General features: G+C 42.1%; 106 protein-coding genes (2 of these 106 cut by a window edge). 58 read left to right on the top strand and 48 right to left on the bottom strand.

Annotation, left to right across the window (positions count from 1 at the left end; translation table 11 throughout):
* From L4C38_RS09615 to L4C38_RS09560, 12 genes are all read left to right on the top strand, one after another.
* Positions 1-361 carry the 3' portion of a DUF3305 domain-containing protein gene (locus tag L4C38_RS09615; RefSeq protein ID WP_428797333.1) on the top strand. Its footprint begins 89 nt before the window's first position, so 361 of the gene's 450 nt are visible here — the last part of the coding sequence; its start codon lies off the left edge, out of view; its stop codon occupies positions 359-361.
* A complete protein-coding gene (locus L4C38_RS09610) occupies positions 351-956 on the top strand; it encodes a DUF3306 domain-containing protein (RefSeq protein WP_428797332.1) in 606 nt (201 codons plus the stop codon). The genes L4C38_RS09615 and L4C38_RS09610 overlap by 11 nt, the downstream gene beginning before the upstream one ends.
* Positions 957-1,139: 183 nt before the next feature.
* Entirely contained in the window at positions 1,140-2,801 is a 1,662-nt protein-coding gene (locus L4C38_RS09605) for a 4Fe-4S dicluster domain-containing protein (protein WP_428797331.1), read from the top strand.
* A gap of 9 nt (positions 2,802-2,810) precedes the next feature.
* Positions 2,811-3,437, top strand: a complete 627-nt coding sequence (locus L4C38_RS09600) for a TorD/DmsD family molecular chaperone (protein WP_428797330.1) — start codon at positions 2,811-2,813, stop codon at positions 3,435-3,437.
* A gap of 63 nt (positions 3,438-3,500) precedes the next feature.
* Positions 3,501-3,698 carry a twin-arginine translocation signal domain-containing protein gene (locus tag L4C38_RS09595; RefSeq protein WP_428797329.1) on the top strand — a complete coding sequence of 66 codons (198 nt, stop codon included), beginning with the start codon at positions 3,501-3,503 and terminating at the stop codon, positions 3,696-3,698.
* A gap of 15 nt (positions 3,699-3,713) precedes the next feature.
* Positions 3,714-6,569 carry a formate dehydrogenase subunit alpha gene (locus L4C38_RS09590; protein ID WP_428797328.1) on the top strand — a complete coding sequence of 952 codons (2,856 nt, stop codon included), beginning with the start codon at positions 3,714-3,716 and terminating at the stop codon, positions 6,567-6,569.
* Between the two features lie 11 nt (positions 6,570-6,580).
* Positions 6,581-7,189 (top strand): formate dehydrogenase FDH3 subunit beta, encoded by a 609-nt coding sequence (gene fdh3B, locus L4C38_RS09585; protein ID WP_428797327.1) that lies wholly within the window; start codon positions 6,581-6,583, stop codon positions 7,187-7,189.
* Between the two features lie 14 nt (positions 7,190-7,203).
* Complete coding sequence (locus tag L4C38_RS09580) at positions 7,204-8,253, top strand: formate dehydrogenase subunit gamma (protein ID WP_428797326.1); 1,050 nt, start codon at positions 7,204-7,206, stop codon at positions 8,251-8,253.
* Complete coding sequence (locus tag L4C38_RS09575) at positions 8,237-8,653, top strand: hypothetical protein (protein ID WP_428797325.1); 417 nt, start codon at positions 8,237-8,239, stop codon at positions 8,651-8,653. Before L4C38_RS09580 ends, L4C38_RS09575 begins: the two co-directional genes overlap by 17 nt.
* Positions 8,654-8,845: 192 nt before the next feature.
* Positions 8,846-9,385 carry a hypothetical protein gene (locus L4C38_RS09570; RefSeq protein WP_428797324.1) on the top strand — a complete coding sequence of 180 codons (540 nt, stop codon included), beginning with the start codon at positions 8,846-8,848 and terminating at the stop codon, positions 9,383-9,385.
* A gap of 102 nt (positions 9,386-9,487) precedes the next feature.
* Positions 9,488-10,927 (top strand): OmpA family protein, encoded by a 1,440-nt coding sequence (locus tag L4C38_RS09565; protein WP_428797323.1) that lies wholly within the window; start codon positions 9,488-9,490, stop codon positions 10,925-10,927.
* Positions 10,928-11,272: 345 nt separating this feature from the next.
* Positions 11,273-12,493 (top strand): ammonium transporter, encoded by a 1,221-nt coding sequence (locus L4C38_RS09560; RefSeq protein ID WP_428797322.1) that lies wholly within the window; start codon positions 11,273-11,275, stop codon positions 12,491-12,493.
* 35 nt (positions 12,494-12,528) lie between these two features.
* Here L4C38_RS09560 and L4C38_RS09555 read toward each other — a convergent pair whose 3' ends face one another.
* The gene (locus L4C38_RS09555; RefSeq protein WP_428797321.1) at positions 12,529-12,708 is read right to left on the bottom strand and encodes a hypothetical protein; all 180 of its coding nucleotides are present in this window, start codon (positions 12,706-12,708) and stop codon (positions 12,529-12,531) included.
* Between the two features lie 120 nt (positions 12,709-12,828).
* On the opposite strand from L4C38_RS09555, the gene cobB reads away from it, so the two are divergent.
* On the top strand, positions 12,829-13,560 hold the full coding sequence (gene cobB, locus L4C38_RS09550) for a Sir2 family NAD+-dependent deacetylase (protein WP_428797320.1): 732 nt from the start codon (positions 12,829-12,831) through the stop codon (positions 13,558-13,560).
* Between the two features lie 75 nt (positions 13,561-13,635).
* Here cobB and L4C38_RS09545 read toward each other — a convergent pair whose 3' ends face one another.
* The 5 genes from L4C38_RS09545 to potA form a co-directional block, all read right to left on the bottom strand.
* Positions 13,636-14,673: an extracellular solute-binding protein gene (locus L4C38_RS09545; protein WP_428797319.1), complete on the bottom strand. Its 1,038-nt coding sequence runs from the start codon at positions 14,671-14,673 to the stop codon at positions 13,636-13,638.
* Positions 14,674-14,851: 178 nt separating this feature from the next.
* Positions 14,852-15,886 carry an extracellular solute-binding protein gene (locus L4C38_RS09540; protein ID WP_428797318.1) on the bottom strand — a complete coding sequence of 345 codons (1,035 nt, stop codon included), beginning with the start codon at positions 15,884-15,886 and terminating at the stop codon, positions 14,852-14,854.
* Positions 15,887-15,994: 108 nt separating this feature from the next.
* A complete protein-coding gene (potC, locus tag L4C38_RS09535) occupies positions 15,995-16,765 on the bottom strand; it encodes a spermidine/putrescine ABC transporter permease PotC (protein WP_428797317.1) in 771 nt (256 codons plus the stop codon).
* On the bottom strand, positions 16,765-17,622 hold the full coding sequence (potB, locus tag L4C38_RS09530) for a spermidine/putrescine ABC transporter permease PotB (RefSeq protein ID WP_428797536.1): 858 nt from the start codon (positions 17,620-17,622) through the stop codon (positions 16,765-16,767). Before potB ends, potC begins: the two co-directional genes overlap by 1 nt.
* Positions 17,606-18,736 carry a spermidine/putrescine ABC transporter ATP-binding protein PotA gene (potA, locus tag L4C38_RS09525; protein ID WP_428797535.1) on the bottom strand — a complete coding sequence of 377 codons (1,131 nt, stop codon included), beginning with the start codon at positions 18,734-18,736 and terminating at the stop codon, positions 17,606-17,608. The genes potB and potA overlap by 17 nt, the downstream gene beginning before the upstream one ends.
* A 441-nt stretch (positions 18,737-19,177) precedes the next feature.
* Between potA and L4C38_RS09520 the strand changes: the two genes are divergently transcribed.
* The 3 genes from L4C38_RS09520 to L4C38_RS09510 are packed head-to-tail and all read left to right on the top strand — an operon-like array spanning position 19,178 to position 21,454.
* Entirely contained in the window at positions 19,178-19,975 is a 798-nt protein-coding gene (locus L4C38_RS09520; RefSeq protein ID WP_428797316.1) for a DUF2189 domain-containing protein, read from the top strand.
* Entirely contained in the window at positions 19,968-20,795 is an 828-nt protein-coding gene (locus L4C38_RS09515) for a glucosaminidase domain-containing protein (protein WP_428797315.1), read from the top strand. Before L4C38_RS09520 ends, L4C38_RS09515 begins: the two co-directional genes overlap by 8 nt.
* Positions 20,795-21,454 carry a DUF2987 domain-containing protein gene (locus L4C38_RS09510; protein WP_428797314.1) on the top strand — a complete coding sequence of 220 codons (660 nt, stop codon included), beginning with the start codon at positions 20,795-20,797 and terminating at the stop codon, positions 21,452-21,454. The genes L4C38_RS09515 and L4C38_RS09510 overlap by 1 nt, the downstream gene beginning before the upstream one ends.
* 70 nt (positions 21,455-21,524) lie before the next feature.
* Here L4C38_RS09510 and ttcA read toward each other — a convergent pair whose 3' ends face one another.
* The 11 genes from ttcA to ccoN all read right to left on the bottom strand — a co-directional run bounded on the left by ttcA (position 21,525) and on the right by ccoN (position 31,561).
* A complete protein-coding gene (gene ttcA / locus L4C38_RS09505) occupies positions 21,525-22,457 on the bottom strand; it encodes a tRNA 2-thiocytidine(32) synthetase TtcA (protein WP_428797313.1) in 933 nt (310 codons plus the stop codon).
* 166 nt (positions 22,458-22,623) lie between these two features.
* A complete protein-coding gene (uspE, locus tag L4C38_RS09500) occupies positions 22,624-23,571 on the bottom strand; it encodes a universal stress protein UspE (protein ID WP_428797312.1) in 948 nt (315 codons plus the stop codon).
* A 150-nt stretch (positions 23,572-23,721) separates the two neighbouring features.
* Positions 23,722-24,471, bottom strand: coding sequence for a fumarate/nitrate reduction transcriptional regulator Fnr (fnr, locus tag L4C38_RS09495; protein ID WP_428797311.1), 750 nt, complete (start codon positions 24,469-24,471; stop codon positions 23,722-23,724).
* 91 nt (positions 24,472-24,562) lie between these two features.
* Positions 24,563-25,234, bottom strand: coding sequence for a sulfite exporter TauE/SafE family protein (locus L4C38_RS09490; RefSeq protein WP_428797310.1), 672 nt, complete (start codon positions 25,232-25,234; stop codon positions 24,563-24,565).
* Positions 25,231-25,392 (bottom strand): cbb3-type cytochrome oxidase assembly protein CcoS, encoded by a 162-nt coding sequence (ccoS, locus tag L4C38_RS09485; RefSeq protein ID WP_428797309.1) that lies wholly within the window; start codon positions 25,390-25,392, stop codon positions 25,231-25,233. The genes L4C38_RS09490 and ccoS overlap by 4 nt, the downstream gene beginning before the upstream one ends.
* 3 nt (positions 25,393-25,395) lie before the next feature.
* The gene (locus L4C38_RS09480) at positions 25,396-27,768 is read right to left on the bottom strand and encodes a heavy metal translocating P-type ATPase (RefSeq protein WP_428797308.1); all 2,373 of its coding nucleotides are present in this window, start codon (positions 27,766-27,768) and stop codon (positions 25,396-25,398) included.
* Positions 27,769-27,775: 7 nt separating this feature from the next.
* Positions 27,776-28,255 (bottom strand): FixH family protein, encoded by a 480-nt coding sequence (locus L4C38_RS09475; RefSeq protein ID WP_428797307.1) that lies wholly within the window; start codon positions 28,253-28,255, stop codon positions 27,776-27,778.
* 84 nt (positions 28,256-28,339) lie between these two features.
* Positions 28,340-29,317 (bottom strand): cytochrome-c oxidase, cbb3-type subunit III, encoded by a 978-nt coding sequence (ccoP, locus tag L4C38_RS09470; RefSeq protein ID WP_428797306.1) that lies wholly within the window; start codon positions 29,315-29,317, stop codon positions 28,340-28,342.
* Positions 29,317-29,490: a cbb3-type cytochrome oxidase subunit 3 gene (locus tag L4C38_RS09465; RefSeq protein WP_194434998.1), complete on the bottom strand. Its 174-nt coding sequence runs from the start codon at positions 29,488-29,490 to the stop codon at positions 29,317-29,319. Before L4C38_RS09465 ends, ccoP begins: the two co-directional genes overlap by 1 nt.
* A 10-nt stretch (positions 29,491-29,500) precedes the next feature.
* Positions 29,501-30,121 carry a cytochrome-c oxidase, cbb3-type subunit II gene (gene ccoO, locus L4C38_RS09460; RefSeq protein ID WP_428797305.1) on the bottom strand — a complete coding sequence of 207 codons (621 nt, stop codon included), beginning with the start codon at positions 30,119-30,121 and terminating at the stop codon, positions 29,501-29,503.
* A 12-nt stretch (positions 30,122-30,133) separates the two neighbouring features.
* A complete protein-coding gene (ccoN, locus tag L4C38_RS09455; protein ID WP_428797304.1) occupies positions 30,134-31,561 on the bottom strand; it encodes a cytochrome-c oxidase, cbb3-type subunit I in 1,428 nt (475 codons plus the stop codon).
* Positions 31,562-31,820: 259 nt separating this feature from the next.
* Between ccoN and L4C38_RS09450 the strand changes: the two genes are divergently transcribed.
* Positions 31,821-32,171 (top strand): hypothetical protein, encoded by a 351-nt coding sequence (locus L4C38_RS09450; RefSeq protein WP_428797303.1) that lies wholly within the window; start codon positions 31,821-31,823, stop codon positions 32,169-32,171.
* A gap of 168 nt (positions 32,172-32,339) precedes the next feature.
* Here the strand turns inward: L4C38_RS09450 and L4C38_RS09445 are convergent, their stop codons facing one another.
* Complete coding sequence (locus L4C38_RS09445) at positions 32,340-32,708, bottom strand: DUF3693 domain-containing protein (protein ID WP_428797302.1); 369 nt, start codon at positions 32,706-32,708, stop codon at positions 32,340-32,342.
* Positions 32,709-32,891: 183 nt separating this feature from the next.
* Between L4C38_RS09445 and L4C38_RS09440 the strand changes: the two genes are divergently transcribed.
* From L4C38_RS09440 to L4C38_RS09385, 12 genes are all read left to right on the top strand, one after another.
* Complete coding sequence (locus L4C38_RS09440; protein ID WP_428797301.1) at positions 32,892-33,152, top strand: hypothetical protein; 261 nt, start codon at positions 32,892-32,894, stop codon at positions 33,150-33,152.
* Positions 33,153-33,339: 187 nt separating this feature from the next.
* Positions 33,340-33,540, top strand: coding sequence for a hypothetical protein (locus L4C38_RS09435; RefSeq protein WP_428797300.1), 201 nt, complete (start codon positions 33,340-33,342; stop codon positions 33,538-33,540).
* Positions 33,530-34,612: a replication initiation factor domain-containing protein gene (locus L4C38_RS09430; protein ID WP_428797299.1), complete on the top strand. Its 1,083-nt coding sequence runs from the start codon at positions 33,530-33,532 to the stop codon at positions 34,610-34,612. The genes L4C38_RS09435 and L4C38_RS09430 overlap by 11 nt, the downstream gene beginning before the upstream one ends.
* Positions 34,612-34,956, top strand: coding sequence for a DUF1293 domain-containing protein (locus tag L4C38_RS09425; protein WP_428797298.1), 345 nt, complete (start codon positions 34,612-34,614; stop codon positions 34,954-34,956). Before L4C38_RS09430 ends, L4C38_RS09425 begins: the two co-directional genes overlap by 1 nt.
* 307 nt (positions 34,957-35,263) lie before the next feature.
* The gene (locus tag L4C38_RS09420; protein WP_428797297.1) at positions 35,264-35,392 is read left to right on the top strand and encodes a hypothetical protein; all 129 of its coding nucleotides are present in this window, start codon (positions 35,264-35,266) and stop codon (positions 35,390-35,392) included.
* Positions 35,393-35,518: 126 nt separating this feature from the next.
* Complete coding sequence (locus L4C38_RS09415) at positions 35,519-36,937, top strand: virulence factor TspB C-terminal domain-related protein (RefSeq protein ID WP_428797296.1); 1,419 nt, start codon at positions 35,519-35,521, stop codon at positions 36,935-36,937.
* Positions 36,937-37,272 (top strand): DUF2523 domain-containing protein, encoded by a 336-nt coding sequence (locus L4C38_RS09410; protein WP_428797295.1) that lies wholly within the window; start codon positions 36,937-36,939, stop codon positions 37,270-37,272. Before L4C38_RS09415 ends, L4C38_RS09410 begins: the two co-directional genes overlap by 1 nt.
* A gap of 9 nt (positions 37,273-37,281) precedes the next feature.
* A complete protein-coding gene (locus tag L4C38_RS09405) occupies positions 37,282-38,619 on the top strand; it encodes a zonular occludens toxin domain-containing protein (RefSeq protein WP_428797294.1) in 1,338 nt (445 codons plus the stop codon).
* A complete protein-coding gene (locus L4C38_RS09400; RefSeq protein WP_428797293.1) occupies positions 38,616-39,800 on the top strand; it encodes a type II secretion system protein GspD in 1,185 nt (394 codons plus the stop codon). The genes L4C38_RS09405 and L4C38_RS09400 overlap by 4 nt, the downstream gene beginning before the upstream one ends.
* A 719-nt stretch (positions 39,801-40,519) precedes the next feature.
* The gene (locus L4C38_RS09395; RefSeq protein WP_428797292.1) at positions 40,520-40,663 is read left to right on the top strand and encodes a hypothetical protein; all 144 of its coding nucleotides are present in this window, start codon (positions 40,520-40,522) and stop codon (positions 40,661-40,663) included.
* 40 nt (positions 40,664-40,703) lie between these two features.
* On the top strand, positions 40,704-41,015 hold the full coding sequence (locus L4C38_RS09390) for a helix-turn-helix domain-containing protein (RefSeq protein ID WP_428797291.1): 312 nt from the start codon (positions 40,704-40,706) through the stop codon (positions 41,013-41,015).
* On the top strand, positions 40,993-41,928 hold the full coding sequence (locus L4C38_RS09385) for a reverse transcriptase family protein (protein WP_428797290.1): 936 nt from the start codon (positions 40,993-40,995) through the stop codon (positions 41,926-41,928). Before L4C38_RS09390 ends, L4C38_RS09385 begins: the two co-directional genes overlap by 23 nt.
* Here the strand turns inward: L4C38_RS09385 and L4C38_RS09380 are convergent.
* Positions 41,918-42,079: a regulator gene (locus L4C38_RS09380; RefSeq protein ID WP_428797289.1), complete on the bottom strand. Its 162-nt coding sequence runs from the start codon at positions 42,077-42,079 to the stop codon at positions 41,918-41,920. The genes L4C38_RS09385 and L4C38_RS09380 overlap by 11 nt on opposite strands.
* Positions 42,080-42,919: 840 nt before the next feature.
* On the opposite strand from L4C38_RS09380, the gene L4C38_RS09375 reads away from it, so the two are divergent.
* On the top strand, positions 42,920-43,792 hold the full coding sequence (locus tag L4C38_RS09375; RefSeq protein WP_428797288.1) for a hypothetical protein: 873 nt from the start codon (positions 42,920-42,922) through the stop codon (positions 43,790-43,792).
* Positions 43,793-43,848: 56 nt separating this feature from the next.
* Here the strand turns inward: L4C38_RS09375 and L4C38_RS09370 are convergent, their stop codons facing one another.
* The 3 genes from L4C38_RS09370 to matP form a co-directional block, all read right to left on the bottom strand.
* Complete coding sequence (locus tag L4C38_RS09370; protein ID WP_428797287.1) at positions 43,849-44,217, bottom strand: regulator; 369 nt, start codon at positions 44,215-44,217, stop codon at positions 43,849-43,851.
* A 766-nt stretch (positions 44,218-44,983) separates the two neighbouring features.
* The gene (locus L4C38_RS09365) at positions 44,984-45,295 is read right to left on the bottom strand and encodes a DUF3634 family protein (protein ID WP_428797286.1); all 312 of its coding nucleotides are present in this window, start codon (positions 45,293-45,295) and stop codon (positions 44,984-44,986) included.
* A 12-nt stretch (positions 45,296-45,307) separates the two neighbouring features.
* Complete coding sequence (gene matP / locus L4C38_RS09360; protein ID WP_428797285.1) at positions 45,308-45,757, bottom strand: macrodomain Ter protein MatP; 450 nt, start codon at positions 45,755-45,757, stop codon at positions 45,308-45,310.
* A 184-nt stretch (positions 45,758-45,941) separates the two neighbouring features.
* On the opposite strand from matP, the gene L4C38_RS09355 reads away from it, so the two are divergent.
* Together L4C38_RS09355 and fabA are read left to right on the top strand one after the other, a co-directional pair.
* Positions 45,942-47,588, top strand: coding sequence for a S16 family serine protease (locus L4C38_RS09355; protein ID WP_428797284.1), 1,647 nt, complete (start codon positions 45,942-45,944; stop codon positions 47,586-47,588).
* Positions 47,589-47,659: 71 nt separating this feature from the next.
* Positions 47,660-48,178, top strand: a complete 519-nt coding sequence (gene fabA / locus L4C38_RS09350; protein WP_428797283.1) for a bifunctional 3-hydroxydecanoyl-ACP dehydratase/trans-2-decenoyl-ACP isomerase — start codon at positions 47,660-47,662, stop codon at positions 48,176-48,178.
* A 134-nt stretch (positions 48,179-48,312) separates the two neighbouring features.
* On the opposite strand, the gene rmf is transcribed toward fabA, so the two are convergent.
* The 14 genes from rmf to L4C38_RS09280 all read right to left on the bottom strand — a co-directional run bounded on the left by rmf (position 48,313) and on the right by L4C38_RS09280 (position 68,859).
* Complete coding sequence (gene rmf, locus L4C38_RS09345) at positions 48,313-48,486, bottom strand: ribosome modulation factor (protein WP_428797282.1); 174 nt, start codon at positions 48,484-48,486, stop codon at positions 48,313-48,315.
* 166 nt (positions 48,487-48,652) lie between these two features.
* Complete coding sequence (locus tag L4C38_RS09340; protein WP_428797281.1) at positions 48,653-50,224, bottom strand: DUF3466 family protein; 1,572 nt, start codon at positions 50,222-50,224, stop codon at positions 48,653-48,655.
* 7 nt (positions 50,225-50,231) lie between these two features.
* Positions 50,232-52,148, bottom strand: a complete 1,917-nt coding sequence (locus tag L4C38_RS09335) for an ABC transporter ATP-binding protein (protein ID WP_428797280.1) — start codon at positions 52,146-52,148, stop codon at positions 50,232-50,234.
* The gene (locus L4C38_RS09330) at positions 52,126-52,368 is read right to left on the bottom strand and encodes a glutaredoxin family protein (RefSeq protein ID WP_428797279.1); all 243 of its coding nucleotides are present in this window, start codon (positions 52,366-52,368) and stop codon (positions 52,126-52,128) included. Before L4C38_RS09330 ends, L4C38_RS09335 begins: the two co-directional genes overlap by 23 nt.
* An 11-nt stretch (positions 52,369-52,379) precedes the next feature.
* Positions 52,380-54,503: a bifunctional 23S rRNA (guanine(2069)-N(7))-methyltransferase RlmK/23S rRNA (guanine(2445)-N(2))-methyltransferase RlmL gene (gene rlmKL, locus L4C38_RS09325; RefSeq protein ID WP_428797278.1), complete on the bottom strand. Its 2,124-nt coding sequence runs from the start codon at positions 54,501-54,503 to the stop codon at positions 52,380-52,382.
* 453 nt (positions 54,504-54,956) lie between these two features.
* Positions 54,957-55,502, bottom strand: a complete 546-nt coding sequence (locus tag L4C38_RS09320) for a cell division protein ZapC (protein ID WP_428797277.1) — start codon at positions 55,500-55,502, stop codon at positions 54,957-54,959.
* Between the two features lie 171 nt (positions 55,503-55,673).
* Positions 55,674-56,684, bottom strand: a complete 1,011-nt coding sequence (gene pyrD / locus L4C38_RS09315; RefSeq protein WP_428797276.1) for a quinone-dependent dihydroorotate dehydrogenase — start codon at positions 56,682-56,684, stop codon at positions 55,674-55,676.
* Between the two features lie 46 nt (positions 56,685-56,730).
* Entirely contained in the window at positions 56,731-61,572 is a 4,842-nt protein-coding gene (locus L4C38_RS09310) for an NAD-glutamate dehydrogenase (protein ID WP_428797275.1), read from the bottom strand.
* A gap of 202 nt (positions 61,573-61,774) precedes the next feature.
* A complete protein-coding gene (locus L4C38_RS09305) occupies positions 61,775-61,993 on the bottom strand; it encodes a DUF2835 domain-containing protein (RefSeq protein WP_428797274.1) in 219 nt (72 codons plus the stop codon).
* 75 nt (positions 61,994-62,068) lie between these two features.
* Positions 62,069-64,675, bottom strand: coding sequence for an aminopeptidase N (gene pepN / locus L4C38_RS09300; RefSeq protein ID WP_428797273.1), 2,607 nt, complete (start codon positions 64,673-64,675; stop codon positions 62,069-62,071).
* Positions 64,676-64,838: 163 nt separating this feature from the next.
* Positions 64,839-65,507, bottom strand: coding sequence for a hypothetical protein (locus L4C38_RS09295; protein WP_428797272.1), 669 nt, complete (start codon positions 65,505-65,507; stop codon positions 64,839-64,841).
* Positions 65,508-65,642: 135 nt separating this feature from the next.
* Positions 65,643-67,637 carry a carboxy terminal-processing peptidase gene (prc, locus tag L4C38_RS09290; protein WP_428797271.1) on the bottom strand — a complete coding sequence of 665 codons (1,995 nt, stop codon included), beginning with the start codon at positions 67,635-67,637 and terminating at the stop codon, positions 65,643-65,645.
* 17 nt (positions 67,638-67,654) lie between these two features.
* A complete protein-coding gene (gene proQ, locus L4C38_RS09285) occupies positions 67,655-68,287 on the bottom strand; it encodes an RNA chaperone ProQ (RefSeq protein WP_428797270.1) in 633 nt (210 codons plus the stop codon).
* Positions 68,288-68,385: 98 nt separating this feature from the next.
* Positions 68,386-68,859 carry a GAF domain-containing protein gene (locus L4C38_RS09280; protein WP_428797269.1) on the bottom strand — a complete coding sequence of 158 codons (474 nt, stop codon included), beginning with the start codon at positions 68,857-68,859 and terminating at the stop codon, positions 68,386-68,388.
* A 97-nt stretch (positions 68,860-68,956) separates the two neighbouring features.
* On the opposite strand from L4C38_RS09280, the gene L4C38_RS09275 reads away from it, so the two are divergent.
* The 4 genes from L4C38_RS09275 (at position 68,957) to rsmF (ending at position 76,254) form a co-directional block, all read left to right on the top strand.
* Positions 68,957-70,753, top strand: coding sequence for an ABC transporter ATP-binding protein (locus L4C38_RS09275; RefSeq protein ID WP_428797268.1), 1,797 nt, complete (start codon positions 68,957-68,959; stop codon positions 70,751-70,753).
* Between the two features lie 27 nt (positions 70,754-70,780).
* Positions 70,781-72,049 (top strand): PqiA/YebS family transporter subunit, encoded by a 1,269-nt coding sequence (locus tag L4C38_RS09270; protein ID WP_428797267.1) that lies wholly within the window; start codon positions 70,781-70,783, stop codon positions 72,047-72,049.
* Positions 72,042-74,675, top strand: a complete 2,634-nt coding sequence (locus L4C38_RS09265) for a PqiB family protein (RefSeq protein ID WP_428797266.1) — start codon at positions 72,042-72,044, stop codon at positions 74,673-74,675. The genes L4C38_RS09270 and L4C38_RS09265 overlap by 8 nt, the downstream gene beginning before the upstream one ends.
* 157 nt (positions 74,676-74,832) lie before the next feature.
* Positions 74,833-76,254, top strand: coding sequence for a 16S rRNA (cytosine(1407)-C(5))-methyltransferase RsmF (rsmF, locus tag L4C38_RS09260; RefSeq protein ID WP_428797265.1), 1,422 nt, complete (start codon positions 74,833-74,835; stop codon positions 76,252-76,254).
* Positions 76,255-76,452: 198 nt separating this feature from the next.
* Here the strand turns inward: rsmF and L4C38_RS09255 are convergent, their stop codons facing one another.
* Positions 76,453-77,286 (bottom strand): CvfB family protein, encoded by an 834-nt coding sequence (locus L4C38_RS09255; RefSeq protein ID WP_428797264.1) that lies wholly within the window; start codon positions 77,284-77,286, stop codon positions 76,453-76,455.
* A 98-nt stretch (positions 77,287-77,384) separates the two neighbouring features.
* Between L4C38_RS09255 and L4C38_RS09250 the strand changes: the two genes are divergently transcribed.
* Positions 77,385-78,755, top strand: a complete 1,371-nt coding sequence (locus tag L4C38_RS09250; protein ID WP_428797263.1) for a hypothetical protein — start codon at positions 77,385-77,387, stop codon at positions 78,753-78,755.
* A gap of 9 nt (positions 78,756-78,764) precedes the next feature.
* On the opposite strand, the gene L4C38_RS09245 is transcribed toward L4C38_RS09250, so the two are convergent.
* Positions 78,765-79,244 (bottom strand): PaaI family thioesterase, encoded by a 480-nt coding sequence (locus L4C38_RS09245; protein ID WP_428797262.1) that lies wholly within the window; start codon positions 79,242-79,244, stop codon positions 78,765-78,767.
* A 248-nt stretch (positions 79,245-79,492) separates the two neighbouring features.
* On the opposite strand from L4C38_RS09245, the gene L4C38_RS09240 reads away from it, so the two are divergent.
* Both L4C38_RS09240 and L4C38_RS09235 read left to right on the top strand, forming a co-directional pair.
* A complete protein-coding gene (locus tag L4C38_RS09240; protein WP_428797261.1) occupies positions 79,493-80,545 on the top strand; it encodes a 3-deoxy-7-phosphoheptulonate synthase in 1,053 nt (350 codons plus the stop codon).
* Positions 80,546-80,561: 16 nt separating this feature from the next.
* A complete protein-coding gene (locus tag L4C38_RS09235; protein WP_428797260.1) occupies positions 80,562-81,047 on the top strand; it encodes a YajQ family cyclic di-GMP-binding protein in 486 nt (161 codons plus the stop codon).
* Between the two features lie 58 nt (positions 81,048-81,105).
* Here the strand turns inward: L4C38_RS09235 and L4C38_RS09230 are convergent, their stop codons facing one another.
* Positions 81,106-82,035, bottom strand: a complete 930-nt coding sequence (locus L4C38_RS09230; RefSeq protein ID WP_428797259.1) for a precorrin-2 dehydrogenase/sirohydrochlorin ferrochelatase family protein — start codon at positions 82,033-82,035, stop codon at positions 81,106-81,108.
* A 405-nt stretch (positions 82,036-82,440) separates the two neighbouring features.
* Between L4C38_RS09230 and L4C38_RS09225 the strand changes: the two genes are divergently transcribed.
* The 6 genes from L4C38_RS09225 (at position 82,441) to L4C38_RS09200 (ending at position 88,006) form a co-directional block, all read left to right on the top strand.
* Positions 82,441-83,469 carry an amino acid ABC transporter substrate-binding protein gene (locus tag L4C38_RS09225; RefSeq protein ID WP_428797258.1) on the top strand — a complete coding sequence of 343 codons (1,029 nt, stop codon included), beginning with the start codon at positions 82,441-82,443 and terminating at the stop codon, positions 83,467-83,469.
* Between the two features lie 77 nt (positions 83,470-83,546).
* Positions 83,547-84,743: an amino acid ABC transporter permease gene (locus L4C38_RS09220; protein ID WP_428797257.1), complete on the top strand. Its 1,197-nt coding sequence runs from the start codon at positions 83,547-83,549 to the stop codon at positions 84,741-84,743.
* A 1-nt stretch (position 84,744) separates the two neighbouring features.
* Positions 84,745-85,842, top strand: coding sequence for an amino acid ABC transporter permease (locus L4C38_RS09215; RefSeq protein WP_428797256.1), 1,098 nt, complete (start codon positions 84,745-84,747; stop codon positions 85,840-85,842).
* Between the two features lie 22 nt (positions 85,843-85,864).
* Entirely contained in the window at positions 85,865-86,614 is a 750-nt protein-coding gene (locus L4C38_RS09210) for an amino acid ABC transporter ATP-binding protein (RefSeq protein WP_428797255.1), read from the top strand.
* A gap of 281 nt (positions 86,615-86,895) precedes the next feature.
* Positions 86,896-87,564 carry a Bax inhibitor-1 family protein gene (locus L4C38_RS09205; protein ID WP_428797254.1) on the top strand — a complete coding sequence of 223 codons (669 nt, stop codon included), beginning with the start codon at positions 86,896-86,898 and terminating at the stop codon, positions 87,562-87,564.
* Between the two features lie 112 nt (positions 87,565-87,676).
* On the top strand, positions 87,677-88,006 hold the full coding sequence (locus tag L4C38_RS09200; RefSeq protein ID WP_428797253.1) for a TusE/DsrC/DsvC family sulfur relay protein: 330 nt from the start codon (positions 87,677-87,679) through the stop codon (positions 88,004-88,006).
* Between the two features lie 23 nt (positions 88,007-88,029).
* Here L4C38_RS09200 and yccX read toward each other — a convergent pair whose 3' ends face one another.
* Positions 88,030-88,302, bottom strand: a complete 273-nt coding sequence (gene yccX, locus L4C38_RS09195; protein ID WP_428797252.1) for an acylphosphatase — start codon at positions 88,300-88,302, stop codon at positions 88,030-88,032.
* Positions 88,303-88,547: 245 nt separating this feature from the next.
* Between yccX and L4C38_RS09190 the strand changes: the two genes are divergently transcribed.
* Positions 88,548-89,741: a class I SAM-dependent methyltransferase gene (locus L4C38_RS09190; RefSeq protein WP_428797251.1), complete on the top strand. Its 1,194-nt coding sequence runs from the start codon at positions 88,548-88,550 to the stop codon at positions 89,739-89,741.
* Positions 89,742-89,789: 48 nt separating this feature from the next.
* Here L4C38_RS09190 and L4C38_RS09185 read toward each other — a convergent pair whose 3' ends face one another.
* A complete protein-coding gene (locus L4C38_RS09185; RefSeq protein ID WP_428797250.1) occupies positions 89,790-93,110 on the bottom strand; it encodes an Ig-like domain-containing protein in 3,321 nt (1,106 codons plus the stop codon).
* Positions 93,111-93,533: 423 nt separating this feature from the next.
* Here L4C38_RS09185 and L4C38_RS09180 point away from each other — a divergent pair, with 423 nt between their 5' ends.
* The 4 genes from L4C38_RS09180 (at position 93,534) to L4C38_RS09165 (ending at position 98,110) form a co-directional block, all read left to right on the top strand.
* Entirely contained in the window at positions 93,534-94,838 is a 1,305-nt protein-coding gene (locus L4C38_RS09180) for a TolC family outer membrane protein (protein ID WP_428797249.1), read from the top strand.
* Positions 94,839-94,842: 4 nt separating this feature from the next.
* On the top strand, positions 94,843-95,451 hold the full coding sequence (locus tag L4C38_RS09175) for an OmpA family protein (protein ID WP_428797248.1): 609 nt from the start codon (positions 94,843-94,845) through the stop codon (positions 95,449-95,451).
* A gap of 102 nt (positions 95,452-95,553) precedes the next feature.
* The gene (locus L4C38_RS09170) at positions 95,554-95,904 is read left to right on the top strand and encodes a DUF2750 domain-containing protein (RefSeq protein WP_428797247.1); all 351 of its coding nucleotides are present in this window, start codon (positions 95,554-95,556) and stop codon (positions 95,902-95,904) included.
* A gap of 217 nt (positions 95,905-96,121) precedes the next feature.
* Complete coding sequence (locus L4C38_RS09165) at positions 96,122-98,110, top strand: GGDEF domain-containing protein (protein WP_428797246.1); 1,989 nt, start codon at positions 96,122-96,124, stop codon at positions 98,108-98,110.
* On the opposite strand, the gene queC is transcribed toward L4C38_RS09165, so the two are convergent.
* The gene (gene queC, locus L4C38_RS09160) at positions 98,058-98,747 is read right to left on the bottom strand and encodes a 7-cyano-7-deazaguanine synthase QueC (RefSeq protein WP_428797245.1); all 690 of its coding nucleotides are present in this window, start codon (positions 98,745-98,747) and stop codon (positions 98,058-98,060) included. The two genes, L4C38_RS09165 and queC, sit on opposite strands and share 53 nt — an antisense overlap.
* Before the next feature lie 12 nt (positions 98,748-98,759).
* Positions 98,760-99,407: a 7-carboxy-7-deazaguanine synthase QueE gene (gene queE, locus L4C38_RS09155; RefSeq protein ID WP_428797534.1), complete on the bottom strand. Its 648-nt coding sequence runs from the start codon at positions 99,405-99,407 to the stop codon at positions 98,760-98,762.
* Between the two features lie 324 nt (positions 99,408-99,731).
* Between queE and L4C38_RS09150 the strand changes: the two genes are divergently transcribed.
* Positions 99,732-101,372 (top strand): methyl-accepting chemotaxis protein, encoded by a 1,641-nt coding sequence (locus L4C38_RS09150; RefSeq protein WP_428797244.1) that lies wholly within the window; start codon positions 99,732-99,734, stop codon positions 101,370-101,372.
* A 22-nt stretch (positions 101,373-101,394) separates the two neighbouring features.
* On the opposite strand, the gene L4C38_RS09145 is transcribed toward L4C38_RS09150, so the two are convergent.
* Together L4C38_RS09145 and L4C38_RS09140 are read right to left on the bottom strand one after the other, a co-directional pair.
* Complete coding sequence (locus L4C38_RS09145) at positions 101,395-102,813, bottom strand: NUDIX hydrolase (RefSeq protein WP_428797243.1); 1,419 nt, start codon at positions 102,811-102,813, stop codon at positions 101,395-101,397.
* Positions 102,810-103,280: a GNAT family N-acetyltransferase gene (locus tag L4C38_RS09140; protein ID WP_428797242.1), complete on the bottom strand. Its 471-nt coding sequence runs from the start codon at positions 103,278-103,280 to the stop codon at positions 102,810-102,812. Before L4C38_RS09140 ends, L4C38_RS09145 begins: the two co-directional genes overlap by 4 nt.
* Before the next feature lie 442 nt (positions 103,281-103,722).
* Here L4C38_RS09140 and L4C38_RS09135 point away from each other — a divergent pair, with 442 nt between their 5' ends.
* From L4C38_RS09135 to L4C38_RS09125, 3 genes are all read left to right on the top strand, one after another.
* Positions 103,723-104,694 (top strand): tripartite tricarboxylate transporter substrate binding protein, encoded by a 972-nt coding sequence (locus L4C38_RS09135; protein ID WP_428797241.1) that lies wholly within the window; start codon positions 103,723-103,725, stop codon positions 104,692-104,694.
* Positions 104,695-104,858: 164 nt separating this feature from the next.
* A complete protein-coding gene (locus tag L4C38_RS09130; protein ID WP_428797240.1) occupies positions 104,859-105,371 on the top strand; it encodes a tripartite tricarboxylate transporter TctB family protein in 513 nt (170 codons plus the stop codon).
* A gap of 17 nt (positions 105,372-105,388) precedes the next feature.
* Positions 105,389-106,915, top strand: a complete 1,527-nt coding sequence (locus L4C38_RS09125; RefSeq protein WP_428797239.1) for a tripartite tricarboxylate transporter permease — start codon at positions 105,389-105,391, stop codon at positions 106,913-106,915.
* A gap of 38 nt (positions 106,916-106,953) precedes the next feature.
* Here L4C38_RS09125 and L4C38_RS09120 read toward each other — a convergent pair whose 3' ends face one another.
* The gene (locus L4C38_RS09120; RefSeq protein WP_428797238.1) at positions 106,954-109,368 is read right to left on the bottom strand and encodes an HD domain-containing phosphohydrolase; all 2,415 of its coding nucleotides are present in this window, start codon (positions 109,366-109,368) and stop codon (positions 106,954-106,956) included.
* Positions 109,369-109,650: 282 nt separating this feature from the next.
* Between L4C38_RS09120 and L4C38_RS09115 the strand changes: the two genes are divergently transcribed.
* From L4C38_RS09115 to L4C38_RS09100, 4 genes are read left to right on the top strand one after another with little or no spacing between them, the layout of a single operon-like run.
* A complete protein-coding gene (locus tag L4C38_RS09115) occupies positions 109,651-111,072 on the top strand; it encodes a TolC family protein (RefSeq protein WP_428797237.1) in 1,422 nt (473 codons plus the stop codon).
* Between the two features lie 9 nt (positions 111,073-111,081).
* Positions 111,082-112,056, top strand: a complete 975-nt coding sequence (locus L4C38_RS09110; protein WP_428797236.1) for an HlyD family secretion protein — start codon at positions 111,082-111,084, stop codon at positions 112,054-112,056.
* The gene (locus L4C38_RS09105; protein WP_428797235.1) at positions 112,056-113,204 is read left to right on the top strand and encodes an ABC transporter permease; all 1,149 of its coding nucleotides are present in this window, start codon (positions 112,056-112,058) and stop codon (positions 113,202-113,204) included. The genes L4C38_RS09110 and L4C38_RS09105 overlap by 1 nt, the downstream gene beginning before the upstream one ends.
* Positions 113,201-114,346, top strand: a complete 1,146-nt coding sequence (locus L4C38_RS09100) for an ABC transporter permease (protein ID WP_428797234.1) — start codon at positions 113,201-113,203, stop codon at positions 114,344-114,346. Before L4C38_RS09105 ends, L4C38_RS09100 begins: the two co-directional genes overlap by 4 nt.
* 105 nt (positions 114,347-114,451) lie before the next feature.
* On the opposite strand, the gene L4C38_RS09095 is transcribed toward L4C38_RS09100, so the two are convergent.
* Together L4C38_RS09095 and L4C38_RS09090 are read right to left on the bottom strand one after the other, a co-directional pair.
* Positions 114,452-115,210 carry a DUF3307 domain-containing protein gene (locus L4C38_RS09095; RefSeq protein ID WP_428797233.1) on the bottom strand — a complete coding sequence of 253 codons (759 nt, stop codon included), beginning with the start codon at positions 115,208-115,210 and terminating at the stop codon, positions 114,452-114,454.
* Positions 115,203-115,343, bottom strand: the 3' end of a protein-coding gene (locus L4C38_RS09090) for a hypothetical protein (protein ID WP_428797232.1). It continues 510 nt past the right edge of the window; only the last 141 of its 651 coding nucleotides appear in the window; its start codon lies off the right edge, out of view; its stop codon occupies positions 115,203-115,205. The genes L4C38_RS09095 and L4C38_RS09090 overlap by 8 nt, the downstream gene beginning before the upstream one ends.

Here is a 115,343-nt window from a genome sequence, read left to right as displayed (position 1 = left end):
AACAATTCAACAGCAATTGTCAGGTTTTAACTTAAAACCTGAGCAACAAAGCGACCAACTCACTATATTGCAATTACATAAAGATGAGCGCACCGATTACCGCTTTAATTTAAGCTCTCAGCAGCCTAAACTTTTCTTAGTATTAGACACCTTCGATGGTGATGAGCAAGCCAAAGTCGTTTCACTCACCGCCTCACAAAATGTAGCGTCACGCTTTATGGATGGTGAATATCTGGTGCTTTCAGACGATATGCCGCTTGCTGTGCAAGCTTGGATGGAAGCATACATAGGACGTCATGGTGAATTATTAGAAATGAGACGTAAAAAACGCAAAGGAGCGGGCAGAGCAAATGGTAACTAGTTTTATTAGCCGCTGGTCTAAACGTAAGCTTGATGAGAAAACTCACGAACTTATAAAGACCGATAATCAGCCAGTTACTGACGATCAACCGATCGCGCTGTCGGATGAAGAAGTCACAGAACAAAGCGCTTCAATTAAGGCAGAAGAGACTTCAACAGATAGTGATAGTCAGACCGTAGACAACGGCGAAGCGCCGGAAGAAATGTCTATCGCGAATCTGTTGACATCGGAAGTAGAGCAAAGTGTAAAGAAAGCCGCTCTGAGAAAATTATTTTTGTCGGAAGAGTTTAATATACGTGATGGTCTTGACGATTACGACGATGATTACAGTAACTTAAAATCGCTTTCACAAAGTGTTGCAGAAACACTCCGTGGTTGGGTGAAAGAACAACCGGAAGAAGAACTGGAAACAGAACCAGTTGCATTGGTGAATGAAACAGAGCGCGATGAAGACTCCGAGGGGCTAGAGCAACCTGAAATTCAAGAGCAAGACTCGAATCAAGAATCAAATCAGCTCAACCAATCAGAATTATTGGATTCACCTAGTGATGATAACAACCATACTGACGATGAGACAAAATATACCACACCATAATTAGGTACATTTTGACTGTATAAAGAATTCACCGGCTGGGACAAAATGTCTCATCCGGTTTTTTTGTGATTAACGTCTTACATAATTTAGTTTAAGTTATTGATTTTAAATTAAATAAAAGTTGGTACGGCATTTGCTATTGATTAATCAGTCAAATCTCCGGTTGCAACCTGGAAGAGAGCAATGCTTAAACAACTATTACAAGAAGCAACATCAAACAATGGTAAAGCAAGACTTTACGCACTTGAGAATACGGTTGAGTTAACCAATCTCATCCCACCGACTGTCAGCTATGAAAGTGGCGGTCATACTTTGATTGTTGGTCCTACCGCTATTATTGAAAGTGCGGCACAACAACTAGAACAAATGAGAAGCCTCACTTTGCTATCCACAGATGGCGAGAAGGGTACCCATGCAAATCTATATTTTGCAAACTCCGTTGGTGTGTCAGGGTTTCTCGGTGCTTTTGACGTTCAGATTGAGAACAAATTGCTACGTAGCAATCTTGCGGAAGCTGCAATCGGGCATGATTGCTTTGATGTAGTACTCGATCTTTGCCTAAACAGTTGTATGACGGAAGAAGTCCCTGTACCTGGCTATTATCCGGTTGGTCGTGGTTACCCTAAACTGGCGGATGCGCTAGAAGAAATCCCGACATTAATGGGTACGTTTGATAAGCCTAAATACTTCCGCCTTGATACCGACTTATGTGCACACAGTTCTCGTGGTGTAAAAGGTTGTGAACGTTGTGTGGATGCTTGTCCTGCTGGTGCACTTTCTAGCCAAGGTAGCGACGATACTGGTCACCGAATTGAAATTAACCCATACCTTTGTCAAGGTGTTGGGACCTGTGCGACAGCATGTCCAACGGAAGCGATTCATTACGCGCTGCCGGATCCTCAAGATACTCAAAAATTTATTGAACGCACGCTCGCTAACTATGAGAAAGCGGGTGGTCTCGATCCTATCGTTTTGATTTGTAGTTCTCGTCATGAAAGTTACAACGTCATGGCACTTAAAGCTTTACCAGATAACGTGATACCCGTGGTTGTGGAAGAACTCCCATCCGTTGGTATTGATACTTGGTTTGCTGCACTGGTAAACGGTGCGACACAAGTTATGTTCGCTGCGAGTCGTTTCATGCCGCCAACGATTATTCGCATTCTGAATAATGAAGTGGCGATTGCACAAGAACTACTAAGCCAATTAGGCATTCAAAAAGAATGCATTGATATTTTATACCTAGAGTCATTGCGTGAAGGAGCACCAACACTTTGTGTTGATTCGTTTGACCTTGCTCTTGGTGATCTAGAAGGCAACAAGCGTCAACGTTTGTTCACGGCTCTTGATGCACTTGCGATTTCTCGAATTCCGGTAGAGAACACTGTGGATCTAGCGGCTAGCGCACCGTATGGCAACGTAGAGTGTCAATCGAGTGGTTGCACACTATGTATGAGTTGTGTGGCGGTATGTCCAACTCGTGCTCTACATACCGACGGTGAGTCACCTTCGTTGAAGTTTGTAGAACAAGATTGTATTCAATGTGGTCTGTGCGTTAAAGCGTGTCCTGAAAAAGTACTATCACTAACTCCACGTATGATTTGGGATAAAGAAGCTCGTCAATCTGCACGGGTTATTCATCAAGAAAAAGCAGCAGAATGTGTTCGTTGCCACAAGCCATTCGCACCACAGTCTATGATTGATATGTTGCAAACGAAGCTACGCGGACATTCACATTTCTCTGATGACGCGGCCGTTAACCGTATTGCTATGTGTGAAGACTGTCGAGTGATCGATATGTTTGAAGCGTTAGCTGATGATCCAATGAAACAACTGAAATACTAGGAGTAGGGTGTGGAGAATAACGACGAACAAGCAACACTACGCCAAGATATTTATTTACTGCTGGCGTCACTGTTCCGCCAAGTACCACCTCAAGAATTGATCACATTTTTAGCGGATCTAGATATTGAGAGCAGTGAAAGTGCAATGCAGCAAGCGTGGTTAGCACTGAAACAAGCCGCCAAAGAGAGTGATCAAGAATCACTAGAAGACGAATACCAAAATCTATTTATTGGTATCGGTCGTGGTGAAGTCATGCCATTTGGTTCTTGGCACATGGCTGGTGCGCTAATGGAGAAACCGTTAGCACAGATTCGACATGATCTAGAACTTCTAGGTTTTGAGCGAGCAGATCAAGTTAAAGAACCTGAAGATCATATTGCAGCACTTTGTGAAGTGATGGCTATGCTTTCAGAGGAAGAGGTTGGGACACAGCAGGTTTTCTTCAACAAACATTTAGCCCCTTGGTTTGAGCCTCTTGCAAAGCAAATCGAACAAGCAAAAAATGCCAATTTTTATCTGTCAGTTGCTCAATTACTTCGTGCATTTTGCACGCTTGAGCAAGTGCAGTTTAGTCAAAATGTAAAAAGTAAAACTCATTTTAAAATTGATGTAAAAAACGTAACTGAGTACGAATAATTGCGTCGATAAGAGGGGCTTAAAGCCTCCAAAACACTACCTTAAGAGGGTAAGGAAGCAACCATGAAAGACAATAATGAAATTAACACAAGCCGTAGGGATCTCCTCAAAGGCTTAACAACTGCTGCCGTTGTTGGTGCCGTTGTCGCTGGCACAACGAAAGTGGCAACCGCTGCAGAAACTGCAGAAATTAAACCTGATGAAAAGAAGACTGGCTATCGTGAAACTCAGCACGTTCGCGATTACTACGACTCACTGTAATTTGGAGCATAACGCATGAAATTAGTTAAACGCTCCGATTCTGTGAGCAAAGAGCAAAACCAACTTGGTGTTTCTCGTCGTACATTTATGAAGAACTCATCGCTTGCAGCTGGTGGCGCGGTGGTTGGTGCAAGTCTATTTGCACCGGGAATGATGACGAAAGCACAAGCTAAGCCTGTAGATCCAGAAGCGAAAACAGAAGTAAAACGTACAATCTGTTCTCACTGTTCTGTGGGCTGTGGTGTATATGCAGAAGTTCAAAATGGTGTTTGGACAGGTCAAGAGCCTGCTTATGATCACCCATTTAACGCTGGTGGTCACTGTGCTAAAGGTGCAGCACTGCGTGAACACGGTCATGGTGAACGTCGTTTAAAATACCCAATGAAGCTTGAAAACGGTAAGTGGAAAAAGCTTTCTTGGGAAGATGCGCTAAATGAAATCAGTCAAAAGGCGCTCGATATTCGAGAAGAATCAGGTCCTGACTCCGTCTTCTTCCTTGGTAGTGCAAAGTACAACAATGAACAAGCGTATTTATACCGTAAAATGGCGTCACTATGGGGCACCAACAACGTTGACCACCAAGCACGTATCTGTCACTCAACAACGGTAGCCGGTGTAGCAAACACTTGGGGTTACGGTGCGATGACCAACTCTTTTAACGATATGCATAACTGTAAGTCGATGTTGTTTATCGGTTCAAACCCTGCAGAAGCTCACCCTGTAGCAATGCAGCATATCTTAATCGCTAAAGAGAAAAGCAACTGTAAAATCGTTGTAGCGGATCCTCGCCGTACACGTACCGCAGCAAAGTCTGATCACTATGTATCTCTTCGCCCTGGCTCTGACGTAGCCTTTATCTGGGGTGTCCTGTGGCATGTATTTGCCAACAAGTGGGAAGATACACAGTTTATCCAGCAACGTGTATTCGGTATGGATGAAATCCGCACTGAAGTAGCAAAATGGAGCCCAGCTGAAGTAGAGCGTGTTACAGGGGTAAGCGAAGCTGACGTTTACAAGACGGCTAAGCTACTTTCTGATCATCGCCCAGGCTGTGTTGTTTGGTGTATGGGTGGTACTCAACATACCACTGGTAACAACAACACTCGTGCTTACTGTGTACTTGAACTTGCGTTAGGTAACATGGGCAAATCAGGTGGTGGTGCAAACATTTTCCGTGGTCATGATAACGTACAGGGTGCAACTGACCTTGGCGTACTATCTGACACGCTGCCTGGCTACTATGGTCTTTCTGAAGGTGCATGGCGTCACTGGTCTAAAGTTTGGGACCTAGATTTTGACTGGGTTCAAAAACGTTTTGACAATAACGAGTACGGCGGTCAAAAACCAATGAACAGTGCAGGTATTCCTGTATCTCGTTGGGTGGACGGCGTTCTTGAAGACAAAGATAAGATCCGTCAGCGCGAAAACATCCGTGCCATGTTCTACTGGGGTCACGCTGTGAACTCTCAGACTCGTGGTCCAGAGATGAAAAAAGCAATGCAGAAGTTGGATATGATGGTGATAGTTGACCCATACCCAACAGTAGCAGCGGTAATGAATGACCGTACTGATGGCGTTTACCTATTGCCAGCAACAACTCAATTTGAAACTCACGGTAGTGTGACGGCATCTAACCGTTCGCTTCAGTGGCGTGATCAGGTAATCCAACCATTGTTTGACTCAAAACCTGACCACGAGATCATGTACCTACTTTCACAAAAACTAGGTATTGCTGATCAACTGTTCAAAAACATCAAAGTAGAAAACAACCAGCCTGTTATTGAAGACATTACTCGTGAATTCAACAAAGGTATGTGGACAATTGGTTACACAGGTCAAAGCCCTGAGCGTTTGAAAGAGCACCAACAAAACTGGCATACGTTCCACAAAACTTCGCTAGAAGCAGAAGGTGGTCCAGCAAACGGTGAAACCTACGGTCTGCCATGGCCATGTTGGGGCACGCCAGAGATGAAGCACCCAGGTACTCACATCCTTTACGATACGTCGAAAACTGTTGCAAATGGTGGCGGTAACTTCCGTACTCGTTTCGGAGTTGAGTTTGAAGGTCATAATTTACTTGCTGAAGATAGCTACTCAAAAGGCAGTGAAATCCAAGATGGTTACCCAGAGTTTACTGACAAGTTGTTAAAACAACTTGGTTGGTGGAACGACCTAACTGCAGAAGAAAAAGCGGCTGCGGAAGGTAAAAACTGGAAGACCGATTTGTCTGGCGGTATTCAGCGTGTGGCGATTAAGCACGGTTGTATTCCATTTGGTAATGCGAAAGCGCGTGCTGTTGTTTGGACATTCCCAGACCGCGTACCGCTACACCGTGAACCACTATACACACCACGTCGTGATCTAGTGGCAGATTACCCAACTTGGGATGACAAAGAAGCGATTTTCCGTATGCCTACGCTGTACAAGTCGATTCAGGATCAAGATAAATCGGGCGAATATCCAATTATCCTGACATCTGGTCGCTTGGTTGAATACGAAGGTGGTGGTGAAGAAACACGATCGAACCCATGGCTAGCGGAACTGCAACAAGAGATGTTTGTTGAAGTTCACCCTAAAGATGCGAACGATCTTGGCTTTAAAGATGGCGATGATGTTTGGGTTGAGGGCGCAGAGAAAGGCCGTATTAAGGTGAAAGCGATGGTTACTCGTCGTGTGAAACCTGGCTTAGCATTCCTACCATTCCACTTTGGCGGTAAGTTCGAAGGTGAAGACCTACGTCATAAATACCCTGAAGGTAGTGATCCATACGTTATCGGTGAAGCAGCAAACACCGCAACCACCTACGGTTACGACCCTGTTACTTTGATGCAGGAAACTAAAGTAACCCTATGTAACATTCGTAAAGCGTAAGGAGTCAAAAGATGGCACGAATGAAATTCCTATGTGACACCAAACGCTGCATCGAATGTAACGGCTGTGTGACTGCATGTAAAAATGAAAATGATTCGGCACTTGAATGGGGCATTCAACGTCGTCGCGTTGTTACTCTCAATGATGGTGAGCCGGGTGAGAACTCGATCTCTGTAGCTTGTATGCATTGTACAGATGCGCCGTGTATGGCTGTTTGTCCTGCTGACTGTTTCGAGCACACGGAAGATGGCATCGTACTGCACAATAAAGATCTATGTATCGGTTGTGGCTACTGTCTATTTGCTTGTCCATTTGGTGCACCTCAGTTCCCTAAACAAGCATCATTTGGTGAACGCGGTAAAATGGACAAATGTACTTTCTGTGCAGGTGGTCCTAACACCGTTCCTGGCTCAATTGAAGAGCAAGAAAAATATGGTGCGAACCGTATTGCGGAAGGTAAATTGCCAATGTGTGCGTCTCTATGTTCAACGAAAGCACTGCTAGCGGGTGATGCAGAGAAAGTCTCTGATATCTTCCGTCAACGTGTTGTTCAACGTGGTGCTGAGAATGCAGGCTGGACAAACGGTGAAGATCTTTCTTTCGACGCAACTAAAAGCTAAGTTTGGAGAGAGATATGATACATCTGTTTAAACGTCTCTCTCTTGCAGTGCTGCCATTATTGGCAGCACTGGTAATGACTCTATCGCTGCCTGCAACAGCGCAAGAATCAGTACCAGTTGCACAGAAAGAGATGGCCCAGTTAGCAGGAACCGAATTTTGGAAGGAAGTTCGTGAAGGCGAATCTGGCTATACAACGTCTAAGTTCCCAGAGCACGGTGTTTTAATTAGTACGCCGGGCGAAACTTGGTTTGTACTAAAAGAGAAATGGATGTCTCCGGCTGGTGCAGTAGCAATCTTCGGCAGTATCGCTATGGTTATCATGGCGTATGTGTTCGTTGGTCCACTAATGCTGAGCAAACCACGCACGGGTAAAAAAATGAAACGCTGGTCTCGTTTGGACCGAGCACTTCACTGGAGTATGGCGTTTACTTTCTTAACACTTGCATTTAGTGGCTTGATGCTTGTTTATGGCAAGCACTTCTTAAAACCCTATGTGCCAGATGATTTTTGGGGCTTTGTGGTGATGCTAGCTAAGCAATATCACAACTACATAGGACCTTTATTCTTTGTATTACTTACATTGGTTCTACTGAAGTGGTGGCGCAAGTCTATCCCAACCATGACTGACATCCGTTGGTTCATGAAAATGGGTGGCATGGTGGGTAAGCATAAAGGTACCCATCCATCGGCGGGCTTCTCAAATGGTGGTGAAAAAGCAATTTACTGGTTGCTAATCGGTTTTGGTGCTATCGCTGCGGTAAGCGGCTTGATCCTTGATTTTCCAATCTTTGGTCAAACTCGTCGCGACATGGAAATCTCTAACTTAGTTCACATGTTCTCAGCGCTTATCCTGATCTGTGGTTTCATTTTCCACATCTATATCGGTCTATTCGGTATGGAAGGTGCGCTAGAAGGCATGGTAACGGGTGAAGTAGACGAAACATGGGCGAAAGAGCATCACGACCTTTGGTATGAAGAAGTGAAAGCTCAAGAAGCAATGGGAGAAGACAAGCCAGGCGAAACAGCGTCAAAAGGAGTGAAAGCCGATGAACAAACCTCATAACGGTATTTGGGTTGCGTACATCCTCAGTTGCTTTACGCCTTTTACGTTCCTTATTTCAGGTGTAGTCGCAATTATATATGCGGGCTACCGTCTGGATAAAGGTGAAGATGATGACGTTGTTACCTCGCATTACTACGGTCTAATTCGTACGTTTTTCTTGTACTTCACCTTCTTTGTTGTATTGATTGTGACAGTGGCAACGACTAACGGCGTATTGGCGGGCATCGAGCGTTACTGGTATCACAATACTCTACTGGATAAAGTCGCTTACGCGATTCCAGTCGTGGGTGGTGTGTTTGCTATCCTCGCGATTCTGGTTTGGTTTATGCGCATGTTCCAAGGGATGCAGCAACTCAAACAGAACAAGCCACACCGTCCTTCAACAGGTCCAAATCTGTAGAAATCAAAGTGTTTAGTCTAAGCCAGTCATTTTATGACTGGCTTTTTTTTGACTTAGCGAAAAGCGCGATGACATTAGAATTACATTCGAATCTGTCGGTTGGCTAGAAAAGCCATCGTTAAGTCCAATTGCATTTTAAATTAACATAACAAATACTTTTCGGTTACAAGTTAAAGGCAAGATAGGGACCTTATGAAATGGATGTTATTGTTTATTGCTACCAGTTTGTCATGGACAACCTACGCAAAAGACACCGTTGATAAATATGGTGATTTAGAGGTAGAGAGACTGGAAAATGCCGGTTGGTTTGCTGCTTTGTCTGAAGTAAGTATGGTTGATGAATCGATACTGAGACAGGAATTTTCCGACATATTGCGAAACTGCATAATTGAACATCAACATACTTCTCAGCAACACCATCGTCAGCAAATAAACGAGTGTGTCGATGAGCGTTTCAGTCAATATTTGGATGTGCCTTTAAAAGATCTGCGCAATTGGGACAATCAACTCGTACTGTTGGAAAGCGACAGTGCGAGTATAGATGAAAGGTTGAAAGCATTAGAAACGCGGTTTGTTCACATTAGTGAAAAACAGATATTAACAGAAGCGGACGTGCAACAAATCAATCAAATCATGCAACAGATGAGTGCTCTTGCTTTAGAGAAAGCCAATGTGGCGAACCGACATATGGAAGAAGTTTTGCCTCATATTGAAAACATTATTAATAACTAGCAACAACAGTCAGTTACGCAACACAGAGCTAGCAGTGCGTATCAATAAACGCAATACCTTGCGTATCGTCAATCAAATATACAAATTCATAAAGGAACAGGGATGAAGAAGTTTGCCTTACTCGGCCGCTCAATGGTTTTATCAATCGGTTTGCTGTGTTCGTACACGACAGCCGCCAACGACAACTTGTTTACTGAGTTGCCTGACTCTAAGGTCGAGAAGAAATCACTGAGGCATTACTCACCTTATTGGATGGTGAATAATATGGTGGGTAATACTCCTAAGTCTGAAATTATTAAGGGAAAAGTTCGCCGAATCAATTACAAGCTGCCCCCCAGTTATCTTCCTGAGCATGCGATTAACAACTACGCGTCTCAACTAGAAAAGCATGGTGCAGAGCTACTTTTCCGCTGTGATAAGAAAGAATGTGGAAACTGGGACAGATTGCAGAAAATTGTTGGTCCACTGAATACCTTGTCAGAAAGAAACCCGTCTTTGGTGACGGCTAAGCTGACGAGTGACGCGAAGAGTCTCTATGTATCCGTTTATGCGACGAACTGGAAAAATGGCATGAATGTTCAACTCGACGTGGTGGAAATAATCGACGAACCATTGAATTTAGTCACAATAAACCCAGACTTTCTTGGTTCTGAAGTTAAACAAGTCACCCATAAGGACCTAACACATAAAGATCAAAAAGGATCGAGCGATCACCCTATGATTCAACGTTTGCCTGGGGCTTATATCTGGGAATATAAAAAACTTGGTTTTCAACAAACACCGGTGGCCGTGGGTAAAAACCTAAATATCGAGCAGCGTGAGGGCAAAATCACCTCTATTGGATACCGATTGCCCCGTACGTATTCCGAGTATGAAGTGGATTCCAACTATAAATCAGCTTTTGAAAAACTTGGTTTTGAATTGCAGGCGTCTTGTTCGGGCATCGAGTGTGGTGATAATCGTAAATTTGTTAATAAGATCAAATCAGTCGTTTATAACGGAAATGATAAGAGCCAAAAATATCGCCTTTATACATTGAAACGCGCTGAAGGTAACGTGCATGGTTTAGTTTATGTCATCGGTTATAAGGGCGCATTGTGGGCAGAAGTTCGCATCATTGAAGAAACAACCTTAGTGGATGATCGTGTTGAGATAGATCTCGATGGCTTGATTAATGGGATTGAACAGAATGGGTACGTTGCATTGGACGGACTGCTGTTCAAATATGACAGCGATGAGATGCTACCGGAGGCAAACTCAGTATTAGAGGTGTTGACTGAATACCTAAAAGGCAGCCCTAAAGCTTTGTTCTATGTTGTTGGGCATACAGATGATAAGGGTACACAACAGTATAATGCATCTCTATCTGAGCGACGAGCGCAAGCTGTGGTTAAAGCTCTGGTTAATCAGCACCATATTCCTAAAGGGCAATTGAGCGCGAAAGGGATAGGAGAGTTTTCACCGGTTGCCAATAATTCCCACGAGCAGGGACAAAAGCAAAATCGCCGTGTTGAATTGGTTGTTCGTTCGGACAACAAATAGCTTTAGTATCGTTTGACCTTTTATAGCCAGTCGTAAATCACGACTGGCTTTTTTATTTTTGAATGATTTTAGACATAGCCAAAAGCAGAAAGGTCAGTTCTCTGCGCTTTATCATAGTGCACCATCACCAAATCAGTGCAACTAGTCCAAGTAAGTCTTCGAGTAGCGAAGCGCTTTTTTAAAAATACGCACGTAACAACAGTCACTTAATTAATTCTAATCGAGTATCACGTTGTTGGAATACAAATTGCTGAGAGAGTGGTTATTTAAGGCAATTCACCATTTCGGTGAAGAAAAACGAAAGATGCACAGGATAAGTGCACTGTATAACATGGAGAGTAAACAATGAGTGTAACTGCGAGCCAGGTACATGGAGCTGTACAAACACTAACGCAAAGTTCCGACACCCTTTTCTTATTACTCGGTGCCATCATGGTCTTTTTGATGCATGCAGGTTTTGCGTTTCTTGAAGTAGGAACGGTGCGCCAAAAGAACCAAGTAAACGCCTTAGTAAAAATACTGGCTGATTTTGGCATCTCCGCTATTGCGTACTTTTTTATTGGCTATTGGGTTGCCTATGGTGCTAATTTCTTTGCCGATGCTCAAACACTATCCGAAGGGAATGGTTATGAACTGGTTAAGTTCTTCTTCCTTTTGACCTTTGCCGCTGCGATTCCCGCTATTGTCTCTGGCGGAATTGCCGAGCGAGCTCGTTTTTATCCTATTCTTATTGCCACGTTTTTTACCGTGGGGCTCGTTTACCCACTATTTGAAGGCATTATTTGGAATGGGAATTTTGGTATCCAAGCTTGGTTTGACGCCCAATTTGGTGTTGGCTTTCACGACTTTGCTGGCTCTGTCGTTGTGCACGGCGTCGGTGGTTGGATTGCATTGGTTGCGGTTATTTTCTTAGGTATGCGAAAAGGGCGTATTCGCGCTGGTAAACACACTAACTTTGTACCCTCAAACATCCCATTTCTCGCATTGGGTGCGTGGATTTTGTGTGTTGGTTGGTTTGGTTTTAACGTGATGTCGGCACAGACACTTGATGGGATCAGCGGTTTAGTTGCTATGAACTCTTTAATGGCGATGGCGGGGGGTATCGTCGCTTCGTTGATTGCTGGTAAAAATGACCCAGGCTTTATTCATAATGGACCTTTAGCCGGACTAGTCGCAATTTGTGCGGGGTCAGATCTGATGCATCCTATTGGGGCTTTAGTGACTGGTGCCGTCGCCGGCGTGCTGTTTGTCTACTTATTTACCTTCTTACAAAACAAAACCAAAATTGATGATGTGTTAGGTGTTTGGCCTTTGCATGGTGTATGTGGTGCTTGGGGGGGAATTGCCGCTGGTATTTTTGGTCAAAGTAGTTTGGGCGGTCTTGGAGGCGTGAGCCTTACCGTGCAAATTTTAGGTACATTACTCGGTATTTCTGTCGCAGTGTTGGGCGCACTGACTGTCTATGGGGCAATCAATGCGGTAACAGGGCTTAGATTGTCTGAGGAAGAAGAATATAATGGAGCTGATTTAACCATTCACCGAATATCTTCAACCAACGATGATTGATTCTTTGAGAGCGGCTATAAGCCGCTTTTTTGCCCCTAGCAGTTACCTTTCTTCGCCTGTCCTGGAGGGCAGAACTTATAGTCGCCATTGTGGTGCTTATCGTTGTCCTTAGTACTAACTTTGACTTCGACATCCTCTATCTCACCCTCTACACGCGTCAACTGACAACCCATTAATGTAGTAAGTAACACAAGTACTAGAGATATTCTCAGCATTGTTTTTCCTCTCAAAATTTACTTTCAATAGCGACCATTACGACCATGGTCTAATCCATATTACTACTGTTGCTATTCTTTCAGTGTTAAGCTTACGTAAAAGAACAACAAGGACTAGTTATGAATTTCCCTTATAGAAATATTGTAGTACTTACAGGAGCGGGGATCTCTGCAGAGTCAGGTATTCAGACTTTTCGTACCCAAGATGGATTGTGGGAAAATCACCGTATTGAAGATGTTGCTACACCTGAAGGGTTCGAACGTAATCCAAATTTGGTGCAAGATTTTTACAATCAGCGTCGTAGTAAACTTCAGGATGAGTCAATACAACCGAACGCAGCCCACAATGCTCTTGGTCGCCTAGAGCAAGAATTGGATGGCACGGTAACTGTCATTACTCAAAATATTGATAACCTGCATGAGAGGGGCGCTAGTCAAAATGTTATTCATATGCATGGTGAGCTATTAAAAGCCCGCTGTAGTGAATCCAATCAAGTTATTGAACATACTGATGATATCCACACTGGTGAATTATGCCATTGCTGCCAAATGCCCGCACAAATGCGACCACATATTGTTTGGTTTGGTGAAATGCCGCTGCGTATGGGTGACATTTATGCTGCTATTGAAAAAGCGGATTTATTTGTTTCAATCGGTACGTCAGGGGTGGTCTATCCGGCAGCAGGATTCGTTCACGATGCAAGAATGCACGGGGCTCATACGATTGAAATAAACCTAGAACCGAGTGCGGTTGAAAGTGAATTTCAAGAAAAGAGATATGGAAAAGCAAGCATTGAAGTGCCAAAACTGGTAGAAGAGATCCTAGCAACAAAAGATGCTAAAAGTGCATAAACTCACTTAAAAAACTATTTAGAAAAAACAAACGCGACCTCAGTCGCGTTTGTTTTTTTCGGTAGAGTAGAGCGATTAGTTATTCACTTTTAGCTTCTGGAAGTACTCTTCGTAAAGAACACTTGCTTTCCCTACTTCATCTTGCCACACACCGCTGTCCATTACATCTTGAGGTGGGAAGATATTGGTATCGTTAACAAACTCTTGTGGCAATAGCTTATATGCCGATTCTACAGGAGTAGGGTAACCAATCTCGAGTGCAATTTTTGCTGCATTCTCAGGGCGGAGAAGGAAGTTGATCATTTTATGTGCAGCATCGATATTTTTTGCACCAGTAGGAATTGAAATACTATCCATCCAGAAAATTGAACCTTTCTCTGGCCAAATAATATCAATTGAAGCACCTTCTTGACGCGCAGCGTATGCTGAGCCGTTCCATAACATACCAAGAGATACATCACCTGATAAGAATGGAATTGCTGGATTGTCAGAGTTAAAAGTTAATACATTTGGCATTAACTTTCTAAGTTCTTCGTAAGCTGCTTTGATCTCGTCAGGGTTTGTGGTGTTAGGCGAGTAACCCAATTTAGTGAGAGCAATATGGAATACTTCACGTGAATCATCCATAAGCATTAACTGACCAGCCCATTTGCTGTCCCAGAAATCATCCCATTTAGTAACAGACGATTTAGGCAGCATTTCTGAGTTGATACCAATACCAGTCGCGCCCCAGATATACGGGATAGAGTAGTTGTTATTTGGATCAAAAGGTTTATTTAGGTAATTTGCATCTAGATCTGCAAAATGTGACAACTTAGACTTATCTAGTTTTTGTAGCATGCCTTCTTTGCGCATCTTAGATACAAAGTAAGTAGACGGTACTACCAAATCATAACCAGCACCTTGAGTTTTCAACTTCGCGTACATACTTTCGTTTGATTCGTACGTTGAGTAGATTACTTTGATACCAGTTTCTTTTGTAAAGTCTTCAAGAACTTCGTTAGGGATGTATTCCGACCAGTTGTAAAAATAAAGTTCTTGATCAGCAGCCATCGCAGAAGTGGCGAATAGGCTAGCTGCGCATAGTGCGCCTGCATAGATTTTACTTTTCATTATATTTCCGTTTTATCCTACTAAATCAGTACATTATCAATCCTGACAATATTGTCTGAGAGTAGTATTGTGTATAAAAAGTTATTTATTACTAATTGAGATAATTAGTTAATGGATTATATCAGCCCCAAATAAAAATAGGCAGCGAATGCTGCCTATTTTGTATTTTCAATTTGGATTACTGACCAGCTTTAAGCTTAAGAAAGTAGTTTTCGTACTTCACGGTCAAGTCGCCAATAGAGTCTTGCCATTCAACACGGTCAAGATCTTCTTGAGATGGGAACAGTGGTGCCACATCTTTGAATTTCGCGTTAGATTCAGCAACAGCGGTTAGATAACCGGTATCGCTAGAAATTTGCTCTGCAATTTCAGGGCGTAACAAGAAGTCGATCATTTGATGAGCGGCTTTTACGTTCTTCGCACCCGAAGAGATCGCAAAGTTGTCAACCCAACCAATACCACCTTCTTTAGGGAATACAAGTTTAAGTGGTAGACCTTCTTTTTGAGCCGCTGCTGCGCTGCCGTTCCAAAGCATACCAACACCAATTTCACCCGACATGTATGGTGCACCAGGGTTATCAGAGTTGAATAGCAGAACGTTTGGCATTAGCTTTTGAAGTTCAGCGTACGCTTCATCAATCTGCTTAGGATCGGTTGAGTTACCTGAGTAACCAAGCTTGCGTAGTGCAATGTGAAATACTTCGCGAGTATCGTCCATTAGCATAACTTGACCTTCAAGCTCAGGTTTCCATAGATCAGCCCAGCTATTGAAATCGTTTGGGTCGTACATATCGGTATTAACTGCAAGACCAGTGATAGCAACAACGTGGGGGATAGAATAGTCGTTGTTAGGATCAAAAGGCTTATCTAAGTAGTTGTTGTCTAGCTTGTCGAAGTTAGTCAATTTTGACTTATCGATTTTTTGAAGCATACCTTCATCGCGCATTTTTGCTACGAAGTAAGTTGAAGGAACAACAAGATCATAACCTTGGTTATGGGTCTTTAGCTTGGCGTACAAAGTTTCATTCGACTCGTAAGTAGAGTAGATAACTTTGATACCAGTTTCTTTGGTAAATTGCTCTAGGATATTACTATTAATGTAAGGTCCCCAGTTCATAAATACCAATTCTTTGTTTTCGTCCGCTGTCACTGCACCAGAGAACAGGGAAAGCGCACATGCACTACCAGCTAATAGAGTAGCCCACTTTTTCATCGACGTTAGTCTCCAAACCAAACGTTGCTCAATCTTCACTGAGCGATTTATAAAAAAACAGAATGGTAACCATTCTGTTTCATGAAAAGTTCGCGATAATACTTTGCTTTACTTTACTTTTTCTCTTGCGAGTAACTGTGATGTAATTACAAGCGCTAAAGAAATAATAAGCATGACAGTCGCGAGAGCATTCACCTCAGGAGAGATGCCGACTTTAACCATTGAGTAAATTTTCAATGGCAGAATTTCATAAGTTGGACCGGTTACAAAAGAACTGATGATTACGTCATCGAGTGATAGTGTAAAGCTCAATAACCAACCAGCCGCCACTGCTGGCTTAGCTAAAGGTAAGATAATTTGTTTCAAAATCACCCATTCGCTTGCACCAAGATCTTTTGCCGCTTCCAACATTTTCACATCAAAACCATTTAAACGGCTGTATACGGAAACTACAACAAATGGCAGACAGAAAGTAATATGTGCAACTAAAAGAGTAAGGAACCCTAGCTGAGCACCCATAACCAAAAACAGTGCTAGTAATGAAATCGCCATGACAATATCAGGCGACATCATGACAACAAATAGCATGCCGTTTACTAGCCCTTTACCTTTAAAAGAGTAACGGAATAGGGCAACGGCCGTTAAACTACCGATAAGTGTAGCAGCTGTCGCGGAGAACACCGCGACATTCAAAGAATGCCACGCAGCTTGCATTAAGCTGTCGTTATTAACTAACGTCTCATACCATTTCGTAGTAAATCCACCCCATTTCATGCCAAAACGGTTCTCATTAAATGAGTTCACGATCAGAACAATAATAGGTAGATATAAAAATGCATATACTAACGCCATAAAGCTAAATCTAACTGTACGTCCCATTAGTCTAGCTCCACTTTCTTATTCAATAGTTTTCCGGCTCTGTAATAGGCATATAGCATCACTGCCATAGCAAAGGTTAAGGCGATACTTGTTGCCGCACCGAATGGCCAGTCACGGGCATTAAGAACTTGGCTTTTAATTACGTTACCAATTAGTAGATTCTTCGCTCCACCCAATAGGTCAGATATGTAGAACATACCGAGTGCAGGGAGCAACACCAATAAACATCCGCCGATGATGCCAGGCATCGTTAGTGGCAAAATGACTTTGGTGAATGTTTGGAACTTACTCGCACCTAAGTCTTTTGCCGCTTCAATATAAGTGTTATCGAGTTTCTCTATCGCACTATAAAGCGGCAGAATCATGAATGGCACCAAGATGTACACTAGGCCAATCATTACGGCTGTTTCGGTATACATTAGACGCAGTGGTTTATCGATGATGTCCATCGCGATCAGCGACTTGTTTAAGATCCCTTGAGTGCCCAATACGATTTTTAAACCATACGTGCGAATCAAAGAGTTGGTCCAAAATGGAACAATAACCAAAAACAACATAATAGGGCGCCATTTTTCAGGCATTTTCGCGACGATATAGGCAAACGGATAACCGATAATCAAACACAGTACAGTCGCAATGATAGCCATGTAGAAAGAGTGCATTAGCACTTTTGCGTACAATGGATCGATTAAACGAATGTAGTTATCCAATGTGAAGGTCATTTCAATAAGGTTTGCTTCGTCACGAGTCAGAAAGCTTGTTCCGATGATCATTAGGTTAGGGATCAACACAAACAGTGTTAGCCACCCAACGATCAGCGTGATGATAGCATTCTGAAGACTAATCTTCTTGCTCATCATTTAACACAACCTCCCAACTCTCAACCCAAGTAATTGCAACCTTTTGACCTAAAGAGTGGTCTACATCAGGATCATCTTCATTGAAGAATTCGCTAACCATGACACGCATACCAGATTCAAGCTGAATAACAGAATCTAGCGTCATGCCTTTGTAGGTACGCTCCATTACGTGACCAACAATGCCACGCTGCTCTGATTCTTTGATTTCTTCGATACGTAGATCTTCTGGGCGAAGCAATACTTGCAGTTTGTCACCAGAAGTTGCTTCGTTCTCGTAATAAACAACCGACTCAACACCTTCAATTTCCGCGCGAATACGCTTATCATCGATACGTTCAAGCATCGTTGTGTTGAATACGTTAATCTCACCGATAAAGCGAGCCACGAAAAGATTCTTCGGCTCTTCATAAATTTCACGTGGTGAACCATCTTGCTCAATCACGCCATCACGCATAACAATGATGCGGTCAGACATTGAAAGGGCTTCTTCTTGATCGTGAGTTACGAAGATAAAGGTAATGCCTAACTGGCGCTGAAGCTGTTTAAGCTCAATTTGCATTTGTTTACGCAATTTGTAATCAAGCGCTGACAGCGATTCGTCAAGAAGCAATACTTTTGGTTTGTTGACAACCGCACGTGCAATAGCAATACGCTGCTGCTGGCCACCAGAAAGCTGGTGAGGCTTGCGTTGTGACATCTTCTCGAGGCGAACCATGCGCAATGCTTCCATAACACGAGGTTCAATTTCTGCGTTAGCCACTTTTTGCATGCGCAGACCAAATGCCACGTTTTCAAACACAGTCATATGAGGGAATAATGCGTAACTCTGGAATACAGTGTTGACATGCCTTTGTTCAGCAGGAACTTGAGTTACGTTTTGTTCATCGATGATAATGTCTCCATTATCCGCGGTTTCAAAACCTGCAATCATCCTAAGAACGGTGGTTTTACCACAACCTGATGGACCTAGAATTGTTAAAAATTCACCATGGTTAACATCAAGGTTAAGATTACCGATGATTTCCTTACCATCGAAACTCTTACTAATCCCAGTTAGACGGATAACTGGTTGCTCTGCTGTTTGTTTGTTCAACGTCTGTTTTTCTCCCACATTGGTCATTATGAGCTCAAAATCATCAATGACCCGTAGTTACACAAATAGAGCCGCGCATCATAATCACCAATAGTGTGAATTCAAAGCATTTTCTTTCCTCATCATAGAAAAATTTTTGCAGGTAAAAGTAAACATTATTTACCATACTGTTTTTAAGGGGCTTACATGTTTCTAAGAGAATTAAAGAAAAATAAAGAAACGAGCGAGTTTCACTCTAAAGGCTTGATGTTTTGCGACTATGTTGATTAATTATCAACCAAATGGACAATAAAGCAAGAGTGAGGTGTAGAATCCATGGGAGTGTCTAAGCGCTTTAAGTATAATGACCAACATCGCAAATTTTACTTACAGCGTTAAGATTGCCAGTATAGGGTCATTCAAGGTATTTTTAATAGAATAGTGAGATGCAAACATCCATAATTTTAGGTCAAATCAGAAATGAACAATGATATAGAGAAAGACTTTAACTTGGGAGGTAGCGTTGAACGCGCAATCTCCGGTGATTATGAGTTAAAAGCAGGGGACGTGTTTCGAGAAGCGTGGTCACAAACAATCAAAAACTTCGTCTCTTTTTCGCCAGCGATCATCGTTTTGATGCTTGTTCAAGCTGGTGTGTTTTATATCGCACTGAAACTCCAGCTTGGTGACCCATCTGTAATTTTTAACGCGTTTACTGAGCCAGGAGCGTTCACCCAATCAATTGTGCAGGCAATATACATAGCAAACTTAAGCTATGAGGTGATTAGCGCCCCTATTTATGCTGGAATTTGTTTGATGGCGATGAGCCATTCTGCAGGACTTAGCACTAAGCCTCGTCATATTGGAAAAGGGTTGCAATACACTATCCCTGTTATTTTAGCGACGTTACTTAGCCTAATGCTTCAAGGTGTGGCGGGTATGCTGTTACCATTTTTATCGATGTATTTATCACTTGCATTCAGTAATTCAATTTTACTCATTTGTGAGAAAAAAGTACCGCCAATGCAATCTCTACTATTGTCATTGCGCGCAGTGAACAAGAAGATATTCGTACTTTCGGGCATTTACATCATGGTTATGCTGATGTTTATAGCCGGAGCTATGTTCTATGGATTAGGGCTAATTTTCGTTCTACCATTCTTCTTTCATGTTAAAGGCATCATTTACCGAAACATGTTCGGTATTAAGTTGAAAATCGTCGCGTCAGAAAAACCCAATGATGACGATGATCATGACTCTCAGGTCTTCAATGCGTAAATTCGATTTTTCAGTATTAGTAGCGACGCTCGCCGTCGCTGTCTTTGGTTGGTACCGTTTTGAATTCCAACCTAAAAATGAGCATCAAGTCTCAACGGATTCCATTACCTTTATAGGACACGCTGTTGGTGCTGCTCCTGATTTCGCCAGCATCGAAAATGTGACGGCTAAGAAGCAAGAATTTTTTGATTATCTACGTCCGGGCGTAGAGTTAGAAAACCAACGAGTTCAAAAAGAGCGAGCTCGTTTAGAGCGTATTGAACAAAATTTCAAAATGGACGCGCTAGTAGGTGAAGACAACAGCTATGCCAAGCGTTTAGGTAAGCTTTATGATGTAGAGCTAGATCTCCAAGGTGTGACTGAAGCTTGGCTTGATAAAATGCTTCACCGCGTGAACGTTCTGCCTGAAGCGCTTGTTTTGACCCAAGCTGCAAATGAATCAGCTTGGGGAACGTCTCGTTTTGCTAAACAAGCGAATAACTTCTTTGGTCAATGGTGCTATAGCGAAGGCTGTGGCATGGTTCCGTTACAACGTAGCGAAGGTGCAGCACATGAGGTGGCGAAGTTTTCTTCTGTGCAGGAGTCGATACACCGTTACTTTATGAATGTTAATAGGAACAAAGCGTACTTTGAGTTAAGAGAGATCAGATACAACCGCAAAATTGCTGGTGAGAGTTTGATTGACTCTCAAGCCGCGATCGCGTTGAGCAATGGATTACTCAAGTATTCTGAAAGAGGTGCGGCATACGTCAAGGACTTGCAAACCATGATAAGACATAATGACACGTTCTGGACAAACTATAACGAACAAACGAATTAATGAAGAAAGTAACGCTCACACTCTTATCAGCAGCGCTCTTAGGCGCTGTTTCTTTGCCTAGCCACGCTCAAGAATACATGTTCACGTACTCCAAGCTCTATTCGCACATGAAACAAACTATGAACGAAGGGCATGAAGATGTGAAAGTCGGCTTCTTCTTCCTCAATGCTGATACTAAACGACTTTGTAAAATCGAAAAATCTTGGATGGAAAAAGAAGAGCATTACGAAGAAATTGCCATCTCTGACTACCAAGAAGTACTGGTGCCGCTCGATAGTAACTTGAAATCAGCGAATCCCCTTGTTTTTGTCGATACACCACAAGATCAACGCTGTGACTTTTCAATGGTGGTGATGACCAAAGAACCACTAAGTGGAGAAGTAAGCTATCAAGAGATTGAGGTACTGTTGCCACAAATGCAGTCAATTCTTGAAGAGCTTGGCGGTATGTTTGCAAGTTGGTTTACGCCGGATGTAGAAGGCGTAACTTTAGAGTTCGCTAACAATCTTAATTCTGTTGTGACATTCTCTAACGGTAACAAAAAATCGATCGTTGATGGTAAGGTGCAGATTGCTCTGAGCGAAATTGGTGAAGGTGGTACGATTACATTACCGCATGAAACAGCTCGAGTATTACCATACTTACCTAATGCACAATAGTTCGATACTGCAATAACAGAAGGGTCGCATACGCGACCCTTTTAAATTCTTAACGCTTACACATTAACCGTTAGATGTTCGTTACATCGAGCGTCAAACTAGGATCAAACTGTTGAACTACATCTTCGTCAATGAAGTTTTGTTCAGGAATTTCTTCCTTATCGAACCCAATGTCCCCACCATTAATCACGCCAGAATCACGATCAATTGACTTGAAATCGAACAATTCATAGTCTGCAAGGTGGCTTGGAACCACGTTTTGCATCGCACGGAACATGCTTTCGATGCGACCTGGGAAACGCTTATCCCACTCATTCAGCATCTGCTTAATTGATTGACGTTGAAGGTTAGGCTGTGAACCACATAGGTTACATGGGATGATTGGATACTCACGCATTTCAGAATACTTGATAATGTCTTTTTCACGACAGTACGCTAATGGGCGTATGACTACGTGCTCACCATTATCTGAAACTAATTTCGGTGGCATGCCTTTGATTTTTCCACCATGGAACATGTTTAGAAACAATGTTTCTAAAATGTCATCGCGATGGTGACCCAAGGCAATTTTGGTTGCACCAAGCTCTTTGGCGGTACGGTACAAAATACCACGACGTAAACGAGAGCATAAAGAGCAAGTCGTTTTACCTTCAGGGATTTTATCCTGCACGATTGAATAAGTGTCTTCTTCTACAATTTTGTATTCAACACCAATTGAATCAAGGTACTCAGGTAGAATGTGAGCAGGGAAACCTGGTTGCTTTTGATCCAGATTTACCGCAATAAGGGAAAAAGAAACCGGCGCGCTTTTTTGCAGGCTCATCAGTATTTCCAACATGGTAAAGCTGTCTTTGCCACCAGATAAACAAACCATAATGCGGTCACCATCTTCAATCATATTGAAGTCGTGAATAGCTTGGCCAGTATTACGGCGAATACGCTTTTGTAGTTTGTTGAAATTATATTGTTGAGCTTTAGTAAGCTCTTGAGTTTGCTCAGTCATTAGTTTGCAGTCTTATCGTAATCTTTAAACACATTCATACCCAAACAAGGACATAAATTGCCTTAAGGAAAGTATGAAGGCGTATAATACGGATAAATCTAACAGATGCTAGTGCTTTTGTTATGAGGATAAAAAAATCCCCACCGTAAGGCAGGGATTTTATAATTTAGATTGCAGTGGAAGGGTCAAGCGGGCTTATATAACCTTCAGGCTTCAGAGCCAAAATATCACAGTTAATCTTATCAATTACATGTTCGGCGGTATTACCAATGAATACCGCTGATAGACCTGTACGTCCAGTAGTACCGATAATTACCATTGCAGCATTAAGCTTCTGAGCAGATTCGGGAATAATATCTTCCGGTAAACCTTGCTCTACTATTGTCTGCTCTTCATCGTAACCATGCTTTTGGCGCAATGCCTTCATCGCAGTTAGATGATGACCACGTACCGCATCGGTGTAGGTAGTCGGATCAAATTCTGGTAACTCAATCGTGATGTTGGCAGGGGTAACAGGGTACGCATTAACCAGGTACGCTTTAGCTTCCAGCCTTTGAGACAGACTATTTAACTGCTCAACCATTGAGTCATTAAGACTTTGATGAGTTTCGCTTTCAGATCCCACGTGCACCGAAGCTAAAATGCTAGAATTCTCTGGCCAATCTGAATTTTTCACCAACAATACTGGTGACGGACATTTACGAAGTAGATGCCAATCCGTTGGAGTGAAGATAACAGATTCCAAGACATCGTGCTTGCGTGTACCTTTGATAACAATATCGTGATTACCTGCATAAACTTCAGCAATAACGGCCTCGTAAGGGCGGTTATGCCATACCACGACAACATCAAACTCAATTGAATCGTTTAGATAGGGCTCAGCTACTGTTCGCATCCATTGTTCACGTTGATGAATGACACCTTTACGCATCGCATTTCTCTCGTCGACGGAGAGCATGGAGGTCATATCATAGGAAAAGTCATAAATTGATAAGAAAAACGTGACATGGCTACGTGAACGGCTTTTGGCAGCTAATTGCATAGCGCGTGCAAGCGCTGGCTGTTCATCGCTATTTATATTGGCAACGACGAGGATTTTATTATAAATGCTCATAGTTAACTCCTTAGTGAAGAGGAGACTTATACCTAAGTCAACCGGGTCGACATAATCACTTTAGCTTAGTTCTATGATATTTATTAGAAAAACTTACAATAGAGAAGGGTAAAGTATGATGTAGCTCATTAAAGAGCTACATCATTGAACTTATTGAGATTCTGTTGAAACTCCAGCGAGCTGCATAAGCGCATCATGGTCTATAATAGTGATGTACTTACCTTTAACGCTCAGTATTTCTGACTTCTGGAATCGACCCAGCAAGCGGCTAATTGTTTCAACCGTGAGCCCGAGGTAATTACCGATGTCACCACGAGTCATGGTTAAACGAAACTCACGAGGGCTAAAGCCGCGTTGAGAAAAACGTGTTGAAAGGTTGTATAAAAATGCAGCTAAGCGCTCTTCAGCGTTTTTCTTCGAAAGCAACAAAATCATTTCTTGGTCGCCTTTGATTTCATTACTCATAAGACGCATGATTTGTTGACGAAGTTTAGGCATTTTACCTGACAAATCATCCAATATTTCGTACGGAATTTCACAAACCATCGAGGTTTCAAGAGCTTGAGCGAAGCTAGGGTGACGGTCATCAGTTATTGCATCAAAACCGACTAAGTCTCCTGCTAAATGGAAAGCTGTGATTTGTTCATCACCTTGCTCGGTAATCGTATAGCTTTTGATCGTGCCAGATCGAATCGCATACAGTGATTTCAATTCATCGCCAGCTTTAAATAGCTCTTGGCCTTTTTGAATTGGTTTCTTGCGTTCAATGATTTGATCAAGCTGATCCAGCTCAGATTCATTTAGAGTAAATGGAATGCAAAGTTGGCTAATGCTGCAATCTTGACAATGTATAGCACAACCACCGGACTGAATGCGTTTTGCAGGCTTTTCAGAAATCATAACAACCTTTCACTATTTGATATACATCAATATTTTATCACCCCTAAACTATAAAAGGTAGTGAAAAAAGGCGCTTTAAAACAGTAATCTATCAACCTATCATTAGTAAATTTATAGAACCATAGCCAGTAAAAACCCCATAAACCAGTATTGCTAGTGCTGCAATGTTTCGAAAAATAGACGATTGTTGCAATTTGCGCAGGTGCTGTGACCCATATCCAACCGCTACCATGGCAGGTAGCGTTCCGAAGCCGAAACTGGCCATAATGAGAGCACCATTTAGGCTGCTGCCCGACACGACAGCCCACGTCAACATTGAATATACCAAGCCGCAAGGTAGCCAGCCCCAGATGAAACCAAACGGGATCGCTTGAAGCGGATTTTTGAGTGGTAATAGACCTTTCCCGAGTGGCGAAATATATTTCCACAGTTTTTTGCCCAATTTTTCGATAGCCAATAAGCCTTGCCACCACCGACCAATATAACAAGCCAAAAGCACCATGAAGATCGCAGTAATCAGACGAAGCCATGCAAAACTTTGATTTAAATTTGCGACGTCTGCGACAGTTGATACCGCACCACCAATCACTCCACCGACAACAGCATAACTTGTTATGCGACCGAGATTATAATAAAGAGGGATTAATGCCGATGGACGTGTTTGTCCCATTGATAATAGAGACGCGATTCCGCCGCACATACCAACGCAGTGTCCAGCCCCAACTAAACCTATAAAAAATGCAGCGACAAAATCAGCACTCATTTTTTATTTTTATCCTGCTCATCTTCGTCAAACAAAATGTTGTGACCTTGGCGTTCCAAATCTTCAAATTGTTCACTTTTTACAGCCCAGAGGAAAATCGCGACGGCCACACAAACTAAAACAATAGCGATTGGTATAAGGATATAGAGGCTTTCCATAGATTATTGACCTTGTTCTTTAAGCAACCGAAGAGAATTCGACACCACAATAATCGAACTAGCTGACATGCCAACAACTGCAAAGTAGGGCGCAACCAAGCCAGCAACGGCTAATGGCAAAATCAGTAAATTATATCCTAGTGACCACGCTAGATTTTCGGCAATTATTCGACGGGTTTTAAGAGCTAGCTCACGAGCTTTCAATATGCGATCCAAATTATCACCGAGTAACACCATATCAGCAGAAGCTTTCGCTACATCTGTTCCACCGCCCATTGCGATGGAAAGGTGTGCGCCAGCAAGCGTTGGTGCATCATTAATTCCATCGCCTATCATCATTGTAATGTCATTGTCAGTACCTGATTTAAGGTACTCAAGTTTATCTTGAGGCTTTGCTTCGGCAACCACGTCATCAATACCAATCTGATCCGCGACTAGTTGGGCGTTTTGCATCGAGTCACCCGTTAGCAAGGTGACCTTAATACCAGCGGCACGAAACTTAGCGATGAACTCTTTAGACTCTTTACGAATAGGGTCTTGGTAGGCAAAAGTTGCTACATGTACTTCATTGATGGATAAATAAATGGCGTTAGCTGCGCTAGCTTGTCTACCATCTAAAACAAAACCTGCGCTGCCTATTTTTACCGCTTGACCGTTATAGATGCCAGAAATTCCAGATCCAATGACGTTTTCGATATTATCGACAATCACTTGTGAATCATGAAAAGGCCGAAAGGCTCTTGCAAGGGGATGATTGGCATGAGATTCCAATGCAGACGCTAGCTTCAGTGCTTGCGCCTTGTCGATGTCACCATGCAAAGTAACATTACTGATCTCGATATCACCATGCGTCAACGTACCTGTTTTATCAACAATAAGGTGGTTCACTTTACACAGTGTTTCGAATACGTGGCTTTTACGCAGCAAAATACCAAAATTGCCCATCCTTGACGTAGCACAAGTCAACGCGGTTGGGGTCGCCAAAGAAAGTGCACAAGGGCAGGTCGCTACCAGTACCGCAAGCATAATCCAAAATGCATCTTCAGGTTTATTTTGTTGCCAATAGAACCAAGTGGCTGCAGCGATTAGTAATAGAGCAGCCACGAAATAGCGCGCTACTACATCAGCTATTTCGGCTATCTTAGGCTTAGATAGCTGCGCTTCGTCTTGCAGACGAACAATATTAGAAATCATCGAATCCGCTTTTGATGAACGAACTTCGAGTACAAACGATTCTTCTCCATTCAGTGTACCGGCAAAGACAGTGTCGCCTACCAGCTTTACTACGGGGACAGACTCACCAGTAAGCATTGATTCATCAATATGAACTCGTCCTTCAACGATAATGCCATCTGCTGGGATATGTTCACCGGGAAGAACTCGAACTTGATTGCTCACCTTCAAAGATTTTACGGGGATTTGTTCACCTTCAAGCGTGGTTGCCATTGCAGGAATAAGCTTGAGTAGGTTACCACTGGCTGCTGCGGCTTTACGTCGAGCTCGCATTTCCAAAAAGCGCCCAACCAAAAGGAAGAAGGCAAACATAGAGATGGATTCAAAAAACACTTCGCCTTGCTCTGTTACCGTCGCGAGCACACTTGCAATATAGGCGAATATCATGGCGAGCGAAACAGGGACATCCATACCGAGAGTGAAACTGCGTAAACTCCGCCAAGCGTTGATATAGAAAGGCAAAGCAGAGTAAACCATGACGGGAGTGGCGAAAATCAAACTGACCCAACGGAAGTAATTTCTGAACTCTACATCGAGATCACCAAAAACCTCTAGGTATAATGCAACGGCTAGCATCATGACCTGCATGGTAGCTAAACCTGCAATTCCTAATCGATATAGGTATTGCTTCATCGCTCTGTGATAAGCAGCTTCTTGTTGATCGGCTTCAAATGGTGCGGCTTTGTAGCCAAGACGATGGATAATTGCTAACAAGTCACTGAGTTTGGTCTTGGTATTATTCCAGGATAATAGTGCGCGATTAGTCGTTGTATTTACGCGGATCCGAACAACACCTGTAGTGTGGGAAAGCTGTTTTTCTATTAACCAAGCACAGGCGGCACAGGAAATCCCATCAAGCGACAGTGTCACTTCTGAAACGTCATCACTATTGCGAACAAATTCATTTTGCACTTCTTCATTATCGTAATGAATAAGCGCTTGAAGCTGTGCTGGGACAAGGTCTGCCTTTTCAGCAGGAGCCGTGCGGTATTGATAGTAAGAAACAAGACCGCTTTCAACGATAGTCTGCGCAACGGTTTCACAACCTGGGCAGCACATTTGTCTTAGGTCGCCAAGTATTTCAACTTTAAAGTCCGTGTTGACTGGTACATCTTCACCACAGTGATAACACGCTTTGCACATAATACTTTTAGTCCATTAATACAGTAGCTAACTCAGAAGGGAAGTTTACACGACCTTGGATCAACCAAGACTTATCATGAGGAGTCAATTTAATAAACCACGGTCCTTGTAATGATTCATCTAAGCTCAAGCGATAGTTGCCCGCAGCATCAGATGTAACCAGTTGCTCGAAATCTTGGTCGGCGAGAGTACGATGGGCAAACATCGCTGAAATAGCAGGATAGTGCTGCATTTCTCCCTTATTGAACTGAATGACGATATCATTGCCAACAGAGATTACATTGGCCTTAAGCTTGAGATCTTGTGCTGCTTTTTCTTTCGAAATATCAATATTAATCCCTTTACCTTTTTTATAATAATCCTCGGTGACTAAGGATGGGGAGTTCTCAATAGAAATAGACAAGGTTATGAATGCCGCCACTACAACCGTTAGTGGAAGAGCGATTAGAAACCACGGCCAAAACTGCTTATACCAAGGCTTTACCATAAAAAAGTTCTCAAATGAAAATGGAAGTAGGAATAATTTAGCGGAATGACAGCCCCTAAGGAAGGGGCTGTTTTAGAAATGTTACTAATTATCAGAGTTACTTAAGCTCCAAACATATGCAGATACAAGTTGCACTTTGTCTTCGCCTAAAATGTCTTTCCATGCAGGCATCACACCAGAACGACCGTTAAGAACTGTTTCAGTTACAGCCGCACGGCTGCCACCAAATAACCAGCTTTGATCCGTCAAATCCGGAGCACCGACAGCAGGGTTACCTTTGCCATCCGTACCGTGACATGCTGCACAAACAACAAATCGAGCTTTACCAGCCGCTGCTTCTTGGCTATTTACAGAGCGTCCAGAAAGGCTAAGTGTATAGGTAACCACTTCTTTGACACCTTGTTCACCAAGAGCCGCTTTCCATCCAGGCATTTGCCCAATACGACCTTGCATAATAGTAGTAACAATAGCCTGCGGCTCACCACCGTATAACCATGCATTGTCTGCTAGGTTAGGGAAGCCTGTTTGACCACGAGCATCAGAACCGTGACACTGTGAACAGTTCTGCAAGAACAAACGCTGTCCAACTTTCACCGCTTCAGGATCTTGCGCTATGTCAGGAATAGATTTTAACTCATCCGTGCCATCAACATAGGCTAGACGACGGAATGCTTCACCAAAATAGGTATCTGCATCATCGAGCTCTTTTGCGTATTGATCCAATTGTTTGTTTTGCTGCGCGCCTTCAATGGCTTGTTTTGACTCAGCAATAGTTTGAACCGTTTGGTTCGAACTTTGCCAACCCAATAAGCCTTTAAAGTTACCTAAGCCTGGGTAGAGCGCTAGGTAAATTGCCGCAAAGATGAACGTACTTACAAAAAGGTAAGTCCACCATTTTGGTAGTGGGTTGTTCAACTCACGAATACCATCGTACTCGTGACCCATGTCAGCACCGTCTTCTACGCCCATTTTGTCACGTAGGCACCAGTAAAGAAGTGCTGCACAGCCAAGCAAAGTGCCGACCGTGATAATGATTATCCAAAGACTCCAAAACGTCGTCATTACTTGGTCACTCCTTGATCTTTCGTGGGCGTTTGCTCTTCGTCAGCGAAAACAAGGTTAGCAGCTTCATCAAAGCGAGCTTTACGGCTCTTACCGTAAGCCCACCAAACTACACCTAAAAAACTCACAAAAAGTACTATGGTCCAAATACTGTGAATAGTACCTATATCCATAATTTGCTCCTTACTTCATTGCATGGCCAAGTGATTGTAGATAAGCAATGATGGCATCCATCTCTGTCTTATTTTCTACATCTTTAGCCGCGTTAGCAATTTGGTCATCTGTGTAAGGAACGCCAAACTGATCACGGAACAGTTTGAGTTTCTTCTGTGTGCCATTGCCATCAAGAATATTTTCTTCAAGCCATGGGAAACCAGGCATGTTTGACTCAGGTACCAACTCACGAGGATCAATCAAGTGTACGCGGTGCCATTCATCAGAATAACGACCTCCAACTCGAGCAAGATCAGGACCAGTACGCTTAGAACCCCATAAGAATGGGTGTTCCCAAACGCTCTCACCAGCCACAGAGTAGTGACCGTAACGTTCTGTTTCAGAACGGAATGGACGAATCATTTGGCTATGACATACGTTACAACCTTCACGGATATAAACGTCTCGACCTTCCATTTCTAACGCCGTATACGGACGTAAGTTTTCTACTGGCTCTGTAGTCTGCTTTTGGAAAATTAGAGGAGTAATCTCAACTAATGCACCCAAACTAATAGCAAAAACAATACAAATCGCGAGTAAACCGACATTACGTTCGACAATTTCGTGGCGATTGTTAGAATTTGAACTCATTCTTAAATCTCCTTATGCCGGTTGCTCAATAGCTTTTAGGCTATATTTCGGTGCAGTGATTGTCTTGTACGTGTTGTACGCCATTAGGAACATACCGGCTAGGAAAATGAAACCACCAATGAAACGTACCGTATAGAACGGGTAAGACGCCTGAACTGATTCAACGAAGCTGTAAGTCAACGTACCGTCAGAGTTAACCGCACGCCACATCAGACCTTGCATTACACCAGAGATCCACATCGCAACGATGTACAATACAGTACCGATAGTTGCTAGCCAGAAGTGTGCGTTGATCATACTAACAGAGTACATACGGTCTTGAGCAAATAGGCGAGGGACTAGGTGATAGACCGAACCGATAGAAACCATTGCAACCCAACCTAATGCACCAGAGTGAACGTGACCGATAGTCCAATCCGTGTAGTGCGAAAGCGCGTTAACCGTCTTAATCGACATCATTGGACCTTCAAAAGTCGACATGCCGTAGAAAGATAGGGATACGATTAGGAAACGCAAGATAGGGTCATAACGAAGCTTATGCCATGCACCAGATAACGTCATGATACCGTTGATCATACCACCCCAAGATGGTGCGAATAGTACTAATGACATCACCATACCGAGTGACTGTGTCCAGTCAGGCAGAGCAGTGTAATGTAGGTGGTGAGGACCAGCCCAAATATATAGAGAGACTAGCGCCCAGAAGTGGACTATAGATAGACGGTAAGAATAAACAGGGCGCTCGGCTTGTTTAGGTACGAAGTAGTACATCATACCTAGGAAACCAGCAGTCAAAAGGAAACCTACCGCGTTATGCCCATACCACCACTGAACCATGGCATCGACGGCACCGGAATAAATCGAATAAGATTTACCCATACTTACAGGGATCGCCATACTGTTTACAATATGAAGAACGGCGACTGTGATGATAAACGCACCGAAAAACCAGTTTGCCACGTAAATATGGGAGGTATTCCGCTTAATCAATGTCCCAAAGAACACAACAGCGTAAGAAACCCATACCACAGCAATAGCGATATCAATAGGCCATTCCAATTCTGCGTATTCTTTACCAGAGGTTAAACCCAAAGGCAAAGTAATGGCTGCGGCTAAAATAATCGCTTGCCATCCCCAGAATGTAAATGAAACGAGGGGGCCACCAAATAAACGCGTTTGACAAGTACGCTGCACAACATAATAGGATGTTGCGAACAGAGCACTGGTACCAAACGCAAAAATAACCGCATTAGTATGCAGGGGACGTAATCGACTATACGTCAGCCACGGTGTATCAAAGTTTAACTGTGGCCATACTAATTGAGCGGCGATCAAAACACCAACTGCCATCCCGACAATACCCCAGAGGATTGTCACCAAAGTAAATTGACGGACGACTGTATAGTTGTAGTTTTGTTCAAGCTGCTTTTCTTGGCTCATATATGCATGCTTCCAATTCTAATTACTACACTTTACTTCCAACACGACTCATGTCGTAATGCCACCCAAAACTCCTTTGAAATACTTGACCTAATATTGCGGTTAAATAATCTTGGCGATTTTTAATAAAAGTGGCATTTTCAGTGTCAAATAATACGTCATTTAACATTTCAATGACAGGGAGGTAACCTTACTCTTGGTCTGGATTTGGTTTTTTATTTAAAAACTTTGAAGTTTGTTGCACGGAGAACACTGTATTATGGCAGCACAAAAGCTCACAAAAGGACGTTTTGTTCAAATAATCATCATGTTAACACTGCTGATAGTGGCGTTTTTCTGGAGAACTATGACTTACAATGAGGTGCGTAGAGTTAACTGCGTTGGTCAAACAGAATGTAACTTTGACGTTAATGGTAGCCAGTTCACAGCAATAATTATCGGGCAAATGTTATCGATTAGAACGACTCAAATGCATTGGACCATTCAAGATATCGATGCAATCCAAAAAGATGTGAAATATTGGCAAATACCAATGGAGGAACACCATTCGCTGGTATTGCAAAATAAGCAAACGGATCAAACATATACCGTAGAGTTACTTTTTAAATAAAGTGAACGTTCTTTTTCAATTTGATTGTTACGATCCTTAATAATCAAATTAATATCGTAAGATAGTAAATATGATTATTAAGGATTTTATGGTAAATACGATTATGTTCAATGGCTGATGGGGAAACAAAGAAGAGCAGTTATGATCTCGTGTCTCTCAGCACCCAATTTAACATAATATACATAATGCGCACTGAGCTAGGGCTTCTTTTGGGGTGTACATTAGCAATGCCAATGCGCCGCTAGCCATTGATATGCTTGATAATCCTAGCCCGTTAAACTTTTTTGCAATCGCTGCCCAAGCTTGCTGAGCTTCGTAAGATTTAGCTTTATCAAGCGCTAAACCAATCAATGCCTTTTCTTTATCTTCCCCGACAGCTTCAGCCAATTTAAGTATCTGATTTTCATTAAGATAAGTCCGTCCTTTTCTTACCTCAGTTATCATTTGTGGGCTTACACCTAAATCGTGAGCGATTTGTTTGTATTGAACATAGTTCATTTGCTCTTTATAGGCGTCAATGAGCTTGTTTGTGTACATTTTCTTTAAACCTCGCTTTCTATATCTGAACTCATAATAGCCTCAAAACACAAAATTTGCTGTATTGACAGTACATAATTCTCTGTACTTAAATGACTACAGAAATTCTTGTATTAGACCATCTTGCTAGTAGACCTTGACTCTCTGGCTTGGTGGTCGCCCAACCAATTCAAGGTGGTTACCATGTCAATGGCAGACGGTTTTACTCAAGCACAAGCTATCATCATCCAAACATCGTCTGGTCGTCGCTATTTTTCGAGGTTTGGAAAAGCAAAGTCTATTCAGACAGCGTGGTCATTAGCTGGCGCTAAGTTATTTTTAGTTGATCGTACTCTTTTTGAAACTCTTATCGACCATCCAGAACCAATCAATGAAGTTATCGCTCAGCTTGATGCTAAGAAAAAGTCTTACGAAATCGTTACTGTTTCAGTTGAGGTTGATTGACTATGACTACCAAATTAAAACTGGGAAAAATGGCAACTCAATCTAGTCAGTTTCATGTTGGAACTGGTAAACGCCTTTGTCCGTTATGCCGTAACGTTTTCACCAAGTCTCATGCTTGTGATGAATGCTCTCACAATTCCTACGCTTTCTCTGCTACTTCAACAGAAAAAAATCGAGGTCATCACTAATGGATACCATCTATTTTGATAACGAACCTCGCGTGGGCATCAACGTGTATTTCCCTTGGGGTCATCAATTCTTTAATTCACCGACACATTTCCATTCTTATATGGCGATTCATTACGGACACGACTTGTATCAACTTGTCGAAATCACCGATGAAAACTATCAAGAGCTTTTGCTTAAGGGGGTTTTCCATGCCATCTAAGCAAATATTCCACGATGAAATTCGTCCGGTCAAAATTGACCACTTAGCTTTTACATTCAATTACGGAGACTTACGTCATTTAGAGAAGTCGAATGACCAAGAATTTATCAATCTCCAAATGCCCGAGTTTCGCAATTCCACCGCATTAACACCAGAAGCAATTGAACGTGCCATAACGTCTTATCAAAACAAAGTACGTAAAGTTTTATCTGAACGTTTAGATCTGTTTATGGAAAAAGTATTCAAGTTTCGCTTATCACCAATGCGCGGTCGTGGTCTTCATGGCTACAACGATTCGATGATTATTTGGGATATGACTGGCACAACTGAATGCGGTCTTATCGGTATTGGTGGTAACAACGACACGGTCTTTGTGCAAATTAATGGTACGGGTTGTACCAAATTGTTTGAACACATCACCGCTATTGAACTGCATCGTTGGCTCTCGGTTTATCTAGGTATCACTCGCCTCGCCCGTTTGGATTTAGCCGTTGATGACTTTACTGGCAACTTTGATTGCAAGTACGCAGAGATGTGTTTTTACGAAGGCGCGTTTCGTACTGCTGAACGTGGTCGTGGTCCGACAATGGTTGCGCATAAACGTGTCTCGGAATTTGGGGAAATATCAGAAGAAGCCACCATCGTTGGTTCACGTTCTTCAACCGTGTACTGGCGTGTTTATAACAAGAAATTAGAGCGCAAGATCACCGACTCAGAAGTGGTTTGGTATCGTAACGAAGTCGAACTTAAGAAAGTCGACATTGATTACCTCGCCTCGCCTGCTTCTTCATTCTCTGGTTTGTGTGACTTTGCCGCAAGTATCGAAGCTGCACCACCAATCAAATTTTCAAAACAGAAAAAGGCTCAAGGTCTTGAGTTTTTTGCTCGCATCGCATGGGTTCGTCGCCAGTGTGGTGTTGCTCTCGCGGAAATCGTAGCCATGACTGAGGGCGACCTCGGTGAATCATTTGGCATGCTTATTCCGCACAAACATCGTCGGGCTGACTTTGCCGGAATTGGCGTACCCGATTCATATCAAACCCTTATGCAAACAATTATGGAGTCAAGGTAATGGCTATTATCACAGGTATTGTCGTAAAGCGTTTCCCGAAATCGGGTCAAGAAATGGCTGAAATTAGTGTTCTTCGACCCGTTGAGACGGTCAAAGTTGAAAAGTTTGAACAATACGGATTGGGGTTAAACACTGAAATCCCTTTCAATAAACAACCGCTTAAAGTCAGCATCAATTACGCCAAACAACTAATTGAAACTCGTGCGTTCGTCCCGAACACCGAATACGAATTGAAGTTCGGCTCAAACCCAGATGATCCATTGGAAGTATTGGTCACTGAAATTGTGCCTCAAGATGACCAAGTCAAAAAGCACTTTACCAACTCGCTGTCGGCTAAGGCTTAGTCATGGAAGCACTGCAACCCTTATATATCATCATGCCTATCGTGAAATGGTCGGTGTTGGGCTTGCTGTGTCTTAGTGGATTTATCTATTGGCATTCTACGAGGTAAATCATGTACGTCTTAGTTTGTAGTGAGCCACTAGTAAATAATTCCTGTAATACAGGATTTGAAACGGTGTTGCTCAATGAGTTAACACCACAATACATGACGCTAACGCAATTTCAGGAAATCATTCCCTACACATTAGTGTTTTGGGCTACCTGCTTTGTCTGGCGTGAACTTAGAAAACTGAAATAAGGAAATCAATTATGGATATGACCGCAGTATTGGAAGTTGTCGCAGCAGGTGTTGTTGCAGCCGCTGCTCTTGGTGGCGCATACCTTGCGTTCTCAGGTGGCATCTCTGTGTACAACCGTTTGAAAACAGCCGCGAAGTAATTCGTCGCGTCTAATATGGGGGCATTGCGCCCCTGTATTTTCTAGGTATCGGTATGCAAATCACTTTCGAATCTTACACCATCGTCACCATGCTGATTGGCTTTTGGTTACTGCATAGGTAACGCCATGAAATTACTTATTCGTCTTTTACTTTGTCTTACACCGTTTGTTTCCGCGTTTGTCTGCGCCTCAGGTAGTTGGGTTTGGGTAGATGGCGTTGCATTATATGAGCGGAATAATTTAGGTCCCATATGGGGGAACGATTGTCTAGGTTTTGCCATGTCATACAGACCAGGCGCTGACCATTATGAAGTTAATTGGTGCAAATTTGAATATGGCTATAAGTTGACTGGTAGCGTGACTCTTTATAATTACCAAGGGACTTGTCCTGATGGCAAAGAAATCCCTACCTACCCAAACACTGAATGCACAGTCCCGCCACCAACCTGTCCCAACCAAGGTACTTTCTACAAAAGCCTGTTTGGTCCTTATGCGTTTGTCGGTAAAAAGTCTTGTTTCCCCAATAACTGTGGCATGACCTTTCAACAAAATAGCGATCCTATGGCGGTTACTTGGATGGAGGATGGTGTAGAGAGAACCAAGTTTGATCTCTTTTATACTGGTGAAGCATGTAGTTATAACGCTGAAGAAAAAGGTGTTGTCGATATTGACCATCCGTTCGAAATTTCCCCAGACTCTCCCCCTACAGGTGAAGCCCCTCCGGAAGATTACTTACCCACACATGAGGCGGATTCACCTGAATATAACAACGGTTCATCCGGTGGTGGTTCTGGTGGTGGTACTTCTCCTAATCCCGTCCCCAATCCTGACCCAACCGCCAAAGAACAAGATCCAGAATTGAGCAAAGGTGATAACGCCATTGTCGGTGAAATCAGTATTTCAAATCAGCACTTAGAGAACATTACTCACGAACTGGAGCGAAATCGAGATTCACAAACGGATGGTGTAGGCAAAATGACGACTTACCAAAAACACATGCTTGGTGAACTTAAAAAACTCAACACCAAAACTTTCAGTGGTGGTAGCGTTATCATTGGTGATGGTAACGGTTCAGGGTCAGGTGAATGTAATCCTGAAACCGAAGATTGCTCTACTCCAGTCGCTAACTACAATTGCGATACATCTGCGCCCAATACATTTGAATGCGAAGGCGATTTAATCTTATGTATGCAAGCCAAAATCCAATACGAAAATCATTGTGTCACGGACCATATAACTGATCTCGAATCTGCACTTAAAACCCAATTTGATGCAATTGATAACGAAGCCGCCATCGTTCAGGAAGAAGTTGTCGACTTATCCAAAATCGACACTCGATACTTAGATAACGGTATCAAAGTTGAAGGTACATGCCCTGCGCCTATTGATGCCAGTTACACCAACCCTATGACCGGAAATGCCGAGGTTTTCTCTGTCGATTACGGACCATTTTGTACGTTTATTGGATGGCTTGCACCTCTGGTTGTTGCCCTTGGTTGGCTAAGTGGACTTTACGTAATTGGAAGACATCAAGGAGTCATGTAATGCCCTACTTTATTACCTTTCTAGCCGCCATCGTTGTACCAATGATACCGACGATTGTTCGTGGACTTGTTTCTTATACAGCTGTATCTGTGGGCTTTAGTCTGGTTGCTTATACAGGGATAAGTTTTGCTCTGGATAAATTTGTCGATTTTATCCAAGCCAATTTAAATGGCTTACCGTCCGACCTTGCCTCGATTGTCGCTATCAGTGGATTCCCCGAAGCAGTCAACGCCTTTCTAACCTGTCTCGTTTTTTCTTTTACATTATCAGGACTGTTTAAAACCACAGGGTATCGACCATCATGGCGTCGACCATCTAATCCAAGCAACCTATAGGGCTTTGTCATGCTACATGGTTTCTCTGGCGGCATGGGGACTGGAAAAACCCTGAATGCTGTTAAGTTCATTATTGAAAACGACAATTTCGCGGGGCGTCCCGTTTACTATCATGGTATTCGCTGTGTATTGTTTGACTATGAGGTGTGTGACAGTTTTCAAGGCTTTCTTTATGGCGAATATTGGCTAGAAAACTTAAACAACAAAGCCCTTCAAAAGAAACTTGAACAAATTGATGATGAAGGACGTTTGGCAGAACTGGACGACTTCCCTTACCTTGCTGCTAAATACGCCCAACACGAACCAATGGCATTATGGCTTAAGTGGTTTAAGAAACTCGCTTCCCCCAAGCGCCTTGAAGTATACAGCGAAGCACTTACCATACTGGGTAAAGACGAATCCGACCTCACCTATGATGACATTAAAGAGATGAACCTCTCATGGATGCAGTTCGGCAACCATTTGAAAATTCATGAACTGCCCGCGGGTTCCGTTATCCTAGCTGATGAGGTGCAAAACCTTTTTCCCATTCGCCCATCAGCTGCCAAAGTACCGCCCCATATTGAGTTCGTCGCAACACACCGCCACAGTGGTCAAGACCTTGTTTATATTTCCCAAGATTTCAAAGACGTTGATCAATTCATCCGTCGACGTATCCAAAGCTATACCCATATTGAGTTTTTCGGTCGTGACTTCATCAACCGTTATCAACACAACAAGCTATTCAATCCAGAATCAAAATCTGATCTTAAAAAAGTAGGCAGTGAAACGGTAAAACGCGACAGCAAATATCATGGGGTTTATCTCAGTTCAATTAAGCATACCCACAACGTCAAATTTAATCCGCTGCTTAAAAAACTGTTGTTCAAATTGCTATTGGCCGTCGGTGTCATTGCACTGTGCATTTACTTGATCCTCTTTCATACCATGATAGGTAAATCCTTTATTGACCAAGACCCGAAAGCCAACGATGAACCTGCAACACAAAACGCTGCCCCAACGCAATCAAACCGCTATACCAAGACAGAGCAAATACATGTGGCCGGCTCCGATGTTGATTATCTAAGCAACTTTATACCGCGCTCAGAGTTTTTGCCTTTCAGTTCACCAATCTATGACAGCTTAACGGCGCAAGCCCTCGATTACCCAGAACTCACTTGTGTTGCCACCGCTAAATCCTGCAAATGTTTTACTCAGCAAAATACCGTCTACGCCGTTGAAAACCAATCGTGTCAAACCATAGCTCGATACGGTTTTTTCGACCCTTTCCACTCTCCAGAACGCGAACGTTCACAGTCAAGGAGTGGCAATAACAGCGAACTTAATCAAGGAGGATTACACCGATGAGAATATTAATACTCACCCTACTCGCATCATTTTCAGCGTTTGGAGAATACAACGCCAACTTAAGTGGCAAGACGCTAGACGAGTTCTTTATCGTCTCGTCTGAAATATTCCAAAAAACGATCATTGTAGATCCAGAAATTAATGACTCCGTTAAGGTTTACCAAGTCGGTTACGCTGATAACTATCGAGATGTTTGGTTTAGTGTGATGCGCGCGCATAACCTTGTGTATGTAGAAAGCGACAACGTGATACGAGTTCAGCCACGCAACAAACTTAAAGCCGGAAACAACATTGTGACTCGTACTTATAGCCTTTCACACCTCACTGCCAACGAACTACTCGAACCATTGCAGCAATCACTTAAGGTGCAATCTTCTTTACTCGATGTGCCGGACGTCACCGCAGTATCGAGCATCATTGCTGGCTCTGCATTAATGGTCACAGCACCTCAATCCATGCAGCAAAATGTTAAACAGTTACTCAGTACCATTGACCAACCACAGCAACAAATTAAGGTTCGCGCCGCTATTGTTGAAACAATGGATGGAAGCTTGCGTGATTTGACTGTTGATATGAAAGCCGGAGCCGGAGCACTTCAAGCCGCCTTTCAAGGTTCGGTTGCGGGGTTTATGCCACTCACACCAAACGCCAGTATTCGCTCGAATGATTTCAGTGCTTTCGTGCGCTTTATTGAGTCAAACGATACAACCGAACTACTCAGCCAACCAGAACTCACCATTATGCATGGAAAAGAAGGACTCATATCAGTTGGCCAGGAGCTGCCGTTCATCACAGGCAGCTATACAACCGAAGGCGATTCAAGTGACAAACCCTTCCAAACCATTGAACGTAAGGACGTGGGACTTTCGTTATATGTGAAGCCCTTCATCGGTCGAAACGGGATGATACAACTCAAGATACGACAAGAACTTAGCCGTGTAGATAAATCTATTGAGGCGAGTGACATTGTCACGTCAAAGCGACAAGTCGACACCACCCTGATTGTTCAATCTGGGCAAACAATTGCATTAGGCGGTATGACCGCGAAAGATAGCCAGAAGGTAAACATCAAAGTGCCTATCTTGGGAGATATTCCTTTGCTCGGCTTTTTGTTTCGCTCTGAGTCAGAAAAGACCACCAAACGCACATTGAGCGTTGTGCTCTTTATCGAGCACGTCTAAGCCCCGCAGGGACAGAATCAACCACACTCACCACACAGATGCGGGTAACGCTACTGCATACACAAATACACTATCAACGAGTGTAGAGTTTAGTACACCCTCACCGCGTGCTTTGTGCCACTCACTGATAGCAGTCAAAGCGTTTCAAGCACAAGCCACCTTCCTGCCAGAATCAACGACCAATACACGAACAGAGCATAGAAAAGATAATGAGAACGAAATGGTTGAAGCATATTGCTCAGTATGTGCGCTTATGCCGGAGGGCTCGCACGGCGGAGCGCAGATGGTGGGCAGAGGCTCGACCCCCGTTCTGTATTACGGGGGTAAATTCCTAACGAATTGAATAGCAAACACACAAAGATTAAAAAAAAGTAGTTATTTATACGCAATCAATAACTATGAGCATTGACTAATATATCAATCATAGATAAATTGAGGATGTATTTATGTGCTGGGATAAAATCGCCATCAATTGAGTGCTTCGGTACTCGCGGAAAGTAATACTTTCTACTTTTTACCCCCCATGCCCCGTCGCATTGCACAGCTCTGTACAGCAGGCACCAGTAATAGCATGACATGGACATGATGGGAATTCGCAACTTTGGGCGACCAAAGTTGCGTGGAACGGGAACTTGTGTTGGTTAATCCCTTCCTTATAGGGCGAACTCAAGGTTTGTAAGAAACTTAAGTTTCTGATCTTGGGGTATAAGGAAAAGACGATGAAGATCGATAGTGTAAATACTGACCAACAAGCGCAAGAAAAACAAACTCTAAAAACGAGATTGTATAAATGGTTTTGGCGAATCGTAAGATTAGGCAATTTAATTTGTTCAGTTGTTGAATTTTTAGAAGGCGGTGAGTAATGTGCTTTCCCTAGTTTCAACCATAAAAAAGGACTTTAATATGATAGCTAAGGCTTTACGGCTAATAAGGCAATACCATGAGCTATCTCGGTGTGAAGTCGCAGAAATTTTAAATATTTCCAAAGAGCAACTCATCGCAATTGAATCAGGTTCGACACCAATTACAAAAGATACCTTAATTAAATATTCAACTGCTTTCGATATCCCTGTTTCATCTTTAGTTTTCTTTTCAGATAGCCTCAGCCCGCAGAAGGGAAAGAATTCTAATAAATTAAGAAAACTGTTTGCAGGTAAAGCGCTCTCTATATTTGAATGGATTTCAAACAAAGATGACTCGAAAATCAAAGCTTAAGTTAGACGTTAGAAACAAATCATATAACTTACAAGACTCCCCTTTTTATAAACTAAGAAGCAAGAAGTTGTTAGCCAAGCGTTTGAATACATCGTTAGCCCAACTTACTCCTCTTCGATTAGATGAAGGGAACTATTCTGAGTTTCTAGATAAAGAGCGGAAAATACAAAAACCTAATAGGGAGCTAGATATAGTTCATACAAGAATCGCTAGCCTATTATCTCGCATTCAAACCCCATCTTATCTTCATTCTGGAAAAAAAGGACATTCCAACGTTTCGAATGCATACGCCCATGTTGACGCAACTAAACTAATGGCAACCGATATTAAGTCTTTTTTTCCATCTACCAATTGGAAAATGATCTTTTCATTTTTTATGGGTGTAATGAAATGCTCACCGGACGTGTCAGAATTTCTAGCTGACTTATGCACATGTCATAAATGCTTGCCTACAGGAAGTAGAATCAGTATGCCGTTAGCCTATTGGGCAAACGTACGCATGTTTAACGAACTAAATAGTTTATCCTTGAAGCATGGGGTTAAAATGACAGTTTATGTCGATGATTTAACGTTCTCAGGAGATGCTGTAAACAAACTTTTTAAATCTATAGTATCCAAAGTTATTTCGAAGCACGACCATATAATGCATCCAACAAAAACGAAACTATACAGCACAAACCAGTCAAAATTGATTACTGGTGTAATTGTGAAAGAAGGTTCTCTTCAAGTTAGAAATGAACAACATTTAAAACTATCCGAAGAGTTTGTTTTGTGGCATTCGATTAAAGATAAGCGGTACGCTTTGGAATCCAGTATTACATCAAGGTTAGTAGGAAGGCTTCATTCAATGGGCACAATCGATTCTCGATACAAAGAAAAAGCACGAGGCATTAGGCAACATACTAGCAGTTAAAGTGCGGAGCTAAAATCCTCGCATATTTAAGCAACTTTGACGTAGTCACTATCTCGAGTTCAGATTGAATATCTAACAATGCAATTCCCGTTACAATCTGTTGAGGCAATACAAGCTGACCAGTTGGGATTTCTAATTGGTCTTTTGACATTCGGAAACCCTTCCAATCATCTGAAACACTTAGTTCCCGATTCTGTGATAGTCTCATTAGTCTTTTACACTCAGGGGGAATTTCTTTACCACGGTCCCAAGCTTCAATTGTTTTTCTCGTTTTAAAGCAGAGATTAGCCGTCTCGACAACATTAAGACCACACTCTAGTTCTCTGAAGATAAAGTTATTAGTCATATTTCTGTGATTCATAAAAACTCCATAGGTTTTGGACTTTTTATATCCTTGTAAAGGCTAACTGTGGAATGCTTCTAAAAAGCTTTTCGAGGCGCATACTAATCCCATACTTGGGTTTCGAGGAAATTCCAAATTCCTTATTTGATCTATGAAAAATGATCTCAACACAGTTACTATCAGCAGTGTTGTTCTCGCACACAACTACCAGCGTAAATTCCCAAGATGAGTGCTGGTTCCTTCGCTTGCTATTATTGAGAGCGACATGCCGAACCTTTTAATTTAGGTTCGGCTTTTCTTTATCTGACCTAAAAATTTTATTCTTTGAACCTGCAAAACTGATTGAAAATGTAGACCAAGCAATATTGTTTGAGCGACTCGAAACAAGCTTGTCGCAATCTATAGCGAAGCGGTGATTCGAGCTGGCGCAGTTGAGTACGATAGTGAGTATTGCCTGGTCGTAATTTTCTTGGTATCCCGAAAAGTAATACGGGGTAAAAGTCTAATCGTACCTACCTCACAATATCGGTTATTAGTTTTATATTTATGACGGCTGCGTTACCAAGTGTTATACAAATTGCATAGCAATCAATATAGTATCCCTATTGAAGTTATTGATTGTTAGTACTATTTACATAGGAGAGTGCTATGGATTTTGCGAAATGCACACTGGACAACTTGATTTGGGAAGTCACTACGTTTAGTGAACTAGACCCACAGGAGATAGAGTTAAAGAGACGTAGCTTACTTTGTGTAGAATGCGAGGAGTTTGCATGGTATCGAAGAGGAAGTCGTCATGGGCATCCTCCACACTTTTGCGCTCATCATGACCCAGAATGCTCGCTCAAAATTAACTATATTGCATCAGATGAACATCGGGATGATGCAACAGAGTCTGTAGATGAAGTTGAGAGTGGAGATGATATCATTGTCCGCTTAGATCAAGAACAAGGCGGTGCTATAGATGTTCCAGAAGTACCGAGAAACCCGTTAGCTGGATTAGGTCAAGGTGGCAAACGTTATGTTCTAAAAGATAGAACCCGTCGTTCTTCCCAGCAATTCACACTGCGTCGAATATTGCATCGATTAGTAAAGAGTAAAAACTTTAGGAACTCAAATAGTAATATAGTTTTCTACAAGAATAGCGATGAAGCAATGCTAAGCGGTCATGTCAGAGACATAGTTATTGGATTTGATCAAATAACTAAAGAGGCGCACCATGAAAAAACTAATTTTTACTGGGGACCAATTGCTTCAGTTGGAGAAACGAGGGATGGTAAAATTTGGTTGAACTCTAGCTCTGAATATATGTCAGCTTCGATTTCAATATTCGAAGATATTGCCGAAGAGTTTAAAGATATATTTGAGATTGACGATTTAGACGATCTTCTCGGTGCACACGTATTGGTAGCCGGAAACTGTTACTTTAGTGGAGATGGTGAAGGTAAGCCAATCATTTGGTGTGGCAGTACAAATTACATTTTTATTCGTAAATACAAAGACCCTTCAATCGTTGGTTAAAATTCACTCGGCAATTAAGAATTTTTCAAAATGGCTCTATACAAGAGCCATTTGTTTCAGTCTATTAGTTTTGCAATAGATCTCGCATACTTAAGTATTTTAACGCTAGTTTTTAACTCTAATTCTGACCCAATATGTAATAGACCGATACCAGCTAGAATCTCTTGCGGTGATACTCTTTGCCCAGTAGGCAGTTCTAATTTTTGATTGTTCATGCGAAATCCTTTCCACTCATCACTATTTGAAAGCTCTAGGCGGGTTTGATTGCGCATTAGCCGCTTACATTCTTTAGGTATCTCTTTTCCTTTGTCCCATTCCTTGACAGTCCTCACGCTTTTAAAACAAAGTTTTGCTGTCTCGTCAATGGACATACCGCATTCAAACTCACGAAAAATGAAATTTTTAGTCATTTCGTGATACTTCATGATTATCTCTTTCAAAAGTGAGAGAGTTTAAAATTTGAAAAATTATTATGCTGCACGTTGCATTTAACTTAACGAAGCATAATGCGCACTGTGATGATGCTTTTACAGGGCTTGAAACCACCAGTACCAACTGGCTGCAACTCATTGAAATACCGACCAGTTAAACTGTGCTTTGATGCTTGGTTCATCGTTGCGGTCAGCGTGACAGCCTAGCAATAAGTTGAAATATGTCGGCTACATTCATCTAAGTATTCCAGGTTTATTTCGACTCACGGATCTTCTACCTTCTCTGTAAAACAAAAAGCATTGAACAACTCAGTTGCTTTGATTGGCATTAATTATTGCTGTTCAATCCCAGAGAATTACAATTTTTCTACCGAGCAAACTGTTACCGCGTCACTCAAATCAAACTAATCCGGTTTTATCGTGATATGTGTATCCGAATCATCTTTTCTGGCACTGTGTAACTAAATCGACTATTGAGCGTCCTAGCTTCCCTTGAGGCTCTACACAGTTTGAATCAGCGTCTTTTTACTTTGTTACGTATAAATATAAGCGTCACAGAACCCGAGAAGACCAGTATCGCGTCTTATCAATGCGAGTGTTTTAACGTTCAGTTTTCCGCTATTGGAAGGAATTATAGAGGGAAATATCAGCAGTCTCATCGAGCACCTCCGTATTTAACATAATGGCTAGTCTATCTAATACGGAATGTAACTCCATTAGCTGAGAACGACGGTGAATTTTCCTGTAACTAATTTGTTCGCTAACTCGCCTTCTTACCTGATTTAGACTTAAAGCCTTGATGTGGAAAGATATTACGAATGCGCTGCTGAATTTTTTTCGGTACTTGTTTTGAGAATACTAACTTTGGTCCAGCTCTTAATTGGTACACTTTAATTTCACCATCAAATGGCGTCTGATCACCAATTTCGAGCAAATTGTGTTGAAACTTCGCTGGGAAATGTCCTTTGGTTTTAACTATATGCCCTTGCTTAAAACAGACCTTCAATACCGGTCTGTCAACTGCTACTAACCAAAAAATAACCAGTGCCGCAATGATAATTACATAAAGCATTTTCTCTCATCCTTAATCAGACAACAATTTGCTCAAATCTTCTTTTAGGCTTGATACGGTTTTAGACGCCTTTTCACTTCGCGATGCTTCTGATAATAAATATTCAATGGCATCAGACAATGTACAACCAAGTTCATTCGCTCGATATGATAACTTTTCCCAAACGCGGTAATCTAAATCAATCGATTTCTTTTTGGTGTGTATTTGTTCTGCGTTGAAATGGCGTTTTCTCTTCGCGCGAATAGCTTGCTTAAGCTTATTATCAAGCTCCAAAGCCATATTTTCTTCGATCCATTCAAGAACTTTTGTAGGCTCGTGCTCAAGCTGGCATAACTGGTCAACAGCAAATTTATCTTCACTGCTATCAATATGGCGAGTGATTTTATCGCCTTCTTTCCATTTTTTAATCAGATATTTCCACTTCCAACCACATTCTAAGTTTTCAAGCTGTTGATATTTCATTTGATTATAACCCGTTAACATCCTAGTGACAGCGTAACCCAAACGAGAATAATTGACAATCCGCAACGATTTAAATCTCGACTTAGATCGAGTATCAGGTAGTAATGAATTTGATATATAAGGTATAAGCCAACGCAATTTTCCTATATAATTTGTCACCTTTTTGTACAAATGAATGTCTCGAATGATCCAGGAACAATGGCAAGCCGTTACGCCGCAATATAATGAATACGATCAAGCCATCAATAGAATCAATACTCTGCCCTGCGTTGATTTTTCTATAGCTCAGCCCCGCCTAACCAAAACAATTGAAACATTCGCGTCATTAAAAGGTATAAATCATCTGCTTGTCTTAAACGCACCCGACAATGCCTTTTATCGCGGACACATTAAGCAAGTGGTTGAACTCAAATCTAGCCATTCAGTTGTGGCAACAACTGAATCTATCGACACTAAAGTGTTGTTTGGCACATACAACGTTGATAAAGATAGAAATGTTATACAGCGCCGACAAGCATTATTAGAAAAAGCGCATCAAGGTTTTATCGTTTTACCCGTCACAGCATTGCTCGCGAATCCAGCTGGTTGGCTTATGCTTAAGGCGGCTCTTCTTACCGGTTATGCCAGTCCAATCAATGCCAACCCTGCCCGCTTAGCCGCTGATGAGCCAATCTATCAAACAAATGTGAAAGTAATATTGGTTGGTGATCGTGAACAGATAGCTGAATTTGAGTACCTAGATTCTGAAATATATTCTGGCTTTGCTTTATATAGCGAGGTCGAGTTAGAACTTGCGTTAAACTCGCAAACAATTGAATGCTATTTAGGGCACTTGAATTGGATTGCTGATTGCAACGATCTTCCGAGATTAACTCCTGCAGCTGTACATCGATTAATGGTTGCCGGCGCTCGTCAAACCGAAGACCAACGCTATATGCCATTAGATATTATGTGGTATTTGTCTCTCTTCCACGAAGCTGCGACATTTTCTAATCAGTCTGAACTAACTGATAACGACATTGATGCAGCGCTTGAAGCCAAACACTATCGAGAAGCTTACTTACCTGAGCGTGCTCGCTCAGATATCCTTGATGGTCAGGTGATCATCGAAACTCAAGGTGAGTGTGTCGGTCAGGTGAACGGCTTAACAGTAATTGAAGTCTCGGGACACCCTCAATGTTATGGTGAACCTGCGCGAATCTCATGTGTTATCCATTTTGGCGATGGTGATATTTCTGATGTGGAACGTAAAGCCGAACTTGGTGGTAATCTTCACGCGAAAGGCATGATGATTATGCAGGCCTTCGTTGCCAGTGCTTTGAAACTAGATGAGCCTTTACCTTACTCTGCATCGGTCGTTTTTGAACAGTCTTACTGCGAAGTTGATGGTGATAGCGCAACGTTGGCGGAACTGTGTTCATTTGTGAGTGCTCTATCCGAATACCCTATTAACCAGCAGATTGCAGTCACTGGTGCCGTTGATCAGTTTGGTCGAATTCAAGCTGTGGGCGGGCTGAATGAAAAGATAGAAGGATTCTATCACGTCTGCAAACACCAAGGTTTTACTGGAAAACAAGGTGTTATATTACCCAAAACAAACTTAAAACATCTTGCGCTTCACAAAGATGTGGTTGAAAGCATTAAGAACAATGAATTTCATATATGGTCTGTCGAAACCGTAGACCAAGCAATTCCAATCATTATGGGTAAACCATTCCGTGGTGATGATGACACTAGCGTTATTAGTAAGATAGCAGAACGTATTGAAAACTTTGAAAGACATGAACAGCGCGAACCTTTAATAGAAAGGTTGAGGAACTGGTTCAACTAGCACTCATCGGACTTGTTTGGTCAACAGCTGTTCTCTAATATGCAGCTATCAAAAATTGGAGTAATTGATTAATGCAAAACAAACGTGAATCATATAATCGCGACGATCTTATCGCTTCTAGCCAAGGTAAATTATTTGGCGAAGGATATCCTCAACTTCCAGCACCTAATATGCTGATGATGGATCGTATTTCTAAGATGTCTGAAACTGAAGGCGATTTTGGTAAAGGTCTGGTTGTGGCTGAATTGGATATTACTCCTGATTTGTGGTTTTTTGACTGCCACTTCCCAGGTGACCCTGTAATGCCTGGTTGTTTAGGCTTAGACGCAATGTGGCAACTTGTTGGCTTTTTCTTAGGCTGGGTTGGTGGCAAAGGTAAAGGTCGCGCACTAGGTGTAGGCGAAGTAAAATTTACTGGTCAAATTCTACCTACCGCTAAAAAAGTTACCTATGAAATTCATATGAAGCGTGTAGTTAACCGTAGGTTGGTTATGGGCTTGGCTGATGGTCGAGTACTTGTAGATGGTAAAGAAATCTATGTAGCAAAAGATTTGAAAGTTGGTCTTTTCCAAGATACATCTTCATTTTAATCAGTAATAATATTTATAAGCGACTCACAGGAGTCGTTTATTTTTTACCAAGACTTTTAGTTATAGTGCGTCAGCTTATTGTTGTAGAGCCCCTTACGGGGCTCATTCCTTATGCTGTATGTGAAGAGAATAAATTACTTATACAAACCAGAAGATTTTTCTTCTCTGGCATCACGCCAACCACCAAGCCAATATGAACGAACGTCCATCTGTTGATATGGGCAAGCCTCTGTTGAGCGTCCATTTATCCCAGCTTTATAACCTTGAGATTGAGCTCGTTCTAGGCGGTCACGCTTTTGTCTCTTCATAGTGTCGTCCTCATACAATACGGGTGTATCTAAGTACTACTATTAAATAAGTGTGGCGCTTTTATTACTCCACCATTAAAGAATCGAACAAAAATCCTCCTTTCTCAAGCAAAAAAAAAGGCACGGACTCAAAACTGTGAGCCCGTGCCTTAGTTTACAATTTTATCTATTGCTTGCGTCTAAAACCTAACAGAGCTAACAGACTTAATGCCAACCACCCTAGTGAACCGCCTTGACGGTCAATTTTCGTCACATCAACCGGTCTCGTTTGAATGTCGCTGCTCGTAGCCCCTTGAATTGGAACTAATTTAACAGCAACTATCTTTTCAACACCTGGTGTTCCGCCATTGCATGTTGAATTTATAGATTCTGAATCATAGCCAGAAGAACAAAAATAGGCCGTTCCCGAAATAACTCCGGCATCATTAATATCGGTAGCGTCAATAATACGATATTGATTATTTGTAGCTAGAGCACCAGCGTTCGAGCCCATAGTCAAGTCGTCAAGATAACGCGATTGACCTTTAAGTGGCGAAGTTGAAACATTCCCGATTGTAGTAACAAATGCACGTTTAGCTCGTGGACCACCGCCAATTTCATTGTGCTTTTGATAATCAATTTGACCTACAACTTCGTTGTGATCGTTGATCGCGCCGGCTTTACCGTTAGCGCCACTGAAAAAGATCCCACCAGAGAAATCATGAACAGTACCGTTAGGGTTTGCAGGATCAGTGATGTAGAACAATTGGTTAGCTAAAGAACCATCCACACCCGTCGCATGTTTACGCTCGCCAATGGCAATACCATTGCTATTGATATGAGTAAATAGTGAATTTAGATATGCGGAATCAGAATATGACGTCACTAATTTCTTTGTACCATCTAGAAGAAACACTGAGGCTACTGGTCGTCGATCGCCATCTGAACTATATCCAACCGCGTAAACCGTACTTAAAACTTTGGCGATGTCACGGGCACTACCTTGAGCGATGGAGCGACCTGAAGCGGTGCTGTCATTGCCAATAACTTTATGTATACTCGTACCGTCCCAAATTACCGCATTGGACGTGTAATCATTTCCAGAATAAAGTTTACCTACACTACCAACTGAATAAGTGCCATCTTTCGACCAAACTTTGCTTTGGGTATAACCAGTAGTATCGAATAAGGTGCCCCCCTCATAAGCGATACTGCGCTTCGCCAAATCACCGTCGTAATATGTACCCATTGCGTCACCAGAAGCACTAGCGAAGCTATTGACTATAACGTTGTTTTTAGCACTATAAACACGATCAGCATTGCTTTCGATATAAGCTAGCGAATTGTTGATACCATTTAGCTCTTGCTCATAACCGTTTGTAAATTGCTCACTAGCCCAGCTGTCACATGCAGTTTCATTATACTTAAGATAGTTATTACAATAACTATCGAAACCTGTAAGGTTATCTTCAAGATAGTCAAAACCCGCAGTATATCGAAAAGGTGCTTCATCACGGTAGTCGAAGCCCTGATTGTAGCGCTGTTCTTCGAATGCAATTTTTTCATCTGTTGTGTGCGTGGTTGAACAGTCAATCGCTCCCCAACAATCCGCAGTAGATGGCTGAATAGCCACACCATATGTTTTAGCCTGAGTATCTGCTGGAAGGTACTCATACACATTATAAAGCGCAGCATTCGCGCCAAACGAGGCAACGATTGTTGCTGCAACAGCCGATAATTTAAATAGGTTACTTCTCATAAAAACATTAACTTTCCTGTTGTGTTGCTTCTAGCTCTTCCCAGCGTTCGAAGGCAACTTCAAGCTCCTGCTCTGCCGCAGCAAGCTTATCTAATACGGGTTGAGTTTTATCAACGGCTTGATTAAAGAAATCAGCAGCATTGACCAACTCCTGCAGCGAATCAATCTGTGATTCTAGCTCTTCTAGTTTCGCTGGCAGCTCTTCGAGCTCGCGTTGTAGTTTATAGGATAACTTCTTCGGCTTTGATTTCACGGGTACCGAATTGGGAGTTACCTCAACTACCGCTTTCTCTTTTGCTGGTTTTTCAAGCGAACGAGTTTGCTTAACTTGAGTGCGCTGCTGCTGAGCATCATGGTAACCACCAACAAATTCTTCGATTACTCCATTACCTTCGAAGATCCAGCTGGTCATCACTGTGTTATCAACAAACTGACGATCGTGGCTCACTAACAAAAGTGTGCCCTGATAGTTGGCAAGCAATTCTTCCAAAAGTTCCAATGTTTCGATATCTAAATCGTTGGTTGGTTCATCAAGTATCAATAAATTGTTTGATCTAAGGAAAAGTCGCGCTAGCAACAAACGGTTTTTTTCACCACCAGAAAGCGCCTTAACTGGCGTACGTGAACGATGTGGAGCAAATAGAAAGTCTTGTAGATAACTTAATGCATGGCGCTGGCGTCCATTAACCGTCACTTCTTGTTTGCCATCAGCAAGATTATCAATTACCGATTTTTCCGGATCCAGTGCTTCACGATATTGGTCAAAGTAAGCAACTTCTAGCTTGGTTCCACAATGCAAACGACCAGAATAAGGTTGTAAATCACCAAGCAACAGCTTTAATAATGTACTCTTACCACATCCGTTAGGTCCGATAAGGGCGATTTTATCACCGCGCATTATATTGAACGAGAAATCGGAAACGATGATTTGATCATCAATTGAATAATGCAGGTTTTCAGCCTCGAAAATGATCTTGCCAGAGCGATTCGCATCATCAATCTGTAGATTCACTTTACCCTGCACTTCACGACGATCTTGGCGTTCTTCACGCAGCTTCTCAAGTGAACGAACTCGGCCTTCATTACGAGTTCGGCGGGCTTTAACACCCTGACGAATCCATACTTCTTCTTGAGCAAGTTTCTTGTCAAACTCTGCATTTTGCATCTCTTCGACGCGCAGCGCTTCTTCTTTATCAACCAAGTACTGATCATAGTTGCCAGGGAAGGAAGTCAATTTACCGCGGTCAAGATCGACAATACGAGTTGCCATTGATTTGATAAATGTACGGTCGTGCGAGATAAAGATGATTGAGCCTCTAAAGTCTTTTAGGAAGCCCTCTAACCATTCAATTGTAGTCACATCAAGGTGGTTTGTTGGTTCATCCAACAACAAAACGTCAGGATCACGAACCAGCGCTCTTGCTAGTGCCGCTTTACGCTGCCAACCACCCGATAAATCAGTAAGCTTGGTATGCCCGTCCAGCATTAATGCCGCTAAAACATTATTGATTCTGTCTTCGAATCGCCATGCACCTAGATGATCTAATTGCTCTTGAACGCGGGATAACTTGTTGATGTTTTTTTCACTTGGGTCAACGCCAATAAGATCCAACAGATCTTGATAGATCCTAAGCTGTTCACCAACTTCAGCCAAACCAGCTGAAACATAATCGAAGACGGTCCCTTCTTCGTTACGTGGTGGATCTTGTTCAAGGCGCGAAATTACCACATCTTGAGTAATGGTCAATTTGCCGTCATCCATGATCACGTCGCCGGTCAACACTTTCATCAATGTTGATTTGCCTGCACCGTTGCGTCCAACGAGACATACCCGCTCATTTTCTTGCAAAGCAAAGTCAACGTGATCCAAAAGTTCTCGATCGCCGAAGCCTAAAAAACCATTATTTATGGTAAGTAATGCCATTATTCTCTAACCAAACCTGTAATTGATGCAATTCAAAGGGCCAATTCAACTCGCTTTTCTCATATGCTAATACGGGAATGGTTACGCCGTAACGAGAAAATAGCTCGTCATTAAAAGCAATGTCGACCACTTCGATTGGGAGTGAAATGTTTAATTGTTGCGTTAAAGCTAGTGCCATCTCACAGAGATGACACCCTTCCGTGCTATATAAGATAATCAATAGTTATTCCGTTAACCTTTATGTGTGATGAGCCAACAGTTATGGATATTTTTATTTCGCGAGAAATCCAAAGGCAATGTCTGTGAAGAAATATTCTTCGCATCCAAACCCAATTCATTTAGGGCTTCCATATCCATTTTAAACTGGCGCTTATTGTTAGAAAATACGATTGTTCCTTCAGGCGCCAACAGTGTTTTCAGATTGCGCATCAACTGAATATGATCACGTTGAACGTCAAAGCTCTGTTCCATCCGTTTAGAATTTGAGAATGTCGGCGGATCAATGAAGATTAAATCATAACTGCCTGTCGCTTTCTCTAACCATTGCAGACAGTCAGCTTGTACATATTGATGCTGACGCCCTATCTGACCATTGAGTTGCATGTTCTCTTTCGCCCACTCAAGATACGTATTAGACATATCAACAGTAGTTGTCGAACGCGCACCACCACAAGCTGCATGCACAGTCGCTGAACCGGTATAAGCGAAAAGGTTTAGAAAATCTTTCCCTTTTGCCAATTCACCTAAACGGCGACGGGTAAGTTTGTGATCTAAGAACAAGCCTGTATCTAAATAGTCGTGAAGGTTAACGATCAACTGCACGCCATATTCAGTAACTTGCATTTTTTGCGACTGTTGCGACAGTTTTTGATACTGAGAACGACCTTTCTGCTTTTCACGAGTTTTCAACACAACTTTATTGGCTTCAATACCCGTTACTTGAATTGCGGCACGAATAATATCCGTTAAACGACGTTTCGCCTTTTCTTCAGGAACATCTTTCGGCGCTGCGTATTCTTGAATAACAAGGTTATCAAGGTAAATATCGATAGCAACATTGTATTCAGGCAAATCAGCGTCATAAATACGGTAACAATCTAACTCTTCCTTGCGTGCCCATTTACCGATTTTACCGATGTTCTTTTTCAAACGATTAGCAAAGTCTGGCGCAATAACCACCTCAGTGACACTGTCACCTACAGCTTCTACCACACGCTCAGAAATTTGATAGTTTTTCTGGTGACACGGTAACGCACCATTGTTCAATTTGAACTGCTTGTCAGCACGCATGCGCAGACAGCTAAGCAATTCATCAGAAGCAGAGAAAATAGAAGCTTGGCAACCACCAAACTGTGACTTTAGCTGGGCGCCGAATGCTGTGTATAACGCGATCAAACCTGGGTGCGTGCCCAAACGTTCACCGTATGGCGGGTTAGATACAATCACACCATCTACAAATGACTCTGGGCGCTTAAGCTGCGCTGCATCACCAACAGTAAATGTAATTAGCTCTTCTACACCTGCACGACGGGCATTGTCACGCGCGGTCTTAATAATGCGTTCGTCGTTATCAAAACCGAAGAATTTAGCGTCAACTTTTTTGACGCCGCGACGAGCTTGAACGGACGCTTCAGATTTAATCTCCGTCCATAGTTCAATGTCAAAGTCTTCAAGCACTTCAAAGCCCCACGCCTTACGCTTAAGCCCAGGAGCGATATTTGCTGCCATCATAGCCGCTTCAATTACAAGCGTACCTGAGCCACACATAGGGTCTAAGAAGTTCTGCGTTTCATTCCAAGTACTGCGCAATATTACCGCAGAAGCGAGGGTTTCACGCAATGGTGCCATACCCGCTTGCTCACGATAACCACGTTGATGCAAACCGCCACCAACCATATCAATACCTAGCAACGCTTTATCTTTATGCAGTCGTACGTGAACGCGAAGATCTGCAAGATCTTTACTGATCGATGGACGCGGAAGATTCTTATTAGTGAAGCAATCTACTACTGCATCTTTCACTTTCATTGCGCCGTATTGGCTATTACGTATCTCGTTGTTGGTGCCGTTAAAATCAACCACAAACTTCTTCGAGCTATGGAATTGATTAACCCAGTTCACCGCCGAAGCCGCAAGATAAAGATCCATATCATTTTGACAGGTAAATTCAGACAAGATACGGACAAAACGAGAAGCCAGACGGCTCCATAAACAACAGCGATAGATTTGTTCTTTTGTCGCTTTAAACCTCACCCCTGCCTGTACTGGCTTAGCGTCGGCAATGCCTAGTTTTGTTAGTTCTTCTACTAACAGGTTCTCTAACCCGTTTGAAGTTACTGCAAGATATTGATGCATAGTGCTCTAGTGTTCTTGATAAATGACCCGGCATTATACCTGACCCTAGTCAAATTTCGTTAATTGAATCTCAATTTTCTCCATCAGAACCTGTCATTTGACGATCAAACCATCAATCCACAACGAACAACAGACCAAATCGATTCGATACCAATACTGCTAATAAATGGGCGCCTCCGCGATAGTGAATGCTTATTCACTTGAAATTTGGTCTATACCAACCAGTTTATTTGCTGTAATTTACTTACAGAAATGGGCTAATTGAGGAATTTACTGGTCTATCAGGATTATATTTTGGAAATCAATCGAACAAAAAATAGTTAATTTGTCGCAATTTTGTCGAAGAAATCACATAGGATATGAACCAAATCATTTGACTGGATAGAATGAAAAGCAAAAAAAACCGGCACATAGGCCGGTGGAAAATGAATATTAAGGAACGAAAGTGTAAAGTTAGCCTACTAATCTCATAGGCTGAGTAAGGAAACGATGATTGATGATTTGCATCCGATCATGCATTACTTTGATAGCTTGACCAAATTGAAGAGCTTTACTGCCATTCAAGTTGAATTCGTCCAAATTAATTGACGCACACAAGCTAGCACACTCTCCTACTTCTAATACGATAAAGACGCCATTTCCATGGGTATTCTCCAAACTAATGAAGTCACCTTCTGTTGGCAATATCGAACCGTCGGATAACATATCGAAAAACCAGCTCTTTGGTTGAACTGGCTTGTGGAATCTCTTTGCAGCCACGCAATATAGCGCTAGCTCAGCTTGGCGTGGTTCAGATAACTCAAGATGTGAAATCTGCTCTTTATAGGTTTGAAATGAAGATGCATCATCAACAGTGAATTCATTAATACCCACTGCGCACTCTACAATAAGTTTTCTGGCCAGATTTGTCTTGAAAACCATGTCGTTGCCCAAATCCAGCATCAAATGCTGGTTAGCATCGTCATAGTACCAAGTCCATTTGTCGCTGGGTTTAAGCATCAATCCAATCTCATTCTGTAGGTGAATATAGGTAACAATTAAAATTACCTTTCCCTCTTTATGCGAAAGTGTATGCACTACGATCAAAAAAAAAAGAGGAAATGAATTCTCATTCCCTCTTTAAAATACAATAGATTAGTCAATTATCTATCAGTGACAATGTCACTGTAATTAGATGTTCTTAACGATATCTTTTACTAAGCCCGGTCCGTGGTAAATAAAACCTGTATAGACTTGAACCAACTTAGCGCCAGCCATCATCTTCTCTTTTGCGGAAACAAAAGAATCGATACCACCTACACCAATAATTGGTAGTTCATCACCGAGCTCTTTATATAAAAGACGAACAACTTCCGTACTTCGAAGTTGAACAGGACGACCACTTAACCCACCCGCTTCATTGGCATATTTCATCCCTTTCACGACTTCGCGATCTAACGTTGTATTGGTTGCAATAACGCCATCAATATTATGCTTGATCAAAGATTGGCAAATCTGGCTGATTTCATCATCACTAAGATCCGGCGCGATCTTTAAAGTTAAAGGAACATACTTACCATGTTTCTCTTCTAACTCTAATTGCTTTGCTTTAAGTTCAGCTAACAATTCATCTAATGCTTCACCATATTGAAGAGTTCGTAACCCAGGAGTATTCGGTGATGATATGTTGACTGCAATATAGCCAGCATACTCATACACTTTCTCCATACAGATTAAATAATCGTCGGTTCCCTTTTCAATTGGCGTATCTTTATTTTTACCGATATTAATACCAAGTATGCAATCAAATTTTGCTTTCTTAATATTATCAATCAAGTTATCAACACCTAAATTGTTGAAACCCATTCGGTTAATAATCCCTTCTGCTCCTAGCAAACGGAACAAACGCGGTTTGTCATTCCCTGATTGTGGACGAGGAGTTACAGTACCAACCTCGACAAAACCAAATCCCATTGCGTCAAATGCTTCAATACACTCGCCATTTTTATCCATGCCAGCAGCAAGACCGACTGGATTACGGAATGTAATACCCATGCATTCTACTGGACGATGTGGAAGTTGTTGACGATAGAAGAGATCAAGAGGAGTGCCGTTAAAGCGCTTGAAATTTTGAATTGCTAAATCATGTGCCTTTTCAGCATCAAGTTGGAAAAAGCCAGTCCTGGCTAGACGGTAAAGCATTCTGCCTCCGATAGTAAAAAGCCCCGTATGAACGGGGCGCTATTATTTACTCATTTGCAGAACAATTCAAATTTAAAAGCATCAATTCGCGTAACGCGACAGAGAATTTTGCAAATTCATGCACAGATCCCACTTTGAACTCATTCAAAATGCTTTCCCAACGATGAAGCGAGAGATTGTTGCTCTCTATCCAGTCATCAAGAGCTTGAATTACGTCGATCTCTTCCGGCTGGCATCCACAACTTAAAACTTGAGCAGTTAACAAACGTTGTTGCCAATCTAAGTCTTCTCTAAATGCTGCACGAGCCAAAGCTTGCCAATGATTATCGACTGCTTGATTATTAATTTGGTTCAAGAACCAATGGAGTGAAAGTCGATCGCCCAAACTAAAGTAGAGTTGAGCCGTTTTCTCAATACTAGTGCCCTTTTCTTTAGATACTGTTGATATATCCAGTACTGAGTACAAGCTTGATAAACGAGCGATATAATTAGCTAATTCAGAACTAATACCCTGCTCAATCCAATCTTTAGCCTGTTGATTATGATCTTCAACCTCTAGTGGCACCAATAGTTGATCTAATGAGCTTTTAACTTGATCAACATCGCGCTGATAAAGATCGACTAATACGGTGACCGACTGCCTACCCGTGCGATTGCGCAGAATCCAACGGCTCAGACGACGAAGTGTTCGGCGGACTGAAAACATCATGTCATATTGAGCAGAGGTTGTAGCAACATTATCTAACTCTCTCAATTGTTCCAAAATTTGCCCTAAACCAAATATTTCTCGCGATGCGGCATATGCATTGGCGATATCGACAACGCTTGCCCCCGTTTCTTCTTGTAAACGCGTAACAAAATTGCACCCCATTTCATTGACCATTTGATTGGCAAGTGCAGTCGCGATTATTTCATGACGAAGAGGATGCGTATTCATTTGACTAGAATAGTTACGTCGTAACGCGCTTGGGAAGTAGTTCTTAAGTTGCTGTGCATGAAATTCATCATTGGCGATATCGTCATTTACCAATTCTTCTTTCAGTACCATTTTTCCATAAGCAACTAATACTGAAAGCTCTGGACGAGTTAGACCAAGTCCTTGTTTTTCACGCTCGACAAGGGTTTCATCATCTGGGATGTACTCTAAGGCTCTATCTAGATACCCTGCTTTTTCCATCGCATGAATAAATCGAATTTGTTCTTTTACTAAGGAAACACCTTGGTAATCGGCAACAGAAATCGATTCGGCTTGGCAATAAGCATCATTTAGAACAATCTCACCGACTTCATCTTCCATCGATTCAAGAATTGTGTTTCGTTGCTTAACGGTTAGATCCCCATTGGCTACGAGACTATTGAGAAAGATCTTAATATTCACTTCGTTATCTGAACAATCAACACCACCGACATTGTCGACAAAATCGGTATTAACTCGTCCACCGCTCAATGCATATTCAATACGTCCCAACTGTGTCATACCTAAGTTGCCGCCTTCACCGACTACTTTTGCTTTTAGATCTCTTCCATCAATTCGAAGTGCATCATTTGCACGATCACCTACGTCAGTATGGGTTTCTGTTGAGGCTTTAACATAGGTACCGATCCCACCGTTCCATAAAAGATCAACTTTCATTGATAAGATCATCTTTATAAGATCGTTCGGGGCGAGTGATGCTTTCTTTGTACCCAGCATTTTTTGTATTTCTGGTGTCAAAGCAATTGATTTAGCACGGCGAGAAAATACGCCACCACCAGTAGAAATCAATTCGACATTGTAGTCTTCCCAACTCGATCGAGGAAGATTAAACAGACGCTCACGCTCCTGCCAACTTTGTGCAGCATTTGGATTTGGGTCAATGAAGATATGTAGGTGGTTAAAGGCTGCAACCATACACGTATGTTTAGATAGCAACATACCATTGCCAAACACATCTCCTGCCATATCGCCAATACCCACCGAGGTAAAGTCGGTCGTTTGACAATCAATATTCATTTCACGGAAGTGACGTTTAACAGATTCCCAACCACCTTTGGCGGTAATACCCATTGCTTTATGGTCATAACCATTTGAGCCGCCAGATGCAAAAGCATCTCCAAGCCAAAAATTGTACTCTGCCGAGACCGAGTTAGCTAAGTCTGAAAATGTTGCAGTCCCTTTATCTGCGGCAACAACAAGATATGGGTCATCAGCATCATGGCGTACGACATTTTTCGGTGGTGACACCTCTCCATCAACAATGTTATCTGATACATCAAGTAAAGCGCGTATAAATCGTTTATAACAACGTTGACCTTCTGCAAAGATTTCATCACGAGAGGTTAGATTTGGCTGACGTTTACAGACGAAACCACCTTTAGCACCCACTGGTACAATAACGGTGTTTTTTACCTGTTGGGCTTTAACTAAACCTAGGATTTCAGTTCGAAAATCTTCTTGCCTATCAGACCAACGTAATCCGCCACGGGCCACTTTCCCACCACGTAGGTGAACACCTTCAATATCTGGTGCGTAAACAAAGATCTCAAATACCGGTACCGGTTGAGGTATTTCCGGAATATCACTTGGTTTAAGCTTTAGAGCCAACCAAGGTTTCGGTTGTTTGTTTTGATCCAACTGATAATAGTTAGTACGTAGGGTTGCAGTAATCATCTCCATATAACGTCGAATGATACGATCGTCATCGAGACTCTCTACATACTCAAGTTGATCGGTGATTTTAGTCATTAAGGTATTCTGACCTTTTTCACTACCGCGTAATTTAGGGTCAAAACGTTTCTTAAACAGCAGCACAAGATCACTTGCGAGTTCGGGGTGGTGATTTAACGTGTCTTCAATATATTGTTGACTGAACGGGAATCCGACTTGGCGCATATACCGAGCATAAGCACGGAGAATGGATATTTCCCTCCCCGTTAGTGAGGCGCCAAGAACCAATCTATTGAAACCATCACTTTCAATCTGCCCATGCCATATCGAGGAGAAAGCTTGCTGGAATCGATCTCGAGCTTCTCGAAGATCGACACTCTTCTCGCTCTTATGCAGCATTGAAAAATCTAAGATCCAGTAAACGCGACCATTGGCTTTTCGGATCTCATATGGTGACTCACCGATCACTCGTAAACCTAGATTTTCTAGCATCGGCATCACATCGGATAAGTGTATCGGCTCATCGCGATGATAAAGTTTCAGACGAACTGCTTTTGAGTCGCTCGCCAGCTCTTGCGGCCTGTAAAACAACATACCTAACTTGTTATCGTCATTCAGCGATTCCAAGCGTTCTATGTCTGCAACCGCTGAACCCGGTAATACATCTTCCTTATATGAGCGTGGAAATGCTCGCATATATTCTTTCGACAGTGGCAGCCCTTTGCTTTCGCCAAAATTTGCCACTATCGCATCTGATAAGCGGTCATCCCAAGTTGACGAAGCCTCAACTAAGTTTCGCTCAATTATTTTAACGTCCACATCCATATTGTTGTTATCTACCCGCACGATGTAGTGAGTTCTCGCCAGTGGGCTTTCTGAAAAATAAGTCGTAAATTCTACTTCTTGATCGCACCCAAAATACTGCTTAAGAATACGTTGGGTTTGACGACGCAACTCTGTGTTATATCGATCTTTCGTCACATAGACCATGCAGCTAAAGAAACGACCAAACGGGTCTTTTCGCACAAACAATCGCAACATGTCACGATCTTGCATTTGCACAACGCCCATGCCGATTTCCAGTAGCTCCCCTTCACGCGCTTGCAGCAATTCGTCGCGAGGATAATTCTCCAAGATGTTGTGCAAGGCTTTGTATGAATATGAGCCTTGTCGATAACTACTTGCTTCTAGAATACGTTCTACTTTTTCACGAACTAGTGGAATACCCGAAACACTTTGGTTATACACAGCCGATGTATACAGACCAGTAAACCGATGCTCGCCAACCACTTTGCCGTCTTTATCAAAAGTCTTGATGCCGATGTAATCTGTATATGCCGGACGGTGAATACGAGAAGGCGTGTTACCTTTTGTCACGATAAGAAGGAATGGTTTTTCTGCTTCAAGTCTAGCGGAATCAGGGAATTCCGATAATTTGACTCGTCGAACACGCTTAGGGTCGGAAAACAAACCAAGACCTTTCTCGCTAGTAGGCTTTAGTTCCATCTCACCATTTTCGTTGATCAAGTCGTATTCTTTATAACCCATAAAGGTAAAATTATGATCGCCTAGCCAACGAAGAAACTTGATCGTTTCTTCATAATGATCCCGTTCGATCTTAACTTTCCCTTGCTGCTTTTCAACCTGATCGGTCACTAATTTAAGTTTATCGACCATCGGTTTCCAATCGGCTACCACAAGTTGCGTGTCAGTCAACATCGACAGGACTTCGTTTTTAAGCGAGGTCATTGCTTCTTTATCACTTAAGCGATCAACTTCGATATGGAACAAAGAAAGAAGATCACCTTCGCCATTATTGATGCCTACGATTTCATTTTGCTTATTACGTTTAATCTGTGTCGGACCATGAAGCATCAAATGCGAAGCGAGATCAAGTCGAGTCAGCGCCATCTTAATTGAATCAACCAAAAACGGACCGTCTGGTATCACCATCTCTACGATGGTATGTGTTGATTGCCAACCTTGCTTGCTGACTGTTGGATTAAACACTCTAACTGAAATATCTTGAGGTTTTTTATCATTTACATGATGCCAAAGGCTGACTACAGCACCATATAAATCGGATTCGTTGCGCTCAATTAAATCATCATGTGCAATGTTGCTAAACAGATGTTGAGCGAGTTGAGTGACCAGAGGTCGTTGAGCAAGTTCGAGTTTGTCTTGAATCAGTTTATATACCTTTTCAAGTAGAACCGGCATTAGAGGTTCACGCGCGGTCATAATCACACTCCACTATTAGAATTCTATTTTATCGGGATTCACCAAGCACTATATGTTGATGTAAGCATAGCGCTTAATCTTAGCAATGCCGTTTCATTGTATCGATTGTGTTGATGAAAGGTTAACTATTTTCAGGGGATAAGAGATAGAATGTTTGATAATGTGATTGAAGTTCTAATTAAACTCCTGCGAAACGAACGTGTTACAGAACTTCCAACTTAACAAATTTATTATTTTGGTCAGTTATTAGGCAAAACCGACCTTTTAGCCCGATTTGAGTCAGAAATGGACGAAATCTTGTTGCTGGTAATTGTAAGCGCAAGCCATTGTCCGTCACGACCATTATGTTACTGGCTACCCCGTTATAGTGAGAAAGGAACGCTTGGTACGAGACATTAAGTGAAAAATAATAATGATTCATCGTTATCAGTGTCTGCTAAAAAATTGAAAAGCAGCGACCCTACGTCACTGCTTTATTGCCGTTAATAAATTTCGATTATGACTCGAGTGCTTTAGATACCTTTTCAAACAAATCTTTTGCAAGATTATCCATCGCTTTGAGTTGCTCTAGTTCTGCTTTAATCAAGATTTGACGCTGCTGATCATATTTACCTAGTTTGAGTAATGGATCAATCAAGCGTGACGCAACTTGCGGGTTAACACTGTTTAGCTCACGAAGAATTTCACCAGCAAAACGATAGCCCGAACCATCAGCCGCGTGGAAATGAACCGGATTCATGTTAAGAAAAGAACCGACTAAACTGCGCGTACGGTTCGGGTTCTTAAGACTAAACGCTTCGTGTTGCATTGTTTGCTTAATCACATCCAAAACATTAGCCGCAGGGTTACTACCTTGCAGTGCAAACCATTTATCCATCACCAACCCGTCATGCTTCCACTTGTTGCTGTAATCTGCCATTAGCGCTTCACGGCATTCAAGTTGAGCTTGATTCGCCGCCGACATTGCAGCAATAGTATCCGTCATATTATTAGCTTGAGCATATTGCACCTGTACCAATGTGTTGCCTTGGTCAGTTAACGCTAAGTAAATAAGTGCGGTATTTCGTAATGCACGTTGACCAATAGATGCATGATCAATCGTATATTGGCTTTGATTCAAGCTGTGGTAGATGGCGCTAAACTCGTCTTGTAGCGTGCTCGCTAGCTGAACCTTGATAGCGTTAAGTACAGTCGCGACTGCATCAACATCGACTGTCTTATACCAACCAGAAACTTCATTATGGCTAGGTAACGATAGCATTTCAGCGATAAATGCAGGCTCTAAACTATCACTAAGTAATACACCGCGGAATGCATCAACAACCTCGCTTGGTAGAGTAACCTCACCACCAGCCTGAACAACCTTCACATTGCTGCGAATGTACTTTGCCAATAGCATTTGACCTGCATCCCATCGTGCAAATTCATTGCGCGCATGAACCATTAGGAACGTGAGTTCTTCATCGCTATAGTCGTATTCAAGTTTGACAGGGGCAGAGAATTCTCGCAGCAATGATGGTACTGGTTTCTCAGATACCCCTTCAAATACAAAGCTCTGCTTGGCTTGAGTTACATTCAGCACATTTGACACTTGCTCGCCGTTACATTGTAACTCAATCACATCACCCGTAGCGGAATAAAGCTCAACATCAAATGGAATATGCAGCGGCAATTTCTCTTTTTGATCCTGAGTTAGCTCTGTTGATTGTGCCACTGTTAACGTATAGGTTTGAGCTTGCGAATCATAATTACTCGTAACAGTAACCGTTGGTGTACCTGATTGGCTGTACCATAAGCGGAACTGTTCAAGATCGACACCATTTGCATCTTCCATCGCTTTGACGAAATCTTCACAAGTTGCAGCGGTACCATCATGGCGTTCAACATAAAGTTTGATGCCTTTTTGGAACCCTTCTTCACCCAGTAAGGTATGATACATACGAATGACTTCACTGCCCTTTTCATATACGGTCAGCGTATAGAAATTATTCATCTCAATCACTTTATCCGGACGGATAGGATGTGACATAGGGCTGGCATCTTCAGAAAATTGCGGTCCACGAATAATACGTACATTATTGATACGGTTAACAGCGCGAGAGCCTAGATCAGACGAAAACTCTTGATCTCGGAAAACGGTTAAGCCTTCTTTCAAGCTCAATTGGAACCAATCTCGGCAAGTAACACGATTACCAGTCCAGTTATGAAAATACTCGTGACCAATTACCGCTTCAATACCTAAATAATCCGTATCTGTCGCGGTTTTTTCATTTGCCAACACAAATTTTGAGTTGAAGACGTTAAGACCTTTGTTTTCCATTGCGCCCATGTTGAAGAAATCAACGGCGACAATCATATAGATATCTAAGTCATACTCTAAACCAAAGCGCTCTTCATCCCACTTCATTGAATTAATCAGTGATACCATCGCATGGTTAGCACGATCAAGATTGCCTTTATCGACAAAAATTTCCAGTTCAACGTTACGAGCAGATTTAGTTGTATATTCATCTCTCAATACGTCAAAATCGCCAGCAACTAGTGCGAATAGATAAGATGGTTTTGGATGTGGGTCAAACCACTTCACCCAATGGCGACCATTTTCCAACTCACCTTGTTCTACACGATTACCATTGCTTAATAAGAACGGGGACTCCGCCTTATCAGCAATAACTGTTGTTGTATATTTCGCTAAAACATCAGGACGATCTAAATAGTACGTAATTCGGCGGAAACCTTCGGCTTCACATTGTGTGCAATATGCTCCACCCGATTTATACAGTCCTTCAAGAGCAGTATTTGCTTCTGGATTTAACTCGGTAACGATTTCTAGCGTAAACGTACTAGGCAATTGATTTATCTTTATGCCATCATCGACCAACTCATAGTCAGTCCATTGTTCTTCGTTTACACACAGGCTCTTTAATATCAACCCATCGCCATCTAGCTCTAAGGTTGTGCTCTCTTTAAGTTGTTTCACTTGAGACACAGCGGTTACGAGTGTTGCAGTATCGTGCAGTTCGAAAGTTAATTCGATATCAGTGATAGTATGAGATGGGGACTGATAGTCTTTACGATACTTGGCTTGAGGAGCTTGAGCCATTTCTAAATCCTTCTAACAAATAGTGTTTGGCTGACTAGCTTACAACTCTGAATAAGAAAAAACGAGGCATTCTCATAGATAACCTCGTTTTTTTACTAGTAAATACAATAAATCCAAATGATAAGTCTAAAAACGCATCGAATTGTCGACTTTCTTATAAACACTACCTAATTCGATTTAGCACAGCAAACATACCACCCTCATCCGATTCAATAGTCAACGTATCTCTGTTTAACTGATAACGTGTATTGTGCTCACCGTTTTCATACAATAGAACCAGATGCTCACCTTCTGTAAAGTAAACGCCTCTACGCACAGCCTCATCACCATCTTCATTACTCACTTTAAACAGGAATACAAAATCGGGCTGCAAAATGAGATCCATTCTATTCACATCGCTAGCCATCAAATCATGCCCCGCTAAATGTTTACTTGACCAGATACCCGCTAGAGAATTAGACAATGCTTTAGTAAACATAACACCATTTAAGTTGAGCATATTGTGATTACTTGCGTAGCTATAGATTTGAGGCTCATCTGTATTGAGACCAAGGATAATAGTGTCTTCATTGGCGGTATACATCCCTTCCCAATGATCGACTGAGTAGTCTCGTTTTTGAATATCAATAGAAAAATGGTAATTAGAATCCAACGTCAACTTGATGGCGATGTAATTCTCTTTCGAGCTATCAGGCTCTGAATTAATTAAGTACCAATCACCAAGTAAAAATGGATGGTCAAAATAGCTTATAGCGTCTGACTCTTTATCTGACGCATTTGAGCACCATGCGCCAAAGCTCAAACAGGCGAGAAAAATCACTATCCATCTCATATTGCTTCCCCTCACTTTTTCTTTAAGCGTAGGCACAACCATACGAGAAAGCTAAATTTTTAGATTTTGATCACATTAGTTTTTACTAAAAAAAAAGCGAGCTACTAGAGCTCGCTTTATTATGTCTTAAATCAATTATTGAATCATATCGACCATGATAGCTACCGATTCATCTAAGTAAGCATCAGGTGCTTCATAATCTTTCGGTATATCATCAAGGGTTTTGTATGGCTCTAAACTAGCTGCTTTTTGGCGTTGATTTAGTCGGTTCAAACGAAGTGCGTCAGCTTCATCGCTAATGCGCTTACGCTCTAACTCGTTGAGAGACAGCGAGTTATCTTCTTTTTCTGCTTTGTATCGTGCGATATCATCAGCAATAAAACCAAACTCTAAATCATTCGCAATACGCGTTTTATGCAGCTCATCTAGTTTAATAATGATTTTTTCGTTACGCTGTAACCGCTCGTAATCTGCTTTTGCAATACTATCCCAAGGTAAGGCATTATCTTCCACGCTTTCACCTGTTTCTGCAGGATCAATTGGGGTTGGGTAAGCAATATCTGGTACAACACCTTTATTTTGCGTACTACCACCATCAATTCGATAGAATTTTTGGATAGTGTATTGCACATAACCCAGTTCTTTATCAAACAAATCATAGATATGATTTAAAGAACGGTGCTGCTGAACAGTACCTTTACCAAATGAGTTCTCACCTACAACCACTGCTCGACCGTAATCTTGCATTGCCGCAGCAAAAATTTCGGACGCAGAAGCACTGTAACGATTAACCAAAACCATAAGTGGACCATCGTAGCTGATCTGGTCATCGGTATCAGCATTGACGTTGATACGACCATAACTATCACGAACCTGAACAACAGGACCACTGTTAATAAATAAGCCAGAAAGTGAAGTCGCTTCAGTTAATGCGCCACCACCATTATTACGCAGATCGACAATAACGCCATCGACGTTCTTCTCTTTTAACTCAATCAGTAGCTTGTCAGTATCTTTTGATAAGCCAACATAAAAACTGGGTACTTCGAGAATACCGATCTTCTTACCGTCTTGTTCAACGATCTCAGATTTAACCGCACGATCTTCTAAACGTACTTTGTCGCGGACGATCGAAATAACTTTACTCTTGGCATCATTACCTTCAGGCAAGATTTCAAGCTTAACCGTCGTTCCTTTCGGTCCTTTAATCAATTGAACGACATCATCGAGTCGCCAACCAATTACATCGACCATTTCTTCGCCGTCTTGCCCGACACTGACAATACGATCACCGTCACCAATTTTTTTGCTCTTAGCTGCAGGTCCACCAGCAACGAGTGAACGAATTACAGTGTAATCGTCAGTCATTTGCAATACCGCGCCAATACCTTCAAGAGACAAATTCATCTCTTGTTGGAACTGATCAGCATTACGTGGAGATAAGTAGCTAGTATGAGGATCGACTTCACGAGAGAATGCGTTCATATATAGCTGAAATGCATCTTCATTATTGGTCTGGCTTAGACGTTTGAGCGCGTTATTGTAACGCTTGCCTAGGATATCTTTAATTTCATCCCAGTTTTTACCCGTCAATTTCAGATTTAATGCATCATATTTTACCCGTTTGCGCCAAAGCTCATCGAGTTCTTGCTGAGTTTTAGGCCAATCGGCTTCACTACGATCAAGTTCAATACTTTCATCTACATCAAACATCATCTCCTTATCCAAAAGAGACAGCGCGTAGTCAAATCTTTGATAGCGGCGTTTCATCGATTGATTATAAATATCGAAAGCAATTTGGTTATCACCTGCTTTCAACTGATCATCAATAGATTTTGCCCACTGAGAAAAAATATCCACATCAGCTTGAGTGAAGATATTTTTATTAAAATCAAGCATTTCAATATAACGGTCGAAAATCGCTTGCGAGAATTCGTCGTCAAGCGTGAATTGCTTGTAATGAGAGCGGGTAAAGCGGGAAGTCACTCGTTTACTTGCTGTTTTGTGCTGAGCTTCTTGCTCAAGCGCAGGTAAATCGGTTAGCTCGATTTTTGCTTCGAGTGCTTTAACTGGAGTTGCTGCTAGCATTACGCTAGCAGCAATCAGCGAAAAATTTAAACGGCATTTCATGCTCAGGAGATTCTCCTTTATGCGCGAAGGTACTCCGCTTTCACAACCATTTGCAGGCCGTTAGACAGTTGAACTCGCACATCTTCCTTATTGATTTCAACGATAGTAGCAGCCATGTTTCCTTTGCCCATGTTCACATTTACATCATTGCCAACTTTCATTTCATCAGCAGTTAGTAGACGTGTTTCCACTGGCTTATTGGCTTTCGGCGCAGATTTCGCTTGTGGGCGACGAGCTTGTTGTGGTTTCTTACTTGCTGGCTTAGCATTCGCTTTGCTTTCTTCGCGAGTTTTCTTCACTTGCTCTTTGCGACGAGCTTGCACTTTCGCTTTGCTTTCTTCTAATGCAGTTTTAGCATGTTCTACGTGTTCTTCATCTAGCTCACCACATGGGTTGCCATCTAAATCAACACGAACCGCACCTGGTTTAACACCGTGTAGGTAACGCCATGATGAAGTGTACTGTCTTAACGCTGCACGAAGCTGAGTTTTACTTACTTTTGCGTCATCTGAAAGACGATCCGCAAGATCTTGAAAAATACCAATTTTAAGTGGCTGTGCTTCACCTTCTAAAGTAAAGCACTTAGGGAAACATTCAGCAATATATGCAATAACTTCTTTGCTGTTTTTTAACTTTTCAGTGTTTTCCATGGGTTTTCCTGGTTAGTGCGGACTATCCGCGAGCGTTAAGATAAATATTTTGGGTATTATAGTGACCTGTATAGGAAAAACCACACTCTAGAGCTAATTTATGCCTTGATAGCGTGTGAATTAAGCAGCTTTTCTACTTCTGCCATCAAAATCACCAGTCCTTTTTCATCTTCCTCACCAAATCGACCAATATTTGGGCTATCAATATCTAGAACACCAGCAACTTTTCCATTAATACTAAATGGAATCACGATTTCAGAGTTACTTGCTGCGTCGCAAGCAATATGCCCTTCAAACTGATGAACGTCATAAACACGTTGCACTTGATTCGTTGCAACTGCCGTACCACATACACCATGCCCTACGCGAATTCGAACACAAGCTGGTTTACCTTGGAATGGACCAAGTACCAATTGCTCATCCTCCATGAGATAGAAACCTACCCAGTTAATATCTTCTAACTCCATATTCAGTAAGGCACTAATATTGGCTAAATTAGCGATTAAGCTAGGCTCAGACTCCATGATAGCTTGAGCTTGCTTAGTCAACCGCTGGTAGAATGCTGCGTTCATAATGACTTCCGTAACTACTTCAAATGAAAACATGAGACTTATTTGGTTAATCTACGTACAATTATAAAAACTATAAATAGTAAGCATTATCAGTAGAATGACCCAAAACAACAACACTATTAGCCGTTCTTGGTTGATTTCACAAGTAAAAATACACAAATCCAAGCTAATGGTTGCCAATTTAGTTGCGGTCATTGCAACCTTGGTCAGCGTCCCTATCCCTCTGTTAATGCCATTAATGGTCGATGAAGTACTGCTAAACCAGCCAAGCTCTGGTCTCGACATGATGAACCGCATTCTACCAGTTTCTTTACAAACGCCATCCGGTTATATCCTTTTTACTCTCGTGCTCATCGTATTAATGCGTACTGTTGGCCAGGCACTCAACATCGTACAGAGTCGGCAATTTACACTCGTATCGAAAACCATTACCTATCAGATGCGCAGTAAAATGATCGATAAGCTTGGTCGTATTAGCATTCGTCAATACGAGACTCGCGGCAGTGGAGGTATTAACGCTCACCTCATTACTGATATTGAAACAATTGACCAGTTCATTGGTTCAACTCTAAGTAAATTCTTAATCAGCTTTCTCACCGTCATCGGTACCGCAGGTGTTCTACTTTGGCTTGAATGGCGGCTAGGGCTTTTTATTCTACTCGTTAACCCCATTGTGATTTACTTCTCACGTCTGTTGGGTAGTAGAGTTAAGCACCTAAAAAAAAGAGAAAATCAATCTTTTGAGCATTTTCAAAATCGACTGGTTGAAACTCTTGATGGCATCTATCAACTACGCGCAGCCAATCGAGAAAGAGAGTTTTTAAGCGAACTCAAATTGAATGCTAATCAAGTTCGACTCGATGCGGCTAAATACGCCTGGCAATCAGAAGCGGCTGGGCGGGTTTCTTTTTTACTATTTCTGTTAGGTTTCGAACTATTTCGCGCTGTTGCTATGCTCATGGTTTTATTTAGCGACCTAACGATTGGGCAAATTTTTGCTGTGTTTGGTTACCTATGGTTTATGTTGTCTCCCGTACAAGAGCTACTTGGCATTCAGTTTTCATGGTATAGCGCCAAAGCGGCTTTGGCGCGCATCAATACCCTACTTGAACTTGAAGAAGAACACCGCCCAATAAGTAAGATAAACCCATTTAGTGACGATAAAGAAGTCGACGTTAATATCAAGCACGTGAGCTTTTCTTATAATGATGAAAATCAAATTCTGAAAAATCTAAATTTACATATTCCTGCGGGTAAAAAAGTTGCACTGGTTGGCGCAAGTGGCGGTGGCAAATCGACCCTGATTCAGCTTTTGATTGGCGTCTACCGCCCAAACTCTGGTGTGATCCAATTTAATCACCACGCCGCAGACGATATCAGTTTTGATGTAATACGTGATCAAATTGCCGTGGTTTTACAACAACCTATACTATTTAATGATAGCTTAAGGCATAATCTCACGCTTGGTGGTCACTATAATGATAATCAACTATGGCAGGCACTCGAAATTGCACAAATGCAGGATGTTATTTCACAGCTTAGCCAAGGGCTCGAAACTCAGATAGGACGTACTGGCATACGTTTATCCGGTGGTCAAAGACAAAGACTTGCTATTGCCAGAATGGTTTTGAGTAATCCAAAATTTGTTATATTGGATGAGGCAACATCAGCGTTAGATACCGCGACTGAAGCAGCATTACATCGCGCACTCACTGAATTTTTAAATGGACGCACAACCTTAATTGTTGCTCACCGTTTATCTGCCGTAAAACAAGCCGATATTATCTATGTTTTAGAAGATGGTCAGGTGACCCAAACAGGGACACATGGGGAATTAGTTGAACAACAAGGTTTATATCAGACGCTTTATGGAACGGTTCAATCACACGGATAACATCCTTGCTCACAAATTTCGGGGGCTATGTTGAGCCAACTAGCCCATAACACAGAACCTAGCCGTGTACGCTTGTGTCCAGGCTGCGAATTGCCTATCGACATCATAGCAGTCAAGCAAGGTAAAACCGCCTATTGCCCTCGATGTGGTTCTCAGCTGTATCGTGGTGGTCAACCATCTTTATCAGGCAACCTTGCAATCGCTCTGACGTGCTTGTTGCTATTTATACCGTCTCACTTTTTCAACTTTCTAAGTATTCGACTGTTCGGTCAAATGATTCCTGCAACCTTGCCGACTGGTATCATTACGCTGTTTAACGAAGGTTTTGTTTTCCTTTCGTTTCTTGTTGCTTTTTGTAGTTCTTTGGCGCCACTGCTTGTATGCGGATCCGTTGTTACGGCTCACATCGCGTTATATACACGTTCATTCAAATTGCTTAAGCGATCTTTATGGATCGTGCATCATTTAAAGCACTGGGTGATGATTGATGTATTCCTGATCAGCGTGGCTATCTCTTGCTTCAAATTACAAGACTATTCTGACATTTTTGTTGGAACGGGATTGTACGGGTTATTGCTATTACAAGTATTCACCGTACTGCTAGTTAGCCGTTTTAGTGTAAGACGCTACTGGGAGGCATATAAGCATGAATCCGAATATCCGTTTGAACATAAAGATGTTCATTGCAGTGCTTGTCACTTGTCTCAACCCAATGGTCAACGGTGCGTTCGTTGTGAAACTAATCTTTCTCATCGTTCGCCGAACTCTATTCTAAAGACATGGGCATATCTTTTAGCGGCAACAATCGCTATTTTGCCAGCAAACTTAATCCCGATCACGATTCTACTCACCAACGGGAAACGTCTAGAAGATACGATTATTTCTGGAGTTGCCGCATTAATAAAAAATGGCATGACGGGAATTGCGATCATCATTTTTATCGCAAGTATTGTCGTTCCAGTCGCTAAAATTCTTGGTTTAGCTTATATATTGCTAGCGGTAAAATTTAAGCGTCGCATATTTCATCGTCAGAGAATGACTATTTATTTCGTGGTGAAATGGATTGGCAAATGGTCAATGATGGATCTATTTGTAATTTCAATCATGATGGCTTTAGTCGACCGAGGTCAAATCCTTGATTTTACACCGGGTTACGGCGCTGTTGCTTTTGGGTTTGTTGTGGTATTAACCATGTTGGCAGCGGATAGCTTTGACCCTCGATTTATCTGGGATAATTACCAACAAAGTCCGTCATCCCAGACAACAACAAAACAACAAGAGTCTTTCAATGAGTAATTCTACGTCTTCGCAAAATTCTTATTCTCCCGATGTGAAGCGCAATCGCGGTATTTCTCCCCTATGGATACTCCCTATCCTAACAACGCTACTTGCGGGTTGGTTAGTGTTTAAAGCAATCCATGACGCTGGGCAGCGTATTGAAATCCATTTCTCTGATGCGCAAGGCTTGATCGCTGGTCGAACAACAATTCGCTATCAAGGTCTTGAAGTTGGCATGGTGCGTGGCATAAACCTCTCTAATGATTTAGAGAGTATATATGTCGAAGCCGATATCTACCCAGAGGCGTCTAAGCTATTGACCGACAAAACTCGCTTTTGGATGGTGAAACCAACAGCTTCTTTGTCTGGCATTTCAGGGCTCGATGCTTTGGTATCTGGCAACTATATAGCCATACAACCTAGCGCAGAAAAGGGGGAACTTAAAACCAAGTTTTTCGCTCTGGAACGAGCTCCTGCCGATCTGCTTGCTAATGAAGGACTAAACATCACACTAAAGGCACAAGACCTTGGCGGAATATCAATCGGCTCACAGATTCTCTATCGCAAAATACCTATCGGTGAAGTCTATAATTATCAACTCGACCAAGAGAGTAAAAACGTCGTAATTCAAGCTTCTATTCGTGATGAGTATAGTCATATTATTACTGACGAGAGTCGTTTCTGGAATGTGAGTGGCATCGGTGCCAATGTGGGATTTTCTGGGGTTGATATTCGCTTAGAGAGTTTAAGTGCGTTGATTGGTGGCTCTATTGCTGTTGATTCACCAGATCGAGGATTACCTATTACTGAAGACATGCAATTTAAACTCTATCCTGACCTTAAAACCGCTGGGCGAGGTATTCCAATTAACATCACCCTCCCAGATGATAACAATATCAGCCCCTCAGGTGCTCCAATCATGTATCGTGGTATTGAGGTGGGTCAAGTCACCGATTTACAGCTCAATGACACACGCAACAAAATTATCGCGTCTGCAGCGATTCAACCAGCATTTAGCGATATGCTGACTAATGGTAGCCGTTTTATCTTAGAAGAAGCAGAAGTGTCTCTGTCAGGTGTAGAGAACCTCACCAATCTAATCAAAGGCAACTTCTTGACTCTGGTGCCAGGTGAAGGGGATAAAGCACGTAAGTTTGATGCTATCCGTAAGAACGAATTTAAAAAACAGCAAGCTCAATCTATCCCACTTGAACTCTACGCAGACAACTCCTTTGGTTTGGACGCAGGCGCAAAAGTATTGTACCGAGGCATTAGTGTTGGAGACGTCACTAAAACAACTTTAGCAAAAGACAAAGTGCGCTTTGATGTTTTAATAGACAAGCGTTACCAAGATTTGATTCGTTCCAATAACCGCTTCTTCGTAACAGGAAGCGCGAGTGCTGAGCTTACTGAGTCCGGCTTGAATATTACCGTGCCACCAGCGAAACAGCTTTTAACTGGTTCTATTAGCTTTGTCAGTGAAGGGAACGCAAAAGGCAGCGAAGAGTATCAATTATATCAAAGCAAATCATTAGCCGAACTTGCCAAATATAATCTCTCTGGATCTAAGAAAATCACACTTGTGGCGCAAGAGCTACCACCGATTGCCAAAGGCAGTCCCCTACTTTACCGCAATCTGAAAGTGGGCAGCGTATCTGACTATAAGCTCTCCAGTGAAAACGTACTGGTGACCATTAGTATCGAAAATCAATATCGACATTTACTTAATGAACAAACTGTCTTTTGGAACCGCTCTGGTGTTGAAGTCGATGCAACACTCGCAGGTATTAGTGTTAAAGCGGCGCCGTTGAGAACACTTCTGGAAGGCGGAATTGCATTTGATTCAATGCCCGGTGTCGAGAACAAGCACGAACAATACTGGAAGCTTTACGAAAACTTTAAACATGCTCGTAAATCTGGATTTGAAATAACCTTACTCGCATACGGTGATACCAAAGTCTCTGTCGGTACTCAGATCCAGTACAACAGTATTAAAGTCGGTGAAATCAGCGCAGTTACGCCCAATTTTGAACGTAATGAGGCAAAGCTAAAAGCTCGCATCTTACCTGAATATGCACAAAACATTGCTCGTGAAGGTTCATATTTTTGGTTACCTCAAGCTAAAGTCGACTTAAGCGGAATTAAAAACTTGGAGAACCTGCTTAGTCAATCAATCAACGTCGACGTGGGAGGTGGCAATCAAACCCGCAGTTTTGAATTACACGCTCATCCCTACCAGCCTCAAGGAGCACGATTCATTCTACAAAGTGAAGCGAGAGGCTCAGTGACTCAAGGCACTCCAGTTCTATATAGGGAAATGGAAGTCGGCAAAGTAATCAGCGTAAAACTCGGCGAATTTGCTGATCGCGTCATTACTGAGATCAACGTTGAACCTGAATACGCGTATCTGGTTCGTCAAAATAGCATTTTCTGGAACAGTTCAGGTGTAGACGTATCAATTGGTCTTACTGGGGCAGACATTAAATCTGGCACCTTTGACAGCTTATTGCGTGGTGGCATTACGTTTGCCACTCCGGAAGGAACACAGTTGCAGTCAGTTGCTCAGCAAGGGCAAGCGTTCATGCTACACTCAACTCCCGAAGAAAACTGGAAAAAGTGGCGAACGGCAATACCAAAGCCATAACGAACCCTTCAACTCATTAACGCAGCTTCGGCTGCGTTTTCTTTTATTAAGATGACTACGTTGTCAGTAATATCAAACACCAATAGCCGGTCTACTCGCGTCGCAAGCAATTTTGGGTATATAATCGCGCTAAATTTATTATCTTCGAGTTTGTATTTTGCACGCTAACGTATATCTCCCTGAAGCATTCCTTACTGAGATGGCTGACATTCTTCCTAGTTCACTGAACATGGACGATTTCATTGCCGCTTGCCAACGCCCGCTGCGCAAAAGCATTCGCGTTAACACTCTCAAAATTACCGTAGCTGATTTTCTAACGCGTGCTAAAGACAAAAATTGGCAACTGGAGCCTGTGCCTTGGTGCAATGAAGGCTTCTGGATTGAAGCTGATGAAACGACAGTACCTCTTGGTAACACTGCTGAACACATGGCTGGGTTATTCTACATTCAAGAAGCCAGCTCGATGATGCCTATCTCCGCATTATTTATGCCTAATGACTCATATAACAGCGTCTTAGATATGGCAGCAGCCCCAGGGTCGAAAACAACACAAATAGCAGCCCAAATGGGCAATCACGGTATTTTGGTCGCTAACGAGTTCTCGGCGAGCCGAGTAAAAGTGTTACACGCTAATATTGAACGATGCGGTGTAAGAAACGCAGCGCTAAGTAACTACGATGGTCGTGTATTTGGTGGTTGGTTACCTGAACAATTCGATGCCGTCCTTATCGACGCACCTTGTTCCGGCGAAGGTACGGTACGTAAAGACGCCGATGCAATGAAAAATTGGAGCAAAGATTCCGTACTGTCTATCGCGAAAACACAAAAAGATCTGATTGAAAGTGCGTTTCATGCTCTCAAACCCGGTGGTGTAATGGTTTACTCTACGTGTACTTTAAGCCAAGAAGAAAATCAGCAAGTGTGCCATCATTTAAAGCAAACCTTTGGCGATTTAGTTGAATTCGATAGCTTATCGGAGCTATTTCCAAATGCAGAGAAAGCACTAACAGAAGATGGCTTCTTACACATATTCCCTCAAGTCTATGACTGTGAAGGCTTCTTTGTGGCTCGTATTCGCAAATTGGGGTCTGTACAAGCTCCTGAGGTTCACAAGCGCCTCGGTAAGTTCCCATTCACCAAAGCAAGTAATAAAGTTGAACATGAGATCGCAACTCAGCTGAAAGAGGCACTTGACGTTACACTGCCTGAAAATAGCCAAGTCTGGCTACGCGACAACGATGTATGGCTATTCCCTGCGGCGCTAGAACCTATGTTAGCTGAATTTAAATTTTCACGAATGGGGATCAAAATCGCAGAGGCACACAAAAAAGGTTATCGATGGCAGCATCAAGTGGCTACAGCACTAAGCAATGGTAACGAAGCTAACATTGTAGAACTTTCTGTTGAAGAAGCGCGAGAATGGTTTATGGGTCGTGACGTTCGTCCTAGTGAACAATCTGGCACAGGTGAAGTATTAGTAAAATACGCTAACGACGTGATTGGACTGGGTAAATGGGTGGGGAATCGTGTCAAAAACGGATTGCCACGTGAACTGGTAAGAGACAAAAACTTGTTCTGATCGCTAGGATATAAGTTCTAAATACTGAAATTTTCGAGCAAAAGCCAAATTATGCACTACAATTATAGGTAATAATAATTGATTGTATTCATACAGTTAGCGCAGGCTCGGAATAGAGCCCTTCCCCTAGGCCCGGATCAGGATAAGATCTGGGCCTTCTTTTGTTCGCCATTAAATTCATCTCAAAAAAGAGATGAATTAGTTTAGGCGAATACCTTCTTTTTCAATGGTGATCTTGCCTTGCTTATACAAACCACCAATGGTCTTTTTGAAAGTACCTTTGCTCGCGCGAAATGCTTCGAAAATAGCTTCTGGCGTTGATTTATCGTTTAACGGTAAGTAGCCACCTTTTTTCTCAAGTAACTCGATGACTTTGCTGCTTAAGTCATCCATCTTCGCTACACCCATTTTCTGCAGTGAAAGATCAACTTTACCATCTTCACGCACTGCTTTAACGTACGCTTTAAGTCTTTTGCCGATAAACAATTTGCCGAACACATCAGAGCTAAAAATCATACCCCAGTGTTCGCCATTAACTATCGCTTTATAACCCAGTTCACTGCGCTCAGCGATGATCAAATCAACTTGTTGATTTGCGGTATAATTTGCAGGTGTTTTATCCAACCATTTATTGAATTTAGTGGTACCAACAATTCGACCGGACGCTTTATCTGTGTATACAAACACAAGAATCGTTTGCCCTTCAGTTAAGCGACCACGTTGCTCACTGTAAGGTATCAATAAATCTTTTTCTTTGATCCCCCAGCTCGCGAATGCGCCAGTGTTGTTCACACCTTCAATCTTCATCAAACCCCATTCACCCACTTGAGCAATTGGCGTTTCAGTTGTCGCTACCAGTTGGTTGTCAGAATCAAAATACAGAAATGCATCAATAAATTGACCTACTTCAACTCCTTCTGGAACGAGGCGCTTAGATAAAAGAGTCGTACCATATTCGCCCGCATCAAGGAAAACGCCGAATTCAGCACGCTTCACTACTTCAAGGTGGTTTACTTGACCAACATTAATCATTGAATTTTCTCTGTAACACTTAATTGGGGGCGATTATAGCGAAACTCTGGTATGCTTGCGCCAGATAATTTGAACTTTTTTCCCTCCGGAGCACTCCCTTGATTACCGTTGATAAGCAAGACGGCATCACGCTCAAGATTTCCCATTCGATGGCGTCCAGCAAGAAGGCTAATCTTGACCTCTATTTCTTCGTTCCTGGTGAACTGGGTCTTAGCCCTCATGTATTGAAGGAAACTGAGTTTTATTACGAGTCCATCGTACAAAAGCGCGCATATTATAGTGACAAAATCCTTTTGCCACTTGTGCATAGCCGCTTGGCAAAGCGGGGGCGTCTGTCATCGACTCAATATCGAGTAAGTTTGAGTCTGTTTGCCTATCAATATGTTATTGCTCTCGATAGAGCCGTTAGCCAATTAAATCGCTATGAAACAGACTCAGTTACTGACGAAGAAATAGATGCTGTTATTGAGCTTGCGATCGATATTCTAAAAAAACTGCGCCGTGGTATCCCTTACGAAGAAAACCTCAAACGCTATTACGCCAATATCGACAACTACCTTTCATGGTATACGGAGCAAAAGTTTCTTTCTCTTGTATCGCACATGCCCCGTGATGGTGAATACAAAACACTCAAAGATCGCCTCATTACTATTGTTGAGAAAGAAAAAGCTCACCGCAAACTCAACCACTATAACTCGCCAGCAACCCGTGACGACGTAACGCGAATGAGTAATAAAATGCGTTTACTTCGCCGCTTGATCGAGCATCCAATCATTCTCAAAGAACGTACCACTTCTTTGGGTAAAAATATGAAGCGAATTGTGAAAGGTCTTGCTACGGGGTTTGTGATGGTTTTTGTTACGACTATCGCTATCGTGGCACGTGATTATTGGGGAGAGATTACAGCCTCATTCATTATTGCGATGTCATTTATATACGCATTGCGGGAGATTTTTAAAGATGACCTACGCGATGTGTTATGGCGCTGGTTCCGTAAAGGTAAACCCCATTGGCGAAAACGATATAGCGACCCAACAACCAACAAAGTTGTCGGTCAAAAGACAGAATGGTTGGATTATCTTGCACTAAATAAACTCCCCGACCGAATTCTACTTGTTCGCAAAAAGCGTACGGCGCAGCGTGAGGAGCAGATCCTCCATTATCGCTCTGAAACCGAGATGGCAACTTCTCGCTTTATGAGTGGTTATGAAGAAACACGTGAATCAATGTTTATCAGTATGCGCACCATTACACGCTTGATGGATAAAGGCTCAAACCGAGTTTATTTACTCAACAATGGGCAAGTGAGCCGAGAGTCTGTAGAAAAACGCCACCTCATCAATTTGATAGCGAAAGAAGACCGTCTTGACGGTAAGCCTCGCTACTATCGTTGGAAAATCATTCTAAACCGAACCAAAATAGTCGCGATTGAACAGGTCGATATCGGTGCACAAGCGCCTATCCCTTAGTTGAGTCTGTTACTTTTTAGATTGCTTAATCGATAGCGTTAATTCAAACACCGCCATAGGTTCTTCACCATGAAGTGATGGACAAGTGGCGGTGATAGTCACGCTCTTGTTCACCCTTTCACCCGTTTTGATTGCTTCATCTAACATCTCATCAATCAGTTTTCCATCACAACATGTAAACAATACATCCGCTTCAGGGCGTTTAAGGAACTCGCCTTTGACCGCTTTAAACGCCAAAGTAATATTCTTACCCTTTTGCTGAGCTTTACTCATGGCCATAAAGCCACCAGCCACATCAGCGCCTATGGCCAACACACCAAAATACATACTGTTTAGATGATTCTTAGTCCTCCTGCGAAGTGGAATTAACACTTCCACCTTTTCTTCATCGAGACTAATAATCTTTGGTCGAGATAACCAAATAAATGGCACTTTGAAAAAACCGAAACTGGATAAGTAAAAATTCGCTTGGCGGATTGGCGATAGCATAGGTATGTTCATACTTCACTGGTCTGATGTGTTTGTAATAGCCTAGTTGTATATTGTTTTGATGCAATGTCAACATACTCTTAACATTAATGAGAATTGCACGCACTCAATCGGTTACATTGTCACTCACTCAAGGTTACTTTGGCTACTTTGTTATAAGTTAAAGCTTAAGAATTTGTATAAGTGGTTTATTCCTTATTGTGTTTCCGTTATCTTTAGCGCTTCGTAATTAAAGAACAGGCTGCAGTATGCCACTTAAAACCGACGAATTAAGAACCCAAGCTATCGGACCAATGCCGACTCCTGCAGAGTTGAGCCACACTTACCCAATTACGGATGACGTAGCCGAGCGTATTGCTAACTCACGTCGCCAAATTGAGCGTATTTTGGTCGGTAAGGATCAACGCCTTCTTGTTATCGTTGGTCCATGTTCTGTGCATGACACTGAAGCAGCCCTTGACTACGCAACGCACCTAGCTAGCATTCAAGAACAGTACAAAGATGAACTGTTTATTGTCATGCGCACTTACTTTGAAAAGCCTCGCACTGTCGTTGGTTGGAAAGGTCTAATCACAGATCCAAATTTAGATGGGTCGTATGCGCTTGAAGCGGGCTTAAATAAAGCTCGTGAGTTGCTACTGGATATCAATAAACTTGGTTTAGCAACGGCTACCGAGTTTCTTGATATGGTCACTGGTCAATACATCGCTGACCTAATTACTTGGGGTGCTATTGGTGCCCGTACCACTGAATCTCAAATTCACCGCGAGATGGCTTCTGCGCTTTCTTGCCCTGTTGGGTTCAAAAATGGCACTAACGGCAATACTAAAATTGCTATTGACGCCATTCGTGCCGCTCAAGCGTCGCACTATTTCTATTCACCAGATAAGAACGGTCGAATGACGGTCTACCGTACCAGCGGTAATCCACACGGTCATGTCATTCTACGTGGTGGCGATCAAGGTCCAAACTTTGATGCTCAATCAATCGAAGTTGCCTGCAAACAGCTTGCAGAGTTCGACCTACCACAACGACTTGTGGTAGATTTCAGTCATGCTAACTGTCAAAAACAACATAGAAAACAAATCGATGTAGCAAAAGATATTTGCGAACAGATTAAATCTGGCAGTACTTATATTGCAGGCGTAATGGCTGAGAGCTTTATTGTTGAAGGCAATCAACCGATGGACGATTTGTCTTCCCTAACCTACGGTCAGTCGATTACTGATCCTTGTTTAAGCTGGGAAGATACTGCTTACATGTTAGAACTATTGGCGAATGCTATAAAAGCGCGCCCTTAATTTAGAGGAAATTTACATGCCATCTTTTGATATTGTTTCTGAAGTTGATGCGGTTGAACTACGTAACGCTATTGAAAACGCGCAACGCGAACTAACAACGCGATTTGACTTCAGAAATGTGGCAGCTGAATTTGAGCTACAAAAAGATGAATCTGTAAAACTCAGTGCGGAAGGTGACTTCCAGTTAAAGCAAATGCGTGATGTTCTTCGTAACCACTTAACTAAACGTGGTGTCGATGCAAACTCAATGGAAGCTAAAGACGCTGAAGCAACCGGCAAAAACTGGCATCAGATTGTCGTTTTCAAACAAGGTATTGATGCCCCGACGGCAAAGAAGGTTGTTAAAGCACTGAAAGATGCAAAGATGAAAGTTCAAGCGTCAATCCAAGGTGAAAAAGTACGCATTACTGGTAAAAAGCGTGACGATCTACAAGCGGCTATCGCGTTACTTCGTGAAGCTGAGCTGGGTCAACCTTTCCAGTATGAAAATTTCCGTGACTAATTGAAATATTTTTACGGTGAAATACATAAAGCCCGCCATTTGGCGGGCTTTATTACATCTAGGCTAAAGATAATTTTAAACTTTTTCCAATCAACAAGTTGTATTTAGCTGACTTTGCCGTAATAAACACCACCACTCTTAGTTTTTTATTGGCGGCTATCTTCAATTGGTCGCTAAGATTCCCTTCATTGTTGAATTCGATTCTTTCGGCATCTCTACGCACACTATCAATAAATACAAATGGACACTGTCCTGGATACAGCACCAATTCGGCTTTCTGCATGAGTCTTAGCGCTTTCAAAGACAGTAGTTCAAAGTCATCGCCATACTCTATCCAAGTAACCAACCCTTCATCAACCACATTACTATCTAACAGGCTCTGATAACACGCCTCTAACTGTTGTCTGCTTTCTGCCAATTCAACCTGAGGCAATTCAAAAAAGTCTTCCCAGAATTTTCGTCTTAACTCTACACTTGGCAGTTTTTCTTTGATATCTCTTCGTTTTGAAGCACCAAACTCAGCTTGCAAAGCTAAATTTTGGGGCAATGTATATTCCAATTGCTGACGAATATTACGAACCAATACCGGAGAGGCTCCGCCACTTGATATTGCTATTTGAATTCGTCCACGATTAACGATTGATGGTGTAATGAAATCACAATATGGTTGGTCATCCACCACATTGACGAGGATGCCAAATTTTTTAGCATCGCTGTGGACTTGATGATTGAGTTGGGGGTTGTCGGTTGTCGCCCAAACTTGGATATAACGTGAGTCCATCATTTCCTGAGAATAGAAGTTTTTCACCCAGTGACACTCGCCTTGACTCACGAGAGTTTGCAGAAAGTCCTCTATCGCCGGAGAAATAATCGTCACTATCGCACCAGCTCTCACTAATGTATCCACTTTTCGGCAAGCGACTTCTCCACCACCGATAACCAAAACCGATTTACCCTTAAGGTCTACAAACATTGGAAAGTACTGCATCTCACTCCTTACCATCTAGAATTTCGATATTTTACTCTGAATTTTTCACAACAAACAAAACAACACAACGGTTAACATTCGTTCAACAAAAACATATCACCACGAATATGCTTATTTTCTTGGATTACTAGCTTCTTTAATAGAATTGAGATCAACATAGTATTTACAATTCATTAACACTTCGTCATTCTAATTGTGCCTAGGATTGTGATTCTAATCAAAAATCATTTTAAATTATACAGTTGAGAATATGCAGATCCTTTCCTAGTCTTATAACTAGTTGATTTACAGAACTGTAAAATTTTACAGCTTTATAACGTCAACATAATTAATCAACACAATATTTCTTAATTGGTTGTATCAGGTGTCACCTGGTTTAACATGGATTCTACAGGAAGGATACACATGAAAAATAAACTATCGCTCCTTGCTTCAGTTGTCGTTGCATCTACAGCATTTATCTCTACCACTGCAACTGCTGCAGATGGCACGCTAGAAAAAGTCTTAGCAAATGGGGTGCTAAGTTGTGGAGTAAGTACTGGTCTACCAGGTTTCTCAAACCCGAACTCAAAGGGCGAATGGGAAGGAATTGACGTAGAATATTGTCAGGCTCTTGCCGCCGCTGTTCTGGGTGACAAAACAAAAGTAAAATACGTACCACTAACAGCAAAAGAGCGTTTCACCGCTCTCCAATCTGGTGAAATTGACGTTCTATCTCGTAACACAACATGGACTCTACATCGTGATACTGCGCTAGGTCTGAACTTTGTTGGTGTTAACTACTATGATGGTCAAGGTTTTATGGTTAAGAAAGATCTTGGTATTTCAAGTGCTAAAGAACTAGATGGCGCTTCCGTTTGTGTTCAATCAGGCACCACAACTGAACTAAACCTTGCCGATTACTTCCGTGTCAATGGTATGAAGTATAAGCCAGTCGTATTTGATACTGCCCCTCAAACTTCTAGTGGTTTTGATTCTGGTCGTTGTGATGTACTAACAACAGACCAATCAGGTCTATACGCTCTTCGCCTAAATCTTGCTGATCCTAGTTCAGCTGTCGTTCTACCAGAAATCATTTCCAAAGAACCTTTAGGTCCTGTTGTTCGACAAGGCGACGACAAGTGGTTCAATATTTCTAAGTGGACACTGAATACAATGATCAACGCGGAAGAGTACGGTATTGACTCGAAGAACGTTGATGAAATGGCAAAATCATCAGATCCAAACATCAAACGTATCCTTGGTATTGATGGACCTAAAGGTAAGAGCCTTGGTCTTAAAGATGATTGGGGTTACCAAGTAATCAAACAAGTAGGTAACTACGGTGAGAGCTTCGAACGCACGGTAGGCGAAGGATCTCCACTTGAAATCTCTCGTGGCGTAAATGCACTTTGGAACCAAGGTGGCTTCATGTACGCGCCACCAATCCGATAAATACGACAACAACTAAACAAATGGGCGGGAACTCTTTCGCCCATTAATAATATCGACGGATTAGAGGTTACTGCTGTATGAAACCTACTACTAAGGAGGCAACCAAAGCTCCTGCTTCTGGTACCAGCCTTATTTATAATCCCACCTTTCGCTCAGTTATCTTTCAAGTTATAGCTGTCAGTACGCTGGGCTTTTTCATTTACACTATTGTTAACAATGCACTTACCAACTTAGATTCTCGTGGCATTGCTACTGGTTTCGATTTTTTAACTCAAGAAGCAGGCTTTGGGATTGGTCTGTCACTGATTGAGTATGATGAAACCTTTTCTTATGGTCGCACTTTTTGGGTGGGACTTATTAATACTGCGTTAGTCTCTTTTATGGGTATTATCCTTGCGACTGTACTCGGTTTTACCATAGGCATAGCACGACTGTCATCAAACTGGCTCGTGAGCCGTTTGGCCGCTGTTTACATTGAAGTATTTCGAAACATACCGCTACTTCTTCAGATCTTTTTTTGGTATTTTGCGGTACTTCAAGCTTTGCCATTGCCACGACAAAGTATGAGCTTAGGTGAAGCTATTTTTGTCAATGTTCGTGGGCTCTACTTCCCTGCTCCTGTATTTGAGCAAGGGTCAATGGTCGTATTGGCAGTTTTTGCACTAGGAGTTATTGCCACTCTTGTCATCAATATTTGGGCAAGAAATCGCCAGAGATTAACTGGGCAGCAAACACCGATGATCCGAATCGCGATAGGTGCTATCGTTGTACTCCCTTCAATTACTTACTTTGTTATGGGCTCGCCAATATCGGCTCAGTACCCTGAGTTAAAAGGCTTTAATTTCCGTGGTGGTATTAGCATCATTCCTGAACTGGCCGCACTCTTACTTGCTTTGAGTATTTACACTGCCTCGTTCATTGCAGAAATTGTACGCTCGGGTATTAATGCTGTAAGTCATGGTCAAACTGAAGCGGCGATGTCGCTAGGGCTACCCCGTTCAAAAACACTTAAGTTGGTTGTCATTCCGCAAGCACTGCGGATTATTATTCCGCCGTTAACCAGTCAATATCTTAACTTGACTAAAAACTCTTCACTCGCAATGGCGATTGGCTACCCAGACTTAGTCTCAGTCTTTGCTGGCACCACGCTCAATCAGACCGGCCAAGCGATTGAAATTATCGCTATGACGATGGGGGTTTATTTGACACTTAGTCTACTAACGTCTGCTCTGATGAACCTGTATAACCGTAAAGTAGCGCTGGTGGAGAGATAGTATGAGTACACATCAATTTCAACCTGACCTACCACCACCATCAAATACTGTTGGTTTTATTGGGTGGTTACGACGTAACTTATTTAACAGTCCAGCTAACTCAGTTGTGACGATAATATTAGGTTACATTGCTTTCGTTGGCTTATGGTCTATAGCAGACTGGGCATTCATTAATGCCGATTGGACAGGTACAACTCGTAACGACTGTACGCGGGAAGGTGCATGTTGGGTCTTTATCAGCGTGCGTTGGGAACAGTTCATGTTTGGCTTCTATCCTGAAGCAGAGCTTTGGCGCCCTCGCCTTTTCTATGCAACATTAGCTATTTTTACCGCGCTACTGGCTTATGAAAACACCCCAAAACGTACTTGGATTTGGTTGGTCTTCGTAAACATCTACCCTTTCTTTGCTGCTGCGCTTTTATATGGTGGTGTATTTGGCTTAGAAGTCGTTGAAACCCATAAATGGGGTGGTTTGCTGGTTACACTCATCATCGCGCTTGTCGGTATCGTAGTCTCTCTCCCAATCGGCGTAGCCTTGGCATTGGGGCGTCGTTCTGACATGCCAATTATACGTAGTATCAGTACGGTTTATATTGAAGTATGGCGTGGGGTACCACTGATCACCGTACTCTTTATGGCTTCTGTAATGCTGCCGCTGTTTATGTCGGAAGGCTCTGAAACCAACAAACTAATACGCGCATTAATCGGTGTTGTTATGTTTGCTTCAGCCTATATGGCAGAAGTAGTTCGTGGGGGGTTACAAGCAATTCCAAAAGGGCAATATGAGGCGGCTGATGCGCTAGGTCTAAGCTATTGGAAGAAAATGGGGTTAATCATCCTACCCCAAGCACTGAAGATTTCTATTCCTTCAATCGTTAATACTTTTATTGGTCTCTTCAAAGATACCAGCTTGGTTCTGATTATCGGCATGTTCGATGTTCTAGGTATCGGTCAATCGGCGAATACCGACCCAGAATGGTTGGGGTTTGCGACCGAGAGTTATGTATTTGTCGCGTTAGTGTTCTGGGTATTTTGTTTTAGCATGTCACGTTATTCGATATGGCTTGAAAACAAACTTCACACCGGTCACAAACGATAATTTTTGTATTCAAGGACGTATTATGACGCAACAACAAGACTACATGATCGAAATTAACGACATGAACAAATGGTACGGTGAGTTCCACGTATTAAAGAACATTAATCTGACAGTCAAGAAAGGTGAAAAAATAGTGATTTGTGGGCCGTCTGGCTCAGGCAAGTCTACCATGATTCGTTGTATTAACCGTTTAGAAGAACATCAGCGTGGGCATATTTTCGTATCTGGTAACGAATTAACTGAAGATCTTAAGAACATTGAAGCTGTTCGCCGTGAAGTGGGGATGTGTTTTCAACACTTTAATCTTTTCCCGCACTTAACCGTATTGGAAAATTGCACACTTGCGCCTATTTGGGTGAAAAAAATGCCTAAACAAGAAGCAGAAAAAATTGCTATGCAGTACTTAGAACGTGTAAAGATCCCTGACCAAGCTGATAAGTATCCCGGTCAGCTCTCTGGTGGGCAACAGCAACGCGTAGCAATCGCCCGTTCTTTGTGCATGAATCCACAAGTGATGCTGTTTGACGAACCAACCTCAGCTCTCGATCCAGAAATGGTCCGAGAGGTACTTGATGTAATGGTTGAGCTTGCTGATGAAGGTATGACAATGCTTTGTGTAACGCATGAAATGGGGTTCGCGAAAGAAGTAGCAGATAGGGTCATATTTATGGATGCCGGTGAAATAATTGAAGAAAACAACCCGATTGATTTCTTTGAGAATCCACAATCAGACCGAACACAGAACTTCCTTGCGCAGATTTTGCATCACTAAAATGCCTCAATCTTTCATATGAGGGCACGACAACGTGCCCTTTTCTTTTATCACTAGGCGTAAAATTGCCTTCACTTTAAATAGCTTATGAGTAACACATCACATACCACTCACAGCTGCTGTCGCTTTAAAGGCGTAACTTGGTTAAATTGTGTTACATCTTTTGAATTACTTAAGCCAGTATTTCTATTATTATGTGATAACTACAGTGTGGGACTTGATCTTTTCACTAAAGAACCTCATAAATGTAGTTAAAAGCTGAACACCCAACGAGGAAGACTATGAACAGTCCTATGTTTACCCGATCAACAAGTGCTACTAATACACTTGAGATCAATAAAACGCTAAAGAATACTTACTTTTTACTATCGATGACTCTAGTCACCAGCGCAATCGCTGCGATGGCAACAATGGCTATCGGTATCTCTCCAATGATCGCACTTGTTATGCAAGTAGCGGCTATCGGTATTCTGTTTTTTGTTTTGCCAAAAAGCATTAACTCCTCGATGGGTATTGTCTGGACTTTTGTCTTCACTACTCTGCTAGGTGGCGCTCTAGGTCCAATGTTGACGTACTACGCATCAATTGCGAATGGTCCTTCTATCATCGCACAAGCGTTAGGTTTAACCGGTATGGTCTTCCTTGGTCTATCTGGCTACACAATTAGCACCAAAAAAGATTTCTCTTTCATGCGCAGCTTCTTAATGGCTGGCCTAATCATTGTTATCGTGGCTGCAATCATCAATATTTTTGTTGGTTCAACGCTCGGTCAACTAGCGATTAGTAGCATGTCAGCGCTTGTGTTCTCTGGCTTTATTTTGTACGACACTAGCCGTATCGTTCGTGGTGAAGAGACTAACTACGTTAGTGCGACTATCTCAATGTACCTAAATATCCTTAACTTGTTCACAAGTCTACTAAGCATCTTAGGCATCATGAACAACGATTAATGCTCAATCTGATTAAAAAAAGCCCGATGGATACACTCCATCGGGCTTTTTTGTTGAGCATAAGTAATTGCTAAGCTAACCTAACCGTAACCCAATTGATTGGATAATCAGGATGTTTGAATACAACGGTAAACAGATTGAAACCGATGCTCAAGGTTACCTTTTAGACTACACGCAATGGGAAGAAGGCATGATTGCCATTCTTGCGAGCGAAGAAGGCATTGAGTTAACAGATGCGCATCTTGAAGTGGTGCACTTTGTTCGTAAATTCTATGAAGAATTTAATACATCGCCCGCGGTAAGAATGCTCGTAAAAGCAATGGAAAAAGCGCATGGTCCAGAGAAAGGAAACAGTAAATATCTGTTTAAGTTATTTTCTGATGGTCCAGCGAAGCAAGCAACTAAACTTGCTGGTTTGCCAAAACCAGCCAAATGCTTATAAGCATTTTCTATCCTGTAGCCTAGCTACAGGATATCAAAACCTGCATATGGTTTAGGCTCGATATTTTCACTTTCTAATGACTCGACGCTCGCGCTTGGAGGACCTTGACGCAAATATTGCTGCATTTCAATAATCTGACTTTCATCGCCGCAGACCAGTACTTCGACATCACCATTATTCAAATTTTTTGCGTAACCTGTGACACCCGTTTTCATACCAAAGCGAGCCGTGTGATAGCGAAATCCAACGCCTTGAACGCCACCAGTAACTGTAAATTTTATACATTGATGTACCATACCTATAACCCTCGCTATAACACAGTGTTAAGCCACCACTTTTTAATATAGCAAACTATTAATGGCGAAACTTCAGTATCCAATGAATACACCACTCAATCTCTACTGTAGGTGATTAACTTAATTTCATACATAGGTATCGCCTCTCTATCACTTATAGCCATCATCACCGCTCTTTTATTTGATTTTCCCTGCCGCTTCACTGACAATACCCGTCCTTTCAAGACAATCATTTGAGTATCGTAATGACACCAGCAGTTTACCTAGTCAAAGGTAGAGACAAATCACTTCGACGTAAGCACCCTTGGATCTTTTCTGGCGGCATCAGTCGTGTTGAAGGTGAACCACAACTAGGTGAGACAGTCGATGTCTTTTCAAATGATGGGCAATGGTTAGCAAAAGCAGCCTATTCACCAAACTCACAAATTCGAGCAAGAGTGTGGAGTTTTGAAAAACGAGAAATTGACCGAGCCTTTTTTGTTAAACGAATCCGTGATGCACAGTTATTGCGCGAAGATGTCATAGAACGAGATGGTTTAACTGGTTATCGCCTTATCGCGGGGGAATCTGATGGCTTACCTGGTATTACCATCGACAAATATCAAGATTATCTCGTATGCCAGTTGTTGAGCGCAGGAGCCGAATACCAAAAACAGAACTTGGTTGAAGCTCTTATCGAAGTGTTCCCTTCTACAAATATCTATGAACGTTCTGATGTTTCAGTACGCAAAAAAGAAGGTTTGTCTGAATCAACTGGTGTGTTACATGGTCAGTTACCACCAAAATCTGTCGTGATTGAAGAAAATGGCATTAAAATTAGCGTTGATATTGTAGGTGGTCATAAAACGGGCTTCTACCTAGATCAACGTGATAGCCGCCAGCAATCAATGAAATACGTTAAAGATAAAGAAGTGCTTAACTGTTTCTCTTACACTGGTGGCTTTGGTTTATACGCATTAAAAGGTGGAGCAAAGCGAGTCATCAACGCTGATGTGTCGCAACCCGCTCTTGATACCGCTAAATTCAACGCAGAGTTGAATGAGTTTGATATATCGAAGAAACGTGGTGTCTTTTTGAACGCGGATGTATTCAAGTTATTACGTGAATACCGCGACCAAGGCACACAATTTGATGTTGTGATCATGGATCCACCTAAATTTGCTGAAAGCAAAGCACAGCTTAACGGTGCTTGCCGTGGATATAAAGATATCAACATGCTGGCAATGCAGATCCTTCGCCCTGGAGGGACGCTATTAACTTACTCATGCTCAGGGCTAATGGAACAAGCATTGTTCCAAAAGATCATTGCCGATGCTGCATTAGACGCAGGGCGTCAAGTCAAATTCGTAGAACGGTTTGAGCAAGCCGCAGACCATCCTACTGACACGGCTTACCCTGAAGGTTTTTACCTCAAGGGCTTCGCTTGCAAAGTGCTTTAAAATAGAAAAAGGACCCTCGGGTCCTTTTTAGATCTAACGAGGGTATAATTAGTCAGGTAAATTGATAAAAATATCACTTACAAGATCATTAAATGCTGGACCAGTAATTTGTCCCGAAGAATAACCATCAAATTGATCGATGTTATCATTAGACAACGTTATGGCAACACTCTCGTTGTTCTCTAAAGGTACAGCGACCACCACACTACTATCATCTTGCTTAGTTATTTCAATTTCTGCTAGTAGCGTATTTAAATCCATGTCATCTGAAAGAATATCAGACACATCAATTTTGTCTCCGCTAAGTTGGAAATCAGTCACTGTATCTTGGTCATTTCGTGATTGCGGTTGATCGAGCCATTTAAAAATATCGTCGCCCTCCCCACCCGTGAGAATATCGTTACCTAACCCACCAATGAGTATGTCATCACCACCGCTTGCATTGATATTATCATTACCCAGACCTCCTACAATTAATTCAGCCTCATCGCTTGCAGTATCTGTCTCGCTGAGAATATCGATATCATCAGAAAGATAGGTAATGGTCTCATGCGCTGCCACTGTCAACGATATCCCTCGATTACCATCAACAGCACTATTAGTTGGCAAATATACTTCAAACTCTCCGACACTTTCCGGAACAAAGAATTGCCCTGTTCCGTCATTATTAAATGTGTAAGTCACACCATTGGTAAAGGTTAATTCGTCCAACTTTATACTATCGAGTACATCACCATCCGTTGAGGCCAGCGAGAAATTTAACGGCGTTTCTGTCAACGTTACTTTGTCTAGTTCAATCAAAAATGACAGTTCTTCACCTTCAGACAATGCTATTTCGTTCGCTATTAGGTTCTCAACCGTTGCAAGTTCCGGAGTCTCTTTCACCGACAGGTGGATAACACCCACCAAAATATTACTATTATCGTCTGTTACTTCATACTCAATGGTGCTATCGCCTGTAAATCCTACAGCTGCTTCAAATTTTATCTTTCCGTTATCAAACGAAACCGTACCCGCGTCTGGGTTGGTCAACGTACTTGCCGTTAATTGATAGCTCTGACCATTGCTATGATCCAACTGACTAAAAATGAGCGCTTCTGAAAGCTCTAAATAAGTTGGGTCATTAACATCTGTCGTTTCTATAACTGCAAATGTATTGGTCGCGCTTACTTGTATGCCCTCTAGGAAATAATCGGAAGAATCTTTCTCTGTATCCCCCTGCAAGCCAGCACTATACTCATTGGCTGAAAAGACTATTTCATCAAATGCCAGCCCATTAGTATCGATATCAAATGTCTCGCGATTTCCTCGCCCTAAACCCTCACCGTCAAATTGCCCACTGGCGACCGCTTCACCATTTAATTTCGCAATCCATGATCCTGATTCGTGGTTATTTTCGCCTTCACCTTCATTCTCAAATAAGCGAGAGATCAAAAAACTGCCTGTTGTTGCTGGGGTTGTGAGTTTCACACTAAGCTTTTCTGATGTACCACTATCGCGATCATATTGAATCTGACCTTCTGGTCCGGCTCTATCAGCTCCACCGGTAATACCTACTCGCCCAGTCACATCATTGGTGCTAACTTGCGTTGAATTGCTGCCAGCAAAGCTTGCTGCCAACGCAACATCATTCCATTGGTGATTACTTCCGCCGTTAAGAGTTATATCGCCTTGTGTTAATTCATAAGCAATATTAATGGGGTCGATAGGATGATCTAAAATAGTACCTATCGACTCGACCGTATCAATGACCTGTCCATTTAAATCGAGATTCTCAATTCTTAATGCGATTTGATCTCCATCGTCATTGGCATTATCGACAATAGTCGGTAATACGAAATCAAATTTGGCAACACCTTCAGGAACAACGAGTTTGCCATCTGTATCGATATAGACGCCATTGGTGAAGGATATCTGCGCTTCATTAATATCATCACTTGACGCGGTCAACAGTGGTATCAATGAAAAATTGAACTTAGTGTCAGTGAGTGTCGGTTTGTCAAAACTGACGCTATAGATTAAAGATTCGCCCTCATAGACAGTGTCGTCCAACAAACCAATCTCGGTTACAACTGCCGGAGCTGGTGGCTCATTAACAATAATGTTGATAAATGCTCTATCGGTGTCACCATCTTCATCACGAATTTCGTATTCTAACTGCGTAACACCCGTATCGCTGTTTGGTGTAAAAACAATATCATTACCATCAATTCTTGCTGTGCCGTTAGTCAATGTATCAATCAGCTGTGTAATCACCAGAGAGCCGCCATCTGGATCAGAATCATTACTCAATATTTCTGCAATCGGTATTCTTAACTCTTCTCCTGGGTTTGTCGCATAGTAGCCCGGAGATGACACCTCCACGCCTGCCACATAGTAGTCTGAGGAGTCGAGCCCTGTATCCCCTTGCAATCCCAAACTGTACTCATTAGCCATAAAAACTATTTGGTCAAATGCATTACCATTAGTATCTATATCAACAAAGAATTTCGAACCGCCGTCAGTCTGTCCTTCAAATGAACCGCTTGCGGCGACTACCCCATTCAAGTAAGCAATCCAAACACCAACTTCATTATTGGATTGGCTCGGGTCAGAAACCGCCCCCTCATTGCTCATGACATTAGTGACGGCGAAGCGCCCCTGTGTGGCAGCTTGCTCAAACTGAATACTCAGTTTCTCTGATTGTTGAGATTCTCTATCATATTGAATCTGGCTGGATGGGCCGCCCGAAGCTGTGCTATCTGTTACTCCGATACGGTCATGGCTTACTGCCTCCCAATTCGCGGACTGCCCATCAAAACTTGAAGTGATTGTTGCTCCGTCCCAACCTTCACTAGGAAAACTCAACCACTTTGACATATTCCCAAGAGTCAAGTTGAATGCAATAGGATCATCAACCGCATCTGGCAAAGCATTAGAAACTCCAAGCGAAAATAGGTCAATCAAACTTAGGCTTTGAGTTCTTGATAGATCGAGCTCGCTGCCAGCTTGTGTTACGAAAAGTGTTTGTGGTTGTGACTCCGTTCCATCTCGACCAATTGTCCCCGAGATACCGATACTCGAACCTTCTGCTCCACCTGCGGCTGGGGCAAGTTCTGGATCAGCTAGAGTTGGATCAACACCTTGTTCAATGGCACTAATAATAGCGTCAATATCTTGCGTAATATCGATAGGTTGACCATCAGGTAAAATTTGTTGGATATCGGCTTGTTGTACTTTATCGCCTTCTGCTTGATTCAAGTTAATCACTAACTCTCCTTCAAGAGGTTGCTCACCATCTTTAAGAAGTCTCACTTCTCCATCAATACCAATAACGAGGGATTGCCCTCCAACTGTATTAACAGATGCGAACAGATTTGTGATGCCCATACATTTAGCCTCTACTGATATTCCATTAAATTAAAATAGTGCTTACCCACTACTTAATTGAGCCATCTAGCAAATTAAATAAATACACCCCCGACTTGCGCTGAATATTGGCGCAAGTCGTTAGCCACCTAATTACCATCATGAGATTGTTAGAAGCATTATCTATTAAAGCGCGTGCCGTAAGTTCCTTCGACTCAAATTAGTCTTAGTGAGTTAGAGGTTGATCAAATAAATTAATACACATCAAACACTAAAATCTCAGGTTTGATACAGTTCACAAAACAAAAACAACCATCTCACATTAATTGAACATGTATTATGTTGTTTTAAGCAATAGTTATGTAGAATCCAAAAAAACACGTATCAGTGCTTATCAGAATAAGATTGGATTTTGCTTAGCAAAGCATTTCAAGGAGAAAATAGGTGAATATCATTAAGCTCAGCACACTCGCCTTATTTATAGGCATTAGTACTAATGCTTCGAGCCAAACATTAGAACAAGCGGTTTCACTGACGATTATTAACAACCCTGAAATTAAAGCAGCCTTCAACGAATATCAAAGTAAGTATTATGAAGCTGAAGCATCTGAAGGCGCTTATTTGCCTCAGTTGGATTTAGATGCAGGTATTGGCTATGAGTCTGTTGATCTTGCGTCAGGTATTGAGAATGACCTCACCAGAAAAGAAGCAACACTTAGTCTCACTCAATTACTTTGGGATGGTAACGCTACTATTAATGATATGTCGCGTACAGCAGCAGATGCAGAGTCAGTTCGATATCAACTCATCTCTGATGCCTCAGACATGGCCCTAGAAGTATCACGAATTTATCTTGATTCAACCAAAGCTTTTGAAGTATTGCAATTATCCGAAGCAAATCTAGCCATTCACAAAGAAATACATCGTGATATTAAAAGGCGTGTCGAGTCTGGCATTGGCTCTACTGCCGATCTGTCACAGGTAGAAGCACGTATAGCAAAAGCTCACGGCAATCTTATTGCGGCGCAAAATAACCTGTTCGATGTCCACACTCAATTTAAGCGTCTTGTCGGACAATCACCTCAAGGGCTAATTTTCCCTAGGGCAGACGAAAGCGTGTTACCGCTAACATTAACCGAAGGGCTTGCTATTGCTAATGACAATCACCCTGTGATTAAAATAGCTCAAGTCGACATCGATTCTGCTCGCTTTCAATATCAACAACGCAAGGGAAACTACTACCCGACAATATCTGTCGAGGCATCACAGATATGGCGTGATGACGCAGGTGGTATTGAAGGAAATAGTGATGAGTTTGCTGCGATGCTGCGATTAAAATATAATTTATTCAACGGCGGTTCTGATAAAGATCAAGCGGAAAGTGCAGCATACCAACTAAATAAAGCCAAAGATTTCCGCGACAGAACCTTTCGTTCAGTAGAGGAAGGTCTGCGCTTATCTTGGAGTGCTCTCGACCTCACTGTTCAGCAAAAAGAATTTCTCGCCGATCACGTTGATTCAGCGTCAGACACTGTTATTGCATATCAGAAGCAATATAAATTAGGAAAACGAACGCTGCTTGATGTACTGAATACCGAGAATGAACTATTCGAAGCTCGCAAAGGTTACATTGATTCCAAGTACGATGAACAGTTTGCTAAGTACAGAATATTTAATGCTACTGGTGTTCTGCTCGATGCCCTAAGAGTCGATACGCCAAAAGAATGGCATCAAGCGGTGGAGTATTAATAGTATGAAAACAATTATAGCCCTTTCGACTATCGCTCTGATCACCACAGGTTGTGTCAGCGGTGACAAACAATACGACTATATACCGACTCCACTACCTCAGCAGGTAGCGGATCTGATCGATCAAGACAGTGATGGTGTCATTAATGCCAGAGACTTATGTACATCAACTCCACTCGAGTCCGAAGTTGATAATGATGGATGTGGGCAGATTGCAAAATCCTCGGAAACACTAGGCATGCATATATTGTTTGAAAATGACTCTAGTGAGATATCATCAATCTTCCATGAACAGATACGCCAAATGGCAGAGTTTCTTCAACAGTACCCAGAAACATCGATAGAAATCCAAGGATATGCCAGCAAAGTTGGTCTTTCCGATTACAATTTAGCATTATCTAAACGACGAGCCGAAGCGGTTGAACTTCAACTTGAATCCTATGATATCGAGCCAAAACGTGTCCGAATTGTCGGTTACGGTGAGTCTAAGCTAGAAGATTATGGTGATGACGAATTGAGTCATGCCCGAAATAGAAAAGTGGTTGCTAACGTTATTGGATACAAAGGTGAAGTTGTCAAAGAGTGGACAATATTCACTCGATTACCAAAATAATTCAGATAATTACTATCAAAAGGAGTGAAAGCTCCTTTTTTGTTTGGTATCTATCTGGGGCGGTGCTAACCTTACGGCAATTATATCTACAAGAGAATTAACATGAGCAAACTAACAGTTGATATCGACGCAAATTTAGCTCTATTTATCGAAGAAACTCAAACTACTCAATTGGTGTGGGGCTTGCGTAACGATGAGGGTTGGCTATCTTGCGATTCTACAGAATTTGAAGAAAGCGAAGTCATGCCATTTTGGTCATCAAAAGAAGATGCTCAAACACATAATGTTGAAGAGTGGGCTGATTTTGAGGTGCTTGAAATTCCTTTAGATATCTTTGTTGAAGACTGGCTGCTAACTCTAGATGAAGATGGCGTTTTAGTCGGCACAAACTGGAATGCGACATTAGATGGTAAAGAAGTAGAGCCTTCTGTACTTGCTAAAATGTACCTATAAGCGCTTCCCATCATTATCATCAAATAAAACGCCAAAAACGGCGTTTTATTTTTATTTGTAAGCAAAATTCTCAATCTACTCACCACAAAGCGAGAGCATATTCACATTTGCTACTTTTGCCACGTCAACACGTTGTTACCGCTAATAACCTCGCTTATCATAAGCGCCTAGTAACGCGCCAATAATCAAAAATACTTACCTTTCTGGTAATCATCATATGAAACAAAAACTGGCAACATTTATCGCCATATCTAGCCTATTCACCTCTGTGTGTATAAATGCAAAAAATGATCGGGGACAATGGGAAGAAGCCTACGAAAATGCATTAAAAGGCAACGAGCAACGTGCGCTATCACTTCTTCAAGATAGATATAATGCTCTACCGCCAGGTATTGAAAAACTTTATGTCACCAGCAAGCTTCATGGCTTTATGCTGCTACATGGACAACCCTACCACGGCAATAGAAACTCGTTTAACCTTGAATTTACCCACCAAGAAGAACGCTTTGTCGATGCACTAAACAGCGAAGAGCAACTGGATTTCATAGCCGCTCGAAAAGGCTTCCTATCTTTACTGCGTTATGCAGACGAAATTGATTCACTTGATGGCAAGATCTTACTCGAATACCATTTATGCCGTGTGTTAAATCGTCAGGCACTCTTCTATCAAGCAGACGCATACTGTTCTTCTTTAAACACTCATATTCAAGATATCAAAAACCCGATCTTACCTAAATATAAAGCTCTGCGTGTTATCGCTAACAACCAAGAGTTTGTTGGCAACTATCAGGCAGCATTAGACACCTACCAAGAATTGATAAAAGTTATGCCTAGTTATGTCGATTCATCCGGGGTATATAACGATGCAGGTCTTCTTCTGGCGAATTTGGGACACTTTGAACAAGCAAAAAAATACATCAATATTGCGCTCACCATGCGCAGCAGCGAAATGACACCTTTAAAACTCGCTCAAACCCATCATAGTATGGGAAAAGTGATGTTAAAGCAGAAAAAATATGAATTCGCCACCACGCATTTTATGCAATCTAAGCTTATTTCACAGCAATCTAATTATCTTTACGGTATAACTTTCGCTCAATTGGGTTTAGGTCAAGCGTATATAGGCTTAGATAAGTATGAACAGGGTAACAGTTATTTACTCGATGCATTAGATAACGCAACCAAACAAGATAATTCACAAATCCGTGGGGAGATATACCTCACTTTAGCAACCACTCACAAGGACCAATCCAAATATATTGCTGGCTTAGAGTTTGCTCAGCAAGCCTTTAACCTCTCAACGTCAATTGGTAGTGAGCGACTTACGAGCCAATCATTAAGAATGTTAGCTGAAATATCAGAGTTACAAGGTAACTATGATAAAGCGTTAACCTATTATCGCAATTACGCAAAATCAGAACTGGATAAACGAGATAAGGAAAACAAAAATGCATTCATTGCGCTGGATTCTGCTCGTCGTAATTACTCCGATCAAATTCAAACTGAAAACCTGACCAATGAAAACCAAGAGTTACGTTCCCAAAAACGGTCATTGGAACAAAAAAATAATCTTTACGGTGTCGCACTTTTAATTCTATTAGCAGTGATATTCACTCAGTTTAGCTACCAGCGAAGAAAGACGGCACGCCTTGAGTTAGATGCATTAAGTGGCGCGCTCAATCGAGCAGCTTGCATTCGAAAGATAAAAAAACAACTCGCAACTAGCAACCCTGATAATAGAAATGTTCTGCTGATGATCGATTTAGATAACTTCAAAGCCATCAATGATTCCTATGGACACCCTACCGGTGATCGTGCCCTCAAGCACGTAATCGAAATTATAAAAAACCAAATGAATAAGCACGATTTATCTGGACGTCTTGGTGGTGAAGAATTCATTGTCTTATTTAAAGATGTTGATGAACTTGATGTTCGAGAACGAGTTATGCGCCTTCATAAAGCTATAGCGCATACATTATTTTCGTCATCATGCCGACAGTCAATTAGGCTAACTGCCAGCATATCTTACTTAGCGACAACTAAAGCACTTGATGATTTTGACGAGCTTTATTCGATATTAGATCAAGCCCTCTATCAAGCTAAAAGAAACGGTAAAAACTGTGTCGTGGATGCATATAACGACCCGATATACCTCACACCTTCTGCTTGTGTACCAGAGCAGCCATCACCGACTCTCGATCATTGATATAGTCGTTCAAGCCCATCTTTCGCAACTCGCAAGATGGGCAATCTCCACAGCCATCGCCAATAATGCCGTTATAACAAGTTAACGTATTTTCTCGTATAAGATCCAGCGCTTGAAGCTGATCGGCTAGCGCCCAAGTTTCTGCTTTATTAAGCCACATAAGCGGTGTTTTAATTTCAAAGCTCTTATCCATACCTTGGACTAAGGCATTATTCATTGCCTTAACAAAATCATTTCTACAATCAGGATAACCAGAAAAATCCGTTTCACACACACCGGTAATTACCGTTTCTGCGCCTATCTGATAAGCATAAATACCCGCTAACGTGAGAAACAGTATATTTCGCCCAGGGACAAACGAATTAGGCAAACCATTTGCCTGCAGTTCATGTGAGACTTCAATGTCATCTCTGGTTAAGGAGCTAATTGCCAATTCATTAAGTAAAGAAACATCCATCACTTTGTGCGTCTTAACACCTAACTTTTCAGCTAACTGCTTCGCCACCTCAATCTCAAGTTTATGACGTTGACCATAGTCAAATGTGATGGTGTGTACCTCATCGTAATCTTTTAAAGCTTGTACAAGGCAAGTGGTAGAGTCTTGCCCGCCGCTGAATACAACAACCGCTTTATTCATTTTGTTTCCTTATTACGCTATATCAAGGTACTTATGGGTTTGAATCGAAAGACGCCAGTTCCGTTCAATACAAATATCAATACACAACTGAGTGGCACGAGGTTTTTGGCTAATCGGTTGTAAAGAAATGATCACGTTATCAGAGATTTTCGAAGTGCCTAATAATTCATCCAACGCATCAACATCTCTTTGCATTCCAACCGGATGCTTAATCTCATTTGCTCGCTGAATAGCACTATCCAGTATTGGCAACTGACCTCTCATTGCAATTTTAGGTGACACCGTCACCCATGTATTAGCCGTCGCTTTAATTTCGGCAGTGCCACTTGTCTCTATTTGACAAGTACAATCGATCGCTTCAAATGCTGATGTTAGGGAAATCAAATCGTATTCACACGGCTCACCACCAGTGATCACAATATGCTTCGCCGAATACCTTTCCGAATATATTGACACGAGATCTTTGGCAGAAACTTGGCACCAATCTACTGATTCACTAGACTTAGTTAACACCTGACTAATTTCGCGCTCATCTTCTAAATTCACAGCCCAGGTGTGCTTGGTATCACACCAAGAACATCCCACAGAGCACTTCTGTAACCGGATAAATACTGATGGAACACCAGTGTAAACTCCCTCGCCTTGAATGGTCTCAAACATCTCATTTAACTTATACAAAACGACTGCCTATATTAAGATTCTACAAAATCAGACCGAACTTTATAAGAGAGTGAGTTCGAGATCAAATATCTGCTGAAACGCGCAATCATTTGGTTAGGTTAGATTGCTTGCTTTTCTTATTTGTGACTAAAAATTGCATATAAATCCGTACTTTGCGAGTGATTTCAATTTCTATCGTGTCAATATACGTTATTGTTCGTGGCGACAATTATAATATGCAACAAAACACTATTTTCCTACAACAACAGCCACTATTTACACGCTATTATAGCCATTGAAAATAATCAGAGTAGGTGCAACGAGATGCTGCGTAATTTGACAGTAAAACAAAAAATTTCTTTTCCACTCATCGGTATAATCATCTTATTTGCGGTAAGTTCAATCATTAATGTCGCAACATCAAGATTACAAAGTCAACTGACCTATAATCTTAACCAAGTGATCGTACCGACTTTGTTTGACATAGAAGATGCATATCGAGATCTCTACCAAGCAACCTCTGCCATTCAAGGCATTGCGTTGTCGGAAAACAAGCAAGATTCGATTGATTACAATCGCTTTGAATATGAAGACAATGCGTACAAAGCGCTCCCTCGCCTGCGAAAAGCACAAATAGCAGTAGATGAGGGAGTGATTGCACCGGCGATGACCAAAGACATTGACTTGCTTGAAGAACTGGCGAAGTCATGGTTAAACAGCTACGAGTCACTACTTGCCGAGCCGCAAGAGCAATGGATTACCATATATCAACAAAACAAAGTTTTGTATGCCGACCAGTTTAGTGCTGTTCGGGAACAACTCAATGTAGTTAAAGATCAACTCGAAGCTAAACGAAGCTCTCTTCAAGATGAAATAGCAGCCGCAGCAACAAAAGCAGAAATGGCTTTGCAATTCGGTACTGCGCTGGTCATTCTTCTTGCTTGTGCGACGTGTTGGTTGTTAATTCGTACCATTGTTAAGCCGTTAGAAAACATTCAAAACGCTATGAAAGAGATTGCTTCTGGTGATGGTGATTTGAACCAAACGATCACATCCAGCTCTAACGATGAAATTGGTCAACTGGCAACGAGCTTCAACCAGTTTGTCGCTAAAATTCGTGCGACTATCTTGCAAGTTGTCGAAACCAACACATCCGTTAAAAGCGAATTGAATGGTTTGGTAAAAATCACGCAGAGCATTGCAAACCAGACAACTCAGCAACAACAAGAGAGTGAACTTGTTTCGACCGCTGTTAACGAAATGCAGGCCACCAGCCAAGTCGTCAGTGATAACGCTAGAGATGCAGCTCATGCAAGCAAAAATGCCGATGTTGAGGTACAGTCTACCAGTAAAGTACTTGAACAAACGGTTGGCTCTATTCGTACCCTAGCCTCTGAAATTGAACAAGCCAGCGGTGTCATTAATCATCTCTCATCAGATGTAAGCAATATTGCCTCTGTGCTTGACGTAATCAAAGGCATTGCAGAACAAACGAACTTACTCGCACTTAACGCAGCAATTGAAGCCGCTCGTGCTGGTGAACAAGGTAGAGGTTTTGCTGTCGTTGCCGATGAAGTACGCTCACTCGCTAGCAGAACTCAACAAAGTACAGGCGAAATACAATCGATGATTGAAAAGCTTCAACAGGGCGCTCAGCAAGCGGTTGAAGTAATGGATTCTAGCCGTCATAGCAGTGAGAGCACTATTGAATCAGCTGGTCAAGCAAGTCAATCACTACAAGAGATCCTTAATTCAATCTCTAGCATGAGCGATATGAACACTCACATCGCTTCAGCAGCCGTACAACAAAATACGGTAAGCGAGGAAGTCTCAGAGAACATCATTCGAATTGCGAACAACAGTACTCAAGTGGTAACGAACGTTGGCAATGCCGAAGTCAAAGTAAAACAACTAAACAGCCAGTGTGATGAACTTGATCGCTTGGTATCTCAATTTAAGTGTTAACGACATGCCAAAAGGTCTAGCATCAGCTAGACCTTTTTTTTTGCATCAACAAACTGATAGCGCATATAAATAAAAGCACTGGTAGTTGCGATGCAGTAAGGATTAATGAGTGCCAATTACTCGAATCCACATATGAGTGAAGCCCAGCAAAAATCATCATGGCTAGCGCCAATATAGCACTCAAAAACACACCATCTTTCAACGATAGTTCTGAAGGTAAATCAATAAATAAGACAATCAATAATAGACAGACACAGAGCAAAACCAGTTCAAGCATCGCAGGAGTTTGCCAAAGCACAAGTAACACTATAGACACACAAGTTAGCAATATCCACACGCCCATCTTATTGAATAGCTCATGGCTCTGCTGACCAATCTTAATTTTTAAGCGAGACATATGCCATGCACATAACCAACCAAGTAGCAGCCCAGCAAAGCTATCAATAAGAAATGCACTCGCGCTGTAAAACAATGATGTCACTAACCAAAGTAATACCGCAACACTGACCATAGACACCCTATTCCATCCATTGAACCCCAGGCGGTTAATAATCATAGTCAAACTGATCGTCCATAGCGTCACTGATAAATTGGGCAAACTAAAGCCAACTTGATTCGCTAAGTTTAAGCTTGGCTGATAAACATAAGGGCGCGGCAATTGAAAACCGAGTTGACCAACTTGAACAATGACTGCACCAAATATCAAGGTAAAGATAAGTTTAAGCGTAAAGTTTCGCCCAAATTGGGCATAACAAACTGAAAGCAACAATAGCCACCAAGAAGACGTAAAAACAAGCCCGGTTAACAATACTGATTGAATCAATTCTGCCAATATCGATGGTAGATCTTGTAAAGACGCCTGAAACTCCGCAATCCAAGGCAACTCCACCTGATTAAACCTCGGCGCTGCTTCTATTAAATTCTCTACGTAACTCGTTGGCTGATCTGTCGCTAAGTTGTATAACTCATTTACAAATGACCACTGTTCCGGATAACGATAATCTGCCGGGCTAAGCGATAACGGTTCGATCAACCGCGCTTGTGAAACTTCAATGCCATAGTGCGGTGCAAACCAAATTGGCAAAATATGCCCGCCCGCTTTGTCCTGTTGACTGTAGGCTATAAGATCGGAATCTGACACACAGTCGTAATAGATAGCTTTTTCATTTCGACCTAACTCTTTCCCTACTGTGACAACTAAACCAGTCTCTTCCCAAGCTTCACGCTGAGCCGCTAATTCCGGTCGTTCACCTTCACTGATCGTGCCTGCTGGCAGAGACCATTTCCCGGTTAAAATCTCATCGACCATCACCAATTTCGACTCTGATTTTATAATGCAGACCGAGCCTTTTGGTTGTGCATATACACTTGTGATTGTGACCAGTATTAACGTAATGAAGACTAACGATTGAAAACCTAGATAGCGGGAAATATTACTCATTTAATTACTTTTCTTAGCCAATGGATATGATGCTCGAAGCCGCTGTTAAAATAAAACTGGCAAGCGGTTTGATTAAAGTTCCAGACTTCAACAAACACTTGTTGAACACCGTACTCCTCAAAACGCTGCTCTAATACCTGATATAAACATTGAGCTACTTTCTGCTTACGAAAGCTGGGTAATACATATAACTCATCCACACTACCCATTTGCACGGGTTTACTCACACTTGAAATTAATTCGCAAAAATGCCCAGTAATGAAACCTAGAATTTGACCATCTAACATCGCCGTAAATACCAAACAATCAGGGTTGTCTAAATATCTCGCGATGCTTTTCTCCTGCTCTATCTCTTGCGCTGTTTTAAAACTGTCTGGGGCTTGAAGGTGGTGCTCATGATGTAATTGATACATAAGCTCGTTGAGTTGTTCTAAATCATCAGATTTAGCAGCACGAATGGTAAACACAAAAAATCTCAACTTAAATAATTATCGTATTAGTGTGCGTTGAAGCCTGTTTTGTTTCAACAGAATTATCGTCATTACTCTTCGTTAACGCATAGAGAGTTACAATAACGATTATTCTCATTATGTCATGTAACAACAAATCCAAATTCAATTGTTTATCGAACAGCACCGCAAATATTAATCAATAGTCCATATCTTAGCGTCGTGAACAAAAAACCGACAATGGTCAATTATTCCTGTATCTCTGCTTTAAAGAGGCATATTGGAGAGTTAAGTAACCTAAAATGTACCTCCAATTGTCTCACATCGATAGTTTCACCTGTTCGCATCATTCTGGACATATGAATAATTGCCCTTAATATAAGTTTAGAAATATCATTCAACGTGTTGCATTAATGCACACGCCTTAGCGCCATGCGCTTCAACAGAAGGAACGTCAACCATGTTAAAGGGAATGAAAACTACCATCGCGGCTTCAGTGATCGCCGCTTCTTTTTCATTTGGTGCCATTGCAGCAGATATAGACAAAATCCACTTTCTCATTCCAGGTGGCGCTGGTGGTGGTTGGGATATGACGGCCCGTGGTACCGGTGATGTGCTCATAAAAGAGGATCTGGTAGAGAGCGTATCATTTCAAAACCTCTCCGGTGGCGGTGGCGGTAAAGCAATCGCACACTTAATTGAAACGGCTGAACGCCAAGAAAATACCTTAATGGTAAATTCCACACCGATCGTTGTTCGTTCATTAACCGGTGTATTCCCGCAATCCTTCCGTGACTTAACGCCTGTTGCGGCGACAATTGCTGACTATGGTGCAATCGTAACAGCAGCAGACTCCCCGTTTGATACATGGGAAGATGTCGTCAAAGCATTCGAAGCGGATCCGCGCCAAGTGAAAGTCGCTGGCGGCTCCGCGCGAGGAAGTATGGACCATCTAGTCATCGCTGCCGCATTTAAAGGTGAAGGCTTCGATGCACGCAAGGTGCGTTACATCGCCTACGATGCTGGTGGTAAGGCAATGGCTGCGCTACTTTCAGGTGAAACCCCTTTGCTTTCAACCGGTCTGGGTGAAGTACTTGAGATGTCTAAAGCAGGCCAAGTTAAAGTACTTGCGGTTACCGCTCCAAAACGTTTAGATGCTGCTCCTAATATTCCAACGTTGGCTGAATATGGCAACGAAACCATCTTCGCAAACTGGCGAGGCTTTTTCGCCGCTCCAGGTGTAAGCCAAGCAAAAATCGATGAGTGGAACGCCGCACTAAGCAAAATGTACAACACTGACCAATGGCAAGTTGTTCGTGACCGCAATGGTTGGATTGACAACTACAAAGCGGATAAAGACTTTTTTGCTTTTTTAGAAGATCAAGAAACGCAAATGGGTAACTTGATGCGCGAACTTGGTTTCCTTAAATAAGTAGAATTTTGGGCTGGTAGAATTCCAGCCCTACGTCCCGCCCAAATCTTTGATTATTATCTCTCTTCAATCTCTTTAGGATGTTTTCCTTCGAGCCGTCGTTGATAAATTAACTAATTGAAATATTTGGTTTAGATAACCTCTGCGAACATTTGGAGTTTGGTATGCCTGCTTTGCCATCTAGTTCCGCTACATCGTTATTTTCAAAAAAAAATCTGTTATGCCGCGATCGAGTTAGCGCACTTATTTTCTTACTTGCCTGTCTATGTTACGGATATCAGACCACAAAAATACCGCTTTTCCCTGGTGATGAATACGAAGCCTTTACAGCACGTACTCTACCAACAATATTGGCATTTATTGGCGCTGGGCTATCACTTTTACTTCTGCTCACCGCAAAAAGTGACGATGAAGTAACGGACGTTGCACACTTAAATTGGAAATTGCTGATTGGATTTCTGGTATTGATGGCGCTATATGGGATCGGGTTAACTTACGTCGGCTTTATGGTTGCAACCATCATATTCCTAATAATTGGTTTCTTTATGCTTGGTGAACGACGTAAGCGCGTTCTGTTTGGCGCATCGATACCATTTGTCATTGCATTTTATTTATTGCTCACCAAAGGGCTCGATATTTACCTTGAACCTGGGTTGCTGTTTTTGATCTGGTCATGAACGATAGGATTTGAGTTATGTTGGATGGAATCATACAAGGATTATCGACAGCGATAATGCCGATGAACATTATGATGGTCGTCATTGGATGTTTCGTTGGTACCTTCATTGGCATGCTGCCTGGACTTGGTCCCATTTCAGCTATTGCACTGATGATCCCAATAACTTACGGGCTTGAACCGTCTTCAGGTCTAATTCTTATGGCAGGCGTATATTACGGCGCGGTATTTGGTGGTTCAACATCATCTATTTTAATTAATGCGCCTGGATGTTCATCAACGGTAGTCACCGCTTTTGATGGTTATCCAATGGCGAAGAACGGGCAAGCAGGTAAAGCCCTTGCACTCGCCGCTTATTCTTCATTTACTGGAGGCACCCTCTCAGCGATTATGCTGCTTATCGCGGCGCCAGCGCTGGCTAAAGTTTCACTCAGTTTTCAATCTTCTGATTACTTTGCCCTAATGGTGCTGGGTTTATCTGCCGTAGCAGCGTTTGCGGGTAAAGGACAAGTACTAAAAGCATGGATGATGACTATTTTAGGCTTGATGATCTCTACTATTGGCATTGATAAAGGTGTGGGTGTTGAACGTTTTACCTTTGGCTTAACAGATTTGATGGACGGTCTCAGCTTTCTATTGCTTGCCATGGCGACATTCGCCCTTGGCGAAACTTTAATGAGTATTTTAAAACCAAATGATGATACCCGTAATGACGAACACAATAGGTTGGCTGATATAGGCAGTATGAAAATCACCAAAGAGGAATTGAAAGAAGTCGCGCCTGTCTCTATTCGTTCATCTATTGTTGGTTTTTTTACTGGCGTTCTTCCGGGAGCTGGTGCAACCATTGCCGCATTTTTAAGTTACGGTATGGAACGTAGCCTTGCGCCAAAAGACAAAAAAGAACAATTTGGTAAAGGGAGTATTCGTGGTTTAGTCGCGCCAGAATCTGCCAACAACGCCGCTTCAAGCGGTTCATTTGTTCCTTTGCTGACGCTTGGTATTCCAGGGTCAGGCACAACCGCTATCATGCTAGGAGCATTGATAGCTTATGGAATTCAACCCGGACCTCGACTATTCATCGAACACCCTGATGTGTTCTGGTCAGTCATTATCTCAATGTACATTGGCAATATTGTACTCGTGATTCTCAACTTGCCGCTGATCCCATACATCTCGAAACTGCTTGCCGTACCAAAAACAGTATTACTACCCATGATTTTATTCTTCTCAATTACTGGGGTCTACTTAGTTTCATTTAATACCGTCGATGTCTTCATTATGATCATCATTGCCATGATAGCCATTGCCCTTAGATTGGCAAACTTTCCGCTAGCCCCTCTATTACTTGGGTTTATTCTAGGTGGCTTGATGGAAGAAAACTTGCGGCGCGCGTTAATGATTAGCGACGGCGAACTGAGTTTTTTATGGCAACGTCCAATCACCCTCGTCTTTACATCGCTCGCGGCATTAATTCTATTCAGCCCATTGATCATCTCAATCGTAAAGCGCATGCGACCTAAAAAAACATCAGTGGTTGATTAACCATTTAGAGAAAAAGGGATCTCATATGAGCTCCCTTTTTATGCTGGTTGATGAGCCTTAATATACTTAGTTAGATCCACCTTATCTAACTGTTTATCCGGTAGAAATTCCTTCGCATATTGTTCAAAACCGCCACTAGTAAGGAATAACATAAACAAATCGTAATCAATATGCTTATCCAGCGCCATGTTATGCATAATATCCACAGCTATGCTGAGTGGCTTAGCTTTCTTATAAGGTCGATCAGCCGCTGTCAATGCTTCAAATATATCAGCTATCGCTAGAATGCGCTCTGGTACAGAAAGCTCACTGCCATCCAACTTACGTGGATAACCCTTACCGTCCAACGTTTCATGGTGAGTTGAAGCATAACGTGGCACTCGTGAAAGCTCAGGTGGAAATGGCAATGCCTCCAACATCTTAATGCCACTGATCATGTGCTCATTAATTTTAAACCGGTCTTCTGCCGTCAATGTGCCACGTGAGATGGTCAAATTGTATATCTCACCTTGGTTGTATTGATGTTCTGGCACTTCAATATTGAGTCGCAGCTTAGGGTCAAATTCAAGCGGTCTTATACGATGAATGATATGCTCTGGCTTATCTGCCAGCAAAAACTCTTCCGTTGGTAATGTTTCTTTAACAGGCATCTTACTGAGCTCTTCAAAAGGCGAAAGTCCTAAACGATTATCAAAGTGTCGCAGCCATGTACGTTGGGCAACTTGCTTTACTCGCTCCACTTTGTCATTACTCATAAACTCGCCACCAATGTTGGCATTAGCAATAAACTCAAAGTCTTGTTGTAGTTCTGACTGACGTTGATGCATTCGCTCAAAAGCCTCGGCTTTCGGTATATCTTTTTTTATCAACGCGTTTAGATATTCAATTTCTACGTCTCGCCATAGAACTTCAAAACGGGTTCGAATTTCATGAATGCGATTGTAGTTGGCTTCTAATTTTGTCCCTTTATCAACAATGTGATCTGGTGTTGTGATTTTTCCGCAATCATGTAACCACGCAGCAATCCTAAACTCACGTCTTTCATCGTCAGTATTAAACTTAAAGTCCTTAAATTTTCCGCTATCCGCTTTTTCAGCAATCTCAGCCAGCGTAATACCTAGCTCAGGAACGCGATTACAATGCCCTGCGGTATATGGTGATTTATCATCGATCGCTTGTGCAATGAGATAAATAAAGGCATCAATAAAGGCTTCACGTTCTTTATGATGCTTTTCTATTTCTTCAACCATCTCAAGCATCGATTCAGAAAGCTCATGAACTTCTTTTATATGGCTATCAACCAATTGAACCTGAGAGAACTTACGCTGCTTAATCAACTCCGTTTCTTCACGTAGTTTGGTAATTGGCTTGATAATGGGAGAACCAAACACCCAAGCGATAGGTAGAATAATAACCATCACTAAAACAGTAATACCAATCGAGGTAATCAGCCGGTTGAAGACTTGCGCGGTAATCACCTGTTTAGGCACAACCACAGCAAAATACTCTTTCCCTACACCACCGACCGATGTCACGTAAAGATAACTCTCTTTTCCAGCATCTAAAATCATCTGATTGTGATTGGCTTGATTACGTGCCAGCTTATAAAGTTCAGGATAAGGTACAACGTCACCTTTCTGAGTGCTAATTTGAGTACGCTCTGGCTGATTTGAAGCCAGCACCTCTCCATTTTGATTAAACAGAAACGCTTCGACGCCTTCAGCACTATTGATTCCAATTGCGTCGGCAGTAATTTTCGAACTGACGGATGACAACACAATATCAACCCCAATCACGGCTGTTTTACTGCGTGTTGAATACGTTTGTCCGGTAATTTTAAGGTGATTAAACAGATACGGCTCTGTTTTATAGACTGAGTCTTTCGCTGCCGAGTGATACCACGGTCTTTGAGATGGTAAATAGCTACTTCGTTCCGATTCAATTCGAGTTCGGGCCAAGTCCTTGGTTAAGTATTCAGTCGTCCTGACTCGGTTTTCTATATCACCACGAATCTTTATCAATACCCATCGGTCTCGCTCGGCCGCATTGATCTTTTCGCGAACAATGGGGGAAGACTCCAAATTAATTATTTGATAAAAATCTTCACGCTCGTTTCCATAATAAAGACTGTAGAACAATGGGTTGTCTTTAAGCACTTGAATGAAAATATCTCGAATTTCACGCTCACTAAATTTCTTGTTTGCTGAAGACGACACAATTCTTAAGAGCTGTGCGCTACTGGTGGCATTAACTTCTATTTGCTGAATGTATTCGCTAATTTCCGAACTCGCCATCGTCAACTTCGTCAACACGTGCTCTTGCGACATTTGACGGCTGAAATAGTACTGTAAACTAATGGCAATAGTTGCGGTAATGACTGTCGCAAAGATAAACATGCTACCGACAGTAAAGCGAATCGAAAATTTCCTAGCCGAATTTAACGATTGAGTCATCGTATATTTGCCCTCCTTTGGCATACAATTTGGGAGGTTTACTTCTATCTTTTTGATTTATTGTTATAAAAACGCAATTGTTATTTCTAAACATCCATATTAGAAACAAACTAGCAATCTAATACTAAACCAGTACTCAACATGATGCACAAAAGTTTAATCACAATCTTAAAAATATAGACATATCATTTGCCTTAAGTCGATTTTCGTTCATTGAGGCGATTGTTTGCTCATGATTTTTATAGAGTATATACTCTATTTTATTTTCCTAAGTGAATCTCAATGAAACTGCGTCCACTTTCGATACTTTTAGGTTGTATCGTGATGTCTCCTTTTGCGCACAGTGCTGCAATCAGTTTTGACGAAGCTTGGCTACTTCTTCAACAAGACAACAACTCCATCGCGGCTCAACGTGCGAATCTAGCGCGATATCAACATCTACAAGATGCCACTGACGACCTAAACCTGCCGAAAGTAACCATTGGCGCGAACTACACTCGCTTAGACCAAGATGTGACGGTTTCAGGCAAGCAATTACTAGACAGCACTAATGGATCATTGTCTTCTCTTGGACCCGCTCTAGCGCCTATCCTCGGACCAGCGTTACCTGGATTAATGCATGGGTTAGCATCAGCCACATCCACTATCTCAGAACGTGACATTTTCACTTCTTCTATCCGTGCAATATGGCCGATATTTACTGGCGGTCGAATTAGTGCTGCGCAAAGTGCAGCTGAAGGTAGAACCGACGAAGCACAAAGCCAACTGGCAATGGAAACCCAAGCCCGCTTTGAAGATCTCAGTAAATATTACTTTAGTGTTGTTCTTGCACAAGAAGTGGTTCACACACGCGAACTGGTCGAACAAGGTTTAAGTAAGCATAATGACAATGCCGTTAAACTAGAGCAGCAAGGGCAAATTGCACGAGTAGAACGCCTTCAGGCTGAAGCAGCTCTCGACAAAGCCATCGTGGAGCGGAAAAAATCGCAAAAAACCTTAGAGATCGCTCAATCTGCATTAAGCGAAATCCTCAACCAAAACACCCCGGTTGAACCTAGGGGGCAACTGTTCATTAATCAAAACTTACCTCCACTTAGTGCATTTGTTGATCAGACCTTAAGCACCTATCCCGGTCTAGATCTGCTTGATGCCAAAGAGAAGCAAGCCAAGAGCTTAATTCAAGCAGAGCAAGGTAAGTACTACCCTGAAGTTTATCTCTACGGCGATTACAGCCTACATGAAGACGACTCACTAGCCAGCGAAATGAAACCAGACTGGATGGTTGGTGTTGGTGTGAGCGTACCGCTCATTGATAACAGTGGGCGCAGTGAGCAAGTCCGAGCAGCTCATAGTGCAGTAAGTCAGGTGCAATACCTCAAAGCACAAGCCAAACAAGATTTATCAGTATTAGTTAAAAAGACCTATCTTGAAGCGCAACAAGCGCAAGAAGAAGTGACGGGGCTTGAATCAAGTATCGAGCTCGCCAAAGAAAACCTAATACTGCGAGAAAAAGCATTCTCTCAAGGGCTATCCACTTCAACTGATGTCGTTGACGCTCAGTTGTACTTAGCCAGCATTCACACACAACGCGCTGCAGCAAGCTTTAACTACCTAATATCGCTTGCCAAGCTTTTAGCACTATCCAACCAAATGAATAGCTTTGCTCAATATCAACACAATGCAATTGCAACGCACAGCTTGTAAGGAATAAAAGTGAATAACAAAAAGACTCTCATATTATCAGCTGCGGCAATTGCGCTTATCTCTTGGGTTGGATACAGCTTCTATCAAGCCTATCAACCGAAGCCTGTCCACTTACAAGGACAAATTGAATCTCAGCAATACAGTATTTCCTCCAAAGTCGCCGGACGAATTGATCAAGTATTAGTACGCAAGGGTGATCAGGTTGAACTTAATCAATTGGTCTTCACCATACACAGCCCTGAAATTGAAGCTAAATTAGAGCAAGCTAAGGCCGGTGAAAAAGCAGCCGATGCACTAGCTAAAGAAGCGGAAAAAGGTGCTCGTACACAGCAAATCCAAGCTGCGAAAGATCAATGGCAAAAAGCCAAAGCAGCGGCTGACTTAATGGAAAAAACCTTCCTTCGCGTCAACAACCTCTATAAAGATGGCGTGGTTGCAGAACAAAAACGCGATGAAACCCAAACACAATGGCAAGCGGCTAAATACACCGAAAGCGCAGCCTTCCAAATGTACCAAATGGCAAAAGAAGGTGCCCGTTCTGAAACCAAACTTGCTGCAGCTGAAAAAGCACGCATGGCAGCGGGCGCAGTCGCCGAAGTTGAAGCTTTCGCGGCAGATACACAGATAAAAAGTTGGTTTGATGGTGAAGTGTCTCAAGTCCTGCTGCAAAGCGGAGAACTCGCGCCACAAGGCTTCCCTGTTGTCACTGTTGTTGACAGACAAGATTCATGGGCGGTTTTAAATGTACGCGAAGATTGGTTAAAACACTTCAAAAAAGACGCGACATTCACCGCTTACCTGCCCGCTCTAGATAAGAACGTGGAATTCAAAGTAACGCATGTTGCGGTTATGGGTGATTTTGCTACTTGGCGCTCTACCGATGCCTCACAAGGTTTTGATCTGCGCACCTTCGAAGTAGAAGCAAGACCGGTAAGCAAAGAAAGCGAATTACGCATGGGCATGAGCTTGGTGGTTGAACTGTAATGCAACCAGGCGAACACCCAATAAGCCAATGGCAAATCATAAGACGAGATAGATGGTTACTCTCTTGTCTTACTTGGTTGCCTATTGTGCTAGCCCTCTCAATCTGGGGGGTATTTTCACAAGGTATTGCTCGGGATGTTCCCATTGGTGTCGTCGACCTTTCACATAGTGAAATGTCACGCACCTTGTCACGTTACTATGATGCGACATCATCAATGGTAGTTACCCAGCAATTACAAAGTGTACAGCAAGCCGAGCAAGCGCTCATTCAAAGTGATATCTACGCTTACGCGGTGATACCTGCCAACTTTGAAGAAGATGTTTACAAAGGTCTGATGCCCCAAGTCTCTGTGTTTTACAATAGCCAAACTATTTTGATTGGTAAGGTAATCAACTCAGCATTTGTGCAAGCACAAGGTACCTTCAATGCGCAAATAGGAACCATTGCCAACCTTTCTCATGGCAATCAAACCTTAAGCAGTGCGATGGGAAAAGCAGTGCCAATTCGCACCCAAGTCACGCCATTGTTTAATAAAAACAGCAACTACGCGCAGTTTTTAGTTTCAGCGATAATCCCGGCGCTGTGGCAAATAGTGGTTGTTGTCAGCACCATTTTGATTTTGGCGGCGAATCATCGTCATCGTAAGTTACAAGCTTGGCTAGAAACACAACCTGCAAAAAGTATCGTTACAACTCTTGCGCCTTACTTATCTGTATTCATGCTACAAGGCTTCGCGTTTCTTTGTTGGTTCTATTTGGGTTTCGAATGGCCAATGAATGGCAGCTTGCTCACATTAGTTATCGCACAATTCGCGACAAGCATAGCCTGCATGATTATGGGTGGTTTTTTCTTTTTCATGACTTTAGACCCAGCCAGAGCAATGAGTTTTGCAGGTGCATTTACCGCACCAAGCTTCGCCTTTATGGGTATCACTTTTCCAGTAAACGATATGAGCAGCCTCGCGCAATTTTGGCGTAGTTTGTTACCTATCAGCCACTACATCGAGTTGCAAGTAAGCCAAGTGAGCTACGGTGCCGATTGGACAACGTCAATCCAAGAACTCATCCCTATGCTCGGGTATATATTACCGTTTGTTTTGATGCTACTACTGGCGGAAAAACACCTCAAACAGGAACAAACATTATGAACCTGTTCGAATTAATTAAAGCCGAACTAAAAGCGCTATTAACCAACCCAGTGGTAATACTCACGGTTTTTGGTGGCGTTGTATTCTACTCGTTTCTATACCCATTGCCGTATAGCCATCAAACCCCTCGCGAACAAACAGTGAGCGTGGTTAACTTAGATAAAAGCCAAACCAGTTATCAGCTAGAGAGAATGGTTGATGCCACACCACAAGTACGAGTAGTACAGCGAGATTCATCCATTGCAGCGGCAAAAGAAGCGTTTCTCGATGGAAAAATTAGCGGCATATTAGTCATTCCTGAGCATTTCTATAAAGATCTATTACTGGGAAAAAGCCCTACTCTTGCCTACGCGGGTGATGCCTCTTATTTCCTTGTATATGGCACGATTGTCGAAGGCTTAGCGCAAGCAGGAGGCACGTTGGCAGCAAAGACAACGATAAGTAAACTGATCGTTGAAGGAGCACCAATAGGACAGGCGATGAAACAATACGCGCCAACACAACTCAATATGAAGCCTACGTTCAACCCACGTATGGGCTATGTTGACTATGTAGTTCCCGCGGTGTTTGTGCTAATCCTTCAACAAACCTTAGCGATGGCAGCAGGTTTGATGGGTGGCACTCAAAAACACGGTAGAGGTTACTGGAGCCAAGTTTCTGCAACCAAATTGGTTACCGTGCGCAGCTTAGTATTGGTTGGGATTTATTACATTCTTAGCATGTACTATTTTGGTGCCAGTTTTACTTTTCATGGCATAAACCAAATCGCTCATGCCTCCGAATTGCTAACCATGTTACTGCCATTTTTACTTTCATCTTGTGCGATAGGTATTTGGCTTGGCGCGATACTACCAAGACGTGAACTGGTCACCCTATTAGTATTAATCAGCTCGATGCCGTTGGTATTTAGTGCCGGATTTATCTGGCCAACTGAATCTATCCCTTCAGTGATCGTATGGTGTGCCAACCTATTCCCGAGTACCGCTGGTATCCAAGGCTTTTTAGCGTTGAACCAAATGGGCGCAAGTTGGCAGCAAGTAGCGCCACACTATACACAATTATGGCTTCAGGCTATTGGATGGCTCCTGATTGCAACGTGGACGATTCAAAGACAAACAAAACGTAGTGTAGTGAATGGTTGAAACGAACCATTACTTCGTATCGCAATATAAGAGCTAGAACAAACCAGCTATCTTACAGCTCACTGAGATTTAAGATGGCTGGTACATTAATCCGTGGCTTTTTGATCACTTAATTACCACATCTAAGCCAAGAGACAGTAAGGTCCCTATCATTGTTGTCACCACCACTGATAGCAACGAACCAATCAACACATACTCTGTCATACTACGGTCGTCTGATTTATTCAAATCACCAAATCTAAATATAGACTTAGCGGCCAATACAAAACCCACCGCGGCATAACTCCCCAAGAGCGTAAACGTCAATATTAACACTCGCTCTAAGTAACCGATCAGCTCGCCACCAGCGATAAGACCATTCGTGCTAGTATTATCCTCTGTTCCAGATATTGGATACTTTCTTAAGACGCTGCCAATGACAATTGAAGTTGGCTTGAGAATGAGCAAGTAGCCAAAAACCACCATAATACCATCCGAGAACTTCTCATGCTGCAGAACGGCGCTAATCGTCACACCCTCTGTTATATAAAAAGCGATAACCGCTAATACTGATACATGTAATGCTTGGTCAATAACAAAGTAGGCGAACTGATCACCATTCGATACCGTTACCTTCCACAGATCGATCACAAAATGGCTGACCACGACAATAGCGACGAGATAAGAAGTTAAGCGCCAATCAATGCCTAACGCTATCGCAGCAACGAGTATCGCGAGACCGTGTAAAAGTGAGTGTAAATATAATTCAGGTGAACGGTAAGTGCCCTTTTGCTTTGCATCTACCCATCGATTGGGTTGAAGGTAAAAATCACAAATAATGTGCATCAACAGGAATAATATTAGAACACCGATAAAATCAACCATGCTTTAAACCCGCAATTTGTTTTATGAATCGCCAATTTAGCTCACTGACTAGCGCCCAACCAGAAGCTTTAAGTGATTTGCTCACCGTTGCAGCAGCAACATCGAGTTTTTCTGCTAACTCATTAACCGACAA

It is taken from the genome of Vibrio kasasachensis, from assembly GCF_050337565.1.
Classification (GTDB): Bacteria; Pseudomonadota; Gammaproteobacteria; order Enterobacterales; family Vibrionaceae; genus Vibrio; species Vibrio kasasachensis.
This window is presented reverse-complemented; position numbering and strand designations above follow the sequence as displayed.

Coding starts and splice junctions, on each gene's coding strand:
- L4C38_RS09605 (WP_428797331.1), top strand. CDS start 1,140: ATGCTTAAACAACTATTACAAGAAGCAACATCAAACAATGGTAAAGCA.
- fdh3B (WP_428797327.1), top strand. CDS start 6,581: ATGGCACGAATGAAATTCCTATGTGACACCAAACGCTGCATCGAATGT.
- L4C38_RS09385 (WP_428797290.1), top strand. CDS start 40,993: ATGACTCGAAAATCAAAGCTTAAGTTAGACGTTAGAAACAAATCATAT.
- L4C38_RS09435 (WP_428797300.1), top strand. CDS start 33,340: ATGGATACCATCTATTTTGATAACGAACCTCGCGTGGGCATCAACGTG.
- pepN (WP_428797273.1), bottom strand. CDS start 64,675: ATGGCTCAAGCTCCTCAAGCCAAGTATCGTAAAGACTATCAGTCCCCA.
- rlmKL (WP_428797278.1), bottom strand. CDS start 54,503: ATGCATCAATATCTTGCAGTAACTTCAAACGGGTTAGAGAACCTGTTA.
- L4C38_RS09365 (WP_428797286.1), bottom strand. CDS start 45,295: ATGCTTTATGTAATTATCATTGCGGCACTGGTTATTTTTTGGTTAGTA.
- L4C38_RS09115 (WP_428797237.1), top strand. CDS start 109,651: ATGAAACTGCGTCCACTTTCGATACTTTTAGGTTGTATCGTGATGTCT.
- proQ (WP_428797270.1), bottom strand. CDS start 68,287: ATGGAAAACACTGAAAAGTTAAAAAACAGCAAAGAAGTTATTGCATAT.
- cobB (WP_428797320.1), top strand. CDS start 12,829: ATGAATTTCCCTTATAGAAATATTGTAGTACTTACAGGAGCGGGGATC.
- L4C38_RS09185 (WP_428797250.1), bottom strand. CDS start 93,110: ATGGGCATCACAAATCTGTTCGCATCTGTTAATACAGTTGGAGGGCAA.
- L4C38_RS09520 (WP_428797316.1), top strand. CDS start 19,178: ATGAACAATGATATAGAGAAAGACTTTAACTTGGGAGGTAGCGTTGAA.
- L4C38_RS09190 (WP_428797251.1), top strand. CDS start 88,548: ATGACACCAGCAGTTTACCTAGTCAAAGGTAGAGACAAATCACTTCGA.
- L4C38_RS09475 (WP_428797307.1), bottom strand. CDS start 28,255: ATGGTAAAGCCTTGGTATAAGCAGTTTTGGCCGTGGTTTCTAATCGCT.
- L4C38_RS09465 (WP_194434998.1), bottom strand. CDS start 29,490: ATGGATATAGGTACTATTCACAGTATTTGGACCATAGTACTTTTTGTG.
- L4C38_RS09305 (WP_428797274.1), bottom strand. CDS start 61,993: ATGAATCATTATTATTTTTCACTTAATGTCTCGTACCAAGCGTTCCTT.
- L4C38_RS09400 (WP_428797293.1), top strand. CDS start 38,616: ATGAGAATATTAATACTCACCCTACTCGCATCATTTTCAGCGTTTGGA.
- L4C38_RS09575 (WP_428797325.1), top strand. CDS start 8,237: ATGAACAAACCTCATAACGGTATTTGGGTTGCGTACATCCTCAGTTGC.
- L4C38_RS09405 (WP_428797294.1), top strand. CDS start 37,282: ATGCTACATGGTTTCTCTGGCGGCATGGGGACTGGAAAAACCCTGAAT.
- L4C38_RS09220 (WP_428797257.1), top strand. CDS start 83,547: ATGAAACCTACTACTAAGGAGGCAACCAAAGCTCCTGCTTCTGGTACC.
- matP (WP_428797285.1), bottom strand. CDS start 45,757: ATGAAATATCAACAGCTTGAAAACTTAGAATGTGGTTGGAAGTGGAAA.
- L4C38_RS09555 (WP_428797321.1), bottom strand. CDS start 12,708: ATGCTGAGAATATCTCTAGTACTTGTGTTACTTACTACATTAATGGGT.
- L4C38_RS09490 (WP_428797310.1), bottom strand. CDS start 25,234: ATGAGTGCTGATTTTGTCGCTGCATTTTTTATAGGTTTAGTTGGGGCT.
- uspE (WP_428797312.1), bottom strand. CDS start 23,571: ATGAGCATTTATAATAAAATCCTCGTCGTTGCCAATATAAATAGCGAT.
- L4C38_RS09320 (WP_428797277.1), bottom strand. CDS start 55,502: ATGCTTAAACCCAGCGACAAATGGACTTGGTACTATGACGATGCTAAC.
- L4C38_RS09375 (WP_428797288.1), top strand. CDS start 42,920: ATGGATTTTGCGAAATGCACACTGGACAACTTGATTTGGGAAGTCACT.
- L4C38_RS09395 (WP_428797292.1), top strand. CDS start 40,520: ATGAAGATCGATAGTGTAAATACTGACCAACAAGCGCAAGAAAAACAA.
- L4C38_RS09545 (WP_428797319.1), bottom strand. CDS start 14,673: ATGAAAAGTAAAATCTATGCAGGCGCACTATGCGCAGCTAGCCTATTC.
- potC (WP_428797317.1), bottom strand. CDS start 16,765: ATGGGACGTACAGTTAGATTTAGCTTTATGGCGTTAGTATATGCATTT.
- L4C38_RS09205 (WP_428797254.1), top strand. CDS start 86,896: ATGAACAGTCCTATGTTTACCCGATCAACAAGTGCTACTAATACACTT.
- queE (WP_428797534.1), bottom strand. CDS start 99,407: ATGTTTGAGACCATTCAAGGCGAGGGAGTTTACACTGGTGTTCCATCA.
- ccoP (WP_428797306.1), bottom strand. CDS start 29,317: ATGACGACGTTTTGGAGTCTTTGGATAATCATTATCACGGTCGGCACT.
- rmf (WP_428797282.1), bottom strand. CDS start 48,486: ATGAAGAGACAAAAGCGTGACCGCCTAGAACGAGCTCAATCTCAAGGT.
- L4C38_RS09425 (WP_428797298.1), top strand. CDS start 34,612: ATGGCTATTATCACAGGTATTGTCGTAAAGCGTTTCCCGAAATCGGGT.
- L4C38_RS09235 (WP_428797260.1), top strand. CDS start 80,562: ATGCCATCTTTTGATATTGTTTCTGAAGTTGATGCGGTTGAACTACGT.
- L4C38_RS09135 (WP_428797241.1), top strand. CDS start 103,723: ATGTTAAAGGGAATGAAAACTACCATCGCGGCTTCAGTGATCGCCGCT.
- L4C38_RS09515 (WP_428797315.1), top strand. CDS start 19,968: ATGCGTAAATTCGATTTTTCAGTATTAGTAGCGACGCTCGCCGTCGCT.
- L4C38_RS09240 (WP_428797261.1), top strand. CDS start 79,493: ATGCCACTTAAAACCGACGAATTAAGAACCCAAGCTATCGGACCAATG.
- L4C38_RS09255 (WP_428797264.1), bottom strand. CDS start 77,286: ATGATTAATGTTGGTCAAGTAAACCACCTTGAAGTAGTGAAGCGTGCT.
- L4C38_RS09280 (WP_428797269.1), bottom strand. CDS start 68,859: ATGAACGCAGCATTCTACCAGCGGTTGACTAAGCAAGCTCAAGCTATC.
- L4C38_RS09370 (WP_428797287.1), bottom strand. CDS start 44,217: ATGAAGTATCACGAAATGACTAAAAATTTCATTTTTCGTGAGTTTGAA.
- L4C38_RS09230 (WP_428797259.1), bottom strand. CDS start 82,035: ATGCAGTACTTTCCAATGTTTGTAGACCTTAAGGGTAAATCGGTTTTG.
- L4C38_RS09410 (WP_428797295.1), top strand. CDS start 36,937: ATGCCCTACTTTATTACCTTTCTAGCCGCCATCGTTGTACCAATGATA.
- L4C38_RS09540 (WP_428797318.1), bottom strand. CDS start 15,886: ATGAAAAAGTGGGCTACTCTATTAGCTGGTAGTGCATGTGCGCTTTCC.
- L4C38_RS09270 (WP_428797267.1), top strand. CDS start 70,781: ATGTTGAGCCAACTAGCCCATAACACAGAACCTAGCCGTGTACGCTTG.
- L4C38_RS09355 (WP_428797284.1), top strand. CDS start 45,942: ATGATCCAGGAACAATGGCAAGCCGTTACGCCGCAATATAATGAATAC.
- fnr (WP_428797311.1), bottom strand. CDS start 24,471: ATGATTTCTGAAAAGCCTGCAAAACGCATTCAGTCCGGTGGTTGTGCT.
- L4C38_RS09440 (WP_428797301.1), top strand. CDS start 32,892: ATGTCAATGGCAGACGGTTTTACTCAAGCACAAGCTATCATCATCCAA.
- L4C38_RS09390 (WP_428797291.1), top strand. CDS start 40,704: ATGATAGCTAAGGCTTTACGGCTAATAAGGCAATACCATGAGCTATCT.
- L4C38_RS09570 (WP_428797324.1), top strand. CDS start 8,846: ATGAAATGGATGTTATTGTTTATTGCTACCAGTTTGTCATGGACAACC.
- ccoO (WP_428797305.1), bottom strand. CDS start 30,121: ATGAGTTCAAATTCTAACAATCGCCACGAAATTGTCGAACGTAATGTC.
- L4C38_RS09145 (WP_428797243.1), bottom strand. CDS start 102,813: ATGAGTAATATTTCCCGCTATCTAGGTTTTCAATCGTTAGTCTTCATT.
- L4C38_RS09165 (WP_428797246.1), top strand. CDS start 96,122: ATGAAACAAAAACTGGCAACATTTATCGCCATATCTAGCCTATTCACC.
- L4C38_RS09420 (WP_428797297.1), top strand. CDS start 35,264: ATGGATATGACCGCAGTATTGGAAGTTGTCGCAGCAGGTGTTGTTGCA.
- L4C38_RS09445 (WP_428797302.1), bottom strand. CDS start 32,708: ATGTACACAAACAAGCTCATTGACGCCTATAAAGAGCAAATGAACTAT.
- potB (WP_428797536.1), bottom strand. CDS start 17,622: ATGAGCAAGAAGATTAGTCTTCAGAATGCTATCATCACGCTGATCGTT.
- L4C38_RS09310 (WP_428797275.1), bottom strand. CDS start 61,572: ATGACCGCGCGTGAACCTCTAATGCCGGTTCTACTTGAAAAGGTATAT.
- fabA (WP_428797283.1), top strand. CDS start 47,660: ATGCAAAACAAACGTGAATCATATAATCGCGACGATCTTATCGCTTCT.
- ccoS (WP_428797309.1), bottom strand. CDS start 25,392: ATGGAAAGCCTCTATATCCTTATACCAATCGCTATTGTTTTAGTTTGT.
- L4C38_RS09265 (WP_428797266.1), top strand. CDS start 72,042: ATGAGTAATTCTACGTCTTCGCAAAATTCTTATTCTCCCGATGTGAAG.
- L4C38_RS09150 (WP_428797244.1), top strand. CDS start 99,732: ATGCTGCGTAATTTGACAGTAAAACAAAAAATTTCTTTTCCACTCATC.
- L4C38_RS09380 (WP_428797289.1), bottom strand. CDS start 42,079: ATGTCAAAAGACCAATTAGAAATCCCAACTGGTCAGCTTGTATTGCCT.
- L4C38_RS09210 (WP_428797255.1), top strand. CDS start 85,865: ATGACGCAACAACAAGACTACATGATCGAAATTAACGACATGAACAAA.
- L4C38_RS09200 (WP_428797253.1), top strand. CDS start 87,677: ATGTTTGAATACAACGGTAAACAGATTGAAACCGATGCTCAAGGTTAC.
- L4C38_RS09430 (WP_428797299.1), top strand. CDS start 33,530: ATGCCATCTAAGCAAATATTCCACGATGAAATTCGTCCGGTCAAAATT.
- L4C38_RS09610 (WP_428797332.1), top strand. CDS start 351: ATGGTAACTAGTTTTATTAGCCGCTGGTCTAAACGTAAGCTTGATGAG.
- L4C38_RS09480 (WP_428797308.1), bottom strand. CDS start 27,768: ATGTGCAAAGCGTGTTATCACTGTGGTGAAGATGTACCAGTCAACACG.
- L4C38_RS09565 (WP_428797323.1), top strand. CDS start 9,488: ATGAAGAAGTTTGCCTTACTCGGCCGCTCAATGGTTTTATCAATCGGT.
- L4C38_RS09590 (WP_428797328.1), top strand. CDS start 3,714: ATGAAATTAGTTAAACGCTCCGATTCTGTGAGCAAAGAGCAAAACCAA.
- L4C38_RS09105 (WP_428797235.1), top strand. CDS start 112,056: ATGCAACCAGGCGAACACCCAATAAGCCAATGGCAAATCATAAGACGA.
- yccX (WP_428797252.1), bottom strand. CDS start 88,302: ATGGTACATCAATGTATAAAATTTACAGTTACTGGTGGCGTTCAAGGC.
- L4C38_RS09335 (WP_428797280.1), bottom strand. CDS start 52,148: ATGGCATTACTTACCATAAATAATGGTTTTTTAGGCTTCGGCGATCGA.
- L4C38_RS09215 (WP_428797256.1), top strand. CDS start 84,745: ATGAGTACACATCAATTTCAACCTGACCTACCACCACCATCAAATACT.
- L4C38_RS09175 (WP_428797248.1), top strand. CDS start 94,843: ATGAAAACAATTATAGCCCTTTCGACTATCGCTCTGATCACCACAGGT.
- L4C38_RS09450 (WP_428797303.1), top strand. CDS start 31,821: ATGGCAGCACAAAAGCTCACAAAAGGACGTTTTGTTCAAATAATCATC.
- prc (WP_428797271.1), bottom strand. CDS start 67,637: ATGAAATGCCGTTTAAATTTTTCGCTGATTGCTGCTAGCGTAATGCTA.
- L4C38_RS09275 (WP_428797268.1), top strand. CDS start 68,957: ATGACCCAAAACAACAACACTATTAGCCGTTCTTGGTTGATTTCACAA.
- L4C38_RS09510 (WP_428797314.1), top strand. CDS start 20,795: ATGAAGAAAGTAACGCTCACACTCTTATCAGCAGCGCTCTTAGGCGCT.
- queC (WP_428797245.1), bottom strand. CDS start 98,747: ATGAATAAAGCGGTTGTTGTATTCAGCGGCGGGCAAGACTCTACCACT.
- L4C38_RS09100 (WP_428797234.1), top strand. CDS start 113,201: ATGAACCTGTTCGAATTAATTAAAGCCGAACTAAAAGCGCTATTAACC.
- L4C38_RS09225 (WP_428797258.1), top strand. CDS start 82,441: ATGAAAAATAAACTATCGCTCCTTGCTTCAGTTGTCGTTGCATCTACA.
- L4C38_RS09580 (WP_428797326.1), top strand. CDS start 7,204: ATGATACATCTGTTTAAACGTCTCTCTCTTGCAGTGCTGCCATTATTG.
- pyrD (WP_428797276.1), bottom strand. CDS start 56,684: ATGCTTTACCGTCTAGCCAGGACTGGCTTTTTCCAACTTGATGCTGAA.
- L4C38_RS09560 (WP_428797322.1), top strand. CDS start 11,273: ATGAGTGTAACTGCGAGCCAGGTACATGGAGCTGTACAAACACTAACG.
- L4C38_RS09595 (WP_428797329.1), top strand. CDS start 3,501: ATGAAAGACAATAATGAAATTAACACAAGCCGTAGGGATCTCCTCAAA.
- L4C38_RS09295 (WP_428797272.1), bottom strand. CDS start 65,507: ATGAGATGGATAGTGATTTTTCTCGCCTGTTTGAGCTTTGGCGCATGG.
- L4C38_RS09340 (WP_428797281.1), bottom strand. CDS start 50,224: ATGAGAAGTAACCTATTTAAATTATCGGCTGTTGCAGCAACAATCGTT.
- L4C38_RS09170 (WP_428797247.1), top strand. CDS start 95,554: ATGAGCAAACTAACAGTTGATATCGACGCAAATTTAGCTCTATTTATC.
- L4C38_RS09125 (WP_428797239.1), top strand. CDS start 105,389: ATGTTGGATGGAATCATACAAGGATTATCGACAGCGATAATGCCGATG.
- L4C38_RS09120 (WP_428797238.1), bottom strand. CDS start 109,368: ATGACTCAATCGTTAAATTCGGCTAGGAAATTTTCGATTCGCTTTACT.
- L4C38_RS09130 (WP_428797240.1), top strand. CDS start 104,859: ATGCCTGCTTTGCCATCTAGTTCCGCTACATCGTTATTTTCAAAAAAA.
- L4C38_RS09415 (WP_428797296.1), top strand. CDS start 35,519: ATGAAATTACTTATTCGTCTTTTACTTTGTCTTACACCGTTTGTTTCC.
- L4C38_RS09095 (WP_428797233.1), bottom strand. CDS start 115,210: ATGGTTGATTTTATCGGTGTTCTAATATTATTCCTGTTGATGCACATT.
- L4C38_RS09245 (WP_428797262.1), bottom strand. CDS start 79,244: ATGCTATCGCCAATCCGCCAAGCGAATTTTTACTTATCCAGTTTCGGT.
- ccoN (WP_428797304.1), bottom strand. CDS start 31,561: ATGAGCCAAGAAAAGCAGCTTGAACAAAACTACAACTATACAGTCGTC.
- ttcA (WP_428797313.1), bottom strand. CDS start 22,457: ATGACTGAGCAAACTCAAGAGCTTACTAAAGCTCAACAATATAATTTC.